We start from the raw sequence: 105,116 nt of genomic DNA on the forward strand, positions 1-105,116 counted from the left end.
CCTTAACCCGTATTTCTGGCGCGGAACACTAGTCGTGGCGGCCGACTGCCGAGGCCGACGCTGAACCTCGTCGACTGATCTGTTCTCGCCGAACTGCCCGCCGCAGTCGACCGCCACGTCCTGCGCCGTTGAAGCGCTTTCGCGCTGTACCGGTTCGAAGCTTGCGTGCCACCGAGTGCGGGGCCTGGCATCAGTTCATGCGGCGGTGTGGTCGACTCGGCGGTGACGCGGTCCACGAGTTTCTTGGCTTCGGGGCTGTCGCGATGAGTCCATCCGAAACAGAGAGGAGAAAGCGGTGACGCGAATTCACACGCCGTGTCCGCGTCGGGGACAGAAGATCCCGGACCGGTAGCTGCGGATACGAGTCCAGACGATCCACCACACATGCGGGCGAATCACCTGCCTGTCCGGGACCTGTCGTCGTCGCCCCGCCGACGGGGGCAGATACGTTTCTCCTTACGTCGGTGCGGATGACGCTACAGCCAGGGCACCCCGGCCCGCAGCAACACATTTGCGTACGGCCGGGCCTCGCCGGTGCGCACCACGAACCGGCTGGCTCCGATGCGCTGTTTGAAGTCGTCGTGGTCGATCAACTCGGCGTTGAGGCCGCTGAGCAGGGCAGCGGCCTCCGGATTAGTGTCCGCGACGTCGCGGCTGCCCCAGGCGGCTTCGACAGTTACCTCTCCCAGGATCAGCTCGAGGATCGGCTCGAACCGGGGGAGTCCGTAACTGATGCCCAGGTCGATGACCGGCACGCCGACGGGTGACGGCAGGCCGGAGTCGCTGACGGCGAAGAGGTCGGTATGGCGCAGCGCCGTGAGTGCGGCGAGCAATTCGGCGTGAATGAGTCCGCTGGTGCGCAAAGTTCGATTCCTTGTCGAAGAGGGTCAGTCGAGGGGCTGGGCTATGGGGATGGCCGCGAGCGCCGTGACGATCTGGCTCCCGGTGGGGTAGGAGGCGTGGGTTCCCGGTGTCTGGACGGCGAGCGCACCGGCCGCGGTGGCGTAGGCCACGGCGCCACCGAGCGGCATTCCATCGGCGAGTGCGGCGGCCAGCGCGCCGACGAAGGCATCGCCCGCACCGGTGGAATCCACCGAATTGACTTGTGGCGCAGCCTGATAACCACCAGAAACCGGCGCCGTCGCATCGCAGCGGTGCGCCCACACCGACCCGGCGGCCCCCAATGTGGCGACGACGGACTCCACCCCCCGCAGGCACAGCGTACGGGCCAGGTGGAATGCCTGCTCGGGTGTCCGCGCGGTGGTTCCTGTCAGCGCTGACAGCTCGGATTCGTTGACGATCAGCGGATGGCAGCGGCGCAGCAGCTCATCCGACAGCGCCGTCGCCGGAGCGGCATTGAGGACGAACCTGCGCGCCCGCCGCGCGGCCCATTCGACCACGTTCGGCGGCACTTCCAACTGTGCGACGACGACTTCGGCCGACCGCAGCAAGTGGGCCTCGGCCATGGTGTCGAGTTCGGATTCGGATTCCCAGCCGAAGTTGGCACCGGGATCGACCACGATCTGGTTCTCGCCGTCGGCGACGGTGATATAGGCGGTTCCGGTCCGCGCGTCCTGCACCTCGCGCAGTGCGCTGAGCTCGACACCGTACTCGTGCAACGCTTTCCGAAGTCCGGGATCGGCATCACGGCCGATTCTGGCAATGAATTCGACCCGGCCGCCCGCTCGTGCCGCCGCTACGGCCTGGTTGGAACCCTTGCCACCCAGGTTGGTTCGCGAGCGCAGTGCCAGCACTGTTTCGCCGGGCCGCGGCAGCTGTTGCACCTCACAGACGATGTCCTGGTTGACCGAGCCGAGGACGACAACCGTCACGACTCGGCTCCGTCCGGGGTGATCTCCAGATTGCCGGGTGCGGCACCGGTGATCAATGCGACCAGCCGGTCACCGTCCACTTCGGCGATCCGATGTGCCGCAACGGATCTGCCGCGCCGCAGGACCACGACATTGTCGCAGATCCGCATGACCTGTGCCAGATCGTGGCTGATGATCAATACGGTGATCCCCCGCTCGCGCAGGCCGCGCACCAACTTCTCGACCGCGGCGGTCTCCCGTACGCCCAGCGCTGCGGTCGGCTCGTCCATGATCACCATGGATTTGCCCCAGGCCACCGCGCGGGCGATGGCGATGCTCTGGCGTTGTCCGCCGCTCATCCGGCGGACGGTGGTGCGCACCGAGGGCACATCGACATCCAGATCGCGCAGGATCTCGCCGCTGCGGGCGATCATCGCCCTGCGGTTGACGATGCCGAGCGGATATATCAGCTCGCGGTTGAGGAAAAGATTCTGCCATACGGCCAGATCGTCGATGAGTGCGAGATCCTGATACACGGTCTCGATGCCCATCTTGCGGGCGTCCTCCGGTGAGCGCAGGCGCACCGGTTCGCCCTTGAACAGGATCTGCCCGGTATCCGGTGTCTGCACGCCGGTCAGGCAGCGCACCAATGTCGACTTGCCCGCGCCGTTATCGCCGACCAGCGCGGTGACCTCACCCTCCGGGATCGTCAGCGAGACCCCGGCCAGCGCACGCACCGAGTCGAAGGACTTGGTGAGCTCGCGCGCCTCCAGCAATGGAATCGTCATGTTCGGTCTACTTTCGGAAGCGGGCGATCCCGGCGGCCAGCAGCAGCACCGCGCCGACGGCGACGGGCTGGTAATACTGCGAGATGCCGAGAATGGTGAACCCGTTGATCAGCGAGGTGAACAGCACCGCACCGCATACGGTGCCGAGCACCGACGCCTTGCCGCCGGACAGCGACGAACCGCCGAGCACCACCGCGGCGATCGAACTCAGCAGGTAGGTGGTCTGTAGCGACGGATCCGCACCGCCGTTGCGAGCAACCAGCATGACACCGGCTATGCCGCACAGCAATCCGGACATGGCGTAGGCGAACAGCCGGATCCGGTCCACCGAAATGCCGGTGTCGCGCGCGGCCTCCAGACGTCCGCCGGTAGCGAGCAAGTGGGTGCCGATCCGGGTGCGGAAGATGATGCCCGCCACGACCAGTGCGGCGACCAGTGCCAGCAGCCAGAACCAGCGCACCGGTCCGATGCCGTCGAGTGCGAGCCGTTGCAGGAAATGGGAACTCACGGCCTCGGTATTGCCGTGCGTCAGCAGCAGGGTGATGCCGTTGAGCACGCTCAGCATGCCGAGTGTGACGACGAAATCGGTCATATGCAGTCGGCCGACCAGCACACCGTTGACGATGCCCACCGCCAGTCCGGCGAGGATCGCCGCCCCGATGGCGACCGTCATCGGGTAGCCATGGCTGGCCAGATACCCGAGAACGGCTGCCGCCCATGGCAGATTGGCACCGACCGACAGATCGATGCCGCCGACGGTGATCGCGAACTGCTGACCGAGCGCGAGCACAGTGAGGATGGTCGATGCGACGAGCAGATCGCCGATATTGTCCGCCGTGAGGAAGTTCGGGGTGGCGATGAAGAACGCCGCCCACAGCACGACCAGGGCAAGCGGTGCCGCGAATTCGGCGACCTTGGCGAGGATCCCCGTGTGCCCCTCACGCGCGCGGAGGTTTTCGGATGCCTCTGCGGTCACTTGTTCAACAGCCCTTCCACCGGGTTGTCGAAGGAGACGATCGGACGCGGGAACGCCGCGATCTGCTGGTCGACATTGTCCTTGCCGATGAAGGCGATGGGGGAGACCACGCGCTCGGGCAGCTTCTTGCCCTGGTGTTCGGCCAGGCAGCTCTGCACCGCGAGTTGTCCTTCGGCATACGGGTATTGGGTCACCGTGCCGGTCAGGGTGCCCGCCTTGACGGCGTCGAGGGCGGCTTGGATGCCGTCGACGGAGATCACCTTGATCTGGCCGGTCCGGCCTGCGTTCTTGATGGCCTGTGCCGCGCCGAGGCCCATCGTGTCATTGGCTGAGAAAATGCCCGTGATATCCGGGTGTGCCTTCAGGATCGCTTCGGTGACCTGTAGGCCCTTGTCCTGTTCGTAGTCGGCGGGCGCCTTCTGCACGATCTCCAGCTTGCCCGCGACGGCATCGGTGAAGCCCTGGTCGCGGTTGATGCCGTTCTGCTCGCCCGCGATGCCCTGCAGGACGGCGACCTTGCCGGTGCCGCCGAGCGCCTCGAGCATCTTCTGCCCGGCGATGCGGCCCGCATCGAGATTGTCCGAGCCGATGAAGCTCGCATACGACACCCCGGCCTGCGCGGAGGCCTTCGCATCGATCTGGGTGTCGAGATCGAGAATCGGAATGTTCTTGCGCGCCACCGGCGTGAGCGGGGTGATCACATTCGTGGCATTGACCGGCACCACGCCGAAGCAGTCGTAGCCCTGCGCGGCCAGAGTGGAGATCTGGGCGTTCTCACCGTCGGCGTCGGTCTCGGACTGTCCGGCCTGCACCGTGACCTTCACCCCGAGCCTCTGTCCCTCAGCGATGGCACCGTCACGCAATGCCGCCCAGTAGGGGTTGGTGAAGTTCCGGGTAACGATCGCGATCTTGAAATCGCCATCGCTCCCGTCCTGTCCACCGCGACCGCAGGCAGCGGCGGCAAGCGCGCCGATGAGGACAAGCGGCACCATTGCGCGCCTGAATCGAGCATCCATCGTCAGTTCGACCTATCCATCTCAGGTATCAACTCGTGTTGATCAACGCGAGTTGATGAGTAGTGTGTGACCCGAGTCACCGGCTGTCAAGTCACTCGCGCGGAGTGCTTGGATGGGCGGTCAGAGCAAGGAGCGATTTCCGATGGCAGTCACACGAGCCGACGTGGCACGGCTGGCCGGTACGTCACCGGCGCTGGTGAGCTATGTGCTCAACGGCGGACCGCGGCAGGTCGCGCCCGCGACCAAGGCCCGGATCGAAGCGGCCATCGCCGAACTCGGCTACCGGCCCAATATGTCCGCGCGCAGCCTGCGCATGAACCGAGGACATGCGCTGGGCATGGTAATTCCGGACGGCGCCAACCCGTTCTTCGCCGAACTGTCCGCAGTGATCGAGGCGGCTGCCTTCGCGCGGGGATATCCGCTTTTCGTCGGCAATGCCGCCGGTGACGAAGATCGCGAACGCGCCTATGTGCGCACCTTCATAGATCGCAGAGTCGAAGGGCTGCTGGCGATTTCGTCGTCCTGGAAGACCGGGATCGCCGACGCCTGTGAGGAGGCCGGCATGGTGTTGGTGGCACTGGACCGCGTCATCGATCCGGCGCGTTGCGCGCACGTCATGTGCGATTCGGTCGCAGGTGCGGAACAAGCCGTCGCCCATCTCATCGGACACGGCCACCGCGAAATCGCCTGCCTGAGCGGCCCGCACGTGTCCACTGCCGAGGACCGCGTGCAGGGCTACCGAAATGCTCTGGCGGCAGCAGGACTCGCCGAAGGGCGTATCGTGCGCACGGATTTCGGCGGTGCTGCGGGCTACCGCGCATTGGCCGACCTCATGGCCGATTCGCGCCGCCCCACAGCGATTTTCGTGACCAGCGACCTGCAGGCAATGGGTATGCTTCGCGCCGCCTACGATGCCGGGCTGCGAGTCCCCGACGACCTCGCGGTGGTCGCCTTCGATGGAATCGAATACTCCCGCTACACCCGCCCGGGCCTGACCACGATGGCCCAGCCCACCCGTCGCATGGGCGAGACAGCGATTGATCTGCTGTTACGACAGCTCGACGAACACATGCCCCGCCCCGGAGTGGTAAATCTCGAAGCAGTACTTCACACCCGGGGTTCATGCGGTTGTCCCGACGAATTCTGAGCTACTGGTGGTCGCCCCGTTCCTCGGCCAAGCCGCCGCCGCCGGACAGCGCGAAGTGGTGGCGTTGGCGCAGCGGTTGATCACCGCCCGGCGGCCTGGCCGTCCGAGCGCGGACTGCGGATCGGCTGCCAGCGGCTGAACTCTGTCGAGCTGTCGCTCCAGGTCGACGACGCTCATCGCAAATGGTCCATCCGGCAGGGGCGGCACACCCCGGTTGCGAGGCTGCCGAGCGCAGAATTCACTGGGTTGCTCGCCGGATACAGGCGCCGAGGTGAACCCTTGCCGATGCTTCCCGAGCATTGGGTCCGGCGGCGGATCGCGCAGGGCTGGTCACCGCAGGATCCGCTGCTGCCGATCGCGCTGGGAGTCTTGGCGCGGCAAGCAGGGTTCACACAGTTCCAGACCGACTGGCTGCCACCTCTGCGCGTCCGCCTCGAGGCAACCCTGGATCAGGTCGGCGCCGAGCGGCAGTTCGCCCGAAATGCCGCCGCGGTCGAGCGGGCCGACAACGGCGACCAGACTTCGTGGACGGTTCCGCTCGATCGTGAACAGGCGCGAGCCGTTGTCGGAATCGTTCGCACCGGCGCGATCACGCTCTTGGCGGCCTTGTCTGGAATGAGGTCCAGTGAGTTGATGAAACTCGAAGTCGGCTGCTGTCGACCACCGGAAAATTGCGGGCCGGACCTCGTGCGATATCGGTTGGCCAGTCGCGTGGTCAAAGGCCAGAAACTTGGCGGAGTCCCGGATGAATGGGTGGTCATCGAACCCGCCTACCGGGCCGCCCAACTGCTTGAGCGACTGCACGAGGACCCCGAGCCAGGCGCGCCCCTGCTGGGCAGGTTCGCCTTCGACGTCCGCCTGACCTGGCTGCGCAACTGGGTCAATGGATCCGCCGGCCAGCGGCTCGGCCTTGCCCCGATCCCCGACAGCCCAGTGAGCCTGCGCGCCCTGCGCCGCACTCTGGCCATCGAGCTGGCCTACCGGCCAGGCGGGATGCTGGCCGCAAAGTGGCACCTCAAACACATTGCCGTCGCCACGACCGAAGGATACGTGTCCAAACCCGGTGGGGCACAAGCGGAATTGCTCGCCGAGGTGAACAAGCACGAAGCCGACCGCAACGTGGAGCTGGTCTGGACCGAGTTCCGCAACTACCAGCAAGGCATCATGCCCGCCGGGCCCGGCGCTCGCGAGCTGACCGAATTCTTCGCCCACGTCGACGGCCAGATCACGGACCCGACCGCGCCGAAAATCCAAGCCAGCGACCGGGAAATCCTCAATCTGCTCACCAAACGCGCCCGCATCCTGCACCTGGGAACCGCGAACTATTGCTGGTTCAGTGACCCATCCCGGGCGCTCTGCCTCAAACTAGCCGGCACCCCGCACGCGGACCGGCCCCTGGCGGGCATGTGTGACTCGGCACGCTGCCCGCAAGCCACCCACCACCAGCACCACCGGCCCGTCTGGGCCGAACACGCCGAACAGACCAAGACGTTCCTCGGCGCCATCGGCACGACCCGCCGCACCGATAGGACCCGTCTGCAAGCCGACTACGACCGGGCCAGACGTGTCATCGACGCCATCGACGCCGCCGCCATCTCCGACACGACCACGGACGACGCATGAGAATCAGTGCCACACAACGCATCCAGAACGAGAACCGCATTCGCGCCGCCATGGACCGGCTGCTACACGGGGAGATTCCACCCGGCGGAGGCTGCGATATCAAGACCCTCGCACTCGAAGCCGGAGTCGACCGAACAGCCTTCTACGGCACCCGGCCCTACGCACACCTACGCGCGGAGTTCGAGCACCGGATTCAGCAACTGCAGCACGATGGAGAAACCCCGGACCCGAGAGCCGCGCAGATCCAACGGCTGAAAGTCGAGGCCGATAAGCTCAGAGACCGCCTTGCACAGGCGAATTCGACAATCGAGGAACTCACCGCCTTCCGCACCCACGCTCTCTCGAGACTCGCGGCGCAACACGAAGAGATCCAGCGGCTTCGCACGGTCGCCGATCCGAAAACAAACGTCACCCACCTGCCGCCGACGCGGCAGAAATTGATCGGACCGTGCTAACCGACCGCGGCGTCGCGGCGACATCCGGGCTCGGCCGCGTCGAGTTGCCACCAATAGCCTGCATCGTCATGAAGCGAGGGTTCCCCACCGGTGGCTTCATACAGAGCCTTCGCAGCAGCGTTGTCCTCATCGGTGAACAACCACATCCTGCGGTGGCCCTCCGCTACCGCCAGATCGCGGAACGCCGTCAGCAGTGCACGTCCGACGCCCTGCTTCCGGAATCGCTCGACGACACCGATCTCATACAACTGCACCTGGGAATAGCCACCGACATGACGTTGCCGCATTCCCCACACCCATCCAATGACCTCGCTGCCCTCCAAGGCGACGAAGGTGATCGTCGCTGGATCCTGCAAGAACGGCGCGTGGTCTTGGACCACAACACCACGGAACCTCCGCACCGCAGCATCGATCAATCCATGATCTCGGTCGGTCAATTGGCGAACAAGCACACCCCATACTCAACCACCCGGCGGACACACGTCGAACGGTCCTCAGGGACCTCCCAACAGGAAGCCCATACGATGCCGATCGGTGAGCCAGTCCCATCTCGTCGAGGCGTGACCTCGGTCACTTCGCCAGGGCTGCAATGCAACACGCGCCGTCATCGGAGTGGCAAAAGCAGCCCACTGCCGCCTTGCTGCTCAATCGCCACATGCACCCGACCGCACACGGCCACTGCGGAGACAAGCAGGCCGTATGTGACGCATCTGATCGAGGACGGCTGGGATCCGCGGTTCGTGCAGGAACAGGTCGGCCACGAGCACGCTTCCACGACTTCGATCTACACCTGCGTGTCCTCGGATTTCCGCACTCGCACCTTGCGCCGGCAGCTCGACGCCAGTATCGCCGCAGCCCTGGACTCCCGGAAGGGGACGAACGCATGAAACGAACCGTCGGCTACACCTGGCGCCTGCGCGAACTGATGGCCACCCGCGGCAAATTCAACGCCACCGAACTTGTCCCGCTGCTACACGAACGCGGCATCAACCTGTCCGCCTCCCAAGTTCACCGCCTGGTTTCGGGAACTCCGGAACGGCTTTCCCTGCAAGTTCTTTCGGCGCTCTGCGACATTCTCGGATGCACCCCGGCCGACCTGGTCACCACTACGGCCGAGAACGCCGGGGTCAGCCGCACCGCCACCGACGTCCTGCCCGGTCCGGTCCCGGCCAACGTCGCGAAGCTGCGGCCACGCGCCGCCCGGATCCTGCCAGACACATGAGCCCGGCCTACCGGACCGCGGAACAATACGAGCGCTGGCACAAGGCACACTGCGCTCGCTGCGGCCGGTTCGGCTGCTTCGCCGTGACTTGGCCCGACGGGAAGGTCTGCCGCACCTGCCACGACCGGGCACTGAGAGTCCGCGGACGTTGTCCCGGCTGCGGCGACAACCGGCCACTGCCGGGACTGCGTCCGGTCGACCACGCACCGGTCTGCGCTGACTGCGCCGGATTCGCTGTCTCCTACCACTGTTCGCGCTGCGGGCACGAAGGCAAACTCCACGGCCGCCGCCTCTGCACACTCTGCACCTTCGCCGACGAACTCACCGACCTACTCAGCGACGACACCGGCCGGGTCCGAACCGAACTCGCACCGCTCGCCGCGCACCTGCTGACGATGAGCTCGCCGCTGTCCGGATTGTGCTGGCTCAAAACACCGCAAGGGCCGCGACCGCGCGCCCGCGGATTTGCTGGCCGAGCTCGGCCGCGGCGAGATCGAACTGACCCACGAGGCATTCCACACCCTTCAGCCCTGGCGCGCCGCCGCGCACCTAGAGGAGCTGCTGAATGGCCTGCAGCATCCTGCCCCCGGTCGACCAACAGATCTGCGCGTTCGAACGCTGGACGATCAGACACCTGGCCACCATCGCCGATCCAGAGCATGCCCGCTTGATCAAGCGGTTCGTCGCCTGGGACGTGGCGCCCCGGCTGCGGGCACGAGCCGAACGCAATCCACTCACCGTCAGCAGCCGCCGGGGCATCTGCGCCCAGACACCCAGGCGACAAGGCTTCTCGGCTGGCTCGCCGAACGCGAGCTTACCCTGACCGACGGCGGGCAAGCCGACATCGATGCCTGGCATGTCGAACACCCTGCCCATGCCCGCAACTCGATCCGCGGGTTTCTGCTTTGGTGCATCGCCAACAAGCTCACCCGCGATTCCGGCTTCCCACCGTCGTGATCGGCCCGGCAACACCGCTGCCGCAGCAGTAGCGGATCGACCTGCTCGGTCGGCTACTCACCGAGCCTGACCAGCCGCTGCGGTCCCGTGTCGCGGCGGCGATCGTGCTGCTCTACGCCCAACCCCTCAGCCGGGTCGTCCGGCTCACCCTCAATGACGTGATCGAGGACAGCGGCACTGTCCGGCTGCGACTTGGCGACCCACCGTAACCGGTCCCCGGGCCGGTCGCCGAGCTGCTGATGTCCTGGGCCGAGCAGCGAACCAACATGAATACCGCCACCAACCGCGAATCCAGCTGGTTGTTCCCGGGGCGCCGCGCCGGTCAACCGATCCACCCCGAAACCCTTGGAGCACTGATCAAAGCTCTCGGCGTTCCCAGCACCGCTGGCCGTGTCGGCGCGCTGCACCAGCATGTCCTCGAACTGCCCGCGCCTGTCGCCGCCGACGCCCTCGGCTACCACCACAAACAACTACCCGCGCCGCTGCCCACGCTGCGGCCGAGTTGTCGCGGGTAGTAGATCACGTCTGAGCCTCGGCGGGCAGCGCCGCTCCTGGTTTATCGGATGCCGGGGAGGGCCCGAGCCCGAGGTGGCTTGCGAGGATGGCTATCTGGTCGGCGAATCGTTCGAGGAATTCGGGTGAGCGCGGGTCGGTGTTGCAGACGCCTTCGATGATATGCGGCAGCGTGGTGGGTGCCATCGCCGCGGCCATCAGCATGATCACCAGGCAAGCAGGGTCGACATCGCCGGGCAGACGACCGGCCTGCTGCAGGTTGCGCAGCCCGTCGATGCTGTCGGCGAACAGTTCGGTGCCCGAGGATGATTCGGCTCCGGCATCGCGATTCTCGCCGTATTCGAGCCCGTTCCAGGCCAGCAGGCGCACCCCGTCCGGATTGTGCAACGTCTCCAGCGCATAGCGGCGCAATTGCTCGGACAACGGCGCATCCGGCGCGACCAGCGCACCCTGACGCTGCTGCCACTGTTGCGTAATCGCTTGATACAGGCCTTGTTTGCCGTCGAAGTAGTAGGAGATCAGCTGCACGTTCACCCCGGCGCGCGCGGCGATCGCTCCGATCCGGGCACCGGCATACCCGTGTGCACCGAACTCGGCCATCGCCGCGTCCAGGATCAGCGCGCGTGTGCGTTCGGGATCGCGCTGCCGCTCCTGCGGCGCGGGCGACCGGCGGGGCTTGGATGCAGACATGCCACCGATCATACAACCATCGAGCACTATCAAATAGATCTTTGTCAGTTTCAAATGAATGATTGACAACAGCTGGATGGCTGGCACACCATGAAGTTTCGAACCCGGTCGACAGGCGGCCGCACTCAGCAAGGGAAGTCGAAATGTCGTACAGCACAAGAGTGCTCATCGCCGGTGGTGGTGTCGGAGGCCTGACACTGGCGCAGGCGCTGCACCACGGCGGAGTCGACGTGGCCGTCTACGAGCAGGACCCGACGCCGCGCACGCGTAACCAGGGCTATCGCATCCACATCGACCCGACCGGCAATGCCGCCCTGGGCGACTGCCTCACACCGCAGGTGCTTGATCTGCTGCGCCGCACCAGCGGACGCAACGGCGACCTGGTGACCACGTTCACCACCGGGCTGCAGCGAGTGTTCGCGCAGGAATTTCCCGACATCTCCCACACTCAGCTCACCGCGGTCGATCGCAACACCTTCCGCCAGGGGCTGCTCACCGGCCTCGACGAGATCGTCGAGTTCGGGCGCACGGTATCGGGCTATCAGGTGCTCGACACCGGCCGGGTCAGGGTCGAGTTCGCCGACGGCAGCAGCGACGAGGGCGATCTGCTGATCGGCGCGGACGGTGTCGCATCGGCCATCCGCCGCCAACTGCTGCCCGACGCTGTGGTCGACGACTTCGGGCTGCGCTGCATCTACGGCCGGATGACCCTCACCGACCGGTTGTCGCCCGAGGAATTCGAGCGCGGACTGTGCTGGGTATCCGGCGACAGCACCTGCGGTGCCGGATTCGGCACTGTCCGCTTCCGCACCCCCACCGACGAACGGCCCGACTATCTGATGGTCACCCTCGTCGCGACCCCACACCGTCTCGGCGTCACCGACGACGCGTTGTTCGGCATGTCGTCGGAACAGTTGTGGAAACTCTCGGCCGACATCATCGCCGACTGGCACCCCGTGATCGGCGAGATCTACGCCCGCTCCGATTCCGATACGTTCTTCCCGATCACCTTCCGCATCAGCGGGCAGATGCCGACTTGGGAGCCCGGCACGGTTACCCTGCTCGGCGACGCGATCCACACCATGCCGCCCACCGCTGGCGCGGGCGCGAACACCGCCCTGGCCGACGCCGCCACCCTGGCCGGCGAAGTCCTCTCCGCCGCAAGGGGTGAAAAAGCACTGACCGAAGCCGTCGCCGCGTATCAGGCGGTCATGCTGCCCCGCGGCCGCCAGGCCATCGACAACTCCCGGCACATGGCCGCCCGCATGTTCACCGACTGAGCACAATCACGGCCAGCCGGTGAAGCGTCTGTGCGGCGCTCCCCGGCCCGCCGCGGTCCGGATCGCGCCGGGGATACGACTGCGGATCAGAACAGGGTGTCGCACACACGTAGGGGCCGGTAGCCGGTGGGCCCGAGGGCGGCGAGTTCGGCGTCGGTGTCGACCTCGATCGCGCCGAAGAAGTCGATGTTCTCGCTGTGCGCCGGGCTGATATGCGCCAGCTCGCCGACCGCCTCGTACAGCTCGTCGGTCACCGCGGTCAACCCTCGACTGACGCAGGTAGCTGTAGGAGGAATCCAGAGCCGCCAGATGCCCGTGATCACGAGGAAGGCGCGGCTTGGCCTGGGCCAGCGCCGCGAGCAGACGCTCCCAGCCGATCTTCTCCCCGCGGATCAGCGCACCGATCTCCTCATCGGCCACCGCCGGGTCGGTGACGATCGCCAGCAGATCATCGAGCAAACTCTGGCGGTCCTCCCCGGAGCGGCCGCGCTCGGCGGCACCGAACTTCGCCGAGATCGCCTGATCGAACAACGCGACCACTTCATCGAGCACATCGGTGCCCGACTGCGCGAGCACGGTGAGCAGGATCGGATACCGGCGCTGCGGATCGCGACGCTCCAACGCCTGCGGGGTCAGTCGGCGGCCCATGGTTGCCAGGAACCGGCGCCGCTCGGCGGGCAGCACCGACATATCCAGGCGATCAGCGCCCAGCCCCAGCCCAGGTACCGGGCGGCCAACCGCAGATGCTCGGTACGGGTCTGGGCACGCCGACCGTAGGAACCGATCTCGACCGGATCGGCCTTCAACTGTTCGGACAGCCGCGCCACCGCGACCGACGGGGCGTTCACCACGCGGTCGGGCACGAACCCCAGCCACGGCAGCGTGCGCAGCGCGACCGCGATCCCGAGCCGATCACCAGTGCCGCGACCGCGACCGGGATAGATGAACGCGGCATCAGCCGGGCTCAGCGTGAAGTACCGGAACAACTCTTCGCGGCTGATCTCCGGAAATCCCCGCAGACGTTCGAGTTCCTCGTCTGCGAACACCCGCGTCGCCACGGACTCTCACCCTCCAGCGCGCCGATCCCCATCATCGGCAAACCAAACACCAACCAGCCCGAGCCGCACGCCGAACGTGGAAAATACCTACCCGCAAGCCATTACGCCACATCCGTTGTTTTTCGCGCGGTTACTACCGGGACCCCTCTTCGCCCGAAGCCCCTGCTGCGGCCAACTCATCGGCACGGCGCAGCTTCCGCACGATCTCTTCCGCGGAATGCCGTTTCCGTCCTGCCATGGTTCTCAGTGTCCCTTCTGGCCCCTCACCAGGGCCAACAGGACTCTAAATCCAGGTGGTCTCATTCACCGGGGGCCAGGCCACGTGCAGTGTGCCCTCGGGAACCGGTCCGGTGGCGATCGTTACTTGGGTGACACCGCGCCACGAACTGGTGCCGCTGCGGCGCGGGGATTGAAGGCGAGATCCGCCGTTCTTCGCCGCGGGGCGGGGAACACCGCTGTCCTCCCGGTATGGCGATTCCCAGCCCGAGCGCGCCGTCCCCCTGTGCCGTTCCTCCTGTGGTTCACTCGTGGGGGCCTACGTTCTGCTGGAACTGCCCTTGCTGATTACCGGGTGGGGTGTATCGGGCGACGAAGAACCTTGCCGGGAACCCCGGGAAGATGGTGTCTGCCGGACAGTCGGCGACAGCTGCGGTGACCTGCGTAGTGGACTTCCATACGACCTGGGTGAAATGGCCGGCTCCGATGGAAAACGTCGGGTTGTTGTAGTTGTACTGGGATGCTTCCTGCATCCACGCCGCCACTGCGTCATTGATGCTGGCGTTCGAATCTGTTACGGCATAGATGTTTTCGCCGTATCGACCCTGCGGGTCCGAGTGCTGGAACTTGCAGGCCTTCGCCCATGCCACCGTATCGGCGTACAGAGCGGGGTCCCACGTCAGCTCGGGCGCGCCGTACTGCGTCCGCGCTTGATTGTGGGATGCGAGGACCAGGTCGCTCCAGACATCCGCGTGAGCCGGACCGGCCCCCGACATCACCCCGACAAGGAGGGCCGCAACCGCTGTCCATGACAATTTCATGGAAATCCTTTCTGTTCGAAACCCGCGGCGTCAGCGATGTTCCGACCCGCGGGAACCATCATGTGGACAGGACGCGTGATCCGAGCCGCCATTGCCGGCGCCGACAAGCTGTCGCAATGGAGCACCGGCAGCCCCGGTCCGCTTTCGCAGCCGTTGAGGTGGCACGTGGCGTCGGCGGTCTTGGGGAGGACCACGGTCGGTGCCGAGGAGTGGTAACGCTGAAGACGGGCAGCGAGGTCACGGTGTCGCGCGGGATTCACGCAGGGCGCGCAGTTCGTCACTCCGTGGATCGGCCACGTCATGTGACTGTGGTGAGTCGAAGGTGTGTACGAGCTTGGTGGCGGGATCGAAACGCGGCCAGCCGGGGTCGCCGCGGTGGGCGAAGCCAACCCATGCGCGGTGCATCTCGTCGGCCAGTTCCTGGGGTGGATTCGGGCCGGTCAGCGTATGCGCGTTCGGGAGTTGGTCGAAGACGAAGGGGATCTCGAGAGCATGACATGCGCCCAGGCCGTCGATGCCTGATCGCCAGGCGAATTCGTAAAGGTAAGTGGAACTGCCCGCGGCGGAGCTGGTTTCGGCGATGCGGACGGTATCGTTGCGGAAGGCCAGGTCGGTCAGTACGGCGGCGAAGACGTCGGCGGCCGACGCTTGCGGCCGGTTGGCACGATACGCCGCGGTGATTTGTGGGTCGATGCCAGAGCGCGACAGGATTGTCGGCAATGTGTCGTTGCTGATGCCGAGGGCTGCTCCGGTCGGAACGGTGAACAAGCGGAACTCCTCGGCATTCCAGCCCGCTAATGTCGGCACGACTCGATCCGGTTCGGTGACAAGCGTTCGAAGTGGTGGGGCAGGAATCAGCTCGCCGTCGATGACGGGCAGGAAGGCCATGAGTCCTAGGCCGTTGACAACGATCGAGTTCCCCCATCGCGCGGGATCTGGATCGGTCATGAGGTCACCGTCGATCGCGTCCTGTGCCGCGCAGAGCTGCTTCATGTCGACGCCACCGAATTCCGCTGGAGTCGGAGCGATTCCGAGCTCGGCCGCCACCAGTTTCGTGACTTTGTCGGCATCCTCGGCGGACGCAACCGCGGAGCCGTTGGCGCTTTGCACGATCGCGCGCCGGAACAGGCCGCGAGCTGGTGGCGAGGCAAGTAGCGTCATCACGCTCATCCCGCCTGCCGACTCCCCGAAGACCGTGACGTTGCCCGGATCGCCACCGAAGGCGGCGATGTTGTCCTGGATCCAGCGCAACGCGAGGATTTGATCGTGCAGGCCGCGATTGAGCGGCGCACCCGGCACAGCGGCGAAGCCCATAATGCCGAGTCGGTAGTTCAGCGAGACCAGGACCACGCCATCGCGGGCGAAGGCGCTGCCGTCGTACAGCGCCCGCGCGTTGGAGCCACGGGTGAAGCTGCCCCCGTGAATCCAGACCAGCACCGGCAGCCCGCGCCCACCGGGATCGGGCGTCCATACGTTCAGATGCAAACAGTCGTCGCCTGGAGCGCATTGGCTGCCCAGCAGCGCCGCGATCGCTGGCGGAAAGGGTGTTTGCGCGCAGTCGGGTCCGTGCTCGACGGTGTCGCGTACCCCTGACCACTTCGGCGCAGGCTTGGGCAGCTCGAATCGCGCCGGCCCGATCGGTGCTGCCGCATAGGGGATACCGAGGAATGTGCCGATATTCTGCCGGGTGGAGCCGCGTATTTTCCCGCTGGCTATCGAAACAATTGTCTCCACATCAATCTCTCTCTCGTGATCCGCCGGGAACACTGCGAACGGCAGCGCCTGCGAGACGCTGGGAACCCGAACCGGCGTGGCCTACGACCGTGCCTATGTAGACAGGCCGGTAACGGTCGAGCACCTTCGGCGCAGCCGTGACTTCGTGGTCGCGACGGAGCGGATCGAACCGCTTTGCGTGCGGCCGAATCCAGGCGTGACATCTCTGGTCCGGGTCGCCGACCCGTCCTGATCGAGCAGGGCGGCAGTGCTCAGGTGTTGACGGTGGTGAAGTATTCGAGGAAGGCGGGGATCGCTACAGGGGCCGCGGCGTGGAGGACGCCCGTGACTGCTCCCGTGGGCGCGAAGGAAGCCGCACCGATCAGGCATCCGACGACGGGGCCGGCGCCGAGCATCATGGCCAGCGGGGCGGTCACGACCGCGCCGGCGAATCCGCCCAGCAGACATCCGATGACGCCCGCGCCGGCGGCGCCGATGATTCCTCCGATGCCGACCCCCTTGGCGATGGCCGAGCCGACACGCGCCAGGGCGTCCTGTTCACGTTCGGAAGAGGCTTGGCTTGCGGCCGGTTGCATGATCGGTCGGTAGTGTGCGCGAGCGAGGTCCAGGCTCGGGGTCAACCGGGCGGTGTTGCCGGTGACCGCGACATCGATGGGAAAAGCGATGTCGTCGACATGGAGCTCCAGGGGCACTCCGGCCAGCAGTTGCCCCGAGGTGGTGCGGATCTGGAATGTACCGCTGTCCATGATCAACTCACCGCCGTCGTCGACCGTGATCACCGCGCTGTCACCGTCGATCGACGCGGTGTAATGCACCTGGGGGCTTCGATCGGCCACCGCGGGTTCGGCGCCGGCGGTCGTTGCGGTGACCGTGCCGGCCGCGACCAAAGCCGCCGCTGTCAGCAATGCACGATTCTTGAAGTCCATGATGTTCTCTTTCGGTACTTCGCAGCGGAGAGCCGCGGGTATGCGGTGGGAAGCGCGCGACGGATGAGTTGAGTTGAATCTGACGTCGGGTTCGTATACCTATATGCCCTTCGCCGACGTGAGTCAAGGGGGTCTCGCGGCTCGGGTGGGCCGCGGCCCGCTGAGGATGAATCCCAAGCGCGGCTCAATACCACTCATCGTTATAAAAATCAAGGATTGTGAAACATACCAGTCAAGTGTTTCATGATGTGTATTCCGTCGCGAACGAGGCGTTCCGCGCATCTTCAGGCCGTTGCGGGATCGAACCTTCTGCCGCACAACAAGTTTCGAGGAGAACAATGAAGTCCATCCTCCCCTGGACGCGAAAGCCGCTCGAGCAACGGTTGATCTCCGCCGTGTTCACAGCCGTACTGGTGACCAGCCCGCTGGTCGGCGCAGGCGTCGCCCGAGCCGAAGATCCCGGTGTTGCGAGCTCGCCCGGAGATGTGGTTCATGTCGAGACGTCCACGTTCGATCTCGTCCCCGGGATACCCGCCCCGGTCGACGGATGGAAGATTCTCTACCGCTCGACCGATGCGCTCGGTAACCCGAATGTCGTTTCCGGCAGAATCTTCATCCCGAGAGACGGGCACGTGGGGACGCGGCCGCTGGTGACCTACGCCGTCGGGACGGTCGGAATGGGCGATCAGTGCGCGCCCTCGGCCACGGGTGGTCCGCGGGAGATCCGCGGCATCCTGGAGAAAGGCTGGGCGGTCGTGGTCACCGACTACCAAGGACTGGCAACTCCCGGTGACCACACCTACCTCGTCGGACGCGCCGAGGGTACAGCGGTCCTGGATGCCGCTCGCGCGGCCGAGCGATTGCCCGAAGCCAACGCGCGGGGTGTCGGCGCGGAATCTCCGGTGGGAATTGTCGGATATTCACAAGGCGGTCACGCCGGCTCCTGGGCCGCCGAGCTGTCCGATGACTACGCGCCGGAACTGCGGATCAAGGCGCTGGCCGTCGGTGGCGTCCCTGCCGACACCCTCACCGACGCCGTGAAGCAACACGGCAAGCTTGCCAATCCGGCCGCGTATTTCATGATCGCGATAGGGCACGACGCGGCTTATCCCGAACTGCGGCTCGACTCCTATCTGACCGACGAGGGGCGCAGCTTCGCGCAAAAGATCCGGACCGGCTGCGTCGTGGACAACCTCATCGCCGGCCAGGGCAAATCGCTGAACCAAATGGTGACCCGCGATCCGCTCGATACGCCCGAGTGGCAGGCGCGCCTAGCAGAAGACCGCTTGGGCACCCGACCGCTTGGTTACCCGGTCTATTTGTTCCACGGGGTCAACGATGACATCGTCTCTTACGAATTCGGTTCGCACCTTCGTTCCGATTGGTGCCGCCTGGGCAATGCGGTGGAATGGCATGCCCTTCCGATGGCCGACCACATCGCCGCGGCCGCGCTCGGTGGGAACGCGGCAGTGGATTGGCTGGGGCGCAGGCTGGCAGGCCAACCGGCGCCGGGAAACTGCGCGAGCTGACACCGTCAGCGCGAGCGGGAAGAGCTGCCATGGCTTTACATGAACAATCCGCGCCGGTGTACGAAAATCTTCTCCGGTCGGCGCAACGCCTCTCGTTCGATCTGCGACGAATCGACCTCGAGGACACCGATCACGATCGCCACGGCATGACTCCCGAGTGGTCTCCGCTTTTCGGTACGCCGACCTGGACGCGCATGTCCGAAGCCGCCAGGAGGGAACTGACGAGATGCGAGGTAGCCCACTATCTGGGCGTGGCGATCTGGCTCGAAGTCGCGCTGCAAATCGTCTTGCTGCGCCGGAACCACAGCGCCGATCCGACTCGGCCGGATGTGAAATTCCTGTTCAACGAGTGTGCTGATGAGAATCTGCACTCGCTCATGTTCGCCGATGCGATCGACCGGCTCGAGGCAGGACACTATCGCCTGGATCGCTCACTGATCTTCACCGGTTGGTTGTTCCGGAACTTCGCGTGGGGTGAGATCGCCTACGCGATCGTGCTGGCCGGCGAGGAGATGTTCGATGTCATGCAGCGAGACTGGATGGCTGACGACAGGGTCGCGGAGACGGTGCGTCGCACCTCCTACGTGCATGTGGTCGAGGAATCGCGGCATATGGCGTTCGCGCGCCAGAGAATTCGAGACCACCTGACGGGCATATCACGGACGCGACGCTGTCTCAGCACGATACTGATCGCGGTCGGCACGCACCTCATCGCCAAAGGCCTGATCAACCGGCGGATATACCGTGGCCTCGGCATGGAATGGCGGTCGGTCAGAGCGGAAATCGGCGGCAATGAACATCACCGAATGATGTACCGGCGCGCCGCGGCGTCGCTGGTGGCCTTTTTGGACGAAGAAGATCTGCTGAACGGATTCGCGCGATGGATCTATCGCAAGTCGAACCTTCTCTGAACGGATAGCCATGACCCACGTCATCCTCGGGCACTGCTGCAAAGATGCTTCCTGCGTCCACGTGTGCCCCCAGAACTGCATCCGGCCGACACCGGAAGACCCGGAATTCGACATCGTCGAACACCTCTACATCGACCCGGCCACCTGCATCGACTGCTCGGCATGCGTCCAAGCCTGCCCTGCGGGAGCCATTCGAGCGGACAGCGAACTCACCGATTCGCAGCGTCTCTACGCGCGGCGTACTCGCGATTTCTTCGCCGACATTCCGGTGGCCCGGTCGCGCGTCCCGAGACCTCTCGGCCTGCCGCAGGCGTTCCCACGGGCCGACGGACCGTTGCGGGTCGCCGTCGTCGGCGGCGGAGCCGCTGCCATGTATACGGTGCGCGAGCTGCTGCAACGATCGAGCTCGATTCGGATCACCGTGTTCGAACAGCACACCGAGGTCGGAGGGCTGTTGTGCACGGCGGTGTCCTCGGAGCACCGCGGTATCCGGAATATGATCCGACTCTTCGATGTCCCGTTCTCCGACGACAGGGTGGAGACACGGACGAATGTCCGCGTAGGTGTCGAGGTGTCGATCGCCGCTCTGCGACGGGAGTTCGATGTGGTCGTCCTGGCTTTCGGCGCCTCCAGTCCGCGGGCGGTCGGAATATCACCGATATCCGGGACGCATCAGGCCATCACCGTTCTGTCGGCAGCGAACAGCGCTGTGCGGCGAGGCATGGCCGCACGGCTGCTCCACGGCCCGACGGCCTTGATCGTGGGCGGCGGCAACGTGGCGTTGGATGTCGCGGCGGCGATCGCCAAGCGGCACATCGTCACCCGTGCCGGGGAGCCGATCACACAGGCGATCGTGGTCGCTCGATCACCGGTCCAGCGCCCGTCGTTCACATTCTCGGCTGTGCACGAACTGACCGAACTCGACATCGACTTGAGCATCGCCCTCGACGGGGCGCCACCCGACATCGGCTCTGCCGATCCCGTGCAGCGGTTGTTCGCCGAGCTGGCCGGCAATCCGAGGCCGAGGACGCGTTCCCGGAAAATGGCGGTCACGCTGTGGTTCGGAAACGAGGTCACGTCGCTGCGTGCGGTCGACGGTCGCGTCCAGCTGAAAACCGCCGAACAGCGAACATTCGTCGCTGATTCCGTCATCCACGCGACAGGTTTCACCTCCACCCCGATGGCCGGTGTTCCGTTCACCGACGCAGGGGTCGTATCGAACCGCCGCGGCAGAGTCGTCTCCTCGGACACCGGTGCGCCGATCGCCGGGCTGTACGTGGTGGGCTGGGCCAAGCGCGGCGCCCGCGGAGGTGTCGGCGACAACCGTCGGTGTGCTGTCGAAACGGTCGAGCGGATCGTCGCCGACCAGAAGGGAATCGGTAGGAGCGACATCGGTCAGGCGCCGACATCGGCATACGGTATGGGACATGCCGGTGGCCAAAGATGACATAGTTCAGCGCGCGGTCGCGTCCATGGTGGCGGGACAACGTCTCGATCTCAGCACGCTGGCGACCGAGTTGCATATTTCCCGAGCCACGCTGTTCCGCCGGGCCGGCAACCGCGATCAAATCCTGAGTGCGGCGTTGTGGTGGCTGGCTGAGCGAAGTCTGGCCGCATCGGCCGAACGTTGGCGGCACGCCTGGGGGGAGCGGGTGCGCGATCGTGACGGTGTACTGCGCAGCGTGTGGATCATGACCGATCACGCGGCTCGTGCCGGTAGGGATCCGGCGCTGCAGAAGTTGCTGGCCGAGGAGCCGGTGACCGCTATTCGGGCGCTGACCGATCCGATGGGTGCGATGCAGCCGAGGATGGTCACCGCGGTACGGACGTTGCTGGAGCGAGACGTCGCCACCGGCGGATTGCGTCCGCTGGTAGATCTGGACACTCTCGCATACGGGGTGGTCAGGTTGGGCGAGTCGATTCTCTACGCCGACATCGTCGCCGGTCGCCGGGCGAGCGTGGCCGCGGCCTCGACGCTGGTCACCGCGCTGGTCGACGGGGCGCTACAGGCGGGCTGAGCACAGCGAAGGGCCTTGCGAGAGACCTTTGCCCAATTTATTGAACCTGACCTCATGTTCAAGTAGACCGAGATCCAATAATTCACAGGCCGGGTCCGGCCGTTTGCTCGATAAGGGAGTTTCGTGGAGTTATTCAATTTGTCCGACCGCGCGAAGCGGTATCAGGACGATCTGCTGGCGTTCATGGACGAACGCATTTATCCGGCGGAGGCCGTGTACGAGGAACAGATCCGTGCGTCGGGAGATCCGCATCATCATCCGCTGATTCTCGAGGAGCTCAAGGCCGAGGCTCACCGACGCGGATTGTGGAACCTTTTTCATCCGAACCCGAAGTGGGGGCCGGGTCTGACGAATCTCGAATACGCCCCGCTCGCTGAGATATTGGGTCGCAGTCCGCATTTGGCTCCCGAGGCGTGCAACTGTGCCGCCCCGGATACGGGGAACATGGAGGTGCTGACGCTCTTCGGGACCGCGGAGCATCACGAGAAGTATTTGAAACCGCTGCTGGCGGGCACGATTCGTTCGGCGTTCGCGATGACCGAGCCGGCGGTGGCGAGCTCGGATGCCACGAATATCGAGCTGCGCATCGAGCGGGACGGCGACGAGTACGTGCTCAACGGCCGGAAGTGGTTCGCCTCCAACGCTATGCACAAGAACTGCGCCGTGCTGATCGTGATGGGTAAAACCGATCCCACCGGACCCGTACACCGCCAGCAGTCGATGGTCGTCGTGCCGATGGACGCCACGGGCGTCACGATCGTCCGCAGTCTTCCCGTGTTCGGCTACCTCGACCGCGAGGGACATGCCGAGATCGTGTTCCACAACGTGCGCGTACCGGCTACCGACCTGCTGGCAGGGGAGGGGGAGGGTTTCGCGATCAGCCAGGCCCGGCTGGGACCGGGCCGCATCCACCACTGCATGCGGGCGATCGGCGTGGCCGAACGGGCGCTGGAACTCATGTGCCGGCGTGCGGACGCCCGCGTCACCTTCGGCTCGCCGCTCAGCGAGCGGAGCAACATTCAGGACTGGATCGCCGAAGCGCGCGTCGAGATCGAGAAGACCCGGCTGTTGACTCTCAAGGCGGCCTGGATGATGGACACCGTCGGCAACAAGGCCGCCCGCACCGAGATCGCTGCCATCAAAGTCGCGGCACCCAGCATGGCGCTCGACATCGTCGATCGCGCAATCCAAGTCCATGGCGGAGCCGGGGTCACCGACGATGTGCCATTGGCCCGCTTCTGGGCGAGCCTGCGCACGTTGCGCCTTGCCGACGGTCCCGACGAAGTGCACAAACGCGCCATCGCCACACACGAACTGCGCAAGCACCGTGCCACCGCCCGATCCGCTTCGATCGAAGGAAAGGAACAGAGATGAGTCAGCCGGAGCGTGCTGAGACCGACCAGCCGGTGCTCGCCGAGCGGCACGGCGCCGTGCTCGTTCTCACGTTGAATCGGCCCGCGCGCCTCAATGCGTGGAACGACGAGCTGGAGCAGCGATACTTCGAACTCCTCGACGACGCCGACAGCGATCCCGAGGTGCGGTCCATCGTTGTCACCGGGAAAGGCCGCGGCTTCTGCGCCGGTGCGGATCTGGACGACCTGCACGACGCCAGCACCACGGACGACCTGCGACCGCCCGAGCGGTTGCGGCCACGGTGGTATCCGCTGACGATGCGCAAGCCGATGATCGCCGCCGTCAACGGCGCTGCGGCCGGTTTGGGCCTGGTCGAGGCGTTGTACTGCGACCTTCGTTTCACAACCCCCACGGCCAAATTCACCACGGCATTCGCGCGACGCGGTCTGATCGCCGAATATGGAATCGCCTGGCTGCTGCCGCGCCTGATCGGAACGAGCAAGGCGCTGGACCTCCTGCTGTCGGGCCGGGTGGTCAGCGGCGAGGAAGCTTACCGACTCGGCCTCGCCGATCGTGTGGTGGCCGAGGAGAACCTGGTCCAGGTTGCCGTGGACTATGCCGCCGAGCTCGCCGCCTTCAGCTCGCCGAGCTCGATGAGCGTCATCAAGGGACAGGTGTACAAGAGCCTGCACACCGAATTCGAATTCGCTGCCGTCGAGGCCGACCGGCTCATGCTCGAGTCCTTCGGCCACCCCGACGCCGCCGAAGGCGTGACGAGCTATCTACAACGGCGAGATCCCGCTTTCCAAGCATTGCGGTCGCGGTGAACACGACGGGCAGGCATGACATGAGCATCGACAAACTGAGCGGGAAGACCGCGATCGTCACCGGCGGTTCGCGGGGAATCGGATTGGCTACCGCCCGCGCGCTGGTGACGGCGGGAGCGGAAGTGATCCTCACGTCGCGGTCACAGGAGGCCGCCGAGGCAGCCGCCGAAACAATCGGCGCGGGCGCGGTGGGATTCGGCGCACACGTCGCCGACGAAGACGCTGCCCGAAGATGTATCGACTTCGCACTCGCGACCTACGGCAGCATCGATATCCTGATCAACAACGCCGGCACGAATCCGGCCTTCGGCCGACTCGTCGATCAAGACAAAGCCCGGTTCGCCAAGACCTTCGACGTCAACGTCTGGGCGCCGATCCTGTGGACGAAATTGGCTGTCGAGGCATGGATGGGCGAGCACGGGGGAGCGATCGTCAACACCGCCTCGATCGGCGGATTCCTCCACGAGGCGGGCCTCGGGTTCTACAACGCCTCCAAGGCCACCATCGTTCACCTCACCGAGCAGCTGGCGCTGGAGCTCGGCCCGCGAGTCCGAGTGAACGCGGTCGCGCCCGGTGTGGTCCGTACCCAACTGGCCAGGGCGTTGTGGGAAGAGCACGAAGCCGAGGTAGCGGGTGCCACGGCGATGGCGCGAATCGGAGAACCGGACGACATCGGCGCCGCCATCGTCTTTCTCGTCTCCGAGGCCGCGTCCTGGGTCACCGGAACGACATTGGTGGTCGACGGTGGCCAGCTACTCGGCGACGCCGGCCGGTTCCGACCCTCGGCGGTTGCCCCCGCTGATCGGAGATCGACGACATGAAGACCCGAGCCATCTTCGTCGACTTCGGCGGAGTGCTGACGACGAGCGTGTTCGAGGGATTCCGAGCATTCGCGCGAAGCATCGGTGTCGCACCTGAGCTTCCGTTCCGTCTCCTTGCTTCCGATCCACTCGTCAATTCGGCTTTCATCGAATTCGAGACCGGCCGCCTGACGGACGAGCATTTCGAAACGGTCATGGCTACCGCCCTCACCGAGCACGGCGGGACCGTCGAGGCCACGGGTTTGCTGCGGCGTATGCGAGCGGGCATCCAACCCGATGTCGCGATGATCGAGCTGATCGCCGGGATCAAGGCGGCGGGGCATCCGGTCGCGCTGGTGTCGAACTCACTGGGACGTGGTTGCTACGACGGCGTCGCTCTCGACACGCTGGTGGATGTCGCCATCGTGTCGGGCGAGGTCGGACTACGCAAGCCGTCGCGAGCGATCTACCAGCTGGCCTGCCGGAAGCTCGGCGTCGAGCCCGCGGACGTCGTCATGATCGACGATCTGCCGCACAACATCGACGGCGCCCACCTCGCCGGAATCGACGGCATCGTGCACGGCGATGCCGCCACCACCGCGGAAGAACTCGCCACCCGCTTCGGGGTGTTCCCGCAGCTGCCGCCGACCCCGAACCGGCCCACGACGATCTGGCGACGTCCCCGCTCCACCCATTGGATGCGGTGACCCGCAGCAAGAGAGAAAAACATCGTGACCGAAACTTTCACCTCACCCTCCGGTGACATCGGGGTAGATCTCGATGCCCTTCGAAAATATATGGCCGGCGAACTCCCCGAAATCGATACGAGCGAATTGCGCATCGAGCTGATCTCCGGCGGCCGCTCCAACCTCACCTATCGCCTGACCGTCGGCACTCGAAGTTGGGTACTGCGTCGCCCACCGCTGGGCCACGTGCTGGCCACCGCGCACGATATGGCTCGCGAATACCGGGTCATGTCGGCATTGGCGCCCACCGCAGTCCCGGTGCCGGAGGTCGTGCTCCTGTGTGATGACCCGCATCTCATCGGCGCACCTTTCTATCTGATGCGTGATGTCGCGGGCACCGTCTATCGCACCGGTGCCGACACCGCCGACCTCGGACCGGTACGGGCGCGCCGCATATCGTTCGCGCTCATCGACGCGCTGGCCGAACTGCACACCATCGAGCCACACGCCGTCGGCCTGGAAGGACTCGGCCACCCCGAGGGCTATCTGACCCGGCAGCTGCAACGCTGGTCCAAGCAGCTAGCCGCCTCCCGCAGCCGGGAGCTGCCCGACCTGGGCCGATTGCGCGATCGGCTGATGGGCGCGGTCCCACCCGATCGGGCCGGCGCGGTGGTGCACGGCGACTACCGGCTCGACAACACCATTGTGGCCGACGACGATTCGCTGGCCGCGATCGTGGACTGGGAGCTGTCCACGGTCGGCGACCCCTTGGCCGACCTCGGGTTGTTCGCGGCGTACTGGGATGGGCTGGCAGAGATGCCCGGCAACCCACTGGCCGGCGGGGTCAGCGCGGAGGCCGGATTCGCGTCGTCCGCGGAGCTGTTGCGCCGCTACGGCCGACGGGCCGGCGCAGACCTGTCCGACCTGTCCTGGTACCTGGCTTTCGGGTTCTTCAAGGTCGCCGCGATTCTCGAAGGGATCCACTTCCGCTACCGCCAGGGCAAGACGGTTGGCTCCGGTTTCGAGCACATCGGCGCACTGGTCGAGCCCATCGCCGCGCACGGCCTATCCGCGATCAATGACTGATAACCGCGGCGCCATCGCGTCGAAATATTCACTCCAGCAATCTATTCGAGGTAATCAATGACATATTCTTCTATTCGGGCCGCGCGCATCGCGATCGTCACCGGCGCGGCGCGCGGCATCGGCGCCGCGACCGCTATCCGGCTCGCAGCCGAGGGCATGGCCGTGGCCGTGCTCGATCTCGACTCCGCCCAGTGCGCCGACACCGTGCGGGCCATCGTCGAAACCGGCGGGCGTGCCATGGCCTTCGGCGCCGACGTCGCCGACCCCGGTCAGGTCGAGCATGCGGTCGGCCGGGTCGTCGAGGAGTTGGGACCACCGACCGTACTTGTCAACAACGCTGGGGTCACTCGCGACAACCTGCTGTTCAAGATGACCGACGATGACTGGGACACGGTCGTCGGCGTCCACCTGCGCGGAACCTTCCTGATGTCGCGCGCGGTGCAGAAGCACATCACCGATGCCGGATGGGGGCGAATCGTGAACCTGTCGAGCACCTCGGCCCTGGGCAACCGCGGACAGGCCAATTACGCCGCCGCCAAGGCCGGATTGCAGGGATTCACCAAAACCCTCGCCATCGAACTCGGCCGGTTCGGCGCCACGGTCAACGCCGTGGCCCCCGGTTTCACCGTAACCGACATGACCGCCGCAACGGCAGCCCGCACCGGCATCGACTTCGACCAAATGAAAGCCACGATGGCGGCGAAGATCGCGGTCGGAAGGGTCGGCTCGCCGGAGGACATCGCCCACGCGATCGCCTTCCTCACCAGCGAAGAAGCCGGGTACGTCTCGGGCCAGGTGCTTTACGTCGCCGGAGGTCCGGTCGCGTGAATCCCACCATCGATGAAATCGAAAAGCATGTGGCCGAATTCCTCCGCGATCACGATCCGCGGCAGATCGAACCACTGGCTTTCCTGCGAGCACGATTCGACGCCGGGCTGGCGTGGATTCACTACCCGCAAGGACTCGGCGGTCTGGGCGCACCGCGAGCGCTGCAACCTCTCGTCGACGCCTTGTTCGCCGACGCACCCGGCAACGATCCCGGACGAATCGGCGTCGGCCTGGGAATGGCCGCGCCGACCATCCTGGCGCACGGCACACCCGAACAACAACAGCGATGGCTGCGACCGCTGTGGACCGGAGAACAGGTCTGGTGCCAGCTGTTCAGCGAACCTGATGCCGGCTCGGATCTGGCGGCGGTCGCCACACGGGCGGCCCGCGACGGCGGCGACTGGGTGGTCACCGGACAAAAGGTGTGGACCTCCATGGCCCACGAAGCGCGATTCGCGATACTGCTGGCTCGCACCGACCCCGGAGCGACCAAGCATCGCGGACTGACCTACTTCGTGTGCGACATGGACCAGCCCGGCGTGGAGGTCCGCCCGCTACGTCAGGCCACCGGCGAGGCCGAATTCAACGAGGTATTCCTCACCGAAGCCCGCATCCCCGACACCGATCGCCTCGGCGAGGTGGGGGCAGGCTGGTCGGTGGCGATGACCACGCTGATGAACGAACGCGTCTTCATCGGCGGCGGCGCGGCGCCGCGCGAGGACGGCATGATCGGCATCGTCGCCGATCTCTGGCGGCAGCGCCCCGAACTGCGTAAACCTGGTCTGCGAGAACGGCTTGTCGCGTTGTGGGTCGAAGCCGAAGTTGCCCGCTTGGCCGGCGAGCGGCAGCGTCGTCTGCTCGCTTCCGGCCGCACCGGCAACGAAGGAGCCGGCGCGAAGATCGCCTTCGCGCGCATCAACCAAGCAGCATCATCGCTGGAACTGGATCTGCTCGGCGAGGAAGCGCTGCGCTACGAGGACTGGGAAATGCGCCGCCCGGCCACGGTCGATTTCCGCGCCCGCAGTGCCGGATACCGGTTTCTCCGCGCCAAAGGCAATTCGATCGAGGGCGGGACCAGCGAAATTCTGCGAAACATCATCGCCGAGCGGGTGCTCGGCCTGCCCGCTGAGACTCGCCACGACACCACCGTCGCCTGGAAGGACCTGCCCCGATGAACGCCACCCGGCAACCGGCCGATCATCTGCTCTACAGCGCGGACGAAGACGACCTGCGCGCCACCGTGCGCGCCTTCCTGTCCGAGGCGGCCTCCGCGACATCGATCCTGGCCCGGATCGAGACCGACGAGCCCTATGCCCACCAGGTCTGGGTGACTCTCGCACACGAGATCGGTCTCGCCGGTCTGCCGATCGTCGAAGAAGCAGGCGGAGCCGGCGCCACATGGCGCGAGGTCGCGGTGGTCGCCGAAGAGATCGGCCGAACTGTCGCGCCGCTGCCCTACCTGGGCACAGTTCTCGCGACCGCCACCCTGCTCGGCACGCCGCAGCGGCCCGACACACTCGACCTGCTCGCCGCGATCGCCGCGGGACCGACGCTCACAACGCTGGCGGTGCCCCTGACCGCGTCACCCACCGGTGGCATCGCGACCACCGTGGACGCGGACGGCCTCGAATTGACCGGCACCGTCAACGCGGTCGCCGATCTGGCACCGGCTCAGCGGATTCTCGTGCCCGCCCAGACGGCCGACGGAAGCGTCGGCGTCTACCTGGTCGATGCCGACTCCGATGGTGTCGGCATCGAATTGGTGACGTCGTTGGATCTCACCCGTCCGATCGCGGCACTGCGACTGCGATCGGCACCGGCCACCTTGCTGGTCCACGGACACGATGCCGAAGCCGCACTGCGCCGCGCACTCTCGGTGGGGGCCGCAATTTTGGCTGCCGAGCAGGTCGGAATCGCCGCCTACTGTCTCGACTCCACCGTGGAATACGTCAAAACCCGATACCAGTTCGGCCGTCCCGTCGGCTCCTACCAGGCGGTCAAACACCGGCTGGCCGAGCTGCACGTGAACCTCGGCCAGGCCCGTGCGGCCGCCAGGTACGCCGTGAGCTGTGTCGCGGAGGCGGATCGCGACGCTCCGATCGCCGTCAGCGTGGCCCAGGCGTTCTGTTCCCGTACCGCGCTACAAGCCGCCGAAGAGGCCATCCAGTTGCACGGCGGCATCGGCTTTACCTGGGAACACCCGGCCCATCTATATCTGAAGCGCGCCAAAGCCGACCAGTTGGCACTCGGTTCGGCCGAGGCGCACCACGCCACCCTGGCAACCCTGCTGGACCTCCCCGCGTAGAACGGCACCCAGATGCGAGTATTCGCCAATTTCGACGAACTCACCGCCGCTGTAGGCGAAGTTGTCGGCATCACCGACTGGCACACCATCACGCAACAACAGATCGACCGGTTCGCCGAAGCCACCGGAGATCATCAATGGATCCATACCGACCCGCAACGAGCCGCAAGCGGCCCGTTCGGCGCAACGATCGCACACGGCTACCTGACCCTGTCGCTCATCCCGTACTTCAGCCAGCGGTTGTTCTCGATGGAGGGCGCCCGCATGGGGGTGAACTACGGCACCCAGAGAGTGCGATTCCCCGCCCCGGTCCCGGTCGGTTCGCGGCTGCGTGACCGCGCCGAACTGCTCGACGTGTCGGAGCTACCCGACGGAGCCCGACTCACGATGCGGCACACGATTCAGATCGAGGGGGCACCGAAACCGGCCTGCGTGGCCGAGATACTCGCCTTGGTCGTGTTATGAGTTTCAACCTGGCCGTCATCCTGCGTGAATCGCGCACCACCGCCCCGCAAGCGCCTTGTTTGCTTATCGACGGCCGTCCGATGAGCTATGCCGAGATCGACGACGAGTCGAGCCGGTTCGCTCGCGGGCTCGCCCGCGAGGGTATCGAGCGGGGATCGGTGCTTGCGATCGCGCTGCCGAACGGCGCCGAATTCGTCGTCGCCTATTTCGGCGCTCTCAAAGCAGGGGCCACGGTCCTACTGCTCAATCCACTGCTGAAGGCTCGCGAACTGGCTTACCTTCTCGCCGACTCCGGCGCACGCGCCGTGCTGGCCCATCACCGGTTTCTCGACGATGTCCGCGAGGGCGTCGAACTGGCCGGCAACGCTGCCATCTTCGCGGTCGGCGAAGCCTCGGCGGCGTTGCCGGCGCAGGTGCGGTCCTATCGCGAGCTACTGATCGGTGCCAGTGTCGCGGCGGGGATCGGTGTCGGCGAGATCGAGCCGACCTCCGCAACCGACACAGCGGTGCTGCTGTACACCAGTGGCACCACCGGAGAACCCAAGGGCGCCCCACTCACACACTTCCAGCTGTATATGAACTGCACGCTCTCGGCGGAGACGGTCGGCCTCCGCCGCGAGGATATCGCTCTGGGCGGCCTGTCGATGTTCCACGTCTACGGCCTGGGGATGCTCAACGCCACGGTGCGTTCGGGCGCCGCGCTGTCGGTGATGAGCCGATTCCGTGCCGGTGAGGCCCTGCGCCAAATGGAGCAGGACGAGGTGAGCATCGTGCTCGGCGTACCGACGATGTACTTCGAGCTGCTGAGGGCCGACTCCTCTCGATTCGATTTGTCGCGACTGCGGATCGGCGCGTCCGGCGGCGCGGCCATGCCTGCGGAGATCCACACCCGATTCGAGCAGAGATTCGGCGTCCCGATCGTCGAGGGATACGGCTTGTCGGAGACCGCGGGCTCGGCCACGGTCAACAAACCCGGTGACCAACGGTTCGGGTCGGTCGGGAAACCGATCTGGGGTGTCGAACTGCGTATCGTCGATGACCAGGGCCATGCTCTCCCTCCGGGACCGGACCACATCGGCGAGATCGTGGTGGCGGGACACAATGTGATCGAGGAGTACCACCGTCGCCCCGACGCCACTGCCGCCGCCTTCACCCGCGGTTGGCTCCATACCGGAGATCTGGGCTACCGGGATGAGGACGGATACGTCTTCGTGGTCGACCGCAAGAAAGACCTCGTCATCCGCGGTGGGTACAACGTATATCCACGCGAGATCGAAGAGATCCTCTACGCCCACCCCGCCATTGTCGAGGCTGCCGTGATCGGGGTCCCCGACGCCCGGCTCGGCGAGGAAGTGCACGCCGTGGTAACCCTACGACCCGGTACACATGCCGAGCCGGAGCAAATCATCGAATTCTGCCGTCGACGTGTCGCCGCGTACAAATATCCCCGCGTCATCCGAATCATCGATGAATTACCCAAAGGGCCGTCCGGGAAAATCGTCAAGCGTGACTTGCAGGCGCTTTTCACGAATCGGACCGGTTCGCAGAGTACTGCCGAAAGAAAGAACACGTGATGTCCTTGAACCGGCTGTGGCACCGCCAGTTGAATCATTACCCGTCTGGGCCGAAGCGATACTCGTACCTTGCTATCACGGTACTGTGCACCGTCGTGTTGTATTACGAGCTGTATGTCCAAGGGGCAGTCGCAACAACCATAATCGGCACATTCGGCGTCTCCTTCGGCGAATTCGTGGCGATTGCCGTGATCGGAAATCTCCTCGGCGCTTTCACTTCGCTTGCCGCCGGGCTGGCCGATCGGTGGGGACGCGCCAACCTCGTTGTCGCCGGCCTGCTGATCACCGCGCTGCTGGTGCTGTTCGGTCTGCCCGCGGCATCGAATTTCGGCATGTACGGTTGCCTGTTCGTCCTGCTGTGCGTGGTGGAGGGGGTCGTCCTCGTCGCCACCCCGGCGCTGATCCGCGACTTCTCACCGCAACTCGGCCGAGCCTCGGCAATGGGGTACTGGACGCTGGGACCGGTCCTGGGCAGCATCTTGGTGACCACCGTATCGAGCCGCACCGCGGCCTCGCACCCCGACTGGCAGTTCCAGTTCCGGGTCTGCGGGATAATCGGCTTGGCCGTGGCCGTGATCGCCCTACTCGGTTTGCGTGAATTGGAGCCCAGGCTGCGCGATCAAATCATAGTCAGTGTGCGTGATAAAGAGTTGATCGAGGCACGCGCACGACAGATCGATCCCGCCCGCGCCGTGCGCGGGCACTGGCGACAGATGCTGCGCCTCGATATCCTCGCCTCAGCGGGGGCGATCAGCGTGTATCTGATCTTCTATTACATCGCCGTCGGATTCTTCGTCGTCTACTTCGTCACCGTCTTCGGCTATTCGGAGGCGCGGGCCAACGCGCTGGCCAAATGGTTCTGGATCAGTATTGCGATCACCCTCCCGCTCAGTGGAGCGATCTCGGACCGGATTCGGGTTCGGAAGCCGCTCATGGTCGTCGGTGGCGTTCTGAGCGCTGGTGCGGTGGCGGAGTTCGCCGGGCTGGCCACACGTCCCGACACCACCTACCACCATCTCGCGGTCGTGCTCGTCGTTCTCGGCGTCGGGACCGGGCTGGCGTATTGCACTTGGATGGCCGGCTTCACCGAGACCGTGGAACGCCACAATCCGGCTGCCACGGCGACCGGTCTGGCGCTGTGGGCATGGATCAACAGGCTCGTTGTCACCGCCGCACTGGCCGGATTCGGGCTGATGCTGCCCGCGGTGTCCACCCTGGCCGACCAAGGTCACGAGGTCTCGCGGCTCGCCACCACATATCGGTCCCAGCTCACCACCCTGGATCACCTGGCCCCGGCCACTCGAGCGGCGCTGGCCGGCGGGGCCTCGGATCCGCGCACCCATGACGATGCGGTCACCCAACTGCTGGCCAGTGGCACCGCCGCCGACGAACCGGACGCGCGAGCGCGAATCCGGCAACTCGCCGAACACCCGATTCCACCGGGGGACCAGCAATTCCTCCGAGTTCACGGCCCGGTCGTCGCCGAAGCCGAACGGCGCAATCCCGAGCAGTGGCAGCGCTGGTGGTTGGTCTGTCTGGCAGGTCAACTCGTCTTTATCCCGCTGACGCTGGTAATGAGCGGCCGATGGAGCCCGAAACGGGCACGCCAGGACGAGACACGCCACCGGGCGGAAGTCGTACGGGAATTGGCCGAGCTCGCGTTGCCGGTGGCGGTGCAGGAGAGGAAATGAACTCACCCGTCCATACCGGGCCCTGTCGGCACAGGGCGGTCCGGATTCAGGCTTGTCCGATGAGAGACAACCGGTCCCGTATAACTACTGCTATGTCGTCATCAACCCAGGGACGTGAATCCGAGCCGCCGTCGATGGTGCCGAAGGCCTTGCTCCGCGAGCTGCCGACCACCGAACGCGGTCAACGCACCCGGTCGACACTGATCGCCGCGGCTCGCACGGTCTTCGAGCGCCTGGGCTACCTCGACGCACGCTTGGCCGACATCACCATGGAGGCCAACTGCTCGACGGGCACCTTCTACACCTATTTCGCGAGCAAGGAAGAAATCTTCGCGGCGGTGCTGGAGCAGGCTCAAGAAGACATGATGCACCCGGGTGCGCCGCACGTCAGCGACGACGACGACCCATGGGCGGTCATCGAGGCCAGCAACCGCGCCTATTTCACTGCCTACGAACGCAATGCCGCGTTGATGGCGATCCTGGAACAGGTCGTCCAGATCGAGCCGGAATTCCGGGATCTACGACGCAAACGCGCGCACGCATTCGTTCTCCGCAACGCGCACAGTATCGAACAATTGCAGGCGCGCGGTGCGATCGACGACGAACTGGATCCGATCTTCACCTCGTGGGCGCTGTCGGCCATGGTCAGCCGCATCGCGTACTGGTATTTCGTGTCCTCCGAGGACGGCGACCCCGGGCGGCCGCGCACCCTCGACGATCTGGTGTCACTCACCACCCGGCTGTGGGCGAATTCCCTCAGATTGTCTTCCCCCTCCCAACCGTAAGAATCGGGTCGAGCCGGTTCCTCATCCGAGAACCGAAGCATCACCCGGCGACCTCAACTTGAGGTTGACGTCATGTTCGAGAAAGTAGACGCTATGCGAGAAGCCGTTGTTCTTTCCACCGCCCGCACGCCGATCGCCAAGGCGTACCGCGGAGCGTTCAACAACACCCAGGCCCAGGAATTGGCTGGTCACGTGATCTCTCACGCCGTGCGGCGAGCCGGCCTCGACGTGACCGAGATCGAGGACGTCGTCCTCGGCTGTGCACTGCAGCAAGGCTCCTCCGGACCCAATATCGCCAGGCAGGCGGTGCTCCGTGCCGGTCTGCCCGAATCGGTGCCGGGCATGAGTATCGACCGCCAGTGTTCTTCCGGCCTGATGGCTATCGCCACCGCGGCCAAGCAAATCGTCGTCGATGGGATGCAAACCACGATCGGCGGCGGCGTCGAATCGATTTCGCTGGTCCAGAACAACCGTCTGAATCTGTATCGTGCGCAGGATCCTTGGCTCGTGGAGCATCGTCCCGATATCTATATGCCGATGCTGCACACGGCCGAGTTGGTCGCTGAACGATATGGCTTGAGCCGCGAGGCACAAGACGAGTTCGCGCTCATATCCCAGCGGCGAACCGCCGAAGCCCAGGCAGCCGGGCGGTTCGACGCGGAGATCGTCCCCATCACCACAGTCAGAACAGTGGCCGCCGACGGTGATTCCGCCACAGAAGAAGTGGTGACGTTGGGTCATGACGAAGGAAACCGCCCGACGACGACCGCGGCCGACCTGGCGAAGTTACGGACCGTACTGGCAGACGGACAACTCACCGACCGAGCCAGCGTCACCGCCGGCAATTCCTCTCAACTCTCGGACGGGGCATCTGCCTGCGTGCTGATGGAAGCCCGCGAGGCCGAACGTCGAGGACTGACGCCACTGGGGGTCTATCGCGGCATCGCTGTCGCCGGATGCGCACCTGACGAGATGGGTATCGGCCCGGTTCTCGCCATACCCAAGTTGCTCCAGCGCCACCACCTCACTGTCGACGACATCGGCCTGTGGGAACTCAACGAAGCCTTCGCCTCTCAGGCGCTGTACTGCCGCGACAAACTCGGCATCGACCCACAGCGCTGCAATGTCAACGGTGGCGCCATCTCCGTAGGCCACCCATATGGAATGACCGGATCACGACAGGTCGGCCACGCATTGATCGAGGGCCACCGCCGAGGCGTGCGCTATGTGGTCGTCAGCATGTGCGTCGGCGGCGGAATGGGGGCAGCGGGGCTGTTCGAGGTCGCCTGAACCGAGGGCACTGGTCGAGGGTGAGGTCCTTGGCTTCCAGGATCGCGGCCAGGTGAAGCGGTGCGCCGCGAGTTGTCCGAGAACGCCGACCGCGCCCGCTACATCAAAGCCCTCGCCACCGCCGCCGGACAGCGCGAAGTGGTGGCGTTGGCGCAGCGGTTGATCACCGCGCACTCGGCCACCGTCGACTGGCTGACCACCGTCCTGGCTCGCGGCCATCGCCCAAGAAGTTGCCGGACTCACCTGACCCTCCTCCTCGGCCGCCCAGCAGAGTGCCGGATGCAGCCTCCATCTGGCCGCCTACACCTTCTCCGTCGCTACAGCTCCACGGCTGTCACCGGGCGGAGTGCGTCGTTGGCCGACCCGCTGCACGGCGATTCGCAGGCGATGCCGTTGTGGTTGCGGTCGAGGTCGGGGGCGATGGCCAGGTTCGCCGCGCTGGATGCCGCGGGCGTGGAGGGCGCTGGGTTGGCCTCGCTGTTGCAGCACACTGAGAGCGTGGTCGCTGCGAAAGCGGCGAGAGCGACGAATGTCGTCATCGGGTGGTCACTGTCGCCGGATCTCGCGGTAGCAGGGTGTCGGGAAACGAGCCGGTTCGAACGAGACACGGGCACTGCTGGACCGCCCGGAACTTCTGCCTACGACATGAGCCGGTAGTCCGCGATCTCGACTCGGCGGGTGCGTCGGTCGTATTCACTGACCAATCCGGGCCAGTTCGCCGTGATCCGACCGGTTTCGGAGCGATACCAGCTCGCACAGGAAGCCCATACCGTCGAGGCGAGCCTGCGCTGCACCTCGGCATCATAGCGTCGCTCGATGTCGGCGCGAACGTCGAGCGCGGTTCCCGGACGAGCGTCGAGATGCTCGATGAGTTGGCGGATGTAGCGCGCTTGGCGTTCGAGCATGTAGATGATCGACCCGGAGCCGAGATTGGTGTTCGGACCGTACATGATGAACAGATTCGGAAATCCGGGAACCGCGATGCCCAGGTAGGCCCGCACGCCCGCGGCCCAAACATCGTGCAGGTCGCGACCGTTGTGATCTCGGATCTTCATCGGCGCCAATAGCTCCTGCGCCAAGAAACCTGTCCCGTAGATAATGGCGTCGACCTCGTGCTCGACACCGTCGGCAGTCCGGATTCCTCGGGGGGTGAGCTCGGTGATCGGCCCGGTCACCAGGTGGACATTGGTTTCAGTGAGCGCGGCATAGAAGTTGTTTCCGAATAGCACACACTTGCATCCGATCGGATAGTCCGGGGTCAGCGCCGCCCGCAGTTTCTCGTCCGAAATTTGTATGCGCAGATTCCATTTCGCGATCCAGCCGACCAAGCGGGGGATGCTTCGAGCCCCCGCAAGACCCAAGGCGCCGAGTTCCCCACCCGACCAGCACAGCAGCCGCTCCACGCTTTGCAGCAATGGCCTCCGCCGAAAAGTCAAGCGGTGCAGACGACCGTACGCGGCGTCCGGCTTCGGCAAGATGTAAGGCGCTGATCGCTGAAAGACCGTCAGGTCGGCCACCACCGGCTGGATACGCGGCACGAACTGGACGGCGCTCGCGCCGGTTCCGATGACCGCCACCCGCTTGCCGGCGAGTTCGTAGTCGTGATCCCACTCCGCGGAATGGAAGCTGACGCCTGCAAACGACTCCCGGCCCGGGATTGCCGGAATTGCCGGACGGGACAGCTGGCCGGTGGCGGGCACCAACACGTCGGCATCCAAAATCTCGCCAGTGTTCGTCTCGATTCGCCACCGTCGCGTTGTCGCATCGAACTCCGCGCCGGTTATCTCTGTGTTGAACCGGATGTGCGGGCGCAGACCGTAGTCGTCCATCAGCTGGTTCAGGTAGTCTTTGATATCCCGCTGCTCCGAATACCGTCTCGGCCAATTCGGATTCGGGGCGAATGAGAACGAGTAATACGGCGACGGAACGTCGCATGCCGCACCAGGATAGGTGTTCTCCCGCCAGACTCCCCCCGCCTCGGATGCCTTCTCCAGGATGACGAAATCATGGTGACCGGAGCGCACGAGCTCCAATGCCATCGCCACCCCACCGAATCCTGCACCGACGATGACTACAGCCACAGACCCAGCCTAGCGCCGTATCCTCGAGTACTGCAGTTGAACCCAACTGACACAACCGAAATCGACCGACACGCTCGTACCTTGTGCACGGGAGATCAGGACCGGGTGGACGACCCTGCGTGGGTCTCGCGCGGGCCCGTCACTACTGGGATGCGTTACCGCTGAGACTGCGCCGCGGTGTTCGGCAGTTCCGCCGACACTCGGGACCACTCGGGTCACTGGTGATCCACGGCCTGCCGGTTGACGAGACGATGCAGCCCGCCACACCCTCGACACCGGATTCGGTGCAGCGTGCGGCGGTCGTCTCCGCTGCCGTACTCACCATGATCGCCTGCGGGCTCGGTGACCCGATCGCCTATCTGGCCGAGAAGTCCGGGGCTCTCGTGCAGGACGTCGTACCGGTGCGTGGCAAGGAATCATTCTCGGGAAACGCCGGTTCGGTGTTGCTGACCTTCCACAACGAGAACGCTTTCCACCTGCATGAACCCGACTATGTGCTGCTGCTGTGCCTTCGTGGCGACCACGACCGGGTCGCCGGTCTGCGTACCGCCTGTATTCGTCGAGCACTGCCCCTGCTCAGCACAGGGGCCCGGGAAACGCTGTTCGCACCAGAATTCATCACCGCACCGCCGCCCTCTTTCCCCTCGGACAACGCCGCGCGCTCGCCGCAGCCGCTGCTGTCCGGCGCTATCGACGACCCCGACATCCGGATGGCCACAATCGCGACGACCGCGCTGACGCCGCGCGCCGAGGCAGCGCTGAACGAATTCGGCCTAGCCTGCGACGCTGTCTCCCGCACCACGGTGCTGACACCCGGCGACCTGGCCATTCTCGACAACCGAGTCACCGTCCACGGGCGCACCGCCTTCCGACCTCGCTACGACGGCGCGGACCGCTGGTTGCAACGCACGTTCGCCATCGCCGACCTGCGCCGCTCCCGCGATCACCGGCCAGACGACGGATACATCCTCACTCGATGATCCAGGGTTCCCGGCAATCCGGACTTCGTCCTCGAGGAGGATGAAGTCGTGTCGTCGAAGATGAAGTATTCGGCCGAGCTGTGTGAGTTCTCGAAACGCCGCGACCCTTAACCGGCGTACGCGCGAGTGCACCTGTGTGCCCCGCGCAGTAAGCGGCATTTGCGGACGTCCCGAGACTGCGGGGACGCATGCAGAAGCCCGCCATAGGCTCCAGCACAATAACGCGGGTGCGAGCCCTCGATCTCGAAGATGCCTTCCGGCGGTACCTGGACAGCCACGGCCGCGCGCTCGACAACCTCGACGCCACCACCGCGATCGACTCGATAAGCATGTTCTATACCGACCACCGCGTGACCGATGTCGACCTCGACAACGACATGCTGCTCTTCCAGTGGGGCGCCTACGGCAACGACCAGCAAGAATTCGTGTACGACATCACCCGCCAGGTAATCACCGGTCCCGGAGATGACGACAGCGTCCGGCTTGCAGATACCCTGTCCGGCAATATATTTCGGGCCGATCGACGCTCGCTCGGCCGCGAAGGCGGATCTTCGGCGAGGATCTAGCCGATCTGTCTGATCGCGGCATACAAGAGCATGTCCACACGCTTCCCGCCGATTTCCTGATGGCTTCGAAGGAGCCCCTCCCGCTCATATCCCGCGAGTTCCGCCGTGCGCACGGAGGCCACATTCCATGGCTCTATATAGAGCTCGATTCGACATAGCTCCGATATGGACCAGGCGAACCGAGTCAGCGCGATGAGTGCTTGACCTGCGATCCCGCGGCCTCGGCTGCGAGGCGCGACGGAGTAGCCCGCTGTCGCCCGGCCTGCACCGATAGGCGCGAGCCATAGACCGGCCGTTCCGATCGCCTCGTCGGTGTCGTTGTCCGCCACGCAGAAGGAGTAACCAACGCCGGTGTCGAGGCGACTGAGCTGCCGCTCGATGTATGCGAGAGCATCCTCGTGGCTGGCTTTGCCGACTAGCGACCCGATCTTTGGCACGTACGGATCGGTCGACAGGTCCATGATCATGCCAACGTCACGGAGCTCGAAAGCTCGCAGACGCACGTCCCTGAACATTGGAGCGACCGACGGCATCACGAGCTCGGCAAGATTCATGTAGACGATCTTCTCCACATTCCGCCGGGTAAGCGACATGATTTCAGGGAAGCCGACGCACGCTCATCGGCATGTGCAGACATCCTGAGCCGCAACAGGTTGGGCTGAGCCGCAAGGCCAAGGAGGGGCCTGGGCATCGCCGATCAGAGAGTACCGACCTGGGCCGTCCCGAACCACACCAAGGAACTCCGGGCTTGGACACCCCGGCTCGGCCGTGCATAGTCACCGACCATGCGAACGAAGACCAATCCCACCTGCTTCCGCAGGTCCATCACGACCGTGGCGGTCGGTTTGGCGCTGGCCATCGGCAGTGCCCCGGTCGCCGCGGCCGTGCCGAACCGCTCGGTACCCTCGAATTCCGCAGCAGCAGTCAGTGATTCGGGATCCTCCTCCGGCTCTGGTTATCTGCTGGAGGCGACGCTCAACGCTCTGTGCCTGCTGACCGGTTCCAAGCCGATGTGCTGGGGCAGCGTCCCGACGGGGTAGCTCAGAAGCAGATACCCCGACATCGTGGCCTACACGCACGGCTACGCCCGCCAGCAACGACTGCCTTCGAGTCCGAAGGCGGCACCGAATCGGCTTCGTAGCGCTGGGGAATGGACATTCTTCGGCAACGGCTGAATCAGGCCGCGCCAGCGTCCCCGCCCGTCCGCGCCAACCAGTAGCGGCCTTATCGTTCCCTCTCCCTGACTGAAGCCGGCGTGGCGAACGCACTTCTGGGCATCTGATGCCGAAAAGGAGCCTTGCGAACATTGCTCGTAGGGGCGGTGTCTGTACCGGTCGCTATGGTCACCGCATGCCTGACCCGCCCCCATGCCGTCGATCAGGTATGGGCTCGTTTCCTTCATGACCTCCGCATGTACTCGCCTCCGCCGCGACCCTGCAACCCGGCGCTACCGCCGAACAGATCGCGAACCTGGAAACTGTCCACGGTTTCGCGTTGCACTCCGACGTCCGGGTCCTGCGCCGAGGAGGTGAGCCGCCTGGAACAACGACCGGTATCTGGGGCGGCCGGGTGCAGGCACCGGTGTCCGCACCGTGCCAGCGGGTGCCGTTATCGGCGGGAGTGGTGCACGGCCGACGCGCGTCAACTGTCGCAGACATTTGCCCGATGCTCGATAATGGCCCGATGTTTGCGGGTACTTGTGAGGCCGATCTGTTCGAGAGCTCCAGGGGGCGGTTGGAGGCGATCGCCTACCGCCTGCTCGGGTCGGCCGCCGATGCCCAGGACGCGGTGCAGGACACCTATCTGCGGTGGCAGAGCGCGGAGCGCGACTATGTCGAGTCGCCCGAAGCGTGGCTGACCAAAGTACTTACCAACATCTGTCTCAACCAGCTGACTTCGGCGCGCGCCCGGCGCGAGACCTACGTGGGCCAGTGGCTGCCCGAACCCCTGTTCGCCGGAGACCCGATGCTGGGCCCGGCCGATACCGTCGAGCAGCGTGAATCGGTATCGATGGCGATGCTCACGGTTATGGAACGGCTCTCACCGAATGAACGTGTGGTGTATGTGTTGCGGGAGGCGTTCGGCTACCCGCACAGCGAGATCGCCGAGATACTCGAAGTCACCGAGGCCAACTGTCAGCAGATCTTTCGCCGGGCCAAGCAGCATATGGCAACCGGGCACGCGCGCATCGAGGTCGACCGAGTCGCCGCCACCAGAATCGTCGAGGAATTCCTCGACGCGGCCGTCAACGGCAATACCGCGACCTTGATCGGCTTGTTGACCCAGGACGTGGTCAGCGTCGGCGACGGCGGCACCTTTATGCCGACACTGTCGCGGCCGCTGGTCGGCGCCGAAAGCGTCGCCCGGTTCTTGCGGCTGCTCGTCAAGCCGACCGAGAACAAACGCGGGAAGCTGGGCGGTGCACCCACCATGTTCGCCGCGGTGGTCAACGGCACGCCGGCGGTGGTGATCACCGTCGGTGACCAGGTCGTCGGGCTGCTGTGCTTGGAGGTGACCACCGCCGGTATCGCGGCTGTGCACGGTCAGGTCAATCCCGACAAACTCGTGCGGGCCAATCGGTGGTGGGCCGACATCGAACACGGCGCCCCGCTTGTCGAATCTTGGTGACTCACATCACATTCGATTCCTGTCAGGATTCGCGGTGCTGCGCGGTTCAAGATGCGAACCACCCAGACAGGAGGAGGAAGTATGGGCAAATCCAGTCTCGCCGCGGAACTAGAGGTCACCAACGGGCGGCTCGTGCACGGTTTACCTTATTCGGCGTTCGGGGCGGGGCGGCCGTTGGTGTTTCTGCGGTGGTTCACGCCTGATCACGCTAATCCGCGGGGGTGGATGCGGGATTCGGAGATCAAGAAGTTGGCCCCACTCGCTCGGCATTTCCGGGTGTACGCGGTGAACCGGGCGCCGGGGATGGCAGCGGGGACCACGATGGCCGATATCGCCACCCAGCACGCGGAGGCGTTGTATGCGGAGTTCGGCGGTCCGGTGGATGTTCTCGGGGTCTCCTCAGGAGGTTCGGTGGGGCTGCAACTGGCGGCGGATCACCCGCAAGCGGTGCGCAGACTGGTTATCGCCTCCTCTGGTTACACGCTGGAGCCCGCCACCAGGGAATCTCAGATGCGCTATGCGGAGGCGGTCATCGCCGGTCACCGGGCGTTGCACCACATGGCCGCCGCTGCCTTCGCCGGCCCGGTCGGGCGGCGCGTCGCCGCAGCAGCTATGTGGCTGGCCGACCCGCTGGCCCGGCCGAAGAATCCGGCCGACACCCACGCCTTCGTGCACGCCGAAGATGCTTTCGATCTAACCGGCAGACTCGCCGACATCACCGCCCCCACCCTGATCGTCGGCGGTGAGCGCGACGCCGCCTACAGCACCGAGACCTTCCGGCGCACCGCCGACGGCATCCCCGACTCCCACCTGATCATCTACCCACGCACCACCCACATGGGCGCGATAAAACACCCCCGCTTCGCCTCGGACGTCACCGCCTTCCTCGCCGCAGACACTCCAGGACCACGATGATCACCCAGCTTCGCGTCGCTCTCCTCTAGGACGATGCTGTGCGACGGGATCGTTTGCCTTCCCCGCGATAGTCGTCGACGTTGCCCGCAGTGCGCAGGTTCTTCCCGCGTCATGCCGGAGTTCCGCGCGTTCTACCTGGCTGCCCCCAGCCGGATTTCGATAGTGGCGTCGCTGACCTAGGACGTTCTCGGCCTCGCCGCACCGGACGAGATCCCGTTCTCTTCGTGGGGAGCAGACGATATGTCCTACCTCGACATCGAATTCGGGCTCGAACGCGAGACTCCTGGCCAGGCCTGATGCCTGAATGTTTATCGGGCGCCACTGTGCCGAACGCACGGTATTCGGCATTTCAGTGTGTTCGGCCAAGTGGCTATAGCTCCGACGCAGGCGTCTTGTTCTGCCGCGAACGCAACTCACGAGACGTGCGGTCGCGGCTCAAGCGCGCGTTCTCGCTATGACCACTGTTTGCGCGAGTCGGTGACGGCCGTTGCCGGGGCTCAGGTGCGGCGCAGTGCGGCATATTCTGCGTTGCTTGCCGCGACGGCTTCGGCCCGTCGTGTAGCTGCGGCGATACTCAATCCGGTCCATCGGGAGATGATGGCAGCAGGCAGTTGCATGGCGAGGGAGGCCAGCGCGGTGGTGCGAGCGGGGCTCGGCGACACTCCCAATGCTCGAACCCTCTCGGCCAAGGCGTCAGCTGTCATCGGGTAACCGGGGCTGGCGCCGGGGTAGAGCCAGTGAAGGTCGGTGGTTTTCCCGAACAGCCTCCGCACCTGGCGATCTCGCGTCGCTGACTGCGCCAGTAGCCCGACCTCCTCGGGCAGCAGCAACGGTTCAGAGCCGAGTTTGACATGAACCAGATCGCCGAAATGGGCGACGTCGCTGACCTTCATTTGGGTGATGGCCTGACATCGGATGCCAAACAGCAGGTTCAGTGCAGCCGCGAGGTGGGTGCGCGCGGGTACGGCCTTGGCGCCGAACACGGCGTTGAGCTGGTGCCATCGGTCGTCCTCGCTGAGACCGACCACGACCAGCTCGCGTCGGCGAGCTGCACCCCGGAGCTCGACTTCACCGGTGTGATCGAACAGGGAAGGCGTTCAGGAGGTGACGGGAAGGTGGCGGGCGAGGAAGGCGAGGCTTCTTCTCGTCCGAGATGATCGACGAGTACCGGCCCGGATACCTCGACAGCATGATGCCGCGAATCGTGCTCAACCGGTTCGGCGATCACGACGAGCTGGCCGCTGCCGTCGTATGGCTGGCCTCGGACGCCGCTGGTTACGTCACCGGCCAGACGATCGCGGTCGACGGCGGCTTCATCCGATCTGGCGGCTGGCCGGCGGTTCTCGCCCAACTGCTGGGGCCCGCGATGGTGGTGGCGTGGTCGCCGGTGCGCATCCTGCCCGCCCTAACCGTCGTAGTGCAGGCCAGGCGCCCTCGCGCGGCGGCATTGGCATTTCTCACCGGCTCCTTGGCCGGTTCGGCTGCCGTCACTGCGGTGATCGTCGGTGCTCCCGCTTTCGCGGAACGGTTACCGCGACCGTCGATGACCGTGACGATCTGGGCACACTGGTTGCGGGGCTCGCGCTGGTCGGACTGGGGGCGTACTCGTGGCGTCGCCGCAAAGCCGCCGAAGGCCGTGGTTCGTGGATCGTCCGCGCCACTGCGATCACACCGGCAGATCGTGTCCTCGCGACACTGCGCCGCCGCATCAACCGCCACCGAGCCACTGTCGTGGCCGCAGGCTCCGCGACAGTCGGCGGGCTGCTCGTAATCGGCAGTCTGGTCGGGCCTGCTCAGGCTCTGAAGCCGCGGATGACACCGGCGCCGGATCCGGAAACGGAGAGTCGATGGCCGGTATGCGCCGGTCGAGATCATTTCCTCCGAGGGGAGGGGAGGGTGTCGCGCTTGATCACGGTTCCAGGAATAGAATCTCGTTGGGTAGCCGCGGGACGTCGGCCGGACCGGAGTCACTGACTCGTACCGTGTCCGCGAGACGGTGCTGCTGCAGGTCGCAGATGAATACCAGGGCAGCAGTCAAACAGGCTACGAAGTGGAATCTCACACCGCCGACGGTCAGCGTGAGCCACACGTCGGGTTCTTCGGGCTGCGGAGATGTCAGTAGGAGCCTGGAACGTCTCTTGTTCGTGGAAAGCGCGTCGAAAGTCGAGAAGTGCACGGTCAGGTCGGGCCCGCCTCGGTCTGTGAGCGCGTGTGGTTGCCGCTCGACCGGCTGCGATACGCCGCTTGCTCGCATTCCACTGTTGTGCTCGATGTCGATCCCGTAGGAGCGGGAAATGCCCACCAACGCCATGCCCACGACCCCGCCCCAGACGGCACTGCCGGAGGCGTAGCGCTGGGTGCGCGCGGGTTTCACCAGCAGCCCGCCCTGCGCCGCGCCGATGAGTTGACGGTTGATCTCGGCAGCGAGGCCAGATCCTGGCCTCCACGGTAGGAGTAGAAGTCTCCCCTCTCGGCAGTGGCGATCGATGGGATCACCATGACCGTCGCTGAGATCGGCAGAACGGACAGCGCCGTTCGTACACCGGTCGAACTTCTTCGGCTTCTCACAACACAACCTCGCATCACATCGTCGGGATGTAGTCCCTTGCCGGATCCGGCACTGCGCACGTCGCGGGTCGGCCGAGCCCGCACAGGATCAACACTGGCGTTCGACGTGGGATCGGCCACAGCACCACAGGCAATGTGCATTGTCTCTACGACAGATGTTGGGTACGGGCATCCAACTTCATGGGTGATTCAGGGGCTCGAAGGCCACCTTTCTTCCATGACTCGGCCGCCGGTGAATGCGGGGCCGAATCGTCAGTCGAAGGTGACGACGACCTTGCCTGCCGCGTCCGGGCTCGAGGCCTTGGCCAGCGCGTCCTGGACCTGGGTGAACGGGATCCGGTCGCTGATGACGGCCGAGTACGGCTCCCAGTCGGCCGAGATGTCGTCGGCGACCTCGAAGATCTCCGTGGGATAGCCCATCGCATTGACGATGGTGACCTCGGTGGTGATGAGCGCGCCGAAATTGATCGGGACCGGTTCCTTGTGCATGGCCACGATCCCGAGCGTGGAACCGTGCTTGATGGTCCGCAGCACCGTCTCGATGACGGCCGGAGCGCCCGCCGCGTCGAGGTAGATGTCGGTGGCGGGGCGCGGGTCGCCGAACGCGCTGCTCGATCCGCCGTGGATTTCGGTCAAGCGCGCGTGTACGTCTTCGACACTGGAGTTGATCACGGCATCCGCGCCGACAGCGAGTGCGGTCTCGAGGCGTGACGGCGTGATATCCACAGCGACCACACTCTTCGCGCCGAGGCGCTTATAGCTGATCATCGCGCCCAGGCCGATCGGTCCTGCGCCGAAGACCACGACGGTGTCTCCGGGGCGAGGCGCGGTTCTGTTGACGGCATGGCGCGCGACGGCCATGGGTTCGGTCAGTGCGGCGACCTCGAAGGGAACCTGCGGATCGACGGTGCCGATGTTGTATCCGAGCCGGGCGTCTTCGACCAGCAGAAACTCCGACAGCGCGCCGTAGGCTCCGCCGTTGCCGACCATTCCGGCCGTCATCGGATCGACGACGACATGATCGCCCTCCGCGATGCCGGTCACCTCGGCGCCCACGGCAACCACCCGGCCGGCCGGTTCATGTCCGAGCGGAGTCCGGCCCGCTCGAGGCGGGATCCCCCCGATGGCGGTGTACATCGCGTCGGAGCCGCAGATGCCGCACGCGGCCATGCGAACCAGCACGTCGGCCGGCCCCGGTCGCGGATCGGCCACGTCGACCACGTCGGTCCTGCCGGGGCCGGTGACCACTACTGATTTCATCGTTGTCGCGTCCTTACCTGTGGATCCCGAGGGTCGTATCGACGCGGACAACAGTGTTGCCGGCAAGGCGGGGACTGCCCACTCTCCGTGTTGATTCTCCAGAAGAGCACGTCGATTTCCTTCGCGGCGCCGCTCCGAGTGCGGGGCTGAGCTTCCGGTCCGGATGTGTTCACGGATCCACTCTATATTCCTAGAGTCGATTACTCTAGTTTTCTAGAGCATCCATCCGGATACGTTGTGGAGTGGCGATTCTGGCTGAACGCTGTGACTCTCGTGCTGATCCAGTCGAGTGCCGCACTACTGTGCCCTCGTCACCGACGCGGGCCGAGTGACCAGCGATGCACGGCTGATCGTCGAAGGCCCGTCGCGCCGCAACGCCTCGCGTCCGGCCCTGCCCGACACGCACGATCGTCACCATGCAGGGCGATCGACCACGTTATCCACTCCGGCGAGCCGTTCGAGGCGGCGCTACGACCACGCCGCGCCCGACCATGATCGGTGCATCAGTAGACCACGCAAAAGAAACGGCGAATACCGGCGGCGCCTGCGATGCGTTCACGGATACTCAGCCGCCATCATGGTCAGGAATGAGTTCCAATCCGGGAATAGGTTGCGGTCGACGATCTCGACGCGCAGGCCTGTATCCGAAACCAGATAGGCGAAGGTCGAGATGGGATCACCGGCGAGGCAGGCTTCAAGGGCGAATCCTTCGGATTCGAGCTGCGCGACCGTTTCGGGGATATCGTCGACGAAGTATCCGAGGTGGTGGGCCGCACTGCCGACCGGCGCCGTCCAGGGAGTTCCGGAAACCTGTTGCACGAGTTCCAGATTGGGCTCCTCGATCGAGTACACGAAACGGAGGGGAACGTCTTCCGCCCGGTCGTGGAACCGAACGGCCAAGGTGTATTCGATAGGTTTCGTCCAGCTGTACCCCGCCACTTCGGTCAATTGCCTGGCGGTCGCCTCGACGTCGGGAACGATCAGGCCGACGTGGTACAGATCTGCGGGGGCAAGGGGGAAATTCATGAATATCTGAGCCTTCCGGCCGCTCGCTACAGTACGCAATCTCAGATCCGGTGCAGGATGCGCAGACCGGTAATTCGAACGGCATCACTTATCGAGGAGATTGTCCGAGCTTGTTCTGTTACTTGCCGACTATCGATCGCCGGCCGTGTGCTGCATCGTCACACCGTGCGCGACCGCTTGCAGGAGCTTGTCCAGGTGGTCGACGCTCTGGATCGATTTGTCCCCGGCGATCATGCGCAGCAGAGCGCCGGAGATGAACGTCGTGAGTGCGACATTCTGCTGATCGAGAAGGGCGTCGTCATCGCCGGGCTGCAGGGTGATGACCGCGTCGCGGCCCATATCGATGATTCGTCGCACGAACCCGTCGAACGTTTCGGCCAGCGCCGGATCTCTCGTGGAGAGCAAGAACAACTCGTGACGTGCTTTGTTGAGTTCGAGACCGACGCCGTGTCCTTGCGCCATCACCAATTCGGCCAGCCGGGTGAACGGGGACGCCGATTCGGGTGATCGCCCGTTGACCGTCCGCAGGTTCTCCATGTCACGGTCGGCTACGCGCTGCGCGACGGCCCGCAGCAGGGCGGCTCGCGTGCGGTAGTAGTAGGACGTGGTGCCGTCGGGGACCGCGGCGTACTGGTCGACCTTCTGGTGGGTGAGGCCCTTGGATCCGTGGTCGGCGAGCACGCGGATCGCCGCGTCGCACAAGACGCGCCGGCGTTCCTCGACGTTGGGTTTGCGTGACTTTCCGATGCGCTGATCATAGTCGGGCCGCGCATCGCCGCCACACTGCCTGATCGTGGTCACCGGGTGGCCTCCGGTCGGAGGAGTCGCCGGTGGTCATGGCCGCTCCTGGATCAGCCGCACGACTTCGGCCGCGAGTTCTTCGACCGGGACGTCGGTAGTCAGGCGCAGGTCCGAATCCTGCGGCGGCTCATAGGGGCTGCCGATGCCGGTGAAGTCGGGAATGAGACCGGCGCGCGCTTTGGCGTAGAGCCCTTTGGGGTCGCGTTGTTCGCACTCGTCGAGGGGGGTGTCGACGTAGACCTCGTGGAACGGGACGCCCGCGTCGGCGTGGATACGCCGTGCGCGGTCACGATGCTCGGCGAGTGGGCTGATCGCCGAGACGAGCACGACCTGGCCCGATTCCGCGAGCAGCGCCGCCACGTGGGCGAGGCGGCGTAAGTTCTCCTCGCGGTCGCCGAGGGTGAATCCCAAGTCCGAGTTCAGGCCATGGCGCAGGTTGTCGCCGTCGAGCACGTAGGCGGGTGTGCCTGCGGCGAGCAATTGCTGTTCGGCGGTGACTGCGACGGTGGATTTGCCCGATCCGGAGAGGCCGGTGAACCACACCGTCCGGCCCCGGAACTGCCGCTGACCGCTGGTGACGAGCGCCGGGTGCTTGACGGTGTTCGGACTCGCGGCGCGTTCGGCGTCGCGTTCGGAGACCGCTCGCAGGCAGATGCCCGCACCGACGGTTCCGTTGTCGTCGGGGTCGATGAGGATGAACGATCCGGTGCCGGGGCTGCTGCGGTAGTCGTCCAGCAGCAGCGGCGCCTGCGTACGCAGGCTCACACGTCCCAGATCGTTGAGCACCAACTGCTGGGCGGTTTCGTCGCGCTGCATGGTATTCACGTCGAGTCGGTAGCTCAGTCGTGAGATGTGTACTCGCGTGGTCCGGGTCGTGTGTTTGAGCAGGAGTTGGCTGCCCTCGCGCAGCGCCGCGCTGTCGGTCATCCAGCAGATGGTGGCGTCGAATTCCCGGGTGGCGCGTGGTTGGTTGTCGACGCGGGTGATCATGTCGCCGCGGGAGATGTCGATGTCGTCGGCGAGTGCGACTTGGACCGACATCGGTGGGAATGCCTCGGTGACGGGACCAGTGGGATCCTCGATGGCGGTGATGGTGGACTTCTTGCCGCCGGGCAGCACGATGACCGCGTCGCCGGGGCGCAGCACGCCGCTGGAGATGGTGCCCGCGTAGGTGCGGTGGTCCTGGTGGTCGAGGCGCTGCGGTCGGATGACGTACTGGACGGGGAGGCGGACATCGACCAGGTTCCGGTCGCCTGCGACATAGACCTCTTCCAGGTGTGGCAGCAGCGCGGAACCGGTGTACCAGGGCGTGTTCTGCGAGGTCTCGACGACGTTGTCGCCGAGCAGGGCGGACATGGGGATGGCGGTGACGTCGTGGAAGTCCAGTCGTGTCGCGAAATCGTGGAACTCGTCGCGGATCTGGTGGAATCTGTCCTTGTCCCACTGCACCAGATCCATCTTGTTGACCGCGAGCACTACGTGGCGGATACCGAGCAGGGAGGCGAGGAACGCGTGTCGCCGGGACTGTTCGACAAGGCCGTTGCGCGCGTCCACGAGCACGATCACCAGATGTGCCGTGGAGGCTCCGGTCACCATGTTGCGGGTGTATTGGACGTGGCCGGGGGTGTCGGCGATGATGAATTTGCGTTTGGCCGTGGCGAAGTAGCGGTAGGCAACGTCGATGGTGATGCCTTGTTCGCGTTCCGAACGCAGTCCGTCGGTCAGCAGGGCGAGGTCGGTGTAGTCGTCGCCGCGGTTCTTCGAGGTGCGTTCGATGGCCGAGAGCTGATCTTCGAGAACGGCTTTGGCGTCGAACAGCAGACGGCCGATCAAGGTGGACTTACCGTCGTCCACCGAGCCTGCCGTCGCCAGGCGTAACAGCGTCGCCATCAGAAGTACCCTTCTCTCTTGCGGTCTTCCATTCCCGCTTCGGAAATACGATCGTCGGCGCGGGTGGCGCCGCGCTCGGTCAGTCGCGAGGCCGCGGTCTCGGCGATGACTTCCTCGACGGTGGCCGCGGTGGATTCGATGCAGCCCGTGCAGGTGACATCACCGATGGTCCGGAATCGCACCGAGGTTTCGAAGGTTTCTTCGCCGTCAGCGGGCCGCATGTGTTCGTCCACTGCCCAGAGCATTCCGTCGCGGCGGAACACCGCGCGAGTGTGGGCGAAATACAGCCGCGGCAGTTCGATCCCGCGCGCGCCGATGTAGGACCAGATATCGAATTCGGTCCAGTTCGACAGTGGGAAGGCCCGGATGTGCTCGCCGCGCCGGCGCCGGCCGTTGTAGAGGTTCCACAGTTCCGGCCGCTGCGATTTCGGGTCCCACTGGCCGAATTCGTCACGGAAGCTGAAGACCCGTTCCTTGGCTCGCGCCTTCTCCTCGTCACGGCGGGCGCCGCCGAAGACCGCGTCGAATCGGTGTTCCCGGATAGCGCGCAGCAAGGTGGTGGTTTGCAGCGGATTGCGTGAAACCGGGTTGTCGACGATCGTGCCCGCGTCGATGTCGTCCTGCACCGAGGCGACTTCCAGGCGGACGCCGGCCTGTGCGACGATCCGGTCCCGGGTAGCGATGACCTCGGCGAAATTGTGGCCGGTGTCGACGTGCATCACCGGGAACGGCAGTCGAGCGGGCCGGAACGCCAGCAGTGCGAGGTGCAGCATGACGATGGAGTCCTTGCCGCCGGAGAACAGCAGGACCGGCCGCTCGAATTCGGCGGCGACCTCCCGGATGATGTGCACCGCTTCGGATTCCAGCGACGCCAGGTGTCCCAGTTCGTAACGCGCGATTTCCTGTTCGGGTGAGACGGTTTTCGGCACCGTGACCTACCTAATGATTCTGTCGATCAGTCTGGTGACTGCGGGCGAGTCGGCGTCGGTACCCGGGGCTTCAGCCCAGGCCCTCCAACTCGATGGCGGGGAAGGTGTCCAGGTACTCGGCGAATACCGGCTTCAGGTCCTCGACGGTGAGACCGAATTGATCGAGGTGATATTCGTTGGGTGCGAAACGGTTCTGCGGGTGAGCGTCCAGCCAGCTCCGCATCCGGGATTCGGTCTCGGTGGTGAGCTCATCGCCTGCCCAGTCGTAGATATCGCGCATGACCGCCAAGGGATCGCGCATCATCTCGGAGTAGTGCATGTGGAAGAACCGGTCGTCGCCGATTCTTTCCCGGGCCCGCAACGGCCGGTCGACGTGGGCCTGCATCTGGGTCAGTGCGTTCCGCCCCTGTTCGTGCCAGTCGACGCCCTCGGGCGTGGTGACCATCGACTTGGGCAGCCGCCACAGGTTGCCCAGGGATCCGGTGGCCTTGTAGGGGTCGCGGTGCGCCCACACGATGCGCACGTCGGGGAATTCGGCCAGCAGCGCGTCGATGTGGACGGCGTGCGAAGGCATTTTCAGACTCCAGGCGCCCGGTGCGCGGGACTGGAGCAGTTGCAGGTAGCGCCGTTGATACCGGTAGGTCGTGGACATATCGGTTTTGTTCAGCAGCCATTCGGCGTACCGCGTGTTGGTCATGAACGCATCCCAGGACAGGCCCTTGAAGTCCTGGTTGTGGATGAACATGTCCTCGGTGGGGCCATCGGCGTCTTCCCAGTGCGGCAGGGCCATGTTCGCCTGCTGGATCATCTCCAGCATTGCCTTCTGCTCTTCGAGCATCGCCAGACATCGCGGGTCGGTTCGCAAGGTCTCGGTGGTCGGCGGAGGAACCGGCTGCATGCATTCCCAGTGCAGCAGCGATCTGCGGGCCGGGTCCTGGTCCAACAGGTAACTGATCACGGTGGTGCCGGTCCGGGGCATACCGAGGATCACGAGTGGACGTTCGATCTTCTCCTCGAGGATCTCGGGGTACTCCCGGATGTGATGGTGCACTTTCAGTCGTCGTTCGAGGACCTTGACGCATTCGTCCAGAAGGTATTGCCGCCCGAACGGGGTGTAGGAAGGGTTGGTGTTGATCTCTTCCAACACCAGCTCGAGGCCCGGTTTCCAGGAGGCGGAGTCCAGTTCGGTGTGGCCGGTGCGTTCGCTCGCGATGGCCAAGACGTCCTCGACGGTCTCGGCGTGCAGGTCTGCCATGGGAATGCCTTTCGCGGAGATCAGACGGTGAGGTAGCCGCCGTCGACCGCGACGCTGGTGCCGGTGATGTAGGAGGCCGATCGCGAGCACAGGAATAGCACCGCGCCGTGGAGGTCTTCGGGGGTACCGGGGCGCCCCAGCGGGGTGTGGAATCCGATCTCGACATCCATGACCTGCGGGATGTCCATGGCCGCTGCGGTCATGCGGGTATTGATCAGGCCCGGAGCGACGGCGTTGACGCGGATACCGTCACCCGCCCACAACCGCGCGAGATTCATGGTGAGCGCGATCAGGCCGTGCTTGGACGAGCCGTATCCGGGAACGAACATCGCCGAGCGGAACGCCGACATGGAAACGACGGAGACTACGCTCGATCCCCCCGCCACGGTGCTGGCCTTCAAGCGATCGTGACAGCCCACCGTCAACCGCATCGGGCCGAGCAGATTCTGCGTGATCGAGGCCGTGTAGCCTGCCGGATCCCATTCGTTGAGGCCGCCGGGATAGGGTCCTCCGGCATTGTTGATCAGGATGTCGAGGTCTCCCAGCGAATCCAGCAGGGCATCGATCGAGTCGGTGTCGGACAGCTGGCACTGCTTGTAGGTGAACGCGCCCAGGCCGACGTCGTCGTAGTCGCCCGCCGATGCTCGGGTTCCCGTGACGGTGACCTCGGCGCCGGATCCGGCGAAGGCGGCGGCCACGGCGTGGCCGATACCGCTCGTCCCGCCGGTCACCAGTACGCGAGTGCCGGTGTAGTCGAAGCTGACTGTGTTCACTGTTGTGTCCTCAATTTCTCGATCGTGGTGCTCAGCCACGCTTTTTCCCAGAAGTTGTCGGTATCGGCGAGCAGCAATTCGTGCGCTTGGATCGCGATCTCGCGGGCCGAGGACGAATCACCGTCTGCCAGAACGGTTTCGGTAAGATGCAGGGCGTGCACGGCACGACCGGCGCGCAGATGTGCTCGGGCGGCCTCGACGAGTTCGTCGGGTCCTTTCGCGTGCACCAGGTCGGTGGCGACGGCGCGGATGGGGACGTCGTAGAGTTCGGTTGTGGACTGGTGGTGGAACCACCCGGCATACATCTCCCAGATCGATCGCACGTTCCACGAGGTTTTGCCGTACCACTGCCCGACGTCGAATTCCTCCGGTAGCCGGATCTCGCTCATCAGGGTGTGGACGTCCTTGCCCGCTTCCATTCCCTCGAAGGTGCGGTCGTGCACCCACTGCATCGCGTCGCGCATCGCGCGCACTTCCTCTTCGATGACATCGGTGCCGTCGATCGGATCGAAATGCCCGGTGATCAGCCGTTCCGCGCCGAGGTCGAGAACCGTGTCGAGCGCTTCGACGTAGCGCAGCGGATCCCGGTACCGGTCGCCGCGGATGGTGGACAGATTCGGCACAACGCCGAAGAGTGGCCCGAAAAGGTTGCCGGTGAAGAGGGTTCTCTCCGCCGGCATCCACACCACCAGCGCGTCGGTGGTCTCGCCGCCCGGTGTGGCGATCAGCACGAATTCACGACCTCCGATACGCAACTCGAGACGATCGTCGAAGGTCGTGGTCGGTTCCGGGAACGACATGTCGATTCCGGTGAAATCCATCTTCTGGATTCGTTCGACCAAGATCTTCGAGATGTTCCCGAATCCGAACGCGGTGTTTCTGGCACGGAAGCCGAGCAGGCGTTGGGTGTCGTCGCGCCACAGCCGGTAATTCGAGTGCATGATCGTGTCGGTGCCGGGCTCGCGCAGATAGGCGATCCCGCCCCAGTGGTCTGGGTGCCCTTGGGTGGTGATGATGGTGTGCGTCGGCCCCGGTACCGCGGCGTACGCGCTGCGGCGCAGCGGTCCTTCGAAGATCAGTCCCGCGTTGACGATCACCCGTCCCGCGTCGGTGGCGATCGCGTAGGAGTTCGAGACTCCCGGTGACATGAAAATGTCGTCGCCGAGGGCGACCGCGGGGACGTCCAGCGCCGGTGCGATCGAGTCGGCGGTCGGACGCGTGCGATAGATGCCCGCCATATGGGATCCTCCCTCAACTTTGCGGTCCGACAGATCAAGCGGACACCTGAGAAATCCGACCCCCGTCCGGTGGCCGAAATAATGGTGGGACAACACGTTTCCACCAAATCCCTTCGAGAATAGAACGCATCACTCTATAAATCTAGAGCGGATTTCGGACATTTGGCTCGGCATATCCGGAGCCGCCATCCCTGGTTTGCGAGAGCCTGACGTCCTCCGCGGACCACACTCGCCGCATCGCACCGCCTTGCGCACACTCGGGCGGGTGGACGCCATCGCGCTACCCGACCGCGACGGATTCGGTTCCGGATTCCGGTCCGGCCGACGCTGAGAGCGGGCACGATCAGCTGAGGATTTGACGCACTCTCTGTGGAGAATGCTATTCTCCATGTCGAGAGTGAAGATGTCGAGACCGATCGCGATCTGGTTTCGGGCGATCGACGGTTCCGAGCTGCGCGTCGCGGGACATGCGCGGATCGGGGTCGCACGCTGACGAACAGGGCCGACAGTAGGAGTGATGGATGGGGCCACCCAGGTCCGGGTGTGGATCGCACCCGCCATCGGACACGCCGTGGCGGCGAATCGCGCTGAACATTGTGTTCAGTCCGTTGCCGGCAGAGGGGTTCTCACGTCACCTCGCACTGTGCGGCACGATCGACCGATGCTCGGGCAGTCCCCGACGCGGAAGCAGCGAATATGAGTAGCCGGATTCACCAAGCTGTCGAGCGGGCATTGGATGAACGGCAACGGGCCGCCACCGAGGAGGTCGAACGCATACTCGAAGCGACCGTCCGTGTCATGACCCGTAACGCGCCCGCCGCTCCGCGACTGAGTGAGATCCTCGCCGAGGCCAACAGCTCGAACAAAGCCTTCTACCGCTACTTCACCAGCAAGGACGATCTCGTCCTCGCCGTCCTGGAACGCGGGGTCGGCATCGTCGTCTCCTACATCGAGCACCAGATGGCCAAGGAAACCGATCCCGCGAGCAAGATCGCACGATGGATCGAGGGTGCGCTGGCGCAGCTGACCGAACCCCACCTGGTCAGCATGAGTCACGCCACGTTCAGCCAACTCACCGCGGGCAAGAGCAACGACCGGGTCACCTTCCACACCATCATGCGACCCCTGCGCGATCTGTTGTCCGAACCGGTAGCGGCCCTCGGGCAACCCGATGCCGTGCGTGACGCCGACATGGTGTTCTTCTGCGTGACCGACTCGATGCGTCGGTATGTCGAGGTGGCGACCCAACCGACGCGCGCCGATATCGGCCATCTCGTCGAATTCTGCCTTCGCGGGATCGGCGCCTTCGAGTGAGGCGCCGAGCCGATACCTTGCGCCCGTTACCGAGATCGAGGAAGAGTATGGACGACCACCACTTGGCGGCGACCCTCGCACGAGAGGCGGGGCAGTTGCTGATGGCCATCCGCTCCGAAGGGGGCGCGGCAGGGGATCGGCAATCCAATGCCCTGCTGACGCGGCGACTTCAGCAGGCACGCGCACGTGACGCCGTCTTATCGGAGGAGAGCCCGGACGACCCGGCACGCCTGGATCGGTCGAGGGTATGGATCATCGACCCGCTCGACGGTACCCGTGAATACGGCGAGCCGCCCCGCCGCGACTGGGCCGTGCACGTGGCACTCGCTGTCGACGGAGAACCGGTCGCGGGTGCGGTCGCACTGCCCGCCGAAGACCTGGTCCTGCACACCGGCAACCCACCTTCGCTCGCCACGTCGCGGTCCGGGCCGGTCCGTGTGGCGGTGTCGCGCAGCCGGTGCTCGGACACGGTCGCGAATTTGGTGTCCGCGCTGTCGGCGACCCAGGTCCCGCTGGGGTCCGCCGGTGTCAAGGCGATGGCCGTCGTGCGCGGCGTCGCGGATGTCTACGCGCACTCAGGCGGCCAATACGAGTGGGACTCCTGTGCTCCGGTGGCCGTCGCGGCGGCCGCCGGCCTCCATGTCTCCCGATTGGACGGCACGCCGTTGCGGTACAACCGTCCCGATCCGCACCTTCCGGATCTGTTGATCTGTCGACCCGAACTGGCCGATAGCGTACTGGCCGCCATGAGTCGCCTCTGAACCACGGTGACGCTGTCTTTCCGAGGCGAATACGTCACCATTCGGCGCCGCGGATTTCCGCGGCGCCGTTGGTCTGTGGTTATTTCGCTGAGATTTCTTCATTTCCGCCGCTCGTCATGGGCGGCACGGTTCACCCGCGGTAATCGGTGGTCTCGGCGAGCTCGCCAGCGGAGCGCATGAGTCGTGGCACGATCGCGCCGAAGGCTCGGAGTTTGGGATTGTCCCCGGCACGCTGGAATCCCTGTTCGAGAACGATGGCGAGTTTCCATTTCGCGAGCACGAGGTAGTAATCCATGTCATCGACCTGACGCCCGGAAACCTCGGCGTAGTGCGCTGCGAGTCGATCGCGCGAGGGCATCCCTCGCAGATCGACATAGCTCGCGCTCGCCGCCTCCAGGTCGTGGGTATCGTCGGGCCAATCGCGCAGCATCCAGGCAAGGTCGAGTTTGGGGTCGCCGATGGTGCCCATCTCCCAGTCCACGATCGCGGCCAAGCGCGCCGGATCACCGTGGTGATATATGACGTTGGCCCACTGGTAGTCCCCGTGCATCACACCGGGAATGAAATCGAGCGGTCGATGGGTGCGCAGCCACGCGGTAGCGGTGTCCATCCCATCGAGTTCACGGCCTTTGATCCGCTCGAACATTCCGGTCCAACGCTGAACCTGCCGGTCGTGGAAGCCCTCCGGCCTGCCCAGATCGTGCAGTCCGCGCTCGCGCCAGTCGACCCGCGACAGCAGTGCGATACCCTCGGCGAGCTGGAAGGCCAGACCCGCCCTCGCCGCGGTATCGCCGGCGAAGGGCTCCGGCCACTGCTTCTGGTGCTGCATCGGCGACCACCCGTCGACATAGTCCATGAGGAAGAACACGCGGCCCAGTACGGCGGGGTCGTCGCAGACCGCGACCGCGCCGGCGTGCGGGACATCCGTGCCGTCCAGCGCTCGCGTGATCCGCCATTCGCGCAGGATGCCCTTGTCGCGGTCGGCGGGCGCGGTGGCGGGCGGTATGCGCAGCACACTGCGGTGCTCGCCGCGGCGGAGGTCATAGATCTCGTTCTGCGCACCGCCGGAGAGCTGTGTGACCACCAAAGGTTGACCCGCTCCGGGCAATCCGACGTCGTCCATCCAGGCGGTGAGCCGGACGGTGTCGAGGGTGCCGGCGGTAGTGTCGGTCATCGATTGCCCACTTCGTGTTCCAGGAATTCGGCGTATTTGGCCAGTGCCGCCTCGCGCTTGGCCGGGATCCACTCGCTTGGCCACATCCCGTCGACGGCGCTGTGGTCGCGCAGCACCTGTCTGGCGACGGTGGTCTTGTGCACCTCGGTGGGACCATCGGCCAAGCCCATGACGGCCGCGCCGTGGATCATCTTCATCAGCGGCACCTCGTCGGTGACCCCGAGCGCGCCGTGGACCTGCATGGCCCGCCAGGCGATGTCGTGCAGCACGCTGGGCATCACGACCTTGACCGCGGCGATGTCCTTGCGGACCTTCTTGTAGTCGTTGTACTTGTCGATCTCCCACGCCACGTACAGCACGAACAGCCGGAACTGCAGGAGCTGGGCGTAGGAATCGGCGATGAAACCCTGCACGAACTGCTTATCCGCCAGACTGCTTCCCGCGGTCTCGCGGCTCAGCGCCCGTTCGCACATCATGTCCAGCGCCTTGCGAGCCAATCCGATGGTGCGCATCGCATGATGAACGCGGCCGCCTCCGAGCCGGGTCTGGGCGATCGCGAAGGCCTGCCCCTCACCTCCGAGTAGCGCCGAATCCGGTACGCGCACATTGTCGTAGTGGATCAGTGCGTGCTGCCCCGACCCCTCGGCCTCGCCGTAGAGCCCGACACCGCGAACGATCTCGATCCCGGGGGTGCCCGCGGGCACAAGGAACATCGACATACCTTTGTATGTCCCCGCGTCGGGGTCGGTGACCGCCATGACGATCAGAAAGGCCGCCGTGCGGGCATTGGACGAAAAGTATTTCCAGCCGTTGATGATCCAGTCCGCACCGTCGCGGACCGCGGAGGTGGTGAACTGCCCCGGGTCGGCTCCGGCCTGCGGTTCGGTCATCGAATAGCAGGAGAACAGCTCACCGTCGAGCAGCGGCCGTAGATAGCGCTGCTTCTGCTCCGGCGTGCCGTAGTGGGCGAGGATCTCGGCATTGCCGGTATCGGGGGCCTGGCAGCCGAAGACGATCGGCGCCCACGACGAGCGGCCGAGTATCTCGTTGAGCAGGGCGAGTTTCACCTGCCCGTGCCCCTGTCCGCCGAGGTCGGGACCCAGATGTGTCGCCCACAACCCCTGTTCGCGCACCTGTTGCTTCAACGGCGCGATCGCCGCGCGGCGGCCACCGTCGAGCGGAACGAACTGCTGGTGCGGCCATACCAGATCCAGTGGCTCGACCGAATCGCGAACGAACTCGTCGGCCCAGTCCAGCTTCGCCTGATACTCGCGGTCGGTTTCGAAATCCCAGGGCACGAAAACTCCTATCTCCTGTCCGAGAATCGTCTTCTCTGTGATCAGGGCACAATCTGGTGGCGCGACAGTCTCCCGGTGCCAGCTGAGCCCAGTCGCGCAGGTCACCCACAGGACCGCCCCGTTGCTCCTAGGCGCGACCTCGTACTGGGCGCCTCCGAGCGGGTCGGGCACTTCGATCTCATCACAGAGAATGCTATTCTCGTTGATGAGATTATCGTACTCCAGTGTTTCCCGCTGACGATCGGAGGCTTTGATGGATTACGCGACGCACTTGGTGCACCAACTCGTGCCAGAGCGCAATTCGGCCCTGAGCGGTGGTCGGCGTGGGTGAACTGGCCGCGCGCCGGATCCTCGTGACCGGCGCAGCGACAGGCATAGGCGCTGCCGCCGTGGCCGTTCTGTCCGAGGCGGGAGGACAGGTGGTCGCTACGTACCACAACACGCCACCACCGCCGGAACTCGCTCACGCGCAGTGGCGGCGCTGCGATGTCACCGACCCGGACTCCGTCGCGGCCACCTTCCGTGCGGCCCGCGACATTCTGGGCGGTATCGACGTCCTGGTGCACGCGGCGGGGGCTTGGACACCCGGCATCCCAGGTCGGCTCACCGTGGACGACCTGCGGCAGGCGCTGGACACCAACTTCGTTTCCACCGTCTTGACCAATCAAGCGGCTTACGAGGCGATGAGGGACAACGGTGGCCGCATCATCAATTTCGGATCCGGCGAAGCGGTGATGGGCAGTCCTATCTCAGCGGCATACGCTGCGGCCAAATCCGCTGTAGCCGCCTGGACTCGCTCCGCAGCAAAAGCGTGGGCCGCGCAGAAGATCACCGTCAACGCGCTGGCCCCCGCTGTCGAGACTCCCGGCGCCGCGCGACTGCGTGAATTCCTCGGACCGGAGGCGCTGCCCTTCCTGGAGCAACAACTCCAACTGACTCTGCCCCTCGGCGGGAAACTCGGTGATCCGGTCGACGACGTGGGACCGGTCCTGGTCTTCCTTGCCGGCTCCGGCGCCGACTTCATCACCGGCCAACTGTTGGCGGTCGACGGCGGTCTGGTCATGCTCGGCGCGTGAGCGTCGCCCGATCGACCGAATCGGTCTCCCCGGCAACCTATTATCTCGAAGGAGCGGTCGTGGAAGATCATTGGAGGCGCCTGGGTGATCACCGCGCGCCGAACGAGACGAGGCGCGAATCCGCTGTTGTCACCGGAGCCGCGGGTGGGATCGGCGCGGCCGTCGCGCGGCTGCTCGCCGCCGAGGGTGTCCGATGCGTGGTCGTGGATTGTGATCCCCGCGTGGTCGAGGTGGCCGAGCAGATCGGCGGCGAGGCGATCGTGGGTGATCTGACCGAGCCGCAGACATCTGTCCGGGCAGTGGCGGCCGCGGGTGACCATCTGGATCTACTGATCCTCAACGCCGGAGTCAACTGCCTCGACAAGGATCCGGCGACCATGGACCTCCACCGCTACCACGCGGTCGTCGGCGTCAATCAGCATGCGGTCGTGTGGGGTCTACGGGCAGGTCTGCCGATCATGCGCCGCCAAGGCGGGGGAGCCATCGTAGTCACCGCGTCTCTGGCCGCAGTGCGGCCGACCCCGCAGGATCCGATCTACGCCATGACCAAACACGCCGTCATCGGATTGGTTCGCTCCCTGTCGGGTGCACTTGCGAAAGAGCACATCCGCCTGTGCGCCGTATGTCCCGGCCTGGTCGACACGCCTCTGACCGCGCCAGGACGCGACCGCTTCGAGGCGGCGGGTATACCGATGCTGTCGGCCGACGCCGTTGCCGCCGCGATTCTCGAGACCCTGCGCGTCGGTGAACCCGGCGCCGAACTCGTAGTCCGGCCCGGACATCCCAACACCTTCTACCGGCCGGCGCCGGTGCCGTGAACCGGCATCGGACATACGACAGAACACCAGGTCTTCAGTCGACGCGCGGCACCGCACAGGCCTCCGTGGTGTGCGCGGCAACCACTCAGGAGCACGCATGGGTTACGCCGACACCTTGTTCGATCTGACCGGCAGAGTCGTACTGGTCACCGGCGGCAGTCGGGGACTCGGCCGGGAGATGGCCTTCGGTCTCGCCCGCTGCGGCGCCGACCTGGTGATAGCCAGCCGGAACTACGACAACTGCGCCGCGACCGCCGCCGACATCGAGCGTGAGACGGGCAGCTCAGTCCTGCCCTACGGCGTTCATGTCGGCCGCTGGGACCAACTCGACGGGTTGGTCGAGGCCGCCTACAACCGCTTCCACAGGGTCGACGTTCTCATCAACAACGCGGGCATGCAGCCTGTCTACGACAACCTGGCCTCGGTGAGCGAGAAACTCTTCGACGCCGTCATCGCGCTCAACCTCAAAGGCCCCTTCCGCCTCTCGACCCTCATCGGCGAACGCATGGTCAACGCGGGCCGGGGCTCCATCATCAATGTCAGCTCCACCGGCTCCATCCGCCCCCGCCCCTCGATCGTGCCCTACGCCGCAGCCAAGGCCGGACTCAACGCCATGACCGAAGGACTGGCCCTAGCGTTCGGGCCAACCGTCCGGGTGAACACCCTGATGGCAGGCCCACATCGCACCGAAGCCACCGCCGGATGGAATCTCGACGATCTCGAACCCGGAGACAACCCCTTCGCCGCCCATGCGCTGCAACGAATCGGGAATCCCTCCGAAATCGTCGGCGCCGCAATCTATCTTGCCTCGGACGCCTCCAGCTACATGACTGGCGCCACCCTCCGCTCCGACGGCGGCATGCCCTGAATCATGCATCACAATGACGCACCGAGCCCTACCCGAAACGCAATCGGCCGAGGGCACGCACCCGACGACCACGGCGGCGGACTTCATGCGCGGCGGCGGAAGACAGTTGATGCTGCCCGCCACCGCGAACGCATCGGCCAACGCGACGGCATCTGGCGTGACACCGTCCTGCTCGAACGCCGCTCACCAGTTCGCTGACAAGCGGCGAAACCTGTCATGTCCGGGTTCGGCACGACGGCGGATCAGGTCTTCAGCGTGAGCTGCTCGGCGTGGAAGTCGAAATGCTTCACCGGATAACGGTAGACGTCCTCGAGGGTCATGACGTCGGTGAAGAACGGATCCCATCGGATGGGAAAGTGCATGGACAGCGCAAAGTTCGCTTCCGGCTCCGTGGCGAGGTTGCGCTGTAATGCCGCTATGACCCGGTCGCATTTGCCCGTCATGCGGCGCCGGTTGTACACGGTCGCGGCGGCGCAGGACCCGCAGTAGTTGATCGCGTTGAATACCGGAGTACCGGCGTCCAGCAACCGGGCGTAGACGCGACCGAATCCGGAAGGGAGTCGACCGAACAGCCGCACCAAGGGCAGTAATCGCAGCACGATCATGAACCCGAAGACCATGTGGAAAAGCAGCTGCTCGTTGGACCACCGAGTTCCGTCCGAAGGCCGCTGGAAGTCGGTGGGGGTAGCCGATCCGACCAGCCGCCGAAGGGTGTCGCGGGCGGTTTCCCATTCCTCCGTGATCGCGCGTCGATCCACTGTCGGCTCGTTCATCGGCATCGGTCTCCCAATGCGATTGTCCCTCGCCGCACGACGGACGCACAGTCCGGCACAGCCGCATAGTCGATTCACGGCGCCGCCGCCGATCGCGCAGGCCGGGTGACCAGCCACCGGCGCGCCGGCTGAGCACGTCGCCCCGTGTCGTTGTGACGACTGATATACCCGAGCGCGTTGCTCCGAACTATCTTCGTCCCCCGAACTATCTTCGTCCCCTGCCGAGCAGAACAGCAGCAGCGAGCGGACCGACCATTGCCGGGCGTCCGCACGTTTGTTGCGCTGCACTCACCACGGAGTAGGTGCCCGTTTCTCGAGCTGACAGCGGGGCGTCGTCCTCGCTGAGCACGGGGCCTCGACCTCAGTGCCGGTTGGATCCCTCGCGTGAGCCTCGGCTTCTATATACAACGTGACCAAACCGAGCGGGCGACACTCCGGAGCGGAGAGGGGTCACGGGAGAGGTTCAGGGCGTTGGGGCCGAAGCAGTCGACTGGACAGCACCCCGGGTGAACCACTGATGTCTGTCCAGTCGCTCTAACTTGGATCACATCATGGGCATGTTCGGGAAGACCATGTTCCACGCGCTGCGCGCCATGTCCATAATCTGCACCCACATCGGTGACATCATCACCGGTCTCACCTCCTAGCACCCATAGCTGTGCATTCACTGGCTACCCCTAGACATCACGGAGAGGCGCACCCACAGATTCAATGGTTCATAATTTTCTGAATACATATTATTATGTATCATCAGTGATGTGGAGACGTTGTTGCATAGTGACGCGCTGGCCCGGTTCGGGCACGCGCTGTCGGACCCGACACGCACCCAGATCCTGTTGAACCTGCGCCGGGCGCCGGGATATCCGTCGGAACTGGCGGAGCGGATCGGGGTGTCGCGCCAGATTCTGTCCAACCATCTGGCCTGTCTGCGCGGGTGCGGGCTGGTCGTCGCGGTCCCGGAAGGTCGGCGTAGCCGCTACGAGTTGGCGGATGCCCGCATCGCGGCCGCGCTCGAGGATCTGCTCGGGCTGGTGCTGGCGGTGGATCCGGCTTGCTGCCCGGACTCCGATACCGACGGGTGCTGCTGATGTCGTCGCTCGGGTTGCCCTCGCTGCCCTCGACGATCCCGGCTGGGCAGGACCCGGACCGCAAAGCGGCGCTGGTGCGGCGGATCCGGTCGTTGGTGGCCGCGACCATCTCCTACAACGTGATCGAGGCGATCATCGCCCTGACCGAGGGCACCCGGGTGTCCTCGACAGCGTTGATCGGGTTCGGGCTGGATTCGGTGATCGAGGTGTCTTCCGCCGCTGCGGTGGCGTGGCAGTTCGCCGGCCGCGATCCGCAGGCGCGGGAGAAGATCGCGCTGCGGATCATCGCGTTCTCCTTCTTCGCCCTCGCGGCCTATGTCACCGTCGACTCGATCCGGGCTCTGCTCGGCATCGGTGAGGCTCAGCATTCCCCGATCGGGATCGGCCTTGCCGCTGTGAGCTTGGTGATCATGCCGGTGCTGTCGGCCGCGCAGCGCCGCGCCGGAGGTGAACTCGGATCCGCTTCCGCGGTCGCCGATTCCAAGCAGACGCTGCTGTGCACGTACTTGTCGGCGGTCCTGCTGGTCGGGTTGCTGCTCAACAGCATGTTCGGCTGGCCGTGGGCCGACCCGATCGCCGCGCTTGTGATCGCCGTGATCGCGGTGAGAGAGGGCCTCAACGCCTGGAAAGGCGACACCTGCTGCCCCACCCCGGTCACGCTCACCACCACCACCACCTCATCCTCCGGCGGGCACGACTGCGACTGCTGCGACTGACCCGCCACCCTCCCGGTCAAAAGGACCTGTCATGCCCCGACTCTCACACCAAGCCCGCCTTCGCTACCAGCAGGAGATGACGGCCGCGAAGACCGCGACCGCCGACGACCGGCGGTGGGCAAACCCGGTATCGGCGCGGCGTCGCCCGAAGCGGGTGACATCCAGCAGGTCGGAGACTGCCTCGAGGGTGAACCCGAGTCGCTGAGCGGCTTTGATCACCCGCAGTACCGTCAACGCCTGCTCCGAATACAGCCGATGCCCGCCCCACGATCGGTCCGGTTCGGCGAGCAGCCCGCGGCGCTCGTAGTACCGCAGCGTCTGGGTGTTCACCCCGGCGGCCGCGGCCAGCTGGCTGGTGCGCAACCCGGTCAACGCCGGTCCCCGCCGATCGCAGCGTCCACCCGTGTCGCAAGCACGTCGAGGACCTCGACTCGGCTGTCGGGGACCTCGATGCGCATCATCAGCCCGGCGCTGGTGGCCTCGAAGGTGAAAGCGAAGAACGAGCAGCAGCCGGACTCACGAGCGGCCAGTTCGCGGCCGCTCGGTTCGGAGTCAGGCGCCAGCAGCAGATCCAGCCGCGTGCGCGCCGGGCGATCGGTGCGCTGCACGGATGCGGCGAAAAACCGGTCGAACTCCGCGACCAGAACCGGTTGCTCGGCGGTAGGCAGGGTGCACGAGGCCGGTACCCAATCCCCGGAACGTGATCATCGTCATGACCTCACGGTAAGCCTGTACCTAGGTACAGGATGCAGCCCCGAACAGGGAGATTACCGCCGTATCTGTTCACCCGGCGTTTGCTTGCGATCTAGTATTGATATCGATCAATATAGGTCTATGTCGAAGTCGCCGCTTCTGATCGTTCCCGTGCAGTCGTGCACGGCCGCGCCGATCGTGCGTGAACCGTTGACCGCGCAGACCGCCGCCGAGCTGGCGGGGGTGTTCAAGGCACTGTCGGATCCGATGCGGCTGCGGCTGCTGAGCGCGATCGCTTCACGCGCCGGGCAGGAAGCGTGCGTGTGCGATCTGTCCGAAGGCATCGATCTCACGCAGCCGACGATCTCGCATCACTTGAAGGTGCTGCGCGAAGCCGGACTGCTCGCCAGCGAACGCCGCGCCTCCTGGGTGTACTACCGGGTGATTCCCGAAGCGCTGCAAAGGCTTTCGGACGTGCTGGTGGTCGAAAGTGGCGCCGCCGCGGGGGTCGACGCGTGAGCGCGGATACCGCCGTCGCGGAGAGCGGAGTTGTGGCGAAGCTGTCCACGCTGGATCGGTTCCTGCCGGTGTGGATCGGTGTCGCGATGGCCGCGGGACTGCTGCTCGGACGAATGATCCCAGGGCTCGGGGATGGGTTGAGCGCGGTGGAGATCGATGGCATTTCGCTGCCGATCGCGATCGGGTTGCTGATCATGATGTACCCGGTGCTGGCGAAGGTGCGTTATGACCGCCTCGACACCGTCACCGGCGACCGGAAGCTGTTGGTCGGGTCGCTGGTGTTGAACTGGCTACTCGGTCCGGCGCTGATGTTCGCGCTGGCATGGCTGCTGTTGCCGGATCTGCCGGAGTACCGAACCGGGCTGATCATCGTCGGGCTGGCACGGTGCATCGCGATGGTCATCATCTGGAACGACCTGGCCTGCGGTGACCGCGAAGCCGCGGCCGTGCTGGTGGCATTGAACTCGGTGTTCCAGGTGGTCATGTTCGCCGTGCTGGGCTGGTTCTACCTGTCGATGCTGCCAGGCTGGCTCGGGTTGGAGCAGACCACGATCGACACCTCGCCGTGGCAGATCGCGAAGTCGGTGCTGATATTCCTCGGTATCCCGCTGCTGGCGGGCTATCTGACCCGTCGGTTCGGTGAACGCGCCAAGGGCCGCGACTGGTATGAGTCCACGCTGCTGCCCCGCATCGGGCCGTGGGCGCTGTACGGGCTGCTGTTCACGATCGTCATCCTGTTCGCCCTGCAAGGCAAACAAATCACCTCCCAACCCCTGGACGTCGTGCGCATCGCGATCCCGCTGCTGGCCTACTTCGCCATCATGTGGGGCGGCGGCTACCTCCTCGGCGCGGCCCTCGGCCTTGGCTACGAGCGCACCACCACGCTGGCGTTCACCGCGGCGGGCAACAACTTCGAACTCGCCATCGCCGTCGCGATCGCCACCTACGGCGCTACTTCCGGCCAAGCCCTCGCCGGAGTCGTCGGACCCTTGATCGAAGTCCCTGTCCTCGTCGGGCTGGTGTACGTCTCCCTGGCACTACGCACACGCTTGCACCCCACCACCCCCGTCGCGTCCACACCTGCCGATTCGGCGGAGGAAAAGGTGCTGGAACGGTGACCGCAATCCCTGCTGTGCTGTTCGTGTGCGTCAAGAACGGCGGCAAATCCCAGATGGCCGCCGGACTGATGCGCCACGCCGCCGAGGGACGCATCGAGGTCTACTCCGCGGGCACCGCCCCCGGCGAGAGCCTCAACGCGTTGTCGGTGCAGTCGCTGCTGGAAGTCGGCGTCGACATCCGCGACGAGACCCCGAAACCGATCGACCCGCGGCTGCTGCGCGCGGTCGACCTCGTCATCACCTTGGGCCGCGAAGCGCACGTCGATCCCGTCGACAGGGTGCGGATCGTGAACTGGGACACCGACGAACCCTCCGAACGCGGCATCGGCGGCATCGAACGCATGCGACTGGTCCGCGACGACATCAACACCCGCGTGCAGCACCTGCTGGCCGAACGCTTCGCCCGCCAACGACTCAACGCCCTCGCGCGCGTGGAGGGCAAAGCCCACACCGGCAAACCCACCGTGCTGTTCCTGTGCACCCACAACGCCGGACGCTCCCAGATGGCATTGGGGTTCTTCACCCACCTCGCCGCAGACAACGCCGTCGCGTGGTCCGGCGGCAGCGAGCCCGGTAACGAGATCAACCCCGCCGCTGTCGAAGCCATGGCTGAAGTCGGCATCGACATCACCACCGAATTCCCGAAACCGTGGACCGAGGAAATCCTGCAGGCCGCCGACGTCATCATCACCATGGGCTGCGGAGATGCCTGCCCTCTCTACCCGGGCCGCCGGTATGAGGAATGGGACCTCGACGACCCCGCCGGGCTCGATGTCGCCGCCGTCCGCCCGATCCGCGAAGAAATCGAAACCCGCGTTCGCCATTTGCTGGCCGAACTCGACATCCCCGCCAGCTGAAAGGCCAACTCGCTCATGGCATCCAAGCCCAGTGTGCTGTTCGTTTGCGTCCACAACGCCGGACGCTCCCAGATGGCCGCCGGATTCCTCACCCACCTCGCCGCAGACGCGATCGAAGTCCGCTCCGCGGGCAGCGCGCCCGCCGAGTCGATCAACCCGGCCGCGGTCGAAGCCATGCGCGAGGTCGGCATCGACATCTCCGACCAGTCACCCAAAATACTCACCTTCGACGCCGTCGAAGCCTCCGACGTGGTCATCACCATGGGTTGCGGCGATACCTGCCCAGTCTTTCCCGGAGTCAGCTACCGCGACTGGGTGCTCGAGGACCCGGCTGGCAAGGGCGTCGAGTCGGTGCGCCCGATCCGCGATGAGATCAAGAACCGTGTCGAGGAACTCGTCGCCGAACTGCTGCCCGCTCGGGCTTGAACTGGAGACATCGACACGATCAGTGCATCTGGCATCTACGAGCGGGTGCCCGAGGAAACGGCGGCGGAGCCGTCGTTCCGGCAACCTGATTGCGGGAAAATCGGCGGACAGGTAGTCAGGAGACTGTCATGTCCATGCCTGCGTCATCGCTTCCCTCGCGCGTGCCACCAAGCTGGCCTTGTTTCTTTCCGACCAAGCGAGTTCCGAGTACGACCATGGAGTCGCGGACTGCCGCCTTCCGAACCACAAGGCTCAGTGCGGAACTCAACAAGCTTTCAGGCGTAGCTGGCATTACCTTCAGCGGAGTGCACCGCGAGTTCGTAGGCTCGCCACTGGCCGGTGCTGATAACCGTGCTCGTTCGGGTTATCCGCGAGCGAATCGCAGTCATGGAGACCGAGTTCGGCCGCATCCTCGGCGTCCCTCCGTGATACACCGCACGACGGGGGCTTTCGATTTCAATCGGCGGGCATCGGTTTTCGATGCACGCAAGCGGGCCGACCTCTCGGTTGAGGGAGCGGTCACGGGAGGTCTGGCCGTCGGAACGGACCGCCCGTGACCGCTCCTGAACGATTCGGGCTACTTCGAACCGGCCACGGCCTCGTAGGGTCTCCACCGGTTCGTTCTGGAACACCGCCGGACCAGGGCTCTACCCTGTGCCATGCAGTTCACCGCCGCGTCGGCGCAGACCGGGCCGTGTGCGACCGGCGCGCAACGGCATTCCGAGCGTGACGCGCAGCGCGGTGTCCGCCATCTCGAGGTAGCCGCGCCAGGCGCCCGGCGCGGTCGCGATCGACCACACCGTGCGGGTTCCGGGTTCTGTGATCGGGAGTCCGGCCAGGCGGTCGGACAGCCAATTGAGCGCCAGCGGGGTCGACAACGCCATCATGGTGAAGTGTTCGCTGAGCCGGTCGCGCACGTACACCACGGTCGCGCCGTGATCGCGGTATCGGTTCACCTGAGCATCCACGCATTCGCGGTGGATCACCTGGTCATGAACCGGTTGCACGACCAGCAGCGGACAGGCGGGCGCGTGGCCGCCCAGCCGCAGGTCATCGAGCATGGCCGTCATCTCGGGTTCGGCGAGGATGTCTGCGAGTGGCCGATCGAGGTGATCGTCGAAATCACGCCCGGCCAGCCGCAACAGAGTGAGCAACGGTGTGAGGGTCCGTGCCTGCTCGAGCAGTTGGTAGCCTCCCGGACGCATGTGCGCGTCTATCACGCGTTCCACCACCGGATACAGCAGGCGTAGCGCGGCGATCACCATCGCGGGGAAACCCGCGAACAGCCCACCGCTGAGCCGCACCAGCACCTGCGCGGGATCTCCCACCGGCGCCCCCAGCACCGCCGCCGTGATGTCGAGTTCAGGAGCGTAGGCGGGGGCCATCTCGACCGTCCACGACGCGGCCATCCCGCCGCCGGAATACCCCCAAACCACGATCGGGCTGTCATCGCCCAGGCCCAGGGCTTCAAAACGCAACGCCGCCCGGATTCCATCCAGAGTGCGGTACCCGGGTTCGCGAGGTGCGCCGAAATTACCCTGAGGCCCTCCGTGATCGGTGATGCTCACCGCCCAGCCGCGCCGGACGGCGTTGGCGATCATCATCGGCCACTCGATCGGAGTGATCGAACCGTGAGCCCGCGACCCGCGCCGCAACGCATACGACGGCGCCGAACGCTCGGTCACCGCATCGATCGCCGATTCGAACGCCAGCAGCGGCCGTTCGACGTCGGGGTCCGCGTCCACGGGTAGCACCACCGTCGTCACCGCAACCTCCGGGCGACCGTGCATATCCGTGCTCCGATACACCAATTGCCATGCCGACACCCTTTGCGGCACCAACCCGAACAGCGCGAGCTCGACCCGACGGCTCCGCAGGATCGTTCCCGGCGGCAATGTACGCAGTTCAACGGCCGGATGCAGGAACTCATCCCGCGACCGCACCTCCACCGGCTGCTGCACCCTGCGGGTCCTCCCGGTCCGTGACCACACCGAGAAGCGGCCCCGCATCGGTCCGGCCTGCCTCACCACACCCGAGCCCACACCCATCGCAACCTCTCGCCACATACCCGAACACCACGCATTGCTAACGCCTGGGCAATCGGCCCCCGGCAGAGCGTAGATGCCGAGCGCCCCGTTCGAAACGGCCCGTACCGAGAATTTACTTTCCTCACAGAAAGAATTTTGGGCTGACGAGGAAGGGTCCGTTCTTCGCCCGCCTCCTCGGCCGGGCCCGCTTGTCGGCGGCCTGATGTGGCAGGTATCGGCGTCGCCCCGCTTTCGCCTTCCCTGTTCACATCGACGTGTGACGGCGACGCTGCACATGTCAGCGGCGATATCGTCGTCATGTCCCATCAACGGCCGCGGTTCTGGCAGGCGGGTCGCGGGGGCACCGGATCGCGTACTGCGAAGATAGGCGGGTGAGCGGCGAGGGCGAGGACGGCGGGGCGGCGGGTGCGCCGTCGACTCTGTATCTGGTCAAGCAGCTCGAGTTGGTGGTGCGGGCATTGCTGGATGACGAACTGCGGCCATTGGGGTTGACGACATTGCAGTACACCGCCCTGACGGTGCTGCAGCGGCGTAGCGGACTGTCGTCGGCGCAATTGGCGCGACGATCGTTTCTGCGCCCGCAGACGATGAATGTCATGGTGCAGACCCTGCAGGAGCGGGGACTGATCCGCCGGGACCGGGATCCGGACAACCGCCGGGTACTCGTGCTGACGTTGACCGAGCATGGGCGAGAGCTGTTGCGCGCGGCCGCGCCCCGAGTCGAGCGGATCGAGGCACGACTGCTCGAGGGGGTCGGTCCGGCGCACAGCCAGGAGTTTCGCGATGCCTTGCGCGGCGGCGTCGCCGCGCTGGCGGCCGAGGCGGCGAACCGGCGGATCTCTGCGATGCCCGACCCCTGAGTCGCACCGGTTGACTTCCACGGCTGGGGCTGACACGCTGTGCGCGCAATCATCAGCAATACTGATAATGAAGGTGAGGCGGACATGGCCCGCGAACCCTGGGGCGACACCGTTGCCGTGGACTTCGACGAAGGTATCGCCTGGGTGACTTTGAACCGGCCACAGAAGCGCAACGCGATGAACCCGGCCCTCAACGATGAGATGGTCGGCGTACTGGACCACCTCGAATCCGATGACCGATGCCAGGTGCTCGTACTCACCGGCGCGGGCGAAGCTTTCTCCGCCGGAATGGATCTCAAGGAATACTTCCGCGAAGTCGAGGCGACCGGCAGCATCGCGGCTCAGATGCGGGTGCGCCGGGCCAGCGCGCAATGGCAGTGGAAGCGCCTGGCGTATTTCGGTAAGCCGACGATCGCGATGGTCAACGGATGGTGTTTCGGCGGCGCGTTCACGCCGCTGGTGGCCTGTGATCTGGCCATCGCCGATGAGCGCGCGCAGTTCGGGCTCTCGGAGGTGAACTGGGGGATTCCGCCGGGCGGCGTGGTGACCAAGGCGCTGGCCGCCACCATCGGCCAGCGGGACGCGCTGTACTACATCATGACCGGCGAAACCTTCGACGGCGCACACGCGGCGAGGATGCGACTGGTCAACGAGGCGCTACCCGCCGAACGGCTGCGGGAGCGCACCCGGGAACTGGCGCTCGAGTTGGCTGCGCTGAATCCTGTTGTGCTGCATACGGCGAAGGTCGGATACAAGTTCGCCGCGGAGATGACCTGGTCGCAAGCCGAGGACTATCTGTACGCCAAGCTGGATCAATCCCGCGCCCTCGACCCGGAGAATGGCCGCGAGCAGGGGCTGAACCAGTTCCTCGATGATAAGACCTACCGGCCCGGACTCGGCGCCTTCGACCGATCGAAATAGCCCGCGCCACGACAGGGGAAGAACCGAAGGTGCGAAATCAAGGATTGGGTTCGTGGCCGGAGCGCCGGTCCAGGATGACCCCGTCGGCCATCGCCATCACCACCGCAGACCGGTCGGTCAGCTACATGCAACTGAACGATCGCGTGGTTCGGGCAGCAGAACTATTGCATCAGAACGGCATTCGCCGAGGCGATCGAATCGCCTACCTCGGGCCGAATCACCCCGCCTACTTGGAGCTGTTGTTCGCGGCGGGACGGGTAGGTGCGGTTTTCGTTCCGCTGAACGCTCGATTGACCGCGGCGGAAGTTGATTACGTGCTGGACGACTCCGGCGCGCGGTTGTTGATCCATACGGCCGATTTCGACGCCTTGGCCGCGGACATCGCGGATCGGCGCATGCTGCGAGTCGACGGCCCGGGCGGTTACGAAGAACTGCTCGCGGCCGCTTCGTTCGCCGAGATCGATGAGCCGGTCGGTCTCGACGAGGTCTGTCTCATCATGTACACCTCTGGAAGTACCGGTCGACCGAAGGGGGCGATGCTCACCCATGGCAACCTGACGTGGAACTGTGTCAATGTCATCATCGAAAGCGATATCGCCGCCGACGAGGTGGCATTGATCACCGCCCCACTGTTCCATGCCGCCGCCCTCGGCATGGTTTGCCTGCCGACCCTGCTCAAGGGCGGACGCGTGGTGCTGCTGGAAAAATTCGATCCGGCGACGGTTCTGGATCTCATCGAACGCGAGCGCGTCACCTGGATGTTCGGTGTGCCGACGATGTTCGACGCGCTGGCGGAGCACGAGCGCTGGACCGACGCGGACCTGTCGAGCCTGCGCATCTTGCTGTGTGGTGGAGCGCCGGTGCCGCACGACACGATTCGGCGCTATCTCGACCGCGGGTTGAGTTTTCTTCAGGGGTATGGGATGACCGAGACCGCGCCAGGGGCACTGCTGCTGGACCGTGCGCACGCGGAATCGAAGCTGGGATCCGCCGGAGTGCCATCGTTCTTCACCGCTGTGCGAGTCGTGGACGCCGAAGGACATCCGGTAGCACCTCACGTTCGAGGGGAGGTCGTCGTCAGCGGGCCCAATGTCATGCGGGGCTACTGGGGGCAACCCGAGGCGACAGCGGCGGTATTGCGTGACGGCTGGTTTCACTCCGGCGACGTCGCGACCGTCGACGACGACGGCTATGTCTACCTGGTCGATCGCCTGCGGGACGTCATTATCTCGGGTGGCGAGAATATCTACCCCGCCGAAGTGGAGCAAGCGTTGTGCCGGCACGCCGCGGTCGCTTCGTGCGCGGTGATCGGGGTGCCGGACCAGCGCTGGGGGCAAGTGGGCAAGGCCGTCGTGGTGCCGGTGCACGGGGCCGCGGTGACGGAGCGGGAATTGCTGGACTTCGCGCGCGGGCGGTTGGCCTCGTACAAGGTGCCCCAGCACATCGTCTTCGTCGATGAGTTACCGACCACCGGCTCGGGGAAGATTCACAAGACCGTCGTCCGGGAAATGTACGGGCAGCCATGAGGGACGCTGCGCCTCTTGTACTGCTCCATGGCGTGGCCATGTCCGCGAGAGTGTGGGACGACGTCATTCCGCTCGTGCAAACCCGGCACGAGGTGGTCGCACCGACCGCCCTCGGACATCGGGGTGGCCCGCTGGTGATGCGCCATCCGGCCACCGTACGGGAGCTGGTCGACGGTGCGGAGCGGGTGCTCGACGATATGGGGATTGATCGTGCGCATCTCGCTGGGAATTCGCTGGGCGGGTGGATGGCCATTGAGCTCGCGCTGCGTGGCCGGGCTATCAGTGTATGCGCGCTCTCGCCCGCCGGATGCTGGGACACGGGTGGTCACGGGCGGGCGGGTGGTAACGCGAAGTTGCGCCGAATGGTCGGCCTGACTCGTCGAACGCGCCGAATCCACCCACTGGCGTTGCAATCGGCATCGATCCGACGGCTGGCGATGCGTGGTATCGCCTGTCACGCGGATCGATTGACCCCAGCACAGGCGTTGGCGGCGGCCGACGATCTGATCGGGTGCACGGTCCTCGAGGACCTGTTGGCTACTGTCGAACAGATGCCGGAAGTGCCGGAACTGCCGTGCCCGATCACGCTCGCCTGGTCGGGTGAAGATGTGATCTTTCCCTTACGGGTAAATGGGCGGATCGCGCGAGAGCGTTTGCCCCAGGCGCGTTTCGAGGTGCTGCCCGGTATAGGGCACGTGCCGATGATCGATGATCCGGGACTGGTCGCTTCGACGATACTCGCCACGACCGGCACGGGGGAGTTGGGATAACTTTCGCATCAGTCGCCGACGTGCACGTGGGCGACTGACCTGGCGGGGACTGGCCAGTGGTGCCGGGGGCTACGGAGACCACCCCCAGGCGGGTCCCGCTCGGGCCGGCGGCTCGCACAACCTCGACGGAGGCGTCCATATCGTTGTAGAGCTTGTACCAGCCGACCGAGGTACGTTCGGCCGACTTCGAGGCTTCGGACACAACAACCTGCTTCACCTCGAGATCCTGCTCCGCTTTGGTCATTGCCTTCTCCTTCGATTGGGCATTCGTCACACAAGGAAGCGGTACCGGGAACCCGCGCAGGCACACGCGAGCCCACGCCGAGCTGCCGGTATCACCCCACGATCTGGCTCCACCTGTCCTCCGAGGTGACGCATCAAGTCGCTGAAGAATCCGTTCACCTGACCTGCCTGCTGGGGCGTGTCCGTCATCAGCGATGTGAGGAAGTTGAATTCCTTGCCCAGCACCTCGATAAGAAGGTCACTGACCGCCTGGAATACGGAGAGGATCATCTGCTGCCAGTCGGGGTGCTGGTGGCCGAGGCTACCGGAACAGTTCACGGAACACCTCTACGGAACACCGTGACCAGGGCGTGAGTTCTGCGACCGTGGTGTTCCATTGGCGGATCGTCTAACGGGACACCGGCCGGACGCCCGGAACCAGCAGCTGGCTGCCAGACAGCTGACACAGCGCGCTGGGCGTGGTCAAAGCATCGGCAAGTCAAGGTATCTGCTGGGCGACACCGGCGGAATCGATTCTCGCCCCGAACCTCCCGTTTTGCGCCGCCGCCGGAATCGGAAGCGTCGCGTCTATGTGTTCGTGGTGGTCGTCCCGCAGCCGCCCGCGGCGGTGAAAGGGTGGATCAGCTGGCGGGCGTAGTCGACCGGGTAATCGGGTTCGGCCGCCATGCCGAGCTGTTCGGAGGTGAAGCGCCGGCCGGGATCGTAGGAGTAGGTGCGGTAGAGGTGGTCCCAGAGCAGGGTGAACAGCCCGAAGTTCACGTCGCCGATACCGGCCCACTTGAGGTGATGGAAGCGGTGGCCCGCGTTGAGCGCGAGGACGTATCCGGCGGGACCGACACGGTAGTCGGCATTGGAGTGCTGTAGCAGCAGCTGGATCGCGACGGCGAGGGCGAGGACGGAGGCCACGTCGACGGGCAGGCCGAGCAGAATCAGCGGCGCGACGCCGGCGGCCATCTCGACGGTCTGGTGGACGGGATGTTTCATCAGGCCGTTGAGTCCGTAGAACCGGGTGACGCTGTGGTGCACGGCGTGGAATCGCCACAGCAGCCCGATCTTGTGACTGGCCAGATGCACCGTGGTGATGCCGAAGTCGGCGATCAGTACGGCAAGGAGGACCTGTCCGGCGAAGGGCAGCTCGCCGGGCCAGATCCGCGCGCTCGGGAGGATCGCGGCCAGCAGCGGAATGGCGGCGACGCTGATCAGGATCAGGGTTTCGTTGACCATCGCGTGGATACGGTCGCGGCGACTGTCGCCGAGGTCGTGGTTCCAGCCCTGCTCGTACGGGATGATCCGTTCGGCCAGGAACGAGGCTGCGATCGCCGAGGCCAGGATCGCGAGGAGCCAATATTTCGGGGCGCCCGCAGCCGAGAGGGCGATACCGAGCCCGTTGAGCCCGAGCAGCATGAATGGTACATAGGCATACCGCGTGATTCGTTGTGCCGCCAACAGTATGGTCGTGTGCATGCGTTGAGCGTGCTGGCTCGACACCGCATCCGGCTTGAACGATTCGGCTATCGCGAATCGTTGTGCCAGGACAGGTTCCGGCTCAGCGCCGAGGGCGGCAGGCCGAAGGTCTCCCGGCAGGTGCGAGTCAGGTGGGCGCTGTCGGCGAACCCGGCGGCATGCGCGGCGGTGGTGAGGTCCGCGCCGCCGGCCACCGCGTCCCGCGCGATCATCAGCCGCAACCAGAGCACGTAGCGGCGCAGCGGCAGCCCGACCTGAGCGGTGAAAAGATGTGTCAGTCTGCTCGCCGAAATGCCGACGCGGGCGGCGAGATCGGCGGTGCGAATGGTCCCGGAGGCGACGACGACCGGCAGGCAGTGCAGCGCGGAGGCCACCGCCGGGTGGCGGACGGCGTGGGAGACGGCTGTGCTGTGCGGCGCCAAGATCGCCATCAGTTCGGTGACGGCCGCGGCCACCGGCGCATCCTGATCGGGCAGGGACAGCGCCGGTCCACCGGACCAGCCGGCGGTGTGGGCGCGGTGTGTGGCGGCACGACCGGCGGTGCTGTCCGGATCGAGGAACATCGCGATACCTGCGGGGGCGCCGCGCAGAACGCGATGCGATGCATCGGCGGGGATGATCATGTGGGTACCGGTGCACTCGGCGTGGTCGCCGGCAACGGTGATCGGGCCGGCCCCGACTATCACCTGGACGGCGTGGTGGGCGTGGGTGCCGGTCGGGCCGATCGATCCGCTGAAGGCGAGCACGCCGGGACGCAGCAGGACCTCGCCGCGCCAGGGCTGCGGGCCGGTGCGCTCGTCAATGGTGGCGTCGGGAGCCTGCGTCCCGCATGCCGCCGAACGGAGTGGTGACACCGTCGTAGCGTACGTGCAGCATCATCCCCTGATGTGCGTGCGGCAGGTTGTGGCAGTGAGTCATCCAGATGCCCGGATTCGATGCTCGAAACACGACTTCCCAGACTTCTCCGGGGCGAACATCGAAGGTGTCGACCCACAGCGGGCTGCCCGTCGCGGGCTGTCTGTCTCTCGACAGGATCAACACCGCATGGCCGTGCAGGTGCCAGGGGTGGGTTTCGCGGCTCCGGTTCACCACGGTGAGACCGACGATATCGCCCTCGGCGACGAGTTGATCCGGAATCGAGGGATGCCCGCGCCCGTTGACGGTGTGCGCATAGGTCGGCACTCCATCGACCATGGCGACTCCACGGTCGAGAACCAGGGTGAAGTGCCGGTCGGTGGCAGCGCCGCGCAACGGAACCGGCACCGGGGTCCCGTAGGTCAGCAGATCGAGTTCGGGCCATTTCTCGATACCGGCGATGACGGGCACGCGGTTGTGCCGATCGCTGGTGGGATGTAACCACAGAGGGTGGGCGCGGTCGGCGTCCAGCACCAGTGCCACAGCTGCGTCCGGCATGACGAATACGAGGTCGTAGCGCCCACCCGCGGGTGCGCGCAACCCGATACGGCTGATCTCGCCGGGCCGCGTCAGGTCGCGGCCGTCGACGGCGGCAACACGGAACGAGGTGCCCGCCAACGCGAAGCGATGCGGATCGGAACTGGCGTTGATCAGCCGCAATCGGACCGCGGTGCCCGGCGACGCGAGGTGTTCGTGCCCACCCGCGATCGTGGCGGCTCCATCCAGTGTGTGCACGGTCAGCGTGAGATCCAGCTGCCCGGGATCGGGTTGCACGCGAGGTTGCACGATCATCGGGCCGAAGAGTCCCCGGCGGACACCGACGAGAACGTTTTCGAAGCCTTGCGGGCGGACGCGAGCGGATTCCTGCGCAAAGATGCGCGAGCCGCCGAACTGCCGCACGCTATCCGGGTGATCGCCGACGGCGACGCCCTGCTGGTCGTCATCTCATACCAGACCGGGCTGACCAGCCCTAGCTGCGGCAGCCCGCGGCGGCGATCGAATTCGTCCGGCACAGCCGCCACGCGGCTCGGTCCTCGTCGACGTCCGCGCGGCTACGACCTCCCGCGCAGACGTTTGCGATCTGCGTACGCGGATCGACGTAGACAGTGCCGACCGCTGACGGACGCGGGACGTGCCCACCGGATCGAGAATCGATGGCGTGAGAGGCAAAGTTCCACTGCGAGTTCGCATTCTGTCCGCGCTTACCACCGAGCCGGACTGGGATTCGATCACCCCCGAACAGATCATCGAGGTACGTGAGGCTCAGGCCCACAAGCGCCGCTCGGCACTGGGCAGACTGGTCACCGGCAAGCCTGATCAGCGCGCACGCATCACCACGCACACACTCGATCTCCCACAACGACGCGTGGACGTGCGGGTCTACCGGCCCGAACGGGAAGACTCGGCGCTGCCTTTGATCATTGCGTTCCACGGCGGCGGATTCCTCGGCGGTGCACCGGATCAGGACGATTGGCTGCTCGGGCACTTGGCGGCGAACCTTCCGGCCGTGGTCACCTCCGTCGACTACCGGCTGGCCCCCGAACATCGGATCGGCGCATTCGTCGAAGACGCCCACGACGCCGCGGCCCAGCTGGCCGAATCAGCCCCGGCGTTCTGCGCGGACCCCGCCCGAATCGCCCTGCTGGGCGCCAGCGCGGGAGCCACGCTCGCGGCGCTCACTGCGATCCACGCCCGCGAACTCGGGCTGGCGGTACGGGCGCAGGTGCTGATAAATCCGCAACTCGATTGGACCGACCGTATATTCGACTATCACTCGTTCACCGAGAACGCGGACGCACCGAGCCCGACGCCGGCCTTCTGCCGTGCCATGCTGCGTTTCGCGATTCCCGAACCGTTCGATCGCACGACGATCACCCCCCTGCTGCGTGACGACCTCGCGGGGGCGGCCCCGGCGCTCATCCAAGCCGCGGGGCTGGACCCGCTGGCGGACCAGGCCACGGCCTACGCCGACCGCCTGCGGCAGGCGGACGTCGACGCGACGCTGACGCACTATCCGGAGGCGGTGCACGCCTTCCTTTCCATGCCCGGGCTGGTTCCCGCGGCCCGGCCGGCCCGCGCCGAGATCCTCGGTTACCTCCGTACCCACCTGCTGGCACGGCCCGGCGAGCAGCCGTGCCCGCCTCAGTCGCCGAACCCGTCGGCGATCTGGCGGGCTCACGGCGGTTCGTGAAAGGGCACCGTTCCCGTTCGGGCGAGCGGGCCGACATGCGTAGTCGCTCGTGCCCGCGAGTGCGGTGTGCCGACTCCGGCCGCCGGTTGAGGGCTATACGGCCGGTCGGCGAAGCGGCCATACCCGGCACCTACCTTTCGTTCACCCCATTACATGAGAGGCGTTCTATGCGAAATACGACAACCGGTCCAGGCATGCGGATCGCCGTACGACGCGCGATTTCGGCGCTGCTGGTCGCCGGATGCGCGGTACCGGTCGCAGGAGTGGCAGCGGCGGACCCGGTAGCTTCGAGCGGCCCCGGAACCATCGTGTCGTCCCGGTCGCTGGAGGCGACCGAACTCATTCCCGCGGCGGGCGAGGGGTATCGGCTCGTCTATCGAACCACCGGCCGCGACGGCGAGCCGGCGATCAGCGGCGGAAACGTCTACCTGCCCGCCGGGGCCGCACCGCCGGGCGGGTGGCGGGTGGTGTCCTGGGCGCACGGCACGAGCGGGATGGCACAGGGGTGTACACCCAATCTCCTCGGCGGGATCGCGGATACACACGACGAAACACCGCAGCTGACCGACCTGCTAGCCCAGGGGTACGCCGTGGTGGCCACCGACTACATCGGGCTCGGGGCGCCCGGGCGCTACGAGTATCTTTCCGGACGCGCGGAAGGACACGCGGTGCTCGATATCGTCCGCGCCGGCCGCCTCGTCGAGCCGGACCTATCGGTTTCCTATGCGCTGGCCGGACATTCGATCGGCGGGCATGCGGTGTTGCACGGGGCACAGTTGTCTTCGAGCTACGCACCGGAACTCGATCTGCGCGGCACCGCCGCATTCGCTCCGACGAGCAACTACGAGCAGTTGATCTCCGCGCTCTCCGGACCGGACCTGGCTGTGCCGTTCCCCGCGGGACTGCAGCTCAGGGTCTTGATGATCCTGGCCGGCCTCGACCACGCGCATCCGGAGCTGGGCGTCGCCGACCACCTGAGCGAACGAGGCAAACATGTGGTGGCCATCGCGGAGTCCGGGGAAGACTGCCTGAGGTCAGCGGAACAAGCCCTCACCGGTCGTCCCTTCAGTCAGCTGTTCGCCAAACCCCTGTCCGATCCGGCCCTGACCGCCGCACTCCGCGAGTACATGGCCGCGCCCACGACCGGCTACGACCGGCCGCTGCTGCTTCTGCAGGGCGGAGCCGACACTGTGCAACCGATCCCGACCACCGTCCTGCTCCAGCAACAACTCGAACAAAGCGGCACCGACATCCGCCTGCTTGTCTACCCTGCGGCCGACCACTTCACACTCTTGCCGCACGCCCGCCACGATACGGCCGCATTTCTCGCCCACATGCTGCCGAGCCGCTGACCCAGGGACTGTGGATTCAAGGGTTTCCGGCCTGATTCGCTGACCGGATGGTCAGCGGGGAGGTGCCGTGATGACGACAGTTGATGCCGTGGCGAAGAAGAAGGCCGAGGCCTCGGCCGAGCAGCTGGCAGCGGCGGAGTTGGTCCGGATGGCCAAACAGCAGAGCTTGTCCCTGACCGGACCGGAGGGGCTGCTGCAGCAGTTCACCAAGACCGTCCTCGAGACCGCGCTGAACGAGGAGATGACCGAGCATCTGGGATACGGACCCAACCAGGCGCCCGAGGGCCGGGAATCGGTGAATGTGCGTAATGGGACCAGGTCGAAGACGGTGTTGACCGAGACGACCGGGCCGGTGCCGATCGAGGTGCCCATTCCGTCAAATGACTGTCTTGGCCACCAAGGTAGCTGCATGCAGCGCATCCAGCCGGTGGAACCGCGGGCAATCTGCTCGGCGGGGTCCTGGCCGTGCGGGTCGTTGCGGCGCACCCGGTGAGCGGGCCGCTCTCGCGGCTGAATTTACCGGGGGCGGTGCTGGCGACCTGCGGTCTGGCCGCGATTGCGTATGGATTCGCCCGGGCCACGTCGCGGGGCTGGTCAGCGCCGGTGACACTGGCAGCGCTCGTCGCAGGGGTGGGACTATTGGTCGGATTCGTCGTGGTCCAGGCGCGGTGGGCGGTGGTGCCGTTGATTCCGTTGCGGCTGTTTCGAATTCGTTCGGTGGCTGTGGGTAACGTGGCGGTGCTTCTGGCGGGGGCGTGCCTGAATCCGATGTGGTTCTTCCTGACGTTGTCGATGCAGAACGTGCTCGGCTACAGCCCGATTCAGACCGGGCTGGCGTTCCTGCCCCATACGCTGATCACCATCGCGATCGGTACCCAGGTGACACCGACGCTGATGCGTCTGGTCGACGGGCGCGTGCTCGTCGCGGTTTGGGGCGCTGCCGGCCGCGGCCGGACTCTTCTGGCAGGCTCAGCTCGGTGCCGGCAGTGACTTTCTCACCGGCATCCTCGGTCCCGCCGTAGTGTTCAGCATCGGCGGCGGACTGCTCAACACCCCGATCACCACCGCCGTCACCGCGGGCGTGCCCGCCGCTGACACGGGCGCGGCGTCGGGGCTGATGAACACCACCGAACAAGTCGGAGCGGCCCTCGGGCTGGCCGCGCTGATCACCGCCACCGTCCCGTCCGGCTCAACGGCGGCGGGCGTGGCCGAGGGCCACAGCCGGGCCTTCTGCCTGATCGCCGCGGCTATGGTCGCAGTAGCGGCGGTGGCGCTCCCGGCTCACCGAAATCGGAAATGAGCGCCCATGGCCGGCGACCCGACCCGACTCGACCGCCGACGACCGGACGCCGGACCGATCCACGCGCCCGCGGCGGCGATGGCCGCCGGATTCATGGGTGCCTACACCGGCAGAGTACTGGCCACGCCGCTGCCTGTACTCGGAGGATGCCTCGCTGGATTGGCTGTCGGCGGCCTCGCCGGGGCGGCGATCGGCGGAATTCTGACCGGGGGAGTTGGGGCACCGCTGGATGCCACGATCGGAGGAATCGTCGGCTGCACGATCGGTGCCGTGGTCGCCTCAGTGGCCGGACTACTGTTGGGCGCCGCGGTGGGCGGCGGCGCTGGTGGCGCGCTGCGAGGCTCGGAAGCGCCCGCCGCGTCTCGGCGGCGCGGCGGGCACGCCACACAGCCCTGCGGTACTCGCAGCGAACCCGCTGCCTCCTCGGCGAACTCCGACAGGGCGCGGAGTATCGCGGTCGTGGCCGCGCTTCTTGGCGTTCTTGGTGTGGTGATCGCTGCGCTGGTGATCGCCGGCAGCAGCAGGCAGCCTCGCGACGAGCGTGCCTTCGCGTATGTGGTCCAAATATCTTCTGGTGTAGCCCACTTTCTGCATTTGACCGACTTAAGTCGTTGACTTTAGTCAGCAACTTGGTCTACAAACAACCCATGGAAGCGATGGCGCAGGGCCGCCAGGCGCGGCGGCGCGAGACGTGCGAGCGAGTTCTGGACGCGGCGGTGGCGGAGTTCCGCCGCGCGGGCACCGCGGAAGCCGAGATCAGTGCCATCGTCGAGGCCGCCGGTGTCGCCAGGCGGACCTTCTATTTCCACTTCCCAGCCAAGGAACACGTGCTGCTCGAACTGGAGCGACGCGAGGAATCCCGGATCGCGAAGCGGCTGAGCCGGTTTCAGGCCGAGTCGCACGACCTGGCCTCGTTCTTCGCCGAGGTGGTGGCGCTGATTCTGACCGCGGAGCGCCGGATAGGCCGCTTTTCTCTTCAAAGCGATTCTCACGCTGCATTTTTCGTTCAACCGCCCTCGCGAGGACGAGTGGACCTAGCATCCGGTGATCGTTCTGGTGGTCGAGGCGGACCCGTTCCAAACCGGTGTGTTCTTCCTGCTCGGGCTCTACGCGCTGCTCCCGACGACCTCGGAGTCGAAGCCGGTACGCGCCGCGATGCTCGACAACTGCGTAGCCACGGCGCTACGCGAAATCGAGCCGCGACGACCTCGTATCACGTCGCTGAGCAACATTTTTCGTCCGACAACAGATCAACCCGGAGGTTCACCCATGTGGCAGGACATCGTTCGACTCGTCATCGGCTGGGGTTCCATGCTCGCCGTGGTGGGATTCTGGTACTGGGTGATGCGCAACATCGGGACCTTCTGACCATGCTCCCGACCAGTGCGCCGGTACCGAGCGGGGCGCGGCCGTGAACACCGCGGCCGCCGCCGACGCGCAGGCGATCGAAACCAGCTGCGCGCTGACCGCGGTGGCGCTGTCCCGCGGCCGGCGCGGCGGGGCGCGGGTGATCAGCGGAGAACGGCGGGCGTTCGGACTGAACCCCGCCCGCACCATCGTGCACGTCCCGTATCCGCATGTCGTGAGCAGCTGGACGCGCCGGACTTTGACCTGCGGTATAGCTCTGCAGTGCGCCCCGTCCAAGGATCGTCTCGAGGGGTACGCGCTCCATGAGATGCCGGCCAGGGAACTGGCCTGTCTGGCGCTGGTCGAAGGCGGTGTCGCGCTCGGCTGGGTCGCCGAGCACATGCCTGGTCTGGTGACCGAAATCCGGGCCCAGGTGCCGGCGCTGGAGCCGCGCGATCCCAACACCGAGGCGGTCGACATGATCGCCGACGCAATCGCCATGGCGCGCGGCGGCTCCCGGGTCGCCGAACATCCGTTGCTCGGGGCGGTCACCCTGTCCCGTCCACCCCGGCACGCGCTCACCTCGATGGCACGGCGGATGTACGGCCGGATGCCGTGGACCTCGTCGCGAGTGGATGCCCACCGTGCTATGTCCATACCGGTCGGCGGTGAGGGCGGTGTGCGCAACCCCAACCTGCCGCCGCCGAGCCGTCCGGAGAACGAGGACATCGAGATCCGCCCGGACCAGCGGGTCGGAATTCCCTATCCGGAGTGGAACCTGTGGACCGAGAAGTACCTGCGTGACCACGTGGCGGTGCTGGAACGCAGGCACCCCACCCGGGCGTGCCCGCCCGGGCCGGTGGCCACCGATATCCGATGCTGGTTCGAGCAGCGCACCCACCGCGCAATGCGGAGCGGCCTCGAAGAGGGCAGCGACATCGACATCGACCGCTATACAAGGTATTTCGTCGATGCGGCTACCGGTGAGACTGCCGAACCCCGGATCTTCCGCGACTTGGTGCTCGATTCTCGCGATGTCACCACCGCGATACTGCTCGACGGCAGTTCCTCCCTCGGTGTGCACCAAGGGCAGGTCTTCCGGCTCGAACTCGCCTGCGCCGACGCGCTGTCCCGGGCGATGACACTGGCCCGAGAGCGGCACGGCATCTTCCTATTCACCGGCAATACGCGGCACCGGGTGGAAGTGCGCTGCCTCAAGGACTTCCAGGATCGGCGGTTCGTCGACCCCGGCAGCATCGGCCTCGCCACCGGCGGCTACACCCGCCTCGGCGGGCCGCTGCGGCACCTGACCAGTCGCCTGCTCGCACAGCCTTCGGAGCGGCGGCTGCTCATCATCGTCGGCGACGGGCTGATGAGCGACGAAGGGTACGAGGGCCGCTACGCCTGGGCCGATGTCGCTCGCGCGGTGCTCGAGGCGGAGGAGGCCGGAGTGTCGGTCTACTACCTCGGAGTCGGCCCGACCCGGGTCGACCCGTTGCCGACCGTCTTCGGCGACCGCCGATCCCGCCGCATCCGACGGGTGGAAGAGCTTCCCCGGGTGCTGGCCCACGTGCACCGCGAACTGGTCGCGTGAGCGACCCGAACCGAAGGGGTGCGATGAGCATCGACAACTACCAGGGCAACGGCCTGGACATCCAGCTGTTCGAATCCGCGTACCGGCAGCAGATGCCGGTCATGCTGACCGGCCCCACCGGTTGCGGCAAGACCCGCTTCGTCGAGCACATGGGCGTGAGACTGGACCGCCCGGTCGTCACCGTCAGCTGCCACGACGACCTGACCAGCTCCGACCTGGTCGGCCGATTCCTGGTCACCGGCGGCGATGTCGTCTGGAGCGACGGCCCCCTGACCCGCGCGGTCAAGGCGGGGGCTATCTGCTATCTCGACGAGGTCGTCGAGGCGCGGCACGATTCGCTGGCGATCCTGCACTCGCTGACCGACCACCGCCGCGCCCTGTACTTGGACCGAACCGACGAGGTCGTGCAGGCGCCGGTCGAGTTCATGCTCGTGTGCTCCTACAACCCGGCCTATCGCAGCTCGCTCAAGGACCTCAAACCCTCGTTTCGGCAACGCTTTGTCACCCTCGCCATGAACTATCTGGATCCCGAGCGTGAAGCGCGGGTGATCGCCGCCGGGACCGGCCTCGACCTCGCCGGCGCCGAACGGTTGGTGCGCTGCGCCGCGGCAATCCGCCGGGCCGACGAGGTCTTCCATTTCGAACCGCCCTCGACCCGAGTCCTCGTCACCGCCGCGCATCTGATCACCGCTGGGGTAGGCGAGCTCGAGGCAGCCGAGGCCTGCATCCTCGCGCCGCTGAGCAGCGATGGCGCCGTCAACGAGGGCCTGCGCGAGATCGCGGCGGCCCACCTGGCCGCGGCACCGGCCACTGCCACCTGACCCCACCCGCCGACAGAAAGTCACGCCCATGAACGAGCAGGATCGCAGACGCCGCCGCGCGCTCATCGCCGTCCAGATCTTCGCCTACGGATTCCTCCTGGCGATGTTCCTCATCCAGCTGCACATGTACTCGGTCCGGGACTGGTAGGAGCCACCGTGAACTTTCCGGCATTTCAGCTGCGCCGTGGCACCGGCGTCCCGGCGACATCGGGCGGGGGAGTGCCCGACAGCTACGACGACCACCTCGAACAGACCAAACGCGCTCAGCGCGAGGCGGACTGGTGGCTGACCATCGGAACCCTGATGATGGGCACGCTCGTGCTGGGCATCATCGGCCTTCCGGTGTTCCTGCGCGGTGTCTGGCTGCAGCGCAGAGCCCAGGAGGCCGGGCTGTCGGTGCGCCCGATCATCGTCACTCTGATCGGCTACCTCGTCATCCTCGACGCGGCGCTGAACAGCCTCGGGTGGGCGCTGGACCTGATCGCCAACCACACCCTGATCAACCGCGTCATCATCACCGCCTGGGGCAACTTCTTCGACGCCGGCTACTTCTGGCACTACAACGAACTCTGGATCGGCGGCGCGGGCGCACCCGGTGAGAAGGGCTGGGAAGTCGCGCTCATGCTGACCGTCTTCCCGATGCGGATCGCCGCGGCCGTCGCGTTCCTGCAGATGAAGCGGTGGGGCCACCAGTGGATGATCGTCACCTGCTGGTTCGGCATCGTCATCTGGATCGGCTACACGTTCAACATGACGATGTACGCCGACGTGCGCTACGACGGCGTCGTGCTGCCTGTCGTCGGCTGGTGGCTCTACGACATCTTCTACATCACGCCATTCCTGGCGATTCCCTACCTGCACACGGTCAACCGCGAGATCTTCTCCGACTGACCCTCCACTGCAACGCTTCTCGCTAGAGGAATCACCATGACCACACCCGCACCCACGACGAAGACCCCGAACGAGCCCGAACTGCCGCTCGGAACCACACCGCCCTACGCTCGCATGCACAAGTGGCTCAAACGTGGCATCTTCGTCTGCCTGTTCGCCCTCGTCATCGAAGGCGCGTTCACCGTTCCCGCGCTGGCCCTGTGGTACGGCTGGCCCACGCTGTCGTTCCAGGAGATCTGCGACGAACTCTACAAAGTCCGCTACTCCGACGACACCCTCGAGTGCGAGTACCCGTACCCGCTCGGCGGTGCACCCTTCGGCGGCCCTCCGGAAGCAGCCGGACAGCAGACCGCCGAGGATGCCTGGAGCATCCAGCCCAAGCCGGGCTGGGACCGCATCGGCTTCCGCGAACTCGTGCGTCGCCACGACGAACGGATCGCCCGGCAGGAAGCCGAGGCCGGCGAGGTAGCGCCACGCTGACGACGGCATGCTGCGCGGACTCGATGATGACAGTCAACGACTCGCAGCGCTCGGCCGGGTACCTGATACACGAAGGACGCTGTGCCGCAAGCCGATACGTATCTCAACAGGACATGGGAGAGATGGGCAAACTGCATCTCATTGACTCGAGTCATTGCTCCGTGCTACTACAGGCTGATCATGACGACGAAAGCCAAGCCCTCCGCGCGGGATCTGAAACGTCAGCAGACTCGCGAGCGTCTCCTCGCCGCGGCCATCGTGGAGTTCAAGCGCGCTGGAATGGTCGACGCCGACGTGGGCACGATCGTGGCCGCCGCGGGAGTAGCGCACGGCACCTTCTTCTTCCATTTCCCGACCAAGGAGCACGTGCTGCTCGAGTTGGAGAAGCGGGAGGAGGTCAGGATGGAGGCGGACTTCAGGGGCGGCCTCACCGACGACTCCGATCTCGAGCACGTGCTGAACCATGCGGTCGTGGTCGTCAAGTCGCTCGAGCGGCGGCTCGGCAAGCGGTTGTTCAAGGACTTCCTCGCCCTGCACTTCTCCACGTCACAGCCGCCCGAAAAGAACTGGGTCGAGCATCCGTTCATCGTGTCGGTGGTCGAGAAGATCGAGGCCGCCCGAGTGCGCGGGGAAACCAACGGACGGACGGACTCGATGATGCACGCCGTCTTCTTCCTGCTCGGGCTCTACGCGCTGCTGATCACCCTTCCGGCCGCGGCGCGATCCCGCGACCCCGTGGTGGAGCAGTACGTGGCGACAACCCTGCACGGCATGGTGGCGCCGTGAGACATCCGGTTCGGTAACGGAAGGTGTGAGATGTATCGGGTCATCCGAGACCGCAGTTCGTGCGCGTGCGGTATCCGAGGTGGGACTATCGTCCGGGCAGTTTGATTGCCGACATATACATTTCGAGAGTCGGTCTGTACAGGTCGACGTCGTCGAGTTGGGTTCCCAGCGCGACGGAGTCGGTGGTGGCGATGAGCACGCGCGCGAATGTCAACGGAGGCATCAGTAGGGTGGCGCCGCTTCGTTCTAGGCCCTCGACGATGAACCGCCCCAGCGCTTCGACGACCTCTGCTCGCTTGGCCGCTACCCGTTCCCGCGCCTCGGGGTTGCGCAACAGATACAAAGTGAATTCGTAGCCCAGAGCGGCGGGCGCGGCCCCTCGAACCTCACTGAGTTGGCGCCACCGCTGGGCAACTTGGTCGAGTTCATGCGCTCCCACCTCGGATGCCGCCGACAGCAGTTCGCTGAACGTATCGAAGTAGCGCTGCCAGTACCGGTCGCTCACCGCCAGGAAAAGTTCTTCCTTCGTGGAAAAGTGCTTGTAGATGGCACCTTTCGTGTAGCCGGCCGCCCGTGCGATGTCGTCGAGACTTGCCAGCGTGAAGCCTTTCTCGGCGAACACCTGTTCCGCGGCGTCGACGAGAAGCGAGCGGGTGTGCTCGAGGCGCCGCTCCCTCGTCCAAGGCTCAACCATACCTACGATCATGCCATGAATCTCAGAAACCCCTCCGATACTCAGATTCTGACTGGTATATTTTCGGACGTTGGGATACTGAAGGAGGGCGACCGATGACTGCCCCATCGATGACAGACATTTCCTGTGACGCCGACGAGCTTGTGGTGCGTTGGACAACGGTGATCCCGAAGGAGGCCGTGTGATGAGCGGCCCGGGGGAGAGGAAGAAGGCGGCCACCGTCACCGAGCCGCTCGGCGAAGCGGCCTCGCTGGGCGCCCAGGTTCAGTCACCGAGCAAGCCCGTCCGGATCTGGGCGATCGTCGGCGGTCTGATCCTGGCGTTCCAGGTGTACGTGTGGATCCGCTGGGTCTCCGGGCCATTCTTCGTGCGGGTGCCCACCGGACCCAGTGATCCGCCGACGTGGATGAAGACGATCCTCATCACCTGGACAGCCGTGATCTTGGTCGGCTGGCCGATCGGCATCTACTACTTCATCGTCAGGCCGTGGCGGCGTGAGCGGAGGATCACGACCGACGGCATGTTGCTGGTGGCCTGCGGCCTGCTGTTTTTCCAGGATCCGCTGCTGAACTACTTCAACACGTGGAGCACGTACAACACCTGGATGTTCAACCGGGGCTCGTGGGTCGCGCACATTCCGGGCTGGCGGTCGTAAGCGGAACCGGGCCAGATGATGGCCGAACCGCTGCTGATGAACGCCGCGGGTTACTCCTACGGAGTTCTGCTGTGCACGATCCTCGGATGTTGGATCATGCGCCGGGCCAAGGCGAAATGGCCGAATATCAACAACTACGGATTGATCGGTGTCCTGATCGTATGGACGTTCTTCTTCGATCTCGTCATCGAAGGCATGTTCTTGATGCCGATGGGGCTTTTCACCTACCCCGGCGCGATCCAGTCCCTGTCGATCAATGCCGGTACCTACTACCAATGGCCGATCTATGAAGGGCTCATGTGGGGAGGCGTCCAGGCGGGTCTGTGCGCTCTGCGCTATTTCACCGACGATCGTGGACGGACATTCGTAGAGCGGGGACTCGAACGCATCCAAGGCGGGTTCGTGAAGCAGCAAACTACGCGCTTCCTGGCGATCTTCGCGGCGTGCAGCCTCTTCTTCTTCGTGTGCTACAACCTTCCCGCGCAATGGTTCGCCATGAACGCCGATCCCTGGCCCGAGGACATCCAGAAGCGCTCGTACTTCGACATGGGTATCTGTGGTGAAGGCACAGGGCGGCTCTGCCCCGATCCTGCCCTGCCGATCCCCGGCAAGGACACCGGCTACATCGATCCGGACGGCCGGCTCGTGCTACCCGAGGGCGCGAACCTTCCGGAAGTCGTTCCATTCGAGCGAGGGAATTGATATGTCGATCAGTCGATCCACCGCTGTACTCCCGGTTCTGGATGCGCCGTTCTACCGGCCGGTCGGTGATGAGGTGGAGGTCTTCCGTGCCGCGGCCCGACGTGGTTCGCCGGTGTTGTTGAAGGGCCCCACGGGATGCGGGAAGACGCGCTTCGTGGAGGCCATGGCCCACGAACTCGGCCGCGAGCTGATCACCGCCGCGGGTCACGAGGACATGACCTCGGCGGACCTGGTGGGCCGGTTCCTGCTCGAGGGCGGGGAAACGGTCTGGTCGGACGGGCCCTTGACGCGGGCCGTGCGCGAGGGCGCCATCTGCTACCTGGACGAGGTGGTGGAGGCGCGCCAGGACACCACCGTGGTCATCCATCCGCTCGCCGATCACCGCCGTGAGCTCCCGATCGATCGACTCGGCACGACGTTGCGCGCGGCGCCCGGCTTCCAGCTGGTGATCTCCTACAATCCCGGCTATCAGAGCGTCCTGAAGAGCCTCAAGGAGTCCACCCGTCAGCGTTTCGTCGCGATCGAGCTCGACTTCCCACCCGTCGACATCGAGAAGGAAGTGGTCGCCTACGAAGCCGGAATCGGATCGGAGACCGCGAGTTCGTTGGTCGAGCTCGGTCACGCCATTCGAAACCTGGATGGCTCACCGCTGCGCGAAGTGGCCTCCACCCGGTTGTTGATCCTGGCCGGCGGCCTCGTCGCGGAAGGGCTGAGCCTGCGCAGTGCCGTCCAGTCGGCCATCGTCCAGGCACTGTCGGATGATCCGGATATCGTGCGCGCCCTCGGCGAACTCGTCGATGCCGTTCTGCCTCGCACATGAACGCTTCCGATCCGAACAGCCTCGACCGGTTTCGACTCCTCGCCACCTTCATCGCCGGCCGGTCTGTCGACGTCGCGACGGCGCCGGCCGGCGAGGCAGCGCACACCAACGGTCAGATGATTTTCGTCTCGGCGGGAGGTTCCGTCGCCGAACAGCGCCGTGAAATGCTGGTCCAGACCGCGTTGCTGGGGGCGGGGAGCCTGGATCCGCGACTGGTGAGGACATTTCGGGCACGTCCCGCGGTAGCGCGACGCTACCTGGCGCTGGAAGGCCGGCGAGTGATCGCCGACCTCGCCGAGCGAATTCCACTCGCGGCAGCGCTCGGTCCTGACGGGCAACCGGCCACCACGACCGCCGAGCAGTCACTCGAGGTGGCCGCAGGCCGCGTGCCGGTCACCGACCCACCGCAGTGGTTCGGTGTCATCAAACCCTCCCGATTGCTGGCACCTACGAATGGACCGGGCGCGCGGGCCACCAACAAAGAGCTGCGCTTGAAATTCGATCTCATCGACTTGCCCGAGGCCGATGAGGACGACGATGACAGCGAGCAGTCCGGGGAAAGCAAGATCCTCAAACTGTTCGAGAATCCACTGTTCAACTCGCGGGCGCTGTCGGACCGACTGCGCAAGCTACTCGGCAACTCCCGTGCCCCCGGGGATGGATCCGCCGGCGCGGAGATGCAGGTTCGCGCTGTTCGGCGGGTGCGAACGGTGGGTGCCGATGCCCAACCTCTGCCCATCCGTATCCAATTCACCGATGGCGGAAAGCCCGGCGCGGCGCTGGGCGTGGGCGGCGCGCTGCATCCGGAGTGGGACGTGCACAACAACCGGTACCGGCCGGAATGGTGCCGGGTGATCGACTTTCCGCTCACCGTCGCCGCCGACATCTCCGCCGCGGGTGTTCCGAACGACGACGTGCTCCGGCGACGCTTGTCTCGCATCGGCCTCGGCCCCAAGGTCCTGCGCGGCCGACCCGATGGCGACGAGCTCGATATCGAAGCGCTCATCGATCTGTTCGTCGATCTGCGTTCGGGCTACTCACCACCGGAAAACGTCTACCTGGAACGCCGCAAACTCGAGCGCAATCTCGGCGTCCTCATCCTGCTCGATGCCTCCGGGTCGGCCACCGATACCGATACCGAGGGCCTGGCCGTCCATGACCACCAGCGACGGGCAGCCGCCGTACTGGCCGTCACGCTCGAAGAACTCGGCGACCGCGTCGCGGTCTACGCGTTTCGCTCACAGGGGCGCCACGCTGTTCATCTGCCGGCGATCAAGACGTTCGGGCAACGTTTCGGCGCCGTCGGAAGAGCCCGGCTCAACCAGCTCCAACCCTCGAACTACACGCGCCTGGGCGCCGGTATCCGCGGTGCGGGTGAAATTCTCAAAAATGAAGCGGGCACCCAGAACCGGCTGCTGATCGTCCTGTCGGACGGTTGTCCCTACGACGACGGTTACGAAGGCCGCTACGCGGAAGCCGACGCCCACAAGGCACTCGAAGAACTCCGCGCCGACGGTATCGCCTGCCTGTGTCTTTCCATCGGCACCACGACACCCACCGATGCCCTCGAACGTGTCTTCGGCTCTGTCGGCCATGCCAGCGCCGCGACCCTGAGCGAACTGAGCCCGCGCATGGATGAACTGTTTCTGTCTTCCCTTCGAGAACTCGCCGCACCGAAATCGCGGTAACGAGGAACCGTATCCGAGCCAGGGATTTACCGCCATGGTGCGGCCGGTCGAGAACAAGTTCGTTCCGCGTCACCGTCAAGCACCAACGTCCACACCGGAAAGAGGAGGCTCATAGTGACACTCGATGAGACCTCGAATTCCCACCCGGCCGCATCATCCGCGGTCGCCGAGATCAAGGACTGGGCGGAGAATTACGCGCGGCGACACCCCATCGCGTCGCTGCGGACCGTCGGACGGCAGGTCGCGCTCGGTCGACGTGCTTTTCGCTACCTCGTCACCGACATCGCCGGACGTCGCTTTCCATTCGACGAGTTCGTCGCTCAAGCGGTGTTCATGGTCAAGACCTCACTGCTTCCGACGGTGGCGGTCGCACTGCCCATCAGCGCCACACTGTCCATCCAATTCGGTCTGCTGGCCGGGCAGGTCGGCGCCACCGCGCTGGCCGGCGCCGCGAGCGGCTTGGCCGTGATCCGTCAGTCGGCGCCGCTGGTCACCGCCCTTCTGCTTGCCGCGGCGGTCGGTTCGGCACTGTGCGCCGATCTCGGTTCGCGCAAGATCCGCGAGGAGATCGATGCGATGGAGGTCATGGGAGTTTCGGTGCTGCGCCGGCTCGTGGTGCCTCGACTGGCCGCGGGGATCGTCATCGCCATGGCACTCACCAGTGTCAGCTGTTTTGTCGGCTTCCTCGCCGGCTACCTGTTCAACGTCTATGTCCAGGACGGAACACCGGGCAGTTACATGGCAACCTTCTCCTCCTTCGCGACCGCGGGTGATCTGTACCTGGCAATGGTCAAGGCCGCCGTGTTCGGTGTGATCGTCGTTGTCATCGCGTGCGAGAAGGGCCTGAACGCGCGGGGCGGCCCTGGGGGCGTCGCGAACTCGGTCAATGCGGCCGTCGTGGCCTCCATCGTCGTGCTGATGGTGGTCAACCTCGGCTTCACCCAGATCTACACCATGCTCTTCCCGAGGACGACACTGTAATGGCCACCGTCTATCGCCCCCCAGGAGTTCGGGCCGCGATCGCCGTGGCGCGCCCGCCGTGGTACGGCATCATCCGGCTCGGGCACATGTTCACGTTTTTCGTGCGCGCCGTGGTCTCGATACCGGTGGCCCTGCGGCACTACACCAAGGAATCCATGCGGATCCTGTCCGATGTGACCTGGGGAAACGGCTCTCTCATTGTCGGCGGCGGAACGGCGGGGGTGATGATCATCCTGGGCGCCGCCGCCGGGGGCATCGTCGGTATCGAGGGTTTCAACGCGTTGAAGCTGCTCGGCATGCAGCCAGCGACCGGGATGATCGCCGCGACCGCCGCGACCCGTGAGCTCGCTCCGATCATGGCCTCCATCGCATTCGCCGCCCAAGCGGGGTGCCGGTTCACCGCCCAGCTGGGCGCGATGCGGATCTCCGAGGAGATCGATGCGCTCGACGCCATCGCGATCCGCCCGGTTCCCTTCCTCGTCTCGACACGGTTGCTCGCTTCGATCGTGGCAGTGATTCCTTTGTTCCTGGCCGGCCTCGCCGCGGATTACTCTGCCGTGGAGCTGTTCGTCGGATTCATCGGCGGACAATCGTTCGGGACCTACGAACACTATTTCGACCTGGTGCTCAGCGGCACCGACATCCTGTACTCGCTGTTGAAGGCGATCGTATTCGTCATCGTCACCACCACGATCCAGTGCTACTACGGCTATTACGCACGCGGTGGGCCCCAGGGAGTCGGTGTCGCGGCCGGTCGGGCGATGCGCGCGAGCATCACGGTGATGATCTCGGTGAATCTGCTGATGACATTGGCGCTGTGGGGGTTCGACGCCGGTTCGAGGATAAGCGGGTAGAGCGATGTCGATAGTGTTCGAATCCGATGACAGGCATCTGACCAATGCGGGCTTGTTCGTGCGCGGCGTGGCCGTCCTGGCCGTTGTCACCGCCGCCGCCGCGGCGATGATCGCCCGGTCCGAAGGTGCGTTCACGCCCACCGTCGAGGTCACCGCGCTGCTGGTCGACGTCGGCGACGGGCTGCCGAAGCGGTCCGACGTCAAATACCGCGGCGTGCTGGTGGGCAGCGTGCAGGAGGTGGTTCCCGCAGCCGATGGGCAACCCAACAAGGTACGCATCGACCTGGTGCCCGAGCACGCCGCGGGGATTCCTGCGACCGTGACCGCGCGGGTCGTCCCGAGCAACGTCTTCGCTGTGCCGTCGATCCAGCTCATTGATAACGGTCTTGGTACCGCCGTGACGGCCGGCGCGTCCATCCCGGAGGATCACAGCCGCGCCGGCGTCCAGCTACAGACCTCGCTGACAGCGTTGAGCCGCATCGTCGCCGCGGTAGGGCGCCCCGGCTCCGACTCCACCGTCGGGATCTTCGAAACCGTCGAGCAAGCGACCCGCGGCCGGGGGGAGGACGCGCTGGCAGCCGCTGCCCAGCTCGAGCGAGTGGTGCGCGCCTACAACGCAGAGGCAACTTCCGGTGACGAACTCTCTCTCCTCACGGGGCTCGCAGAGGCAGTGCACGGGTTACAGCAGTCAGCACCCGACCTGCTCGCCGCCCTGCACGACGCGGTCGGGCCCATGCGTAGCGTGGCCGAGCAGCGACTCCGGTTGACGCAATTGCTGACCGGCAGCATCGCGACCACCGAACGGGTCGGCACAGCGATGACCAATCGGACCGACACCATCATCGACCTCAACAGCAGAATGGGGCCGGTCCTCCAGATCCTCGCCGCAGGCAGCGGCAACTTTGTCCAGATGACGACCTCACAAACCCGGATCGCTCAAGTATTCGCACGCGACTTCTGGCAAGCCGACAGCCAGAGCGGCACCGCCAAAGTCATCATCGAGCTCACCCCGCACAAGCAGTACACCCGGACCGACTGCCCCCGCTACGGCGAACTGGCCGGGGCAAGTTGCGAAAACGGACCTGCTGGCGGGCCTCCCGTCATCGGCTCGACCGACCCGCCGCTGAACACACCGGAGCAACGACAACGTGTCGCCGAGCGCCTCGGTCTGCCACCCGAATCCATCGGCCTCGCAGAGTTGTTCGGCCTGACACAGCAGCCGCTCGCCGAGCCCGACACACCGCCCGCGGTCGATCCCACGGCGAGCGCTCCCACATCACCGGCATCAGGGGGACCGCGGTGAAACGTAGACGCGACCTCGCCGGACTTACCGTGTTCCTGCTCGTCGCCGCGCTCTTGACGTGGATGGTCCGCGTGACGCTGCAACGCGACGTCACCGGCGACACGCACTCCTATTCCGCGGTGTTCACCGATGTCTCCGGACTGCGTGTCGGTGATGACGTCCGGGTCGCCGGGGTGCAGGTCGGCCGCGTCGATGCCATCGACATCCACGGACCGCACGCCAAGGTCACCTTCCGGCTGCGCCGGGATCAACCCGTCTACGGCAACACCCTCGCCTCGGTGACCTACCAGAATCTGATCGGGCAACGCTACCTCGGACTGAGCATGTCCGACTTCGGCGACGCGGCCCCCCTCGCACCCGGAGCGCAGATCCCGCTCGAACACACCGAGCCCTCCTTCGATCTGTCCAGGCTGCTCAACGGTTTCCAGCCATTGTTCAGCACTCTCGCCCCTCAGGACGTCGACAATCTGACCTCCGCGTTGATCCGAGCACTCCAGGGCGACGACGGCGCCATCGCCGCCCTGATCACCGAGACCGCGACACTGGCGCAGGCCTTCGCCGGGCCCGACCAGATCCTCGGAGCACTCATCGACAACCTCTCGGCTGTCATGACCGGGCTAGCCGGCCAAAGCGCTGGGATGCGGACAACGATCGCCCAGACCCGCAGGATATTCGACGCACTCCAGGCCCGCCGTGACACACTGATGGACCAGACCGGCCGGATCGCCACCGTCGTGTCCGAGGCCGCGGCCGTCATCGACGGCGCCACGCCGTCGCTGAACGAGTTCGTCGGCCGGGAACCCGGATTCGCACGGCATTTCGTCGCCGGCCGGGAGCGTTTCGCCTATCTCGGCTTCAATCTTCCGCTGCTGCTCAAATCCATGGTCCGAGCCACCGACAGTGGCTCCTTCGTCAACGCCTATGTCTGCGATATCGGATTCAGCATCGTTCCGGGAGTCGATCCAGTGATCTCGCAGATCCTGGGAGCCGCTTCTCCCACAGGCCGTCCCCAGAACTCCGCGATCTGCAGGTAGAACCGTGATGAAGCAACTGCACGCCCTCACCCGCCTGGTACCGCGGCCGCGCACAGCGGGCGCCGGCCCGTCGTACGCGGACAAGTCGCTGCGCACCGGGCTCATCGCCGTCGCCGCGGTGGTGCTGGTGCTGGTCGCGATGGTCGTACTCGACTCGCTGCACCTCGGCTCACGCACATACCGAGCCGACTTCGCGCAAGCCGCCGGGCTCGGCGCGGGAGACGCGGTGACCTGGGCCGGTATCCCCGTCGGCACGGTAACCGGCACGCGACTGGCCGGTGACCATGTCGAGGTGACCATGACGATCGATAGCGATGACGTCACACTGGGCGCGGACAGCGAAGCCGCGATCAAACTGACCACCCTGCTCGGATCGCGTTATGTCGAATTGCGCTCCACCGGCACCGGCGAACTTCGCGACAATCTGATCCCGTTGTCCCGCACCACCGTCCCCTACGATCTCGAGACCGCCCTGCAGGACGCCACCACCACATTCGGCCAACTCGACGCCGACCGGATCGCCCAGTCGATGACGTCGCTGTCTCGCGGGCTCGAAGGCGTGCCATCCTTGATCCCCGGCATACTGCGCGACGTCCGAGCACTCTCGACCGTCATCGCGCAACGCCGCGACCAGATCGGCGCCCTGATCACCAGTGCCGGCCAGGTCAGCACCGTCATCCGTACTCAGCAGGACGATCTCGCGGCAGTGATCGGCCAAGGCCGCAGCGTCCTACAGCAGATCATCGCCCGCCAGGACGCGCTGCGCCGACTGCTCGATGCGACCACCACACTGGTCCGGCAACTGGAACCGATCGTCGTGGGCGAGCACGCCGAGATCGAGCAACTGCTGACCGACCTGCACGACATGGCCGCGATGATCGCCGGCCACGACGACCTGCTACGCAATATCCTGCAGATCCTTCCGGTCCCGTGGCGGCTGTTCGCCAACGCCACCGGTACGGGAGCGGAACTGAGCGCCAACGCACCCGACGGCGCTTTCATCGACTCCTGGATGTGCGCGTTGAGCGCCACCGCTGTCACGGCCGGCCGAGCCCCCTACCTCCAGGACTGCCAATGAGCGTCACGCTGTCCACCCTCAAATTGGCCGTGGTCACGCTGACCGCCGCTTGCCTGGCCGGATGCTCGTCCGGACCCGGCGCCGACACCACTACCATCACAGCCCGATTCGCCAATGCCAACGGTCTCTACGAGGGCAACGCGGTATCCGTACTCGGAATGCGCGTCGGCCGGATCGTGCGCATCGACGCGCGCGGCACCGACGTCGAAGTCGAGATGAGCATCGACAGCGGAACCCAGCTTCCAGCCGATGTCCAAGCGGTCACGATCTCCGACTCGATACTCACCGACCGCCACATCGAACTCACACCGGTCTACCGAGGTGGACCCACACTGCGTGCGGGCGCGGTGCTCGACATGACCCGCACGAAGACTCCGGTCGAGTTCGACGCCCTGCTGTCGATGGCGCAGAAGCTGTCCACTTCGCTCGGCGGTGACGGCAACGGCTCAGGCCCGATCGCCGACCTGATGAAACTGGGTGATGCGGCGACCAGCGGCAACGGCGGTGACATGCGGGCCGCGCTCGGTGAACTTTCCCGCGCGCTGCAATTGGGCGAGGACCACGGGGCCGCGACCCGCGACGCGATCACCACCGTCGTCACCAACCTCGACTCACTGACCGCGGCCGCCGCGCGCAACGATCGAACGCTTCGTGAATTCGGCACGGCGGTAGCGCAACTCAGTGATTTCCTGGCCGAGCAACAGCTGGGCGCAGGCGCCACCGGTGCCGCGCTGAACAGGATCATCGTGCAGGTCACCGATCTACTCCGACGCCACCGGGGCACCATTTCCGAGCTGGCGACCGACGCGAACACCGTGTCGGCCTCCCTGGCCGCCTACGACTACAACATCGCCGAATTCCTGGACGTGTTCCCCTTGGTCACCGACAACGCCTACCACGCCATCGACCAGAACGTCGGCGCGCTACGCGCCACGATCGACATCAACAGACTCTTGCTCGACGGCCAGATGGTCAAGGAGATCTGCAATCTGCTGCGGCTGCACAATCTCGGCTGCGCCACCGGGACCATGCGGGACATGGGACCGGATTTCGGTATCACCGCCATCCTGGCGGGCATCGCGGAAAAGCACAGCCGATGACACGATCGAGTCGCATGTTCCACCTCGCCGCCGCCACCGCGCTCGCACTGTCCGCCACCGGATGCGCCGCCGGGCTGGACCGGCTACCGCTCCCCGCGCCAGGACTCGGTGGTGACACCTACACCCTCACCGTGACCTTCTCCAACGCCCTCAACCTGCCCGCCAAGGCGAAGGTAAAGCTCAACGGCGCCGACATCGGACAGGTCGACTCCATGTCCGCCCGCGACTACACCGCCGTGGTCACCCTGCGCATCATCTCCACCGTACGTCTGCCCCTCGGCACGTCCGCAGAGCTGAGATCGGCCACGCCCATGGGCGATGTCTTCGTCGCGATGAAACCACCGCGGGTCCGGGAGCCCGGCACCGCAATGCTCGGCGACGGCAGCGCGATTCCGCTGGAGTCGACCTCGGCTGCCACAACGATCGAGGAAATGCTCACTCGCGCATCGCTTCTGGTGAGCGGTGGCACCATCGACTATCTCACCAGGGTGATTGCCGCACTCGGCGAGCACGTCGGGGGGCGCGGTGAGCGACTCGCCGCGCTGCTCGACGAGACCCGGACCCTGCTGGGCACGCTCTCGGCCCGATCCGAACAGATCGATGAACTCTTGCGCTCCACAGCCGACCTCAGCGCGACCGTCGCCACCCAGCAGGCCACCCTCACCGACACAGTCGCCGCGGCGGGACCAGCCATGCAGGTGCTCGCCGACAACACCGACTCGTTGGTCACACTCGTGGACCTCATCCACACGATCACCGCGCACCTCGCGCGGTTCCCCAGCATCCAGGGCACCAACAACACGAGCATGATCGCCAACGTCAACCAACTGGCCGCGGGCCTCAACGCCGCGGCTGTCAATCCCGACGCCGACCTCGACGAGCTGAACAACATGGTGGGCATCGTCCTCAAAATGATCAGTGGTCCCAACGGCCACGTCGACGTCGACCTCGTCCAAGTCGCCGTCGGCGCCGTCCCCGGATTCCCCGGCACACCCGGTGGCAGGCTTCCCGACGTGACGGACTGGACCGCCTTCGTCGGCTCGCTGCAGCACATGCTCGATCGACTGGGCAACCGTCTGGAAGGCCCGCCACGATGACCAGTACATCCGGGCAGAGCAAGTGGGAAGCACCCGCCCGCCTGCTCATCGGCATCGTCCGCCGCGCACACCGGTATCGGGTGGCGGCCTCACTGCTCGGTCTGCTCGCCATATTCGGCGGTGCCAGTGGTTATCTGCTGGTCGGAATACTCGGAATCGATCCGTTCAACCATCCGTATCGGGTCCGCGTCGAATTGGATCGATCCGGCGGGCTGCTTCCCGGACAGGAAGTCACACTGCGCGGAGTCCGCGTTGGGCGTCTCGACGCGGTCGACGTCGCCGGCGACAAGGTGATCGCCGTGGCCGCCATCGATGAGCATGTCCGGATCCCCGCATCCGGACAGGTCCGCGCCGCCGCGCTCTCCGCGGCCGGCGAGCAGTATCTGGATTTCCTTCCCGCCGGCAATGACGGCCCCTACCTCGCGGACGGTGCACTGATCACCGCCGACCGCACTTCCACCCCCGTGCCGCTGTCGGACATGCTCGAAAGCCTCAGCGGCACACTCGCCCAAATCGATCCCGCCCGGCTCGCGGCCATCTCCCGGGAACTGGGTGTCAGCCAGGCGGGCCCCGACAAACTGGCGACGATCATCGACGGCGGTACGTTCCTCATCTCGACGCTGGACACGGCACTGCCGTACACGGTTGACCTGCTCCGCAACAGCAGAGTCGTCTTCGCGGCCTTGCGCGACGGCCAGAACGCACTGCAGTCCACCTCGGCAAACCTGGCGGCCACACTCAGCGGCATATCTTCGATGACCGGCGGCTTCGAACAACTCGTCACACAGACTCCGCCGATGCTCACCACCCTCGACACGATGATTGTCGAGAACGCACCGACCATGGTCCAGTTGCTGGGCAACCTCGTCACCGTCTCCCAGGTCTCCTACTCCAGAATCCCCGCCTTCAACGAGTTCTTCTTTCCTCAGCAGCGTGCCGGATCGGCACTCGATGCCGTGACCTCGGCGTTTCACGACGGCGGTGTCTGGGCCTTGGCGAGCATCTACCCCCGCTACGCCTGCGACTACAACGTGCCGCGACGCCCCGGTTCCGTGCCCGACTACGCCGAGCCCTACCTCCACGTGGACTGCACCGACCCCGACACCACACTCATGCCTCGCGGCGCCCGCAACGCTCCACGACCACCCGACGATCCGGTGCCACGCCCCCCGCACAACGATCCCTTCCAGACCGCCGATCCCACTCCGGTCGGACCACTGTCCATCCCCACTCCCTACGGCGGTCCCCACGCCCCGGTACCGATCCCCCGATGACAGATTGCGAGCGTACTGCTCGCCATCACCGTTGGCTCCTGATAGCTTTCACGCCCGCAACTCGCTCGGGGCTTGCAGCGAAAGCCTTTTCATTCGTGGCGCGTCCGCTGCCCTTGCTGCATTTCATCGGCCACCGGCTGGAAAGGTGCCGCGAGGGTAGGGCTCACGCTCCAGGTGGGCGTATCGTGCTGGGGCATCGCGCTTCCGGCTATGCCGGCCGCTGCGCGATTGTCGCTGGTCAGCCGGTGCACAGCGAACTTGACGCACTCGGCCAAGCCGGTGTCGGTGGAGTTCTGGTGCAGGAGGGCATCAACGATCTCGGACTTCCGCCGCCCGCCGATGCCGCATCGATGATCGCGGGATACGACAAACTCATCACCGCAGCGCACCGGCACGGCAAGAAGATCTGGCTGGCAACACTGCTTCCCGCCTCCGACGCCCTCGTCGACGGCGAACTCCTGGCGCCCCGCAGCGAGACCGACCGGCAGCAAATCAACGCCTGGATACGCACCCAGAACCTCGCCGACGGCATCATCGACTTCGACGCCGCCCTGCGCGATCCTGCCGACCCGTCCGTGCTGCGAGAAGTCTATTCGAGCCCGGATCGCCTGCACCCCAGCCTCGCGGGCTATCGGGCGATGGCCGAGACGATCGACCTCGCCCTGCTCGCCGCCTCCCCATCACCCGCCTGCTGACGATCCCCCCGGTGCCGGCGGGCCGCGACGCGCGAGTGTCAGTCGTCGCGAGGGGCGAATTCGAGTTCGGCGGGCAACGATTCGGCGCCCGGATCCGGCTGCAGATCGGCGCTGTTGAAGACCATGGCCAGGCAAAGATAGGAGCCGGTGACGAACATGAGTTCCATGAGCTGCCGGGTATCGAGGTGCGCGCCGAGCTCGGTCCAGGTGTCACCGTCGATGCGGTGCCGGTCCATCAACTGGTCGGCGGCGGTCAGTAGCAGCCGCTCCAGCCGCGTCCAGAGATCAGCGCTCGAGTCTCGACGGACCGCGGCGATCTGCGCGGGGGACAAGCCCGCTCGCAGGCCGATGCGCACGTGCTGTTCCCATTCGTAGCGCGAGCCGCTGCGCCAAGCCACGCGCAGGATGACCAGTTCACGGCACCGTGGGTCCAGGGTCGCGCGCTCCAGGAGCATGCTGTTGTAGGTGAGCCACGCGGCGGCGAGCTCGGGATGGTGTCCGAGCAGTCCCAGCACGTTGGGCAGGGGAGGGGCGTCGGGTTCGCCGGACAGGTAACGGTCGGCCATGGCCAGCCGTCCGCGCAGCATCGCACGCGCCTGCTCGTCCCACTGGTCGATCGGCAGCGGTGGCAACCGCGGCTCGGAGTCCGTCATATCGTCGGCCCTTACGGGCGGAAGCGAACGGTCGTAATGCTATGCACCCGCACAGCATAGGTGTGTTCGCGGACCGTGAACAAGGTCAGGATCGGCCGCGCCCCGCGGCGCGGACCCTTCCGGGGCTGCGTTCACCTTCCACGCTGCGCAGGAAGTCTTCGATCAAAGCGATCGTCTCGGTGTGGCCGGTATCGATGTCGAAGGACTCCTCCATGCGCAGGAAACGCGAGATGCTGGACATCAGCATGACGACGGTGGTCGGTGTCCACATGGCCGCGACGGCCGGGTAACCGCGCAGGATATTCCCGACGGCCTCGAGTTGCAGGAGCCGGAATCGTCGTGAGGACTGGGCGATCTCGGCCCTGATCGTCTTGCGGTGGTTGGCCATGGACACGAATTCCATGGTGAGCGCGGTTTGCGACTGGTCGTGAATGGCCTCCCACAGTGCCCACAGCGGCTGGGCGGCTTCGAGGGCCTCGCGCTGGCGCTGGTAGCTGCGTTCGGCGCCGCGGCGGAAGAGTTCGACGAACAGGTTGTCCATGGTGTCGTAGTAGTAGTACACCAGCCCGGGGTTGACCCCTGCCCTGGCGGCGAGGCGCCGTGAGCTGACGGCGGCGTAGCCCTCTTCGAGCATGATCTGCTCGGCCGCGTCCAGCAGTGCGACGCGGGTGGCCGCACTGTGGGCCCTGCTCGCCCGTTCCACCTTCATCGCCCGCCTCCTGCCTCCGCTTTCGCTGCCCGGCACCACGTGTGAGTGCCAGGTCCGCCGCTCGGCTCGCGCCGCCGCTCGATCATAGGGCGGCTATGGCCGTCTACGGGCTCGCGGTCGCGCGCCCACGGTCGAAGGACACGCTTCCCACTCTGTCAAGCCTTGACATTGTGCTCCGACCAGCCCTATAACCTTAACCAGTCGATCAAATTAACCAGTCGATCAAATTTTTCGGGCCGGGTTTCCCGGCGGACCGATTGGAGAGCGCGGTGCCGATTCCAGCGGAGGAAGCCACGCTCCGGCGTGGCACCCGGACGCACGCGGTGCGCGTGGCCGAGGTGCGCGCCGAGACCGCCGATGCCCGCTCGTTCGTCCTCGACATCCCACCGCGCCTCGCGGCCGAGTACACGTATCGGGCGGGGCAGTTCCTCACGCTGCGGGTGCGGATCGGTGCGGAGGTCCATCACCGGTCCTACTCGATGTCCTCCTCACCGGTGACCGATCCGCACCCGCAGATCACCGTCAAGCGCATACCGCAGGGGCTGGTGTCGACCTGGCTCACCGAACAGGTGCGTCCCGGCGACACCGTGGAAGTCACGGTCCCGATGGGCGTGTTCGTCCTGCCCGACTCCGAGCGCGACATCGTCGCCTTCGCGGCGGGAAGCGGTGTCACTCCGGTGTTCTCGATCGTGAAGACGGCGCTGGCCACCACCACGCGCCGGGTGCGCCTGTGCTATGCCAACCGCGACCGCGACTCGATCATCTTCGGAGCCGGCCTGGCCGAGCTCGCTGCGCGTTACCCCGATCGGCTGACCGTCGTGCACCACATCGACGCCGAATCCGGTCTGCTGACCGCCGAACGGATCAGCGAAATATTCCCTGGCACCGGCGATCACGAGCACTTCCTGTGTGGCCCGGCGCCCTTCATGAACGTCGTGCGCGCGGGCCTGTCGGTGGGCGGTGTTCCGGACGAGCGCGTGCGTGTCGAACGCTTCACCACCGGCGCAGCGGATGCTGCCGAGGAGCTGGCCACCGGCCGGCCCGCGCAGGTCACCATCCGCTGCGGACGCCGGACCGCCACCGGCGAACACCGCGGCGGCACCACCGTCCTGCAAGTGGCGCGGGCCCTTGGCCTTCGCCCGCCGTCCTCCTGCGAGACGGGCAGCTGCGCGACCTGCATCGCACGCGTGATCGAAGGCAGCGCGGTGATGCGCAACAACGAGGTGCTCACCGCGGAGGAAATCGCCGACGGCTGGGTGCTCACCTGCCAGGCCGTCCCGACCGGCCCGCTGCTGCGGGTCGACTACGACTAGGAGCGCCACCGATGTCACTGCCGCACACCTCCGAGCGATCGGCCGGGCGGACCGCCGTGGTCACCGGCGGAGCCTCCGGTATGGGTCTGGCCATCTGCCGGCGCCTCGCCGCACGGGGCGACCGGGTGGCAATCCTGGATCTCGACGGCGACGGCGCCGAGCGGGCCGCTGCCGAGATCCGCGAAGGCGGCGGCGACGCAGCGGGTTTCGCGGTCGACGTCACCGACCGCGCGGCCGTCGACAGTGCGCTGGCCACGACCCGCGCGGCCTACGGTCCGGTGGACATCCTCGTCACCAGCGCCGGGCTTGTCGCGTTCGAGCCGTTCACCGACATCTCCCTGGAATCATGGAATCGCGTCGTGGAGGTCAACTTGACCGGCACGTTCCAGTGCGTGCAGGCCGTCGTGCCGGACATGCTGGCCCGGCAGTGGGGCCGGATCGTGACCATCTCCTCGTCGAGCGCGCAGCGTGGCTCGCCGGGAATGGTGCACTACACCGCCTCCAAAGGCGCGGTGATCGCGATGACCAAGGGGCTCGCACGCGAGTACGCCTCCCGCGGCATCACGGTGAACACGATCCCGCCGTCGGGTATCGACACTCCGATGTCGCGCGGCTCGCAGGCGGCCGGACATCTGCCGGACAACACGACCATGGCGAACGCGATCCCGGTCGGTTTCCTCGGCACCGGTGACGACATCGCCGCCGCCTGCGCGTTCCTGTGCTCCGAGGACGCCCGCTACATCACCGGGCAGGTGGTCGGCGTCAACGGCGGCACCGTCATCTGACCCGTCCCTCACCACAGAAGTGGAGTACCACGATGACCGACTGGCGCAAGCCCACCGCGGGTAGCTGGACCCAGCACTACCCGGACCTGGGCACCGGACCGATCTCGTTCGAGGATTCGGTGTCTCCGGAGTTTTTCGAGTTGGAGCGGGAGGCGATCTTCAAGCGTGCCTGGCTGAATGTGGGCCGGGTCGAACAGCTTCCGAAGGTGGGCAGCTATTTCACGAAAGAGATCGATGCCGCGCGGACCTCGGTGATCGTGGTGCGTGACCGGGAGCGTCAGGTGCGCGCGTTTCACAACATCTGCCGTCATCGGGGCAACAAACTGGTCTGGAACGATTTTCCGAAGGAAGAGACGTCCGGTACGTGTCGGCAGTTCACGTG

105 protein-coding genes and 7 pseudogenes are annotated in these 105,116 nt (G+C 65.6%); 75 read left to right on the plus strand and 37 right to left on the minus strand.

The features are described 5' to 3' along the window. Positions 1-476: 476 nt before the first annotated feature. Genes rbsD through ACFU5M_RS08100 form a run of 5 tightly spaced genes read right to left on the minus strand, consistent with a single transcriptional unit; the run spans position 477 to position 4,567 of the window. Positions 477-863: a D-ribose pyranase gene (rbsD, locus tag ACFU5M_RS08080; protein ID WP_379045704.1), complete on the minus strand. Its 387-nt coding sequence runs from the start codon at positions 861-863 to the stop codon at positions 477-479. 24 nt (positions 864-887) lie between these two features. After that, a complete protein-coding gene (locus ACFU5M_RS08085; protein ID WP_379045707.1) occupies positions 888-1,832 on the minus strand; it encodes a ribokinase in 945 nt (314 codons plus the stop codon). Next, on the minus strand, positions 1,829-2,599 hold the full coding sequence (locus ACFU5M_RS08090) for an ATP-binding cassette domain-containing protein (protein WP_379045710.1): 771 nt from the start codon (positions 2,597-2,599) through the stop codon (positions 1,829-1,831). The genes ACFU5M_RS08085 and ACFU5M_RS08090 overlap by 4 nt, the downstream gene beginning before the upstream one ends. Positions 2,600-2,606: 7 nt before the next feature. Beyond that, the gene (locus tag ACFU5M_RS08095) at positions 2,607-3,575 is read right to left on the minus strand and encodes an ABC transporter permease (RefSeq protein WP_379045713.1); all 969 of its coding nucleotides are present in this window, start codon (positions 3,573-3,575) and stop codon (positions 2,607-2,609) included. Then, entirely contained in the window at positions 3,572-4,567 is a 996-nt protein-coding gene (locus ACFU5M_RS08100; RefSeq protein ID WP_379045716.1) for a substrate-binding domain-containing protein, read from the minus strand. Before ACFU5M_RS08100 ends, ACFU5M_RS08095 begins: the two co-directional genes overlap by 4 nt. 166 nt (positions 4,568-4,733) lie before the next feature. Between ACFU5M_RS08100 and ACFU5M_RS08105 the strand changes: the two genes are divergently transcribed. From ACFU5M_RS08105 to ACFU5M_RS08120, 4 genes are all read left to right on the plus strand, one after another. Beyond that, on the plus strand, positions 4,734-5,738 hold the full coding sequence (locus ACFU5M_RS08105; protein ID WP_379045719.1) for a LacI family DNA-binding transcriptional regulator: 1,005 nt from the start codon (positions 4,734-4,736) through the stop codon (positions 5,736-5,738). A 7-nt stretch (positions 5,739-5,745) separates the two neighbouring features. Next, positions 5,746-5,877 (plus strand): hypothetical protein, encoded by a 132-nt coding sequence (locus ACFU5M_RS08110; RefSeq protein WP_379045722.1) that lies wholly within the window; start codon positions 5,746-5,748, stop codon positions 5,875-5,877. Positions 5,878-6,371: 494 nt separating this feature from the next. Then, the gene (locus ACFU5M_RS08115) at positions 6,372-7,361 is read left to right on the plus strand and encodes a hypothetical protein (protein ID WP_379045725.1); all 990 of its coding nucleotides are present in this window, start codon (positions 6,372-6,374) and stop codon (positions 7,359-7,361) included. Between the two features lie 50 nt (positions 7,362-7,411). After that, positions 7,412-7,816 carry a hypothetical protein gene (locus ACFU5M_RS08120; RefSeq protein WP_379045728.1) on the plus strand — a complete coding sequence of 135 codons (405 nt, stop codon included), beginning with the start codon at positions 7,412-7,414 and terminating at the stop codon, positions 7,814-7,816. Here ACFU5M_RS08120 and ACFU5M_RS08125 read toward each other — a convergent pair. Next, positions 7,813-8,253 carry a GNAT family N-acetyltransferase gene (locus ACFU5M_RS08125; protein WP_379045731.1) on the minus strand — a complete coding sequence of 147 codons (441 nt, stop codon included), beginning with the start codon at positions 8,251-8,253 and terminating at the stop codon, positions 7,813-7,815. The two genes, ACFU5M_RS08120 and ACFU5M_RS08125, sit on opposite strands and share 4 nt — an antisense overlap. A gap of 255 nt (positions 8,254-8,508) precedes the next feature. On the opposite strand from ACFU5M_RS08125, the pseudogene ACFU5M_RS08130 reads away from it, so the two are divergent. From ACFU5M_RS08130 to ACFU5M_RS08145, 4 genes and pseudogenes are all read left to right on the plus strand, one after another. Continuing rightward, positions 8,509-8,703, plus strand: a pseudogene (locus ACFU5M_RS08130) (tyrosine-type recombinase/integrase); the annotation flags it as partial. Further along, positions 8,700-9,038 (plus strand): helix-turn-helix domain-containing protein, encoded by a 339-nt coding sequence (locus tag ACFU5M_RS08135; protein ID WP_379045734.1) that lies wholly within the window; start codon positions 8,700-8,702, stop codon positions 9,036-9,038. The pseudogene ACFU5M_RS08130 and the gene ACFU5M_RS08135, both read left to right, overlap by 4 nt. 465 nt (positions 9,039-9,503) lie before the next feature. Then, positions 9,504-9,995, plus strand: coding sequence for a hypothetical protein (locus ACFU5M_RS08140; protein ID WP_379045737.1), 492 nt, complete (start codon positions 9,504-9,506; stop codon positions 9,993-9,995). A 266-nt stretch (positions 9,996-10,261) separates the two neighbouring features. After that, a complete protein-coding gene (locus ACFU5M_RS08145; protein ID WP_379045740.1) occupies positions 10,262-10,510 on the plus strand; it encodes a hypothetical protein in 249 nt (82 codons plus the stop codon). Between the two features lie 4 nt (positions 10,511-10,514). Here the strand turns inward: ACFU5M_RS08145 and ACFU5M_RS08150 are convergent, their stop codons facing one another. Further along, on the minus strand, positions 10,515-11,285 hold the full coding sequence (locus ACFU5M_RS08150) for a TetR/AcrR family transcriptional regulator (RefSeq protein ID WP_379045743.1): 771 nt from the start codon (positions 11,283-11,285) through the stop codon (positions 10,515-10,517). A 56-nt stretch (positions 11,286-11,341) separates the two neighbouring features. On the opposite strand from ACFU5M_RS08150, the gene ACFU5M_RS08155 reads away from it, so the two are divergent. Then, a complete protein-coding gene (locus tag ACFU5M_RS08155) occupies positions 11,342-12,478 on the plus strand; it encodes an FAD-dependent oxidoreductase (protein ID WP_379045745.1) in 1,137 nt (378 codons plus the stop codon). 86 nt (positions 12,479-12,564) lie between these two features. On the opposite strand, the gene ACFU5M_RS08160 is transcribed toward ACFU5M_RS08155, so the two are convergent. From ACFU5M_RS08160 to ACFU5M_RS08180, 5 genes and pseudogenes are all read right to left on the minus strand, one after another. Continuing rightward, positions 12,565-12,732 (minus strand): hypothetical protein, encoded by a 168-nt coding sequence (locus tag ACFU5M_RS08160; protein WP_379046008.1) that lies wholly within the window; start codon positions 12,730-12,732, stop codon positions 12,565-12,567. A 16-nt stretch (positions 12,733-12,748) separates the two neighbouring features. After that, a pseudogene (locus ACFU5M_RS08165) lies at positions 12,749-13,536 on the minus strand (DUF4158 domain-containing protein); the annotation flags it as partial. A gap of 521 nt (positions 13,537-14,057) precedes the next feature. Then, positions 14,058-14,573, minus strand: a complete 516-nt coding sequence (locus tag ACFU5M_RS08170) for a CAP family protein (RefSeq protein ID WP_379045748.1) — start codon at positions 14,571-14,573, stop codon at positions 14,058-14,060. Between the two features lie 237 nt (positions 14,574-14,810). Further along, complete coding sequence (locus ACFU5M_RS08175; RefSeq protein ID WP_379045990.1) at positions 14,811-16,307, minus strand: carboxylesterase/lipase family protein; 1,497 nt, start codon at positions 16,305-16,307, stop codon at positions 14,811-14,813. Positions 16,308-16,558: 251 nt separating this feature from the next. Then, positions 16,559-17,233 (minus strand): hypothetical protein, encoded by a 675-nt coding sequence (locus ACFU5M_RS08180; RefSeq protein ID WP_379045751.1) that lies wholly within the window; start codon positions 17,231-17,233, stop codon positions 16,559-16,561. A 338-nt stretch (positions 17,234-17,571) separates the two neighbouring features. On the opposite strand from ACFU5M_RS08180, the gene ACFU5M_RS08185 reads away from it, so the two are divergent. From ACFU5M_RS08185 to ACFU5M_RS08270, 18 genes and pseudogenes are all read left to right on the plus strand, one after another. Beyond that, the gene (locus ACFU5M_RS08185) at positions 17,572-18,762 is read left to right on the plus strand and encodes a lipase family protein (protein WP_379045754.1); all 1,191 of its coding nucleotides are present in this window, start codon (positions 17,572-17,574) and stop codon (positions 18,760-18,762) included. A 110-nt stretch (positions 18,763-18,872) separates the two neighbouring features. After that, entirely contained in the window at positions 18,873-19,673 is an 801-nt protein-coding gene (locus tag ACFU5M_RS08190) for a diiron oxygenase (RefSeq protein ID WP_379045993.1), read from the plus strand. Between the two features lie 10 nt (positions 19,674-19,683). Further along, positions 19,684-21,120 (plus strand): FAD-dependent oxidoreductase, encoded by a 1,437-nt coding sequence (locus ACFU5M_RS08195; protein ID WP_379045757.1) that lies wholly within the window; start codon positions 19,684-19,686, stop codon positions 21,118-21,120. Beyond that, positions 21,101-21,691 (plus strand): QsdR family transcriptional regulator, encoded by a 591-nt coding sequence (locus tag ACFU5M_RS08200; RefSeq protein ID WP_379045760.1) that lies wholly within the window; start codon positions 21,101-21,103, stop codon positions 21,689-21,691. The genes ACFU5M_RS08195 and ACFU5M_RS08200 overlap by 20 nt, the downstream gene beginning before the upstream one ends. Positions 21,692-21,814: 123 nt before the next feature. Then, positions 21,815-23,065 carry an acyl-CoA dehydrogenase family protein gene (locus ACFU5M_RS08205; RefSeq protein ID WP_379045763.1) on the plus strand — a complete coding sequence of 417 codons (1,251 nt, stop codon included), beginning with the start codon at positions 21,815-21,817 and terminating at the stop codon, positions 23,063-23,065. After that, positions 23,062-23,871 (plus strand): enoyl-CoA hydratase-related protein, encoded by an 810-nt coding sequence (locus ACFU5M_RS08210; RefSeq protein WP_379045766.1) that lies wholly within the window; start codon positions 23,062-23,064, stop codon positions 23,869-23,871. Before ACFU5M_RS08205 ends, ACFU5M_RS08210 begins: the two co-directional genes overlap by 4 nt. A gap of 20 nt (positions 23,872-23,891) precedes the next feature. Continuing rightward, on the plus strand, positions 23,892-24,692 hold the full coding sequence (locus ACFU5M_RS08215) for an SDR family oxidoreductase (RefSeq protein ID WP_379045769.1): 801 nt from the start codon (positions 23,892-23,894) through the stop codon (positions 24,690-24,692). After that, positions 24,689-25,378: an HAD family hydrolase gene (locus ACFU5M_RS08220; protein WP_379045772.1), complete on the plus strand. Its 690-nt coding sequence runs from the start codon at positions 24,689-24,691 to the stop codon at positions 25,376-25,378. Before ACFU5M_RS08215 ends, ACFU5M_RS08220 begins: the two co-directional genes overlap by 4 nt. Positions 25,379-25,402: 24 nt before the next feature. Continuing rightward, positions 25,403-26,443 (plus strand): phosphotransferase family protein, encoded by a 1,041-nt coding sequence (locus tag ACFU5M_RS08225; RefSeq protein ID WP_379045775.1) that lies wholly within the window; start codon positions 25,403-25,405, stop codon positions 26,441-26,443. 57 nt (positions 26,444-26,500) lie between these two features. Then, positions 26,501-27,271 carry a 3-oxoacyl-ACP reductase FabG gene (fabG, locus tag ACFU5M_RS08230; RefSeq protein WP_379045778.1) on the plus strand — a complete coding sequence of 257 codons (771 nt, stop codon included), beginning with the start codon at positions 26,501-26,503 and terminating at the stop codon, positions 27,269-27,271. Next, positions 27,268-28,446, plus strand: coding sequence for an acyl-CoA dehydrogenase family protein (locus tag ACFU5M_RS08235; RefSeq protein WP_379045781.1), 1,179 nt, complete (start codon positions 27,268-27,270; stop codon positions 28,444-28,446). Before fabG ends, ACFU5M_RS08235 begins: the two co-directional genes overlap by 4 nt. Beyond that, positions 28,443-29,576, plus strand: coding sequence for an acyl-CoA dehydrogenase family protein (locus ACFU5M_RS08240; protein WP_379045784.1), 1,134 nt, complete (start codon positions 28,443-28,445; stop codon positions 29,574-29,576). Before ACFU5M_RS08235 ends, ACFU5M_RS08240 begins: the two co-directional genes overlap by 4 nt. Positions 29,577-29,588: 12 nt before the next feature. Beyond that, a complete protein-coding gene (locus ACFU5M_RS08245; RefSeq protein ID WP_379045787.1) occupies positions 29,589-30,041 on the plus strand; it encodes a MaoC family dehydratase in 453 nt (150 codons plus the stop codon). Continuing rightward, positions 30,038-31,615 carry a long-chain fatty acid--CoA ligase gene (locus ACFU5M_RS08250; RefSeq protein WP_379045790.1) on the plus strand — a complete coding sequence of 526 codons (1,578 nt, stop codon included), beginning with the start codon at positions 30,038-30,040 and terminating at the stop codon, positions 31,613-31,615. The genes ACFU5M_RS08245 and ACFU5M_RS08250 overlap by 4 nt, the downstream gene beginning before the upstream one ends. After that, positions 31,615-33,306: an MFS transporter gene (locus ACFU5M_RS08255; RefSeq protein ID WP_379045793.1), complete on the plus strand. Its 1,692-nt coding sequence runs from the start codon at positions 31,615-31,617 to the stop codon at positions 33,304-33,306. The genes ACFU5M_RS08250 and ACFU5M_RS08255 overlap by 1 nt, the downstream gene beginning before the upstream one ends. Positions 33,307-33,440: 134 nt before the next feature. Continuing rightward, on the plus strand, positions 33,441-34,091 hold the full coding sequence (locus tag ACFU5M_RS08260; RefSeq protein ID WP_379045996.1) for a TetR/AcrR family transcriptional regulator: 651 nt from the start codon (positions 33,441-33,443) through the stop codon (positions 34,089-34,091). Positions 34,092-34,184: 93 nt separating this feature from the next. After that, complete coding sequence (locus tag ACFU5M_RS08265) at positions 34,185-35,381, plus strand: acetyl-CoA C-acyltransferase (RefSeq protein WP_379045999.1); 1,197 nt, start codon at positions 34,185-34,187, stop codon at positions 35,379-35,381. A gap of 87 nt (positions 35,382-35,468) precedes the next feature. Next, positions 35,469-35,591: pseudogene (locus ACFU5M_RS08270) on the plus strand (ferritin-like domain-containing protein); the annotation flags it as partial. A gap of 107 nt (positions 35,592-35,698) precedes the next feature. On the opposite strand, the gene ACFU5M_RS08275 reads toward ACFU5M_RS08270, so the two are convergent. Next, positions 35,699-35,920 carry a hypothetical protein gene (locus ACFU5M_RS08275; RefSeq protein ID WP_379046011.1) on the minus strand — a complete coding sequence of 74 codons (222 nt, stop codon included), beginning with the start codon at positions 35,918-35,920 and terminating at the stop codon, positions 35,699-35,701. A gap of 99 nt (positions 35,921-36,019) precedes the next feature. Beyond that, the gene (locus ACFU5M_RS08280; RefSeq protein WP_379045796.1) at positions 36,020-37,462 is read right to left on the minus strand and encodes a flavin-containing monooxygenase; all 1,443 of its coding nucleotides are present in this window, start codon (positions 37,460-37,462) and stop codon (positions 36,020-36,022) included. A 251-nt stretch (positions 37,463-37,713) separates the two neighbouring features. Here ACFU5M_RS08280 and ACFU5M_RS08285 point away from each other — a divergent pair, with 251 nt between their 5' ends. Together ACFU5M_RS08285 and ACFU5M_RS08290 are read left to right on the plus strand one after the other, a co-directional pair. Continuing rightward, entirely contained in the window at positions 37,714-38,442 is a 729-nt protein-coding gene (locus ACFU5M_RS08285) for a TauD/TfdA family dioxygenase (RefSeq protein ID WP_379045799.1), read from the plus strand. Positions 38,443-38,630: 188 nt separating this feature from the next. Continuing rightward, complete coding sequence (locus ACFU5M_RS08290; RefSeq protein WP_379045802.1) at positions 38,631-39,008, plus strand: hypothetical protein; 378 nt, start codon at positions 38,631-38,633, stop codon at positions 39,006-39,008. Here the strand turns inward: ACFU5M_RS08290 and ACFU5M_RS08295 are convergent. Next, a complete protein-coding gene (locus ACFU5M_RS08295; protein WP_379045805.1) occupies positions 39,005-39,580 on the minus strand; it encodes a GNAT family N-acetyltransferase in 576 nt (191 codons plus the stop codon). The genes ACFU5M_RS08290 and ACFU5M_RS08295 overlap by 4 nt on opposite strands. 213 nt (positions 39,581-39,793) lie before the next feature. Here ACFU5M_RS08295 and ACFU5M_RS08300 point away from each other — a divergent pair, with 213 nt between their 5' ends. The 3 genes from ACFU5M_RS08300 to ACFU5M_RS08310 all read left to right on the plus strand — a co-directional run bounded on the left by ACFU5M_RS08300 (position 39,794) and on the right by ACFU5M_RS08310 (position 42,551). Next, a complete protein-coding gene (locus tag ACFU5M_RS08300; protein WP_379045808.1) occupies positions 39,794-40,048 on the plus strand; it encodes a hypothetical protein in 255 nt (84 codons plus the stop codon). A gap of 643 nt (positions 40,049-40,691) precedes the next feature. Then, complete coding sequence (gene sigJ, locus ACFU5M_RS08305) at positions 40,692-41,636, plus strand: RNA polymerase sigma factor SigJ (protein ID WP_379045811.1); 945 nt, start codon at positions 40,692-40,694, stop codon at positions 41,634-41,636. 81 nt (positions 41,637-41,717) lie between these two features. After that, positions 41,718-42,551, plus strand: a complete 834-nt coding sequence (locus ACFU5M_RS08310) for an alpha/beta fold hydrolase (protein WP_379045814.1) — start codon at positions 41,718-41,720, stop codon at positions 42,549-42,551. A gap of 497 nt (positions 42,552-43,048) precedes the next feature. Here the strand turns inward: ACFU5M_RS08310 and ACFU5M_RS08315 are convergent, their stop codons facing one another. Further along, positions 43,049-43,579 (minus strand): hypothetical protein, encoded by a 531-nt coding sequence (locus ACFU5M_RS08315; protein ID WP_379045817.1) that lies wholly within the window; start codon positions 43,577-43,579, stop codon positions 43,049-43,051. A 107-nt stretch (positions 43,580-43,686) separates the two neighbouring features. Here ACFU5M_RS08315 and ACFU5M_RS08320 point away from each other — a divergent pair. Continuing rightward, positions 43,687-43,863: pseudogene (locus tag ACFU5M_RS08320) on the plus strand (SDR family oxidoreductase); the annotation flags it as partial. A gap of 597 nt (positions 43,864-44,460) precedes the next feature. On the opposite strand, the gene ACFU5M_RS08325 reads toward ACFU5M_RS08320, so the two are convergent. From ACFU5M_RS08325 to ACFU5M_RS08365, 9 genes are all read right to left on the minus strand, one after another. Next, the gene (locus ACFU5M_RS08325) at positions 44,461-44,925 is read right to left on the minus strand and encodes a hypothetical protein (RefSeq protein WP_379045820.1); all 465 of its coding nucleotides are present in this window, start codon (positions 44,923-44,925) and stop codon (positions 44,461-44,463) included. 446 nt (positions 44,926-45,371) lie between these two features. Further along, positions 45,372-46,379, minus strand: a complete 1,008-nt coding sequence (locus tag ACFU5M_RS08330) for a zinc-binding dehydrogenase (protein WP_379045823.1) — start codon at positions 46,377-46,379, stop codon at positions 45,372-45,374. A gap of 555 nt (positions 46,380-46,934) precedes the next feature. Then, positions 46,935-47,444, minus strand: coding sequence for a VOC family protein (locus tag ACFU5M_RS08335; protein WP_379045826.1), 510 nt, complete (start codon positions 47,442-47,444; stop codon positions 46,935-46,937). Positions 47,445-47,534: 90 nt separating this feature from the next. Beyond that, complete coding sequence (locus ACFU5M_RS08340) at positions 47,535-48,197, minus strand: TetR/AcrR family transcriptional regulator (protein ID WP_379046002.1); 663 nt, start codon at positions 48,195-48,197, stop codon at positions 47,535-47,537. Positions 48,198-48,239: 42 nt separating this feature from the next. Beyond that, positions 48,240-50,096 (minus strand): adenylyl-sulfate kinase, encoded by a 1,857-nt coding sequence (cysC, locus tag ACFU5M_RS08345; RefSeq protein ID WP_379045829.1) that lies wholly within the window; start codon positions 50,094-50,096, stop codon positions 48,240-48,242. Then, positions 50,096-51,025 carry a sulfate adenylyltransferase subunit CysD gene (cysD, locus tag ACFU5M_RS08350; RefSeq protein WP_379045832.1) on the minus strand — a complete coding sequence of 310 codons (930 nt, stop codon included), beginning with the start codon at positions 51,023-51,025 and terminating at the stop codon, positions 50,096-50,098. The genes cysC and cysD overlap by 1 nt, the downstream gene beginning before the upstream one ends. Before the next feature lie 70 nt (positions 51,026-51,095). Further along, positions 51,096-52,280, minus strand: a complete 1,185-nt coding sequence (locus ACFU5M_RS08355; protein WP_379045835.1) for a sulfotransferase family protein — start codon at positions 52,278-52,280, stop codon at positions 51,096-51,098. 20 nt (positions 52,281-52,300) lie between these two features. After that, positions 52,301-53,053: an SDR family NAD(P)-dependent oxidoreductase gene (locus tag ACFU5M_RS08360; protein ID WP_379045837.1), complete on the minus strand. Its 753-nt coding sequence runs from the start codon at positions 53,051-53,053 to the stop codon at positions 52,301-52,303. Further along, on the minus strand, positions 53,050-54,291 hold the full coding sequence (locus tag ACFU5M_RS08365; RefSeq protein ID WP_379045840.1) for an alkyl sulfatase dimerization domain-containing protein: 1,242 nt from the start codon (positions 54,289-54,291) through the stop codon (positions 53,050-53,052). The genes ACFU5M_RS08360 and ACFU5M_RS08365 overlap by 4 nt, the downstream gene beginning before the upstream one ends. A 696-nt stretch (positions 54,292-54,987) precedes the next feature. On the opposite strand from ACFU5M_RS08365, the gene ACFU5M_RS08370 reads away from it, so the two are divergent. Beyond that, entirely contained in the window at positions 54,988-55,605 is a 618-nt protein-coding gene (locus tag ACFU5M_RS08370) for a TetR/AcrR family transcriptional regulator (protein ID WP_379045843.1), read from the plus strand. A gap of 47 nt (positions 55,606-55,652) precedes the next feature. After that, complete coding sequence (locus ACFU5M_RS08375) at positions 55,653-56,366, plus strand: 3'(2'),5'-bisphosphate nucleotidase CysQ (protein WP_379045846.1); 714 nt, start codon at positions 55,653-55,655, stop codon at positions 56,364-56,366. A 130-nt stretch (positions 56,367-56,496) separates the two neighbouring features. Here ACFU5M_RS08375 and ACFU5M_RS08380 read toward each other — a convergent pair whose 3' ends face one another. Beyond that, positions 56,497-57,540, minus strand: coding sequence for a phosphotransferase family protein (locus tag ACFU5M_RS08380; protein WP_379045849.1), 1,044 nt, complete (start codon positions 57,538-57,540; stop codon positions 56,497-56,499). Next, a complete protein-coding gene (locus ACFU5M_RS08385; RefSeq protein WP_379045852.1) occupies positions 57,537-58,838 on the minus strand; it encodes an acyl-CoA dehydrogenase family protein in 1,302 nt (433 codons plus the stop codon). Before ACFU5M_RS08385 ends, ACFU5M_RS08380 begins: the two co-directional genes overlap by 4 nt. A gap of 323 nt (positions 58,839-59,161) precedes the next feature. Here ACFU5M_RS08385 and ACFU5M_RS08390 point away from each other — a divergent pair, with 323 nt between their 5' ends. The 3 genes from ACFU5M_RS08390 to ACFU5M_RS08400 all read left to right on the plus strand — a co-directional run bounded on the left by ACFU5M_RS08390 (position 59,162) and on the right by ACFU5M_RS08400 (position 61,600). Then, positions 59,162-59,914: an SDR family NAD(P)-dependent oxidoreductase gene (locus ACFU5M_RS08390; protein WP_379045855.1), complete on the plus strand. Its 753-nt coding sequence runs from the start codon at positions 59,162-59,164 to the stop codon at positions 59,912-59,914. Positions 59,915-59,973: 59 nt separating this feature from the next. Beyond that, the gene (locus ACFU5M_RS08395) at positions 59,974-60,732 is read left to right on the plus strand and encodes an SDR family oxidoreductase (RefSeq protein WP_379045858.1); all 759 of its coding nucleotides are present in this window, start codon (positions 59,974-59,976) and stop codon (positions 60,730-60,732) included. 97 nt (positions 60,733-60,829) lie between these two features. Continuing rightward, positions 60,830-61,600 (plus strand): SDR family NAD(P)-dependent oxidoreductase, encoded by a 771-nt coding sequence (locus tag ACFU5M_RS08400; RefSeq protein ID WP_379045861.1) that lies wholly within the window; start codon positions 60,830-60,832, stop codon positions 61,598-61,600. Between the two features lie 242 nt (positions 61,601-61,842). Here ACFU5M_RS08400 and ACFU5M_RS08405 read toward each other — a convergent pair whose 3' ends face one another. Then, positions 61,843-62,379: a DinB family protein gene (locus ACFU5M_RS08405; RefSeq protein WP_379045864.1), complete on the minus strand. Its 537-nt coding sequence runs from the start codon at positions 62,377-62,379 to the stop codon at positions 61,843-61,845. Between the two features lie 752 nt (positions 62,380-63,131). Between ACFU5M_RS08405 and ACFU5M_RS08410 the strand changes: the two genes are divergently transcribed. Further along, a complete protein-coding gene (locus ACFU5M_RS08410) occupies positions 63,132-63,461 on the plus strand; it encodes an ArsR/SmtB family transcription factor (protein WP_379045867.1) in 330 nt (109 codons plus the stop codon). Next, a complete protein-coding gene (locus ACFU5M_RS08415) occupies positions 63,461-64,177 on the plus strand; it encodes a cation transporter (protein ID WP_379045870.1) in 717 nt (238 codons plus the stop codon). Before ACFU5M_RS08410 ends, ACFU5M_RS08415 begins: the two co-directional genes overlap by 1 nt. 63 nt (positions 64,178-64,240) lie before the next feature. Here ACFU5M_RS08415 and ACFU5M_RS08420 read toward each other — a convergent pair whose 3' ends face one another. Next, the gene (locus ACFU5M_RS08420; RefSeq protein ID WP_379045873.1) at positions 64,241-64,549 is read right to left on the minus strand and encodes a MerR family transcriptional regulator; all 309 of its coding nucleotides are present in this window, start codon (positions 64,547-64,549) and stop codon (positions 64,241-64,243) included. Between the two features lie 462 nt (positions 64,550-65,011). On the opposite strand from ACFU5M_RS08420, the gene ACFU5M_RS08425 reads away from it, so the two are divergent. From ACFU5M_RS08425 to ACFU5M_RS08440, 4 genes are read left to right on the plus strand one after another with little or no spacing between them, the layout of a single operon-like run. Beyond that, positions 65,012-65,389, plus strand: coding sequence for an ArsR/SmtB family transcription factor (locus ACFU5M_RS08425; protein WP_379046005.1), 378 nt, complete (start codon positions 65,012-65,014; stop codon positions 65,387-65,389). After that, complete coding sequence (gene arsB, locus ACFU5M_RS08430; protein WP_379045876.1) at positions 65,386-66,507, plus strand: ACR3 family arsenite efflux transporter; 1,122 nt, start codon at positions 65,386-65,388, stop codon at positions 66,505-66,507. The genes ACFU5M_RS08425 and arsB overlap by 4 nt, the downstream gene beginning before the upstream one ends. Beyond that, positions 66,504-67,364, plus strand: coding sequence for a low molecular weight phosphatase family protein (locus ACFU5M_RS08435; protein WP_379045878.1), 861 nt, complete (start codon positions 66,504-66,506; stop codon positions 67,362-67,364). The genes arsB and ACFU5M_RS08435 overlap by 4 nt, the downstream gene beginning before the upstream one ends. Positions 67,365-67,379: 15 nt before the next feature. Continuing rightward, positions 67,380-67,790, plus strand: coding sequence for an arsenate reductase ArsC (locus tag ACFU5M_RS08440; protein WP_379045881.1), 411 nt, complete (start codon positions 67,380-67,382; stop codon positions 67,788-67,790). Positions 67,791-68,437: 647 nt separating this feature from the next. Here the strand turns inward: ACFU5M_RS08440 and ACFU5M_RS08445 are convergent. Beyond that, positions 68,438-69,556, minus strand: coding sequence for a lipase family protein (locus tag ACFU5M_RS08445; protein WP_379045884.1), 1,119 nt, complete (start codon positions 69,554-69,556; stop codon positions 68,438-68,440). Positions 69,557-70,209: 653 nt separating this feature from the next. Between ACFU5M_RS08445 and ACFU5M_RS08450 the strand changes: the two genes are divergently transcribed. The 4 genes from ACFU5M_RS08450 (at position 70,210) to ACFU5M_RS08465 (ending at position 73,915) form a co-directional block, all read left to right on the plus strand. Beyond that, positions 70,210-70,698: a MarR family winged helix-turn-helix transcriptional regulator gene (locus ACFU5M_RS08450; protein ID WP_379045887.1), complete on the plus strand. Its 489-nt coding sequence runs from the start codon at positions 70,210-70,212 to the stop codon at positions 70,696-70,698. An 84-nt stretch (positions 70,699-70,782) separates the two neighbouring features. Then, entirely contained in the window at positions 70,783-71,619 is an 837-nt protein-coding gene (locus ACFU5M_RS08455; RefSeq protein WP_379045890.1) for a p-hydroxycinnamoyl CoA hydratase/lyase, read from the plus strand. A gap of 29 nt (positions 71,620-71,648) precedes the next feature. After that, positions 71,649-73,145 (plus strand): long-chain fatty acid--CoA ligase, encoded by a 1,497-nt coding sequence (locus ACFU5M_RS08460; RefSeq protein WP_379045893.1) that lies wholly within the window; start codon positions 71,649-71,651, stop codon positions 73,143-73,145. Beyond that, positions 73,142-73,915, plus strand: a complete 774-nt coding sequence (locus ACFU5M_RS08465) for an alpha/beta fold hydrolase (protein ID WP_379045896.1) — start codon at positions 73,142-73,144, stop codon at positions 73,913-73,915. The genes ACFU5M_RS08460 and ACFU5M_RS08465 overlap by 4 nt, the downstream gene beginning before the upstream one ends. A 270-nt stretch (positions 73,916-74,185) precedes the next feature. Here the strand turns inward: ACFU5M_RS08465 and ACFU5M_RS08470 are convergent, their stop codons facing one another. From ACFU5M_RS08470 to ACFU5M_RS08485, 4 genes are all read right to left on the minus strand, one after another. After that, entirely contained in the window at positions 74,186-74,476 is a 291-nt protein-coding gene (locus tag ACFU5M_RS08470) for a hypothetical protein (protein WP_379045899.1), read from the minus strand. A gap of 249 nt (positions 74,477-74,725) precedes the next feature. Further along, a complete protein-coding gene (locus ACFU5M_RS08475; RefSeq protein WP_379045902.1) occupies positions 74,726-75,622 on the minus strand; it encodes a sterol desaturase family protein in 897 nt (298 codons plus the stop codon). 47 nt (positions 75,623-75,669) lie between these two features. After that, positions 75,670-76,476: a helix-turn-helix domain-containing protein gene (locus ACFU5M_RS08480; protein WP_379045905.1), complete on the minus strand. Its 807-nt coding sequence runs from the start codon at positions 76,474-76,476 to the stop codon at positions 75,670-75,672. Further along, the gene (locus ACFU5M_RS08485; protein WP_379045908.1) at positions 76,421-77,329 is read right to left on the minus strand and encodes a multicopper oxidase domain-containing protein; all 909 of its coding nucleotides are present in this window, start codon (positions 77,327-77,329) and stop codon (positions 76,421-76,423) included. Before ACFU5M_RS08485 ends, ACFU5M_RS08480 begins: the two co-directional genes overlap by 56 nt. 367 nt (positions 77,330-77,696) lie before the next feature. Here ACFU5M_RS08485 and ACFU5M_RS08490 point away from each other — a divergent pair, with 367 nt between their 5' ends. The 12 genes and pseudogenes from ACFU5M_RS08490 to ACFU5M_RS08545 all read left to right on the plus strand — a co-directional run bounded on the left by ACFU5M_RS08490 (position 77,697) and on the right by ACFU5M_RS08545 (position 87,299). After that, positions 77,697-78,728 (plus strand): alpha/beta hydrolase, encoded by a 1,032-nt coding sequence (locus ACFU5M_RS08490; RefSeq protein WP_379045911.1) that lies wholly within the window; start codon positions 77,697-77,699, stop codon positions 78,726-78,728. Between the two features lie 308 nt (positions 78,729-79,036). Beyond that, the gene (locus ACFU5M_RS08495; protein WP_379045914.1) at positions 79,037-80,080 is read left to right on the plus strand and encodes an alpha/beta fold hydrolase; all 1,044 of its coding nucleotides are present in this window, start codon (positions 79,037-79,039) and stop codon (positions 80,078-80,080) included. Positions 80,081-80,147: 67 nt separating this feature from the next. Beyond that, a pseudogene (locus ACFU5M_RS08500) lies at positions 80,148-80,450 on the plus strand (transposase); the annotation flags it as partial. Positions 80,451-80,569: 119 nt separating this feature from the next. Next, positions 80,570-81,070 carry a hypothetical protein gene (locus tag ACFU5M_RS08505; RefSeq protein WP_379045917.1) on the plus strand — a complete coding sequence of 167 codons (501 nt, stop codon included), beginning with the start codon at positions 80,570-80,572 and terminating at the stop codon, positions 81,068-81,070. A 31-nt stretch (positions 81,071-81,101) separates the two neighbouring features. Continuing rightward, entirely contained in the window at positions 81,102-81,380 is a 279-nt protein-coding gene (locus tag ACFU5M_RS08510) for a hypothetical protein (RefSeq protein ID WP_379045920.1), read from the plus strand. A gap of 6 nt (positions 81,381-81,386) precedes the next feature. Then, complete coding sequence (locus tag ACFU5M_RS08515) at positions 81,387-81,995, plus strand: hypothetical protein (RefSeq protein WP_379045923.1); 609 nt, start codon at positions 81,387-81,389, stop codon at positions 81,993-81,995. Positions 81,996-82,036: 41 nt separating this feature from the next. Continuing rightward, positions 82,037-82,580, plus strand: a pseudogene (locus ACFU5M_RS08520) (helix-turn-helix domain-containing protein); the annotation flags it as partial. Positions 82,581-82,791: 211 nt separating this feature from the next. Next, on the plus strand, positions 82,792-84,321 hold the full coding sequence (locus tag ACFU5M_RS08525; RefSeq protein WP_379045926.1) for a nitric oxide reductase activation protein NorD: 1,530 nt from the start codon (positions 82,792-82,794) through the stop codon (positions 84,319-84,321). 23 nt (positions 84,322-84,344) lie between these two features. Further along, complete coding sequence (locus ACFU5M_RS08530) at positions 84,345-85,142, plus strand: CbbQ/NirQ/NorQ/GpvN family protein (protein WP_379045929.1); 798 nt, start codon at positions 84,345-84,347, stop codon at positions 85,140-85,142. A gap of 156 nt (positions 85,143-85,298) precedes the next feature. Next, positions 85,299-86,033 (plus strand): hypothetical protein, encoded by a 735-nt coding sequence (locus ACFU5M_RS08535; protein WP_379045932.1) that lies wholly within the window; start codon positions 85,299-85,301, stop codon positions 86,031-86,033. A 36-nt stretch (positions 86,034-86,069) separates the two neighbouring features. Next, the gene (locus ACFU5M_RS08540; protein WP_379045935.1) at positions 86,070-86,513 is read left to right on the plus strand and encodes a hypothetical protein; all 444 of its coding nucleotides are present in this window, start codon (positions 86,070-86,072) and stop codon (positions 86,511-86,513) included. Between the two features lie 180 nt (positions 86,514-86,693). Next, positions 86,694-87,299 carry a TetR/AcrR family transcriptional regulator gene (locus ACFU5M_RS08545; protein ID WP_379045938.1) on the plus strand — a complete coding sequence of 202 codons (606 nt, stop codon included), beginning with the start codon at positions 86,694-86,696 and terminating at the stop codon, positions 87,297-87,299. Between the two features lie 85 nt (positions 87,300-87,384). Here the strand turns inward: ACFU5M_RS08545 and ACFU5M_RS08550 are convergent, their stop codons facing one another. Then, positions 87,385-87,993: a TetR/AcrR family transcriptional regulator gene (locus ACFU5M_RS08550; RefSeq protein ID WP_379045941.1), complete on the minus strand. Its 609-nt coding sequence runs from the start codon at positions 87,991-87,993 to the stop codon at positions 87,385-87,387. A 184-nt stretch (positions 87,994-88,177) separates the two neighbouring features. On the opposite strand from ACFU5M_RS08550, the pseudogene ACFU5M_RS08555 reads away from it, so the two are divergent. From ACFU5M_RS08555 to ACFU5M_RS08610, 12 genes and pseudogenes are all read left to right on the plus strand, one after another. Further along, positions 88,178-89,350, plus strand: a pseudogene (locus tag ACFU5M_RS08555) (spirocyclase AveC family protein). Position 89,351: 1 nt separating this feature from the next. Further along, positions 89,352-90,170 carry a CbbQ/NirQ/NorQ/GpvN family protein gene (locus ACFU5M_RS08560; RefSeq protein WP_379045944.1) on the plus strand — a complete coding sequence of 273 codons (819 nt, stop codon included), beginning with the start codon at positions 89,352-89,354 and terminating at the stop codon, positions 90,168-90,170. Further along, positions 90,167-91,858: a nitric oxide reductase activation protein NorD gene (locus tag ACFU5M_RS08565; protein WP_379045947.1), complete on the plus strand. Its 1,692-nt coding sequence runs from the start codon at positions 90,167-90,169 to the stop codon at positions 91,856-91,858. The genes ACFU5M_RS08560 and ACFU5M_RS08565 overlap by 4 nt, the downstream gene beginning before the upstream one ends. A gap of 114 nt (positions 91,859-91,972) precedes the next feature. Further along, on the plus strand, positions 91,973-92,839 hold the full coding sequence (locus tag ACFU5M_RS08570; RefSeq protein ID WP_379045950.1) for an MlaE family ABC transporter permease: 867 nt from the start codon (positions 91,973-91,975) through the stop codon (positions 92,837-92,839). Continuing rightward, on the plus strand, positions 92,839-93,693 hold the full coding sequence (locus ACFU5M_RS08575; RefSeq protein ID WP_379045953.1) for an ABC transporter permease: 855 nt from the start codon (positions 92,839-92,841) through the stop codon (positions 93,691-93,693). The genes ACFU5M_RS08570 and ACFU5M_RS08575 overlap by 1 nt, the downstream gene beginning before the upstream one ends. A gap of 4 nt (positions 93,694-93,697) precedes the next feature. Beyond that, on the plus strand, positions 93,698-94,996 hold the full coding sequence (locus ACFU5M_RS08580) for an MlaD family protein (protein ID WP_379045956.1): 1,299 nt from the start codon (positions 93,698-93,700) through the stop codon (positions 94,994-94,996). Beyond that, the gene (locus ACFU5M_RS08585; protein WP_379045959.1) at positions 94,993-96,030 is read left to right on the plus strand and encodes an MCE family protein; all 1,038 of its coding nucleotides are present in this window, start codon (positions 94,993-94,995) and stop codon (positions 96,028-96,030) included. The genes ACFU5M_RS08580 and ACFU5M_RS08585 overlap by 4 nt, the downstream gene beginning before the upstream one ends. A 7-nt stretch (positions 96,031-96,037) precedes the next feature. Beyond that, complete coding sequence (locus ACFU5M_RS08590) at positions 96,038-97,108, plus strand: MCE family protein (protein ID WP_379045962.1); 1,071 nt, start codon at positions 96,038-96,040, stop codon at positions 97,106-97,108. After that, positions 97,105-98,208, plus strand: a complete 1,104-nt coding sequence (locus tag ACFU5M_RS08595) for an MCE family protein (protein ID WP_379045965.1) — start codon at positions 97,105-97,107, stop codon at positions 98,206-98,208. Before ACFU5M_RS08590 ends, ACFU5M_RS08595 begins: the two co-directional genes overlap by 4 nt. Then, complete coding sequence (locus tag ACFU5M_RS08600; protein ID WP_379045968.1) at positions 98,205-99,305, plus strand: MlaD family protein; 1,101 nt, start codon at positions 98,205-98,207, stop codon at positions 99,303-99,305. Before ACFU5M_RS08595 ends, ACFU5M_RS08600 begins: the two co-directional genes overlap by 4 nt. Next, positions 99,302-100,579, plus strand: coding sequence for an MlaD family protein (locus ACFU5M_RS08605; protein ID WP_379045971.1), 1,278 nt, complete (start codon positions 99,302-99,304; stop codon positions 100,577-100,579). The genes ACFU5M_RS08600 and ACFU5M_RS08605 overlap by 4 nt, the downstream gene beginning before the upstream one ends. A 185-nt stretch (positions 100,580-100,764) precedes the next feature. Beyond that, entirely contained in the window at positions 100,765-101,274 is a 510-nt protein-coding gene (locus tag ACFU5M_RS08610; RefSeq protein ID WP_379045974.1) for a GDSL-type esterase/lipase family protein, read from the plus strand. A 38-nt stretch (positions 101,275-101,312) separates the two neighbouring features. Here the strand turns inward: ACFU5M_RS08610 and ACFU5M_RS08615 are convergent, their stop codons facing one another. Both ACFU5M_RS08615 and ACFU5M_RS08620 read right to left on the minus strand, forming a co-directional pair. Further along, a complete protein-coding gene (locus ACFU5M_RS08615; protein ID WP_379045977.1) occupies positions 101,313-101,927 on the minus strand; it encodes a carboxymuconolactone decarboxylase family protein in 615 nt (204 codons plus the stop codon). A gap of 85 nt (positions 101,928-102,012) precedes the next feature. Next, complete coding sequence (locus ACFU5M_RS08620) at positions 102,013-102,636, minus strand: TetR/AcrR family transcriptional regulator (RefSeq protein WP_181720298.1); 624 nt, start codon at positions 102,634-102,636, stop codon at positions 102,013-102,015. A gap of 269 nt (positions 102,637-102,905) precedes the next feature. Here ACFU5M_RS08620 and ACFU5M_RS08625 point away from each other — a divergent pair, with 269 nt between their 5' ends. The 3 genes from ACFU5M_RS08625 to ACFU5M_RS08635 form a co-directional block, all read left to right on the plus strand. Beyond that, positions 102,906-103,949 carry a 2Fe-2S iron-sulfur cluster-binding protein gene (locus tag ACFU5M_RS08625; RefSeq protein WP_379045981.1) on the plus strand — a complete coding sequence of 348 codons (1,044 nt, stop codon included), beginning with the start codon at positions 102,906-102,908 and terminating at the stop codon, positions 103,947-103,949. A gap of 11 nt (positions 103,950-103,960) precedes the next feature. After that, positions 103,961-104,734: an SDR family NAD(P)-dependent oxidoreductase gene (locus ACFU5M_RS08630; RefSeq protein WP_379045984.1), complete on the plus strand. Its 774-nt coding sequence runs from the start codon at positions 103,961-103,963 to the stop codon at positions 104,732-104,734. A 32-nt stretch (positions 104,735-104,766) separates the two neighbouring features. Then, positions 104,767-105,116: Rieske 2Fe-2S domain-containing protein (locus ACFU5M_RS08635; RefSeq protein WP_379045987.1), on the plus strand; the 350-nt coding region annotated here is incomplete at its 3' end.

The sequence above is a fragment of the Nocardia sp. NPDC057455 genome, assembly GCF_042802775.1.
Classification (GTDB): domain Bacteria; phylum Actinomycetota; class Actinomycetes; order Mycobacteriales; family Mycobacteriaceae; genus Nocardia.

Bases quoted from the DNA above. Each gene is read 5' to 3' on its own strand.
- ACFU5M_RS08185 (WP_379045754.1), top strand. From the start codon at position 17,572: ATGAAGTCCATCCTCCCCTGGACGCGAAAGCCGCTCGAGCAACGGTTG.
- ACFU5M_RS08265 (WP_379045999.1), top strand. From the start codon at position 34,185: ATGCGAGAAGCCGTTGTTCTTTCCACCGCCCGCACGCCGATCGCCAAG.
- ACFU5M_RS08600 (WP_379045968.1), top strand. From the start codon at position 98,205: ATGACACGATCGAGTCGCATGTTCCACCTCGCCGCCGCCACCGCGCTC.
- ACFU5M_RS08615 (WP_379045977.1), bottom strand. From the start codon at position 101,927: ATGACGGACTCCGAGCCGCGGTTGCCACCGCTGCCGATCGACCAGTGG.
- ACFU5M_RS08475 (WP_379045902.1), bottom strand. From the start codon at position 75,622: ATGCACACGACCATACTGTTGGCGGCACAACGAATCACGCGGTATGCC.
- ACFU5M_RS08210 (WP_379045766.1), top strand. From the start codon at position 23,062: ATGAGTCAGCCGGAGCGTGCTGAGACCGACCAGCCGGTGCTCGCCGAG.
- ACFU5M_RS08120 (WP_379045728.1), top strand. From the start codon at position 7,412: ATGGACCGGCTGCTACACGGGGAGATTCCACCCGGCGGAGGCTGCGAT.
- ACFU5M_RS08200 (WP_379045760.1), top strand. From the start codon at position 21,101: ATGCCGGTGGCCAAAGATGACATAGTTCAGCGCGCGGTCGCGTCCATG.
- ACFU5M_RS08255 (WP_379045793.1), top strand. From the start codon at position 31,615: ATGTCCTTGAACCGGCTGTGGCACCGCCAGTTGAATCATTACCCGTCT.
- ACFU5M_RS08365 (WP_379045840.1), bottom strand. From the start codon at position 54,291: ATGGCGGGCATCTATCGCACGCGTCCGACCGCCGACTCGATCGCACCG.
- ACFU5M_RS08105 (WP_379045719.1), top strand. From the start codon at position 4,734: ATGGCAGTCACACGAGCCGACGTGGCACGGCTGGCCGGTACGTCACCG.
- cysC (WP_379045829.1), bottom strand. From the start codon at position 50,096: ATGGCGACGCTGTTACGCCTGGCGACGGCAGGCTCGGTGGACGACGGT.
- ACFU5M_RS08565 (WP_379045947.1), top strand. From the start codon at position 90,167: ATGAACGCTTCCGATCCGAACAGCCTCGACCGGTTTCGACTCCTCGCC.
- ACFU5M_RS08310 (WP_379045814.1), top strand. From the start codon at position 41,718: ATGGGCAAATCCAGTCTCGCCGCGGAACTAGAGGTCACCAACGGGCGG.
- ACFU5M_RS08290 (WP_379045802.1), top strand. From the start codon at position 38,631: ATGCAGAAGCCCGCCATAGGCTCCAGCACAATAACGCGGGTGCGAGCC.
- ACFU5M_RS08375 (WP_379045846.1), top strand. From the start codon at position 55,653: ATGGACGACCACCACTTGGCGGCGACCCTCGCACGAGAGGCGGGGCAG.
- ACFU5M_RS08145 (WP_379045740.1), top strand. From the start codon at position 10,262: ATGAATACCGCCACCAACCGCGAATCCAGCTGGTTGTTCCCGGGGCGC.
- fabG (WP_379045778.1), top strand. From the start codon at position 26,501: ATGACATATTCTTCTATTCGGGCCGCGCGCATCGCGATCGTCACCGGC.
- ACFU5M_RS08425 (WP_379046005.1), top strand. From the start codon at position 65,012: ATGTCGAAGTCGCCGCTTCTGATCGTTCCCGTGCAGTCGTGCACGGCC.
- ACFU5M_RS08405 (WP_379045864.1), bottom strand. From the start codon at position 62,379: ATGCCGATGAACGAGCCGACAGTGGATCGACGCGCGATCACGGAGGAA.
- ACFU5M_RS08545 (WP_379045938.1), top strand. From the start codon at position 86,694: ATGACGACGAAAGCCAAGCCCTCCGCGCGGGATCTGAAACGTCAGCAG.
- ACFU5M_RS08330 (WP_379045823.1), bottom strand. From the start codon at position 46,379: ATGAAATCAGTAGTGGTCACCGGCCCCGGCAGGACCGACGTGGTCGAC.
- ACFU5M_RS08215 (WP_379045769.1), top strand. From the start codon at position 23,892: ATGAGCATCGACAAACTGAGCGGGAAGACCGCGATCGTCACCGGCGGT.
- ACFU5M_RS08115 (WP_379045725.1), top strand. From the start codon at position 6,372: ATGAAACTCGAAGTCGGCTGCTGTCGACCACCGGAAAATTGCGGGCCG.
- ACFU5M_RS08580 (WP_379045956.1), top strand. From the start codon at position 93,698: ATGTCGATAGTGTTCGAATCCGATGACAGGCATCTGACCAATGCGGGC.
- ACFU5M_RS08400 (WP_379045861.1), top strand. From the start codon at position 60,830: ATGGGTTACGCCGACACCTTGTTCGATCTGACCGGCAGAGTCGTACTG.
- ACFU5M_RS08355 (WP_379045835.1), bottom strand. From the start codon at position 52,280: ATGGCAGACCTGCACGCCGAGACCGTCGAGGACGTCTTGGCCATCGCG.
- ACFU5M_RS08180 (WP_379045751.1), bottom strand. From the start codon at position 17,233: ATGGACTTCAAGAATCGTGCATTGCTGACAGCGGCGGCTTTGGTCGCG.
- ACFU5M_RS08440 (WP_379045881.1), top strand. From the start codon at position 67,380: ATGGCATCCAAGCCCAGTGTGCTGTTCGTTTGCGTCCACAACGCCGGA.
- ACFU5M_RS08170 (WP_379045748.1), bottom strand. From the start codon at position 14,573: ATGAAATTGTCATGGACAGCGGTTGCGGCCCTCCTTGTCGGGGTGATG.
- ACFU5M_RS08515 (WP_379045923.1), top strand. From the start codon at position 81,387: ATGGCCGGCGACCCGACCCGACTCGACCGCCGACGACCGGACGCCGGA.
- ACFU5M_RS08260 (WP_379045996.1), top strand. From the start codon at position 33,441: ATGGTGCCGAAGGCCTTGCTCCGCGAGCTGCCGACCACCGAACGCGGT.
- ACFU5M_RS08595 (WP_379045965.1), top strand. From the start codon at position 97,105: ATGAGCGTCACGCTGTCCACCCTCAAATTGGCCGTGGTCACGCTGACC.
- ACFU5M_RS08220 (WP_379045772.1), top strand. From the start codon at position 24,689: ATGAAGACCCGAGCCATCTTCGTCGACTTCGGCGGAGTGCTGACGACG.
- ACFU5M_RS08590 (WP_379045962.1), top strand. From the start codon at position 96,038: ATGAAGCAACTGCACGCCCTCACCCGCCTGGTACCGCGGCCGCGCACA.
- ACFU5M_RS08285 (WP_379045799.1), top strand. From the start codon at position 37,714: ATGCAGCCCGCCACACCCTCGACACCGGATTCGGTGCAGCGTGCGGCG.
- ACFU5M_RS08100 (WP_379045716.1), bottom strand. From the start codon at position 4,567: ATGGTGCCGCTTGTCCTCATCGGCGCGCTTGCCGCCGCTGCCTGCGGT.
- ACFU5M_RS08620 (WP_181720298.1), bottom strand. From the start codon at position 102,636: ATGAAGGTGGAACGGGCGAGCAGGGCCCACAGTGCGGCCACCCGCGTC.
- ACFU5M_RS08630 (WP_379045984.1), top strand. From the start codon at position 103,961: ATGTCACTGCCGCACACCTCCGAGCGATCGGCCGGGCGGACCGCCGTG.
- ACFU5M_RS08380 (WP_379045849.1), bottom strand. From the start codon at position 57,540: ATGACCGACACTACCGCCGGCACCCTCGACACCGTCCGGCTCACCGCC.
- ACFU5M_RS08300 (WP_379045808.1), top strand. From the start codon at position 39,794: ATGCGAACGAAGACCAATCCCACCTGCTTCCGCAGGTCCATCACGACC.
- ACFU5M_RS08195 (WP_379045757.1), top strand. From the start codon at position 19,684: ATGACCCACGTCATCCTCGGGCACTGCTGCAAAGATGCTTCCTGCGTC.
- ACFU5M_RS08575 (WP_379045953.1), top strand. From the start codon at position 92,839: ATGGCCACCGTCTATCGCCCCCCAGGAGTTCGGGCCGCGATCGCCGTG.
- ACFU5M_RS08550 (WP_379045941.1), bottom strand. From the start codon at position 87,993: ATGGTTGAGCCTTGGACGAGGGAGCGGCGCCTCGAGCACACCCGCTCG.
- ACFU5M_RS08465 (WP_379045896.1), top strand. From the start codon at position 73,142: ATGAGGGACGCTGCGCCTCTTGTACTGCTCCATGGCGTGGCCATGTCC.
- ACFU5M_RS08540 (WP_379045935.1), top strand. From the start codon at position 86,070: ATGACCACACCCGCACCCACGACGAAGACCCCGAACGAGCCCGAACTG.
- ACFU5M_RS08485 (WP_379045908.1), bottom strand. From the start codon at position 77,329: ATGATCGTGCAACCTCGCGTGCAACCCGATCCCGGGCAGCTGGATCTC.
- ACFU5M_RS08455 (WP_379045890.1), top strand. From the start codon at position 70,783: ATGGCCCGCGAACCCTGGGGCGACACCGTTGCCGTGGACTTCGACGAA.
- ACFU5M_RS08155 (WP_379045745.1), top strand. From the start codon at position 11,342: ATGTCGTACAGCACAAGAGTGCTCATCGCCGGTGGTGGTGTCGGAGGC.
- ACFU5M_RS08530 (WP_379045929.1), top strand. From the start codon at position 84,345: ATGAGCATCGACAACTACCAGGGCAACGGCCTGGACATCCAGCTGTTC.
- ACFU5M_RS08250 (WP_379045790.1), top strand. From the start codon at position 30,038: ATGAGTTTCAACCTGGCCGTCATCCTGCGTGAATCGCGCACCACCGCC.
- ACFU5M_RS08275 (WP_379046011.1), bottom strand. From the start codon at position 35,920: ATGACGACATTCGTCGCTCTCGCCGCTTTCGCAGCGACCACGCTCTCA.
- ACFU5M_RS08415 (WP_379045870.1), top strand. From the start codon at position 63,461: ATGTCGTCGCTCGGGTTGCCCTCGCTGCCCTCGACGATCCCGGCTGGG.
- ACFU5M_RS08245 (WP_379045787.1), top strand. From the start codon at position 29,589: ATGCGAGTATTCGCCAATTTCGACGAACTCACCGCCGCTGTAGGCGAA.
- ACFU5M_RS08605 (WP_379045971.1), top strand. From the start codon at position 99,302: ATGACCAGTACATCCGGGCAGAGCAAGTGGGAAGCACCCGCCCGCCTG.
- ACFU5M_RS08560 (WP_379045944.1), top strand. From the start codon at position 89,352: ATGTCGATCAGTCGATCCACCGCTGTACTCCCGGTTCTGGATGCGCCG.
- ACFU5M_RS08240 (WP_379045784.1), top strand. From the start codon at position 28,443: ATGAACGCCACCCGGCAACCGGCCGATCATCTGCTCTACAGCGCGGAC.
- ACFU5M_RS08090 (WP_379045710.1), bottom strand. From the start codon at position 2,599: ATGACGATTCCATTGCTGGAGGCGCGCGAGCTCACCAAGTCCTTCGAC.
- ACFU5M_RS08370 (WP_379045843.1), top strand. From the start codon at position 54,988: ATGAGTAGCCGGATTCACCAAGCTGTCGAGCGGGCATTGGATGAACGG.
- sigJ (WP_379045811.1), top strand. From the start codon at position 40,692: ATGTTTGCGGGTACTTGTGAGGCCGATCTGTTCGAGAGCTCCAGGGGG.
- ACFU5M_RS08135 (WP_379045734.1), top strand. From the start codon at position 8,700: ATGAAACGAACCGTCGGCTACACCTGGCGCCTGCGCGAACTGATGGCC.